94 protein-coding genes, 3 tRNA genes and 1 pseudogene (2 of these 98 cut by a window edge) are annotated in these 115,343 nt (G+C 54.4%); 49 read left to right on the forward strand and 49 right to left on the reverse strand.

Features of this window, described 5'->3' with window-relative positions:
* From agp to citC, 8 genes are all read right to left on the reverse strand, one after another.
* Window positions 1-1,095 carry the 5' portion of a bifunctional glucose-1-phosphatase/inositol phosphatase gene (agp, locus tag QOT07_RS16630; RefSeq protein ID WP_261255970.1) on the reverse strand. 135 nt of this gene lie to the left of the window's left edge, so 1,095 of the gene's 1,230 nt are visible here — the first part of the coding sequence; it begins with the start codon at window positions 1,093-1,095; its stop codon lies off the left edge, out of view.
* A 150-nt stretch (window positions 1,096-1,245) separates the two neighbouring features.
* A complete protein-coding gene (locus QOT07_RS16635) occupies window positions 1,246-2,709 on the reverse strand; it encodes an anion permease (protein ID WP_099064582.1) in 1,464 nt (487 codons plus the stop codon).
* Window positions 2,710-2,737: 28 nt separating this feature from the next.
* A complete protein-coding gene (gene citG, locus QOT07_RS16640) occupies window positions 2,738-3,619 on the reverse strand; it encodes a triphosphoribosyl-dephospho-CoA synthase CitG (protein ID WP_283604379.1) in 882 nt (293 codons plus the stop codon).
* A complete protein-coding gene (citX, locus tag QOT07_RS16645; RefSeq protein WP_129936483.1) occupies window positions 3,600-4,148 on the reverse strand; it encodes a citrate lyase holo-[acyl-carrier protein] synthase in 549 nt (182 codons plus the stop codon). The genes citG and citX overlap by 20 nt, the downstream gene beginning before the upstream one ends.
* A gap of 4 nt (window positions 4,149-4,152) precedes the next feature.
* Window positions 4,153-5,658 carry a citrate lyase subunit alpha gene (gene citF / locus QOT07_RS16650; RefSeq protein ID WP_099064585.1) on the reverse strand — a complete coding sequence of 502 codons (1,506 nt, stop codon included), beginning with the start codon at window positions 5,656-5,658 and terminating at the stop codon, window positions 4,153-4,155.
* Window positions 5,658-6,578, reverse strand: coding sequence for a citrate (pro-3S)-lyase subunit beta (citE, locus tag QOT07_RS16655; RefSeq protein ID WP_283603599.1), 921 nt, complete (start codon window positions 6,576-6,578; stop codon window positions 5,658-5,660). Before citE ends, citF begins: the two co-directional genes overlap by 1 nt.
* Entirely contained in the window at window positions 6,562-6,870 is a 309-nt protein-coding gene (gene citD / locus QOT07_RS16660; protein ID WP_112348958.1) for a citrate lyase acyl carrier protein, read from the reverse strand. The genes citE and citD overlap by 17 nt, the downstream gene beginning before the upstream one ends.
* The gene (gene citC, locus QOT07_RS16665; RefSeq protein WP_283603600.1) at window positions 6,867-7,940 is read right to left on the reverse strand and encodes a [citrate (pro-3S)-lyase] ligase; all 1,074 of its coding nucleotides are present in this window, start codon (window positions 7,938-7,940) and stop codon (window positions 6,867-6,869) included. The genes citD and citC overlap by 4 nt, the downstream gene beginning before the upstream one ends.
* 322 nt (window positions 7,941-8,262) lie before the next feature.
* Here citC and dpiA point away from each other — a divergent pair, with 322 nt between their 5' ends.
* The 3 genes from dpiA to QOT07_RS16680 all read left to right on the forward strand — a co-directional run bounded on the left by dpiA (window position 8,263) and on the right by QOT07_RS16680 (window position 12,341).
* Window positions 8,263-8,949 (forward strand): two-component response regulator DpiA, encoded by a 687-nt coding sequence (dpiA, locus tag QOT07_RS16670; protein WP_099064588.1) that lies wholly within the window; start codon window positions 8,263-8,265, stop codon window positions 8,947-8,949.
* A 113-nt stretch (window positions 8,950-9,062) separates the two neighbouring features.
* Window positions 9,063-12,152, forward strand: a complete 3,090-nt coding sequence (locus QOT07_RS16675; protein WP_283603601.1) for a beta-galactosidase — start codon at window positions 9,063-9,065, stop codon at window positions 12,150-12,152.
* A gap of 113 nt (window positions 12,153-12,265) precedes the next feature.
* A tRNA-Asn gene (locus QOT07_RS16680) sits at window positions 12,266-12,341 on the forward strand.
* A gap of 72 nt (window positions 12,342-12,413) precedes the next feature.
* On the opposite strand, the gene QOT07_RS16685 is transcribed toward QOT07_RS16680, so the two are convergent.
* From QOT07_RS16685 to QOT07_RS16700, 4 genes are all read right to left on the reverse strand, one after another.
* Window positions 12,414-12,746: a type II toxin-antitoxin system PemK/MazF family toxin gene (locus tag QOT07_RS16685; RefSeq protein ID WP_085117561.1), complete on the reverse strand. Its 333-nt coding sequence runs from the start codon at window positions 12,744-12,746 to the stop codon at window positions 12,414-12,416.
* A complete protein-coding gene (locus QOT07_RS16690; protein WP_085117562.1) occupies window positions 12,747-13,004 on the reverse strand; it encodes an AbrB/MazE/SpoVT family DNA-binding domain-containing protein in 258 nt (85 codons plus the stop codon).
* A gap of 347 nt (window positions 13,005-13,351) precedes the next feature.
* A complete protein-coding gene (locus QOT07_RS16695) occupies window positions 13,352-13,558 on the reverse strand; it encodes a helix-turn-helix domain-containing protein (protein WP_207978181.1) in 207 nt (68 codons plus the stop codon).
* Window positions 13,555-14,016: a hypothetical protein gene (locus QOT07_RS16700; protein ID WP_207978179.1), complete on the reverse strand. Its 462-nt coding sequence runs from the start codon at window positions 14,014-14,016 to the stop codon at window positions 13,555-13,557. The genes QOT07_RS16695 and QOT07_RS16700 overlap by 4 nt, the downstream gene beginning before the upstream one ends.
* A gap of 385 nt (window positions 14,017-14,401) precedes the next feature.
* Here QOT07_RS16700 and QOT07_RS16705 point away from each other — a divergent pair, with 385 nt between their 5' ends.
* From QOT07_RS16705 to QOT07_RS16720, 4 genes and pseudogenes are all read left to right on the forward strand, one after another.
* Entirely contained in the window at window positions 14,402-15,664 is a 1,263-nt protein-coding gene (locus QOT07_RS16705) for a hypothetical protein (RefSeq protein WP_283603604.1), read from the forward strand.
* 243 nt (window positions 15,665-15,907) lie between these two features.
* Window positions 15,908-16,267: pseudogene (locus tag QOT07_RS16710) on the forward strand (ketopantoate reductase C-terminal domain-containing protein); the annotation flags it as partial.
* Between the two features lie 283 nt (window positions 16,268-16,550).
* On the forward strand, window positions 16,551-17,528 hold the full coding sequence (locus tag QOT07_RS16715) for a DUF1852 domain-containing protein (protein WP_283603605.1): 978 nt from the start codon (window positions 16,551-16,553) through the stop codon (window positions 17,526-17,528).
* 27 nt (window positions 17,529-17,555) lie between these two features.
* Window positions 17,556-18,587, forward strand: coding sequence for a methionine synthase (locus QOT07_RS16720; protein ID WP_283603606.1), 1,032 nt, complete (start codon window positions 17,556-17,558; stop codon window positions 18,585-18,587).
* Window positions 18,588-18,654: 67 nt separating this feature from the next.
* Here QOT07_RS16720 and QOT07_RS16725 read toward each other — a convergent pair whose 3' ends face one another.
* On the reverse strand, window positions 18,655-19,266 hold the full coding sequence (locus QOT07_RS16725) for an NAD(P)H oxidoreductase (protein WP_283603608.1): 612 nt from the start codon (window positions 19,264-19,266) through the stop codon (window positions 18,655-18,657).
* 101 nt (window positions 19,267-19,367) lie between these two features.
* Here QOT07_RS16725 and QOT07_RS16730 point away from each other — a divergent pair, with 101 nt between their 5' ends.
* Window positions 19,368-20,291 carry a LysR family transcriptional regulator gene (locus QOT07_RS16730; protein WP_283603609.1) on the forward strand — a complete coding sequence of 308 codons (924 nt, stop codon included), beginning with the start codon at window positions 19,368-19,370 and terminating at the stop codon, window positions 20,289-20,291.
* 166 nt (window positions 20,292-20,457) lie between these two features.
* On the opposite strand, the gene QOT07_RS16735 is transcribed toward QOT07_RS16730, so the two are convergent.
* Window positions 20,458-26,034, reverse strand: a complete 5,577-nt coding sequence (locus QOT07_RS16735; RefSeq protein WP_207978165.1) for a DUF3320 domain-containing protein — start codon at window positions 26,032-26,034, stop codon at window positions 20,458-20,460.
* A 523-nt stretch (window positions 26,035-26,557) separates the two neighbouring features.
* Between QOT07_RS16735 and katG the strand changes: the two genes are divergently transcribed.
* Complete coding sequence (gene katG, locus QOT07_RS16740; protein ID WP_283603610.1) at window positions 26,558-28,756, forward strand: catalase/peroxidase HPI; 2,199 nt, start codon at window positions 26,558-26,560, stop codon at window positions 28,754-28,756.
* Between the two features lie 55 nt (window positions 28,757-28,811).
* Here katG and QOT07_RS16745 read toward each other — a convergent pair whose 3' ends face one another.
* The 5 genes from QOT07_RS16745 to QOT07_RS16765 form a co-directional block, all read right to left on the reverse strand.
* Complete coding sequence (locus QOT07_RS16745; protein ID WP_283603611.1) at window positions 28,812-30,437, reverse strand: MFS transporter; 1,626 nt, start codon at window positions 30,435-30,437, stop codon at window positions 28,812-28,814.
* 117 nt (window positions 30,438-30,554) lie between these two features.
* Window positions 30,555-31,376, reverse strand: coding sequence for an alpha/beta fold hydrolase (locus QOT07_RS16750; protein WP_283603612.1), 822 nt, complete (start codon window positions 31,374-31,376; stop codon window positions 30,555-30,557).
* Between the two features lie 152 nt (window positions 31,377-31,528).
* Complete coding sequence (locus QOT07_RS16755) at window positions 31,529-32,947, reverse strand: MFS transporter (RefSeq protein ID WP_283604381.1); 1,419 nt, start codon at window positions 32,945-32,947, stop codon at window positions 31,529-31,531.
* A 193-nt stretch (window positions 32,948-33,140) separates the two neighbouring features.
* The gene (locus QOT07_RS16760; RefSeq protein ID WP_283603613.1) at window positions 33,141-34,331 is read right to left on the reverse strand and encodes a sugar transporter; all 1,191 of its coding nucleotides are present in this window, start codon (window positions 34,329-34,331) and stop codon (window positions 33,141-33,143) included.
* Window positions 34,332-34,658: 327 nt separating this feature from the next.
* A complete protein-coding gene (locus tag QOT07_RS16765; RefSeq protein ID WP_262260126.1) occupies window positions 34,659-35,837 on the reverse strand; it encodes a Gfo/Idh/MocA family protein in 1,179 nt (392 codons plus the stop codon).
* 320 nt (window positions 35,838-36,157) lie between these two features.
* On the opposite strand from QOT07_RS16765, the gene QOT07_RS16770 reads away from it, so the two are divergent.
* Window positions 36,158-37,189, forward strand: a complete 1,032-nt coding sequence (locus QOT07_RS16770) for a LacI family DNA-binding transcriptional regulator (protein ID WP_283603614.1) — start codon at window positions 36,158-36,160, stop codon at window positions 37,187-37,189.
* A gap of 47 nt (window positions 37,190-37,236) precedes the next feature.
* Window positions 37,237-37,923 (forward strand): aspartyl/asparaginyl beta-hydroxylase domain-containing protein, encoded by a 687-nt coding sequence (locus QOT07_RS16775; RefSeq protein WP_283603615.1) that lies wholly within the window; start codon window positions 37,237-37,239, stop codon window positions 37,921-37,923.
* Here QOT07_RS16775 and QOT07_RS16780 read toward each other — a convergent pair.
* From QOT07_RS16780 to QOT07_RS16800, 5 genes are all read right to left on the reverse strand, one after another.
* Entirely contained in the window at window positions 37,920-38,636 is a 717-nt protein-coding gene (locus QOT07_RS16780; protein ID WP_099063760.1) for an ABC transporter ATP-binding protein, read from the reverse strand. The two genes, QOT07_RS16775 and QOT07_RS16780, sit on opposite strands and share 4 nt — an antisense overlap.
* Window positions 38,633-39,508 (reverse strand): ABC transporter ATP-binding protein, encoded by an 876-nt coding sequence (locus QOT07_RS16785; RefSeq protein WP_085117588.1) that lies wholly within the window; start codon window positions 39,506-39,508, stop codon window positions 38,633-38,635. The genes QOT07_RS16780 and QOT07_RS16785 overlap by 4 nt, the downstream gene beginning before the upstream one ends.
* On the reverse strand, window positions 39,505-40,791 hold the full coding sequence (livM, locus tag QOT07_RS16790; protein WP_085117589.1) for a high-affinity branched-chain amino acid ABC transporter permease LivM: 1,287 nt from the start codon (window positions 40,789-40,791) through the stop codon (window positions 39,505-39,507). The genes QOT07_RS16785 and livM overlap by 4 nt, the downstream gene beginning before the upstream one ends.
* A 10-nt stretch (window positions 40,792-40,801) precedes the next feature.
* Window positions 40,802-41,716 (reverse strand): ABC transporter permease subunit, encoded by a 915-nt coding sequence (locus QOT07_RS16795; RefSeq protein ID WP_099063758.1) that lies wholly within the window; start codon window positions 41,714-41,716, stop codon window positions 40,802-40,804.
* Window positions 41,717-41,868: 152 nt separating this feature from the next.
* On the reverse strand, window positions 41,869-42,987 hold the full coding sequence (locus QOT07_RS16800) for a branched-chain amino acid ABC transporter substrate-binding protein (RefSeq protein WP_099063757.1): 1,119 nt from the start codon (window positions 42,985-42,987) through the stop codon (window positions 41,869-41,871).
* Between the two features lie 490 nt (window positions 42,988-43,477).
* Here QOT07_RS16800 and QOT07_RS16805 point away from each other — a divergent pair.
* A tRNA-Asn gene (locus QOT07_RS16805) sits at window positions 43,478-43,553 on the forward strand.
* 220 nt (window positions 43,554-43,773) lie between these two features.
* The gene (locus tag QOT07_RS16810) at window positions 43,774-44,316 is read left to right on the forward strand and encodes a DUF3916 domain-containing protein (RefSeq protein WP_283603616.1); all 543 of its coding nucleotides are present in this window, start codon (window positions 43,774-43,776) and stop codon (window positions 44,314-44,316) included.
* An 844-nt stretch (window positions 44,317-45,160) separates the two neighbouring features.
* Here QOT07_RS16810 and QOT07_RS16815 read toward each other — a convergent pair.
* From QOT07_RS16815 to QOT07_RS16825, 3 genes are all read right to left on the reverse strand, one after another.
* Window positions 45,161-46,531 carry a reverse transcriptase domain-containing protein gene (locus QOT07_RS16815; protein WP_283603617.1) on the reverse strand — a complete coding sequence of 457 codons (1,371 nt, stop codon included), beginning with the start codon at window positions 46,529-46,531 and terminating at the stop codon, window positions 45,161-45,163.
* Window positions 46,521-47,063 carry an SLATT domain-containing protein gene (locus tag QOT07_RS16820; RefSeq protein ID WP_283603618.1) on the reverse strand — a complete coding sequence of 181 codons (543 nt, stop codon included), beginning with the start codon at window positions 47,061-47,063 and terminating at the stop codon, window positions 46,521-46,523. The genes QOT07_RS16815 and QOT07_RS16820 overlap by 11 nt, the downstream gene beginning before the upstream one ends.
* Before the next feature lie 323 nt (window positions 47,064-47,386).
* Window positions 47,387-48,340 carry a LysR family transcriptional regulator gene (locus QOT07_RS16825; RefSeq protein WP_283603619.1) on the reverse strand — a complete coding sequence of 318 codons (954 nt, stop codon included), beginning with the start codon at window positions 48,338-48,340 and terminating at the stop codon, window positions 47,387-47,389.
* A 139-nt stretch (window positions 48,341-48,479) separates the two neighbouring features.
* Between QOT07_RS16825 and QOT07_RS16830 the strand changes: the two genes are divergently transcribed.
* Both QOT07_RS16830 and QOT07_RS16835 read left to right on the forward strand, forming a co-directional pair.
* Window positions 48,480-49,649, forward strand: a complete 1,170-nt coding sequence (locus QOT07_RS16830; RefSeq protein ID WP_283603620.1) for a M20 aminoacylase family protein — start codon at window positions 48,480-48,482, stop codon at window positions 49,647-49,649.
* A gap of 35 nt (window positions 49,650-49,684) precedes the next feature.
* Window positions 49,685-50,473, forward strand: a complete 789-nt coding sequence (locus QOT07_RS16835) for an ABC transporter substrate-binding protein (RefSeq protein ID WP_261284991.1) — start codon at window positions 49,685-49,687, stop codon at window positions 50,471-50,473.
* A 51-nt stretch (window positions 50,474-50,524) separates the two neighbouring features.
* Here QOT07_RS16835 and tmaR read toward each other — a convergent pair whose 3' ends face one another.
* The 3 genes from tmaR to QOT07_RS16850 form a co-directional block, all read right to left on the reverse strand.
* Window positions 50,525-50,842, reverse strand: coding sequence for a PTS system regulator TmaR (gene tmaR / locus QOT07_RS16840; RefSeq protein WP_020827737.1), 318 nt, complete (start codon window positions 50,840-50,842; stop codon window positions 50,525-50,527).
* A gap of 161 nt (window positions 50,843-51,003) precedes the next feature.
* Window positions 51,004-52,071 (reverse strand): FUSC family protein, encoded by a 1,068-nt coding sequence (locus tag QOT07_RS16845; RefSeq protein ID WP_207978788.1) that lies wholly within the window; start codon window positions 52,069-52,071, stop codon window positions 51,004-51,006.
* A 99-nt stretch (window positions 52,072-52,170) separates the two neighbouring features.
* Window positions 52,171-52,938: an N-acetylmuramoyl-L-alanine amidase gene (locus QOT07_RS16850; RefSeq protein WP_207978789.1), complete on the reverse strand. Its 768-nt coding sequence runs from the start codon at window positions 52,936-52,938 to the stop codon at window positions 52,171-52,173.
* Between the two features lie 204 nt (window positions 52,939-53,142).
* Here QOT07_RS16850 and QOT07_RS16855 point away from each other — a divergent pair, with 204 nt between their 5' ends.
* On the forward strand, window positions 53,143-53,889 hold the full coding sequence (locus tag QOT07_RS16855; RefSeq protein WP_099063748.1) for a S24 family peptidase: 747 nt from the start codon (window positions 53,143-53,145) through the stop codon (window positions 53,887-53,889).
* Between the two features lie 32 nt (window positions 53,890-53,921).
* Here QOT07_RS16855 and QOT07_RS16860 read toward each other — a convergent pair whose 3' ends face one another.
* Window positions 53,922-55,031, reverse strand: coding sequence for an SDR family oxidoreductase (locus QOT07_RS16860; RefSeq protein WP_283603621.1), 1,110 nt, complete (start codon window positions 55,029-55,031; stop codon window positions 53,922-53,924).
* Window positions 55,032-55,288: 257 nt separating this feature from the next.
* Between QOT07_RS16860 and QOT07_RS16865 the strand changes: the two genes are divergently transcribed.
* From QOT07_RS16865 to sbcB, 3 genes are all read left to right on the forward strand, one after another.
* Window positions 55,289-55,498, forward strand: a complete 210-nt coding sequence (locus tag QOT07_RS16865) for a hypothetical protein (protein ID WP_099063746.1) — start codon at window positions 55,289-55,291, stop codon at window positions 55,496-55,498.
* Window positions 55,499-55,574: 76 nt separating this feature from the next.
* Window positions 55,575-55,766 (forward strand): DNA polymerase III subunit theta, encoded by a 192-nt coding sequence (locus QOT07_RS16870; RefSeq protein WP_262260100.1) that lies wholly within the window; start codon window positions 55,575-55,577, stop codon window positions 55,764-55,766.
* A 91-nt stretch (window positions 55,767-55,857) separates the two neighbouring features.
* Window positions 55,858-57,285, forward strand: coding sequence for an exodeoxyribonuclease I (sbcB, locus tag QOT07_RS16875; RefSeq protein WP_129936506.1), 1,428 nt, complete (start codon window positions 55,858-55,860; stop codon window positions 57,283-57,285).
* A gap of 55 nt (window positions 57,286-57,340) precedes the next feature.
* On the opposite strand, the gene QOT07_RS16880 is transcribed toward sbcB, so the two are convergent.
* Together QOT07_RS16880 and QOT07_RS16885 are read right to left on the reverse strand one after the other, a co-directional pair.
* Window positions 57,341-58,708, reverse strand: coding sequence for an APC family permease (locus QOT07_RS16880; RefSeq protein ID WP_283603622.1), 1,368 nt, complete (start codon window positions 58,706-58,708; stop codon window positions 57,341-57,343).
* Window positions 58,709-59,242: 534 nt separating this feature from the next.
* The gene (locus tag QOT07_RS16885; protein ID WP_261416707.1) at window positions 59,243-60,661 is read right to left on the reverse strand and encodes a glutamine synthetase family protein; all 1,419 of its coding nucleotides are present in this window, start codon (window positions 60,659-60,661) and stop codon (window positions 59,243-59,245) included.
* 394 nt (window positions 60,662-61,055) lie between these two features.
* Between QOT07_RS16885 and puuR the strand changes: the two genes are divergently transcribed.
* From puuR to QOT07_RS16915, 6 genes are all read left to right on the forward strand, one after another.
* Window positions 61,056-61,613, forward strand: coding sequence for an HTH-type transcriptional regulator PuuR (puuR, locus tag QOT07_RS16890; protein ID WP_085117623.1), 558 nt, complete (start codon window positions 61,056-61,058; stop codon window positions 61,611-61,613).
* A gap of 20 nt (window positions 61,614-61,633) precedes the next feature.
* Window positions 61,634-62,914, forward strand: a complete 1,281-nt coding sequence (locus QOT07_RS16895; protein ID WP_283603624.1) for an NAD(P)/FAD-dependent oxidoreductase — start codon at window positions 61,634-61,636, stop codon at window positions 62,912-62,914.
* A 123-nt stretch (window positions 62,915-63,037) separates the two neighbouring features.
* Entirely contained in the window at window positions 63,038-64,549 is a 1,512-nt protein-coding gene (locus QOT07_RS16900; protein WP_283603625.1) for a sugar ABC transporter ATP-binding protein, read from the forward strand.
* Window positions 64,546-65,541 (forward strand): ABC transporter permease, encoded by a 996-nt coding sequence (locus QOT07_RS16905; RefSeq protein ID WP_085117625.1) that lies wholly within the window; start codon window positions 64,546-64,548, stop codon window positions 65,539-65,541. The genes QOT07_RS16900 and QOT07_RS16905 overlap by 4 nt, the downstream gene beginning before the upstream one ends.
* Window positions 65,542-65,800: 259 nt before the next feature.
* On the forward strand, window positions 65,801-67,795 hold the full coding sequence (locus QOT07_RS16910; protein ID WP_283603626.1) for a ligand-gated channel protein: 1,995 nt from the start codon (window positions 65,801-65,803) through the stop codon (window positions 67,793-67,795).
* Between the two features lie 67 nt (window positions 67,796-67,862).
* Complete coding sequence (locus QOT07_RS16915; protein ID WP_283603627.1) at window positions 67,863-68,801, forward strand: siderophore ABC transporter substrate-binding protein; 939 nt, start codon at window positions 67,863-67,865, stop codon at window positions 68,799-68,801.
* A gap of 37 nt (window positions 68,802-68,838) precedes the next feature.
* On the opposite strand, the gene QOT07_RS16920 is transcribed toward QOT07_RS16915, so the two are convergent.
* Window positions 68,839-69,627, reverse strand: a complete 789-nt coding sequence (locus tag QOT07_RS16920) for an ABC transporter ATP-binding protein (protein ID WP_129936511.1) — start codon at window positions 69,625-69,627, stop codon at window positions 68,839-68,841.
* Window positions 69,624-70,706 (reverse strand): FecCD family ABC transporter permease, encoded by a 1,083-nt coding sequence (locus QOT07_RS16925; protein ID WP_099063734.1) that lies wholly within the window; start codon window positions 70,704-70,706, stop codon window positions 69,624-69,626. Before QOT07_RS16925 ends, QOT07_RS16920 begins: the two co-directional genes overlap by 4 nt.
* Window positions 70,707-71,063: 357 nt before the next feature.
* Here QOT07_RS16925 and QOT07_RS16930 point away from each other — a divergent pair, with 357 nt between their 5' ends.
* Window positions 71,064-72,161: a GGDEF domain-containing protein gene (locus QOT07_RS16930; RefSeq protein WP_283603629.1), complete on the forward strand. Its 1,098-nt coding sequence runs from the start codon at window positions 71,064-71,066 to the stop codon at window positions 72,159-72,161.
* A 66-nt stretch (window positions 72,162-72,227) separates the two neighbouring features.
* On the opposite strand, the gene QOT07_RS16935 is transcribed toward QOT07_RS16930, so the two are convergent.
* A complete protein-coding gene (locus QOT07_RS16935; RefSeq protein WP_283603630.1) occupies window positions 72,228-73,706 on the reverse strand; it encodes an amino acid permease in 1,479 nt (492 codons plus the stop codon).
* A gap of 197 nt (window positions 73,707-73,903) precedes the next feature.
* Window positions 73,904-74,779, reverse strand: coding sequence for a DNA-binding transcriptional regulator YeiE (gene yieE, locus QOT07_RS16940; RefSeq protein WP_261416717.1), 876 nt, complete (start codon window positions 74,777-74,779; stop codon window positions 73,904-73,906).
* A gap of 249 nt (window positions 74,780-75,028) precedes the next feature.
* On the opposite strand from yieE, the gene QOT07_RS16945 reads away from it, so the two are divergent.
* Complete coding sequence (locus QOT07_RS16945; protein ID WP_283603631.1) at window positions 75,029-76,117, forward strand: YeiH family putative sulfate export transporter; 1,089 nt, start codon at window positions 75,029-75,031, stop codon at window positions 76,115-76,117.
* 117 nt (window positions 76,118-76,234) lie between these two features.
* On the forward strand, window positions 76,235-77,074 hold the full coding sequence (gene nfo / locus QOT07_RS16950) for a deoxyribonuclease IV (protein WP_207978798.1): 840 nt from the start codon (window positions 76,235-76,237) through the stop codon (window positions 77,072-77,074).
* Window positions 77,075-77,224: 150 nt separating this feature from the next.
* Here nfo and QOT07_RS16955 read toward each other — a convergent pair whose 3' ends face one another.
* The 4 genes from QOT07_RS16955 to fruB form a co-directional block, all read right to left on the reverse strand.
* The gene (locus QOT07_RS16955) at window positions 77,225-77,563 is read right to left on the reverse strand and encodes a type II toxin-antitoxin system RelB/DinJ family antitoxin (protein ID WP_207978800.1); all 339 of its coding nucleotides are present in this window, start codon (window positions 77,561-77,563) and stop codon (window positions 77,225-77,227) included.
* 121 nt (window positions 77,564-77,684) lie between these two features.
* Window positions 77,685-79,370, reverse strand: coding sequence for a PTS fructose transporter subunit IIBC (gene fruA, locus QOT07_RS16960; protein WP_283603632.1), 1,686 nt, complete (start codon window positions 79,368-79,370; stop codon window positions 77,685-77,687).
* A gap of 11 nt (window positions 79,371-79,381) precedes the next feature.
* Window positions 79,382-80,323 (reverse strand): 1-phosphofructokinase, encoded by a 942-nt coding sequence (fruK, locus tag QOT07_RS16965; RefSeq protein ID WP_099063729.1) that lies wholly within the window; start codon window positions 80,321-80,323, stop codon window positions 79,382-79,384.
* Window positions 80,320-81,453 (reverse strand): fused PTS fructose transporter subunit IIA/HPr protein, encoded by a 1,134-nt coding sequence (gene fruB / locus QOT07_RS16970; RefSeq protein ID WP_099063728.1) that lies wholly within the window; start codon window positions 81,451-81,453, stop codon window positions 80,320-80,322. The genes fruK and fruB overlap by 4 nt, the downstream gene beginning before the upstream one ends.
* Window positions 81,454-81,700: 247 nt before the next feature.
* Here fruB and QOT07_RS16975 point away from each other — a divergent pair, with 247 nt between their 5' ends.
* The 4 genes from QOT07_RS16975 to QOT07_RS16990 all read left to right on the forward strand — a co-directional run bounded on the left by QOT07_RS16975 (window position 81,701) and on the right by QOT07_RS16990 (window position 87,392).
* The gene (locus tag QOT07_RS16975) at window positions 81,701-82,123 is read left to right on the forward strand and encodes a nucleotide triphosphate diphosphatase NUDT15 (RefSeq protein WP_283603633.1); all 423 of its coding nucleotides are present in this window, start codon (window positions 81,701-81,703) and stop codon (window positions 82,121-82,123) included.
* A gap of 258 nt (window positions 82,124-82,381) precedes the next feature.
* Window positions 82,382-83,542 carry a NapC/NirT family cytochrome c gene (locus QOT07_RS16980; protein WP_099063726.1) on the forward strand — a complete coding sequence of 387 codons (1,161 nt, stop codon included), beginning with the start codon at window positions 82,382-82,384 and terminating at the stop codon, window positions 83,540-83,542.
* 12 nt (window positions 83,543-83,554) lie between these two features.
* The gene (torA, locus tag QOT07_RS16985; protein ID WP_207978806.1) at window positions 83,555-86,035 is read left to right on the forward strand and encodes a trimethylamine-N-oxide reductase TorA; all 2,481 of its coding nucleotides are present in this window, start codon (window positions 83,555-83,557) and stop codon (window positions 86,033-86,035) included.
* 178 nt (window positions 86,036-86,213) lie between these two features.
* Window positions 86,214-87,392: a sugar efflux transporter gene (locus QOT07_RS16990; RefSeq protein ID WP_099063724.1), complete on the forward strand. Its 1,179-nt coding sequence runs from the start codon at window positions 86,214-86,216 to the stop codon at window positions 87,390-87,392.
* Here the strand turns inward: QOT07_RS16990 and QOT07_RS16995 are convergent.
* Window positions 87,389-87,643 carry a YkgJ family cysteine cluster protein gene (locus QOT07_RS16995; protein WP_099063723.1) on the reverse strand — a complete coding sequence of 85 codons (255 nt, stop codon included), beginning with the start codon at window positions 87,641-87,643 and terminating at the stop codon, window positions 87,389-87,391. The genes QOT07_RS16990 and QOT07_RS16995 overlap by 4 nt on opposite strands.
* 284 nt (window positions 87,644-87,927) lie before the next feature.
* On the opposite strand from QOT07_RS16995, the gene mtr reads away from it, so the two are divergent.
* Both mtr and yeiP read left to right on the forward strand, forming a co-directional pair.
* A complete protein-coding gene (mtr, locus tag QOT07_RS17000; RefSeq protein WP_207978808.1) occupies window positions 87,928-89,172 on the forward strand; it encodes a tryptophan permease in 1,245 nt (414 codons plus the stop codon).
* Between the two features lie 127 nt (window positions 89,173-89,299).
* Window positions 89,300-89,872 (forward strand): elongation factor P-like protein YeiP, encoded by a 573-nt coding sequence (gene yeiP / locus QOT07_RS17005; RefSeq protein WP_085117648.1) that lies wholly within the window; start codon window positions 89,300-89,302, stop codon window positions 89,870-89,872.
* Window positions 89,873-90,039: 167 nt separating this feature from the next.
* On the opposite strand, the gene uxuA is transcribed toward yeiP, so the two are convergent.
* Complete coding sequence (uxuA, locus tag QOT07_RS17010; protein WP_099063721.1) at window positions 90,040-91,233, reverse strand: mannonate dehydratase; 1,194 nt, start codon at window positions 91,231-91,233, stop codon at window positions 90,040-90,042.
* Window positions 91,234-91,572: 339 nt separating this feature from the next.
* Between uxuA and QOT07_RS17015 the strand changes: the two genes are divergently transcribed.
* Window positions 91,573-93,054 (forward strand): mannitol dehydrogenase family protein, encoded by a 1,482-nt coding sequence (locus QOT07_RS17015; RefSeq protein WP_283603635.1) that lies wholly within the window; start codon window positions 91,573-91,575, stop codon window positions 93,052-93,054.
* Between the two features lie 194 nt (window positions 93,055-93,248).
* Here the strand turns inward: QOT07_RS17015 and QOT07_RS17020 are convergent, their stop codons facing one another.
* Entirely contained in the window at window positions 93,249-93,557 is a 309-nt protein-coding gene (locus tag QOT07_RS17020) for a type 1 fimbrial protein (protein ID WP_099063719.1), read from the reverse strand.
* A 317-nt stretch (window positions 93,558-93,874) separates the two neighbouring features.
* Between QOT07_RS17020 and QOT07_RS17025 the strand changes: the two genes are divergently transcribed.
* From QOT07_RS17025 to yejF, 8 genes are all read left to right on the forward strand, one after another.
* A complete protein-coding gene (locus QOT07_RS17025) occupies window positions 93,875-94,849 on the forward strand; it encodes a CobW family GTP-binding protein (protein WP_207978811.1) in 975 nt (324 codons plus the stop codon).
* Window positions 94,850-94,900: 51 nt separating this feature from the next.
* Window positions 94,901-95,611: a phosphatase PAP2 family protein gene (locus QOT07_RS17030; protein WP_207978812.1), complete on the forward strand. Its 711-nt coding sequence runs from the start codon at window positions 94,901-94,903 to the stop codon at window positions 95,609-95,611.
* A gap of 408 nt (window positions 95,612-96,019) precedes the next feature.
* Window positions 96,020-96,595, forward strand: a complete 576-nt coding sequence (gene mepS, locus QOT07_RS17035; RefSeq protein WP_012145960.1) for a bifunctional murein DD-endopeptidase/murein LD-carboxypeptidase — start codon at window positions 96,020-96,022, stop codon at window positions 96,593-96,595.
* 347 nt (window positions 96,596-96,942) lie between these two features.
* The gene (locus QOT07_RS17040) at window positions 96,943-98,529 is read left to right on the forward strand and encodes a cyclic di-GMP phosphodiesterase (RefSeq protein ID WP_207978813.1); all 1,587 of its coding nucleotides are present in this window, start codon (window positions 96,943-96,945) and stop codon (window positions 98,527-98,529) included.
* Window positions 98,530-98,618: 89 nt separating this feature from the next.
* Window positions 98,619-100,427, forward strand: a complete 1,809-nt coding sequence (locus tag QOT07_RS17045; RefSeq protein ID WP_219016661.1) for an extracellular solute-binding protein — start codon at window positions 98,619-98,621, stop codon at window positions 100,425-100,427.
* A 10-nt stretch (window positions 100,428-100,437) separates the two neighbouring features.
* The gene (locus tag QOT07_RS17050) at window positions 100,438-101,532 is read left to right on the forward strand and encodes a microcin C ABC transporter permease YejB (protein WP_261416726.1); all 1,095 of its coding nucleotides are present in this window, start codon (window positions 100,438-100,440) and stop codon (window positions 101,530-101,532) included.
* The gene (locus QOT07_RS17055) at window positions 101,529-102,554 is read left to right on the forward strand and encodes an ABC transporter permease (protein ID WP_283603637.1); all 1,026 of its coding nucleotides are present in this window, start codon (window positions 101,529-101,531) and stop codon (window positions 102,552-102,554) included. The genes QOT07_RS17050 and QOT07_RS17055 overlap by 4 nt, the downstream gene beginning before the upstream one ends.
* Before the next feature lies 1 nt (window position 102,555).
* Window positions 102,556-104,148, forward strand: a complete 1,593-nt coding sequence (gene yejF / locus QOT07_RS17060) for a microcin C ABC transporter ATP-binding protein YejF (RefSeq protein ID WP_207978816.1) — start codon at window positions 102,556-102,558, stop codon at window positions 104,146-104,148.
* 9 nt (window positions 104,149-104,157) lie between these two features.
* Here the strand turns inward: yejF and QOT07_RS17065 are convergent, their stop codons facing one another.
* The 3 genes from QOT07_RS17065 to rsuA form a co-directional block, all read right to left on the reverse strand.
* Window positions 104,158-104,502 carry a YejG family protein gene (locus tag QOT07_RS17065; RefSeq protein WP_085117672.1) on the reverse strand — a complete coding sequence of 115 codons (345 nt, stop codon included), beginning with the start codon at window positions 104,500-104,502 and terminating at the stop codon, window positions 104,158-104,160.
* Between the two features lie 605 nt (window positions 104,503-105,107).
* Window positions 105,108-106,316 (reverse strand): Bcr/CflA family multidrug efflux MFS transporter, encoded by a 1,209-nt coding sequence (locus tag QOT07_RS17070; RefSeq protein WP_099063711.1) that lies wholly within the window; start codon window positions 106,314-106,316, stop codon window positions 105,108-105,110.
* A gap of 39 nt (window positions 106,317-106,355) precedes the next feature.
* Window positions 106,356-107,069 carry a 16S rRNA pseudouridine(516) synthase RsuA gene (rsuA, locus tag QOT07_RS17075; RefSeq protein WP_099063710.1) on the reverse strand — a complete coding sequence of 238 codons (714 nt, stop codon included), beginning with the start codon at window positions 107,067-107,069 and terminating at the stop codon, window positions 106,356-106,358.
* 309 nt (window positions 107,070-107,378) lie between these two features.
* Between rsuA and radD the strand changes: the two genes are divergently transcribed.
* Both radD and rplY read left to right on the forward strand, forming a co-directional pair.
* Complete coding sequence (radD, locus tag QOT07_RS17080; RefSeq protein WP_112348877.1) at window positions 107,379-109,136, forward strand: DNA repair helicase RadD; 1,758 nt, start codon at window positions 107,379-107,381, stop codon at window positions 109,134-109,136.
* Window positions 109,137-109,342: 206 nt separating this feature from the next.
* Window positions 109,343-109,627, forward strand: coding sequence for a 50S ribosomal protein L25 (gene rplY, locus QOT07_RS17085; RefSeq protein WP_085117681.1), 285 nt, complete (start codon window positions 109,343-109,345; stop codon window positions 109,625-109,627).
* Window positions 109,628-109,711: 84 nt separating this feature from the next.
* Here the strand turns inward: rplY and yejK are convergent, their stop codons facing one another.
* Window positions 109,712-110,722, reverse strand: a complete 1,011-nt coding sequence (yejK, locus tag QOT07_RS17090) for a nucleoid-associated protein YejK (protein ID WP_261131675.1) — start codon at window positions 110,720-110,722, stop codon at window positions 109,712-109,714.
* Between the two features lie 304 nt (window positions 110,723-111,026).
* Here yejK and QOT07_RS17095 point away from each other — a divergent pair, with 304 nt between their 5' ends.
* From QOT07_RS17095 to QOT07_RS17110, 4 genes are all read left to right on the forward strand, one after another.
* On the forward strand, window positions 111,027-111,254 hold the full coding sequence (locus QOT07_RS17095) for a YejL family protein (protein WP_006317912.1): 228 nt from the start codon (window positions 111,027-111,029) through the stop codon (window positions 111,252-111,254).
* Between the two features lie 9 nt (window positions 111,255-111,263).
* Window positions 111,264-113,045, forward strand: coding sequence for an LPS biosynthesis-modulating metalloenzyme YejM (gene yejM, locus QOT07_RS17100; protein ID WP_283603638.1), 1,782 nt, complete (start codon window positions 111,264-111,266; stop codon window positions 113,043-113,045).
* Window positions 113,046-113,122: 77 nt separating this feature from the next.
* Window positions 113,123-113,199 (forward strand) — tRNA-Pro (locus QOT07_RS17105).
* Window positions 113,200-113,482: 283 nt separating this feature from the next.
* The gene (locus QOT07_RS17110; protein ID WP_283603640.1) at window positions 113,483-114,505 is read left to right on the forward strand and encodes a glycosyltransferase family 9 protein; all 1,023 of its coding nucleotides are present in this window, start codon (window positions 113,483-113,485) and stop codon (window positions 114,503-114,505) included.
* Between the two features lie 707 nt (window positions 114,506-115,212).
* Here QOT07_RS17110 and QOT07_RS17115 read toward each other — a convergent pair.
* A protein-coding gene (locus QOT07_RS17115) for a DUF2767 family protein (protein ID WP_112348874.1) crosses the window boundary here: on the reverse strand, window positions 115,213-115,343 show its 3' portion. It continues 76 nt past the right edge of the window; the window shows 131 of its 207 coding nt (coding positions 77-207); the start codon falls outside the window, past its right edge; its stop codon occupies window positions 115,213-115,215.

Below are 115,343 nucleotides of genomic sequence, written 5' to 3' on the forward strand. Positions count from 1 at the left end.
CTGGTCGGTGGATTGATACACATACTCAATCTTCAGCAGGTCGCGATCGTTTTTCTTGTCGTGCCAGCGCTGGAACACCAGCTTGCCGCCAATCGGCGTTTTCTCATATTGATGCGGCAGTTGGTACGGTTGGAACTCCATCGCCGACAGCAGAGAAGCGATGTTGGAATCGTGGCCCACCAGCACCGTCACTTTCGGTGAGTCCGGTTTGCGTTCACCAATCAGTGCGCCGTTGATGTAGGTCAGCAGCGGCTTGGCCACGTTCTGCGCTACCACCGGCGAGGTGAACAACGAATCCTGATAGCCGTCTTTCAACTGCGCCAACTGTTTCCACTGCTGCGGCGTGGTGATTTTGCCCCAGGCCACGTCCTTCATCGGGAAGCCTTCGTAATATTGCAGCATGAAGGCATCCACCAGCGAGTTGCCCACCCGCAGCGGGCCGGCGACACCCGGCTCTTTGCCCGGTACCGCACTCATTTTGCTGGCCTCTTTGGTCAGATCGCAGTGCTTGTCGGTTTTACAGCTGCTGGAATCTTTATAATCGATGATTTTCGCGAGTTGTTTATAGGCCGCATCCAGCTTCAGCGAGGCCAGTTCCTTGTTCATCGCCCCCAGCGCCTGTTGATTGAAAGCGTCGCTGTTGTCGGTGATGATCGGGTTGAAGGTCGGATCCATCTCCCCCATTTTGTCCTGATGATGCACGCTGATGTCACAGCCAGGGAACGCGCCGTTGGTAAAGAACTGCGCGGTCGCTACCGTGCGCTGCAGGCTATTGGCATAAACGTAAACGCTGCCGGCCGTTGGGCAGCCTTCCTGCGGCAGTACTCCGGTTTGTTTCAGCCACGCATTGAAATAGTGGCCCATATACACTTCCAGCACCCCGCCCTTGGTAGTCAACAGGCCACCCGGCGTGTCCCAGGCCGGCCAGGCTTTAGGCGTGGACTGTGCCAGTACGCTGCCGTTATTGGCCAGTGGCGCACGCAGGTTATGGCGACTCATCACCAGCACCTGATCCAATTGATAGTCGTTGGTTTCCGCCAGGGCAGTCCCGGTCATTAATAACGGCAAGCACAGCAATAAGGCTTTTCTTTTCATACGCAGAGGCTCCAGGAAAATGATTATTTTTAATGTGTTAGCTTTTGCTTCGCTATGATGGAGAGGTTAACGGGGAAAGTGTGTGATGAGTATCACAAGGAAAGGTCTGCCCAGCGGCCATCCGCAGATGACCGCCGTTAACTCAAAAAATTACAGCCACAAACGCATGATTGGCCAGCCGATCAACAGCAGCGCGGCGATATACACCACGCCGAGAATACCGCCCATGCGCCAGTAATCTTTCGACTTCACGTAGCCGCAGCCGTAAATGATCACCCCAGGGCCAGTGGCGTACGGCGTCAGCACGCCCATGATGCCGATCGACAGCACCAGCAGCATCGACAGTTGCTCCATCGGCACCCCCGGCAACCCTTTACCCACCGCCAGGATCACCGGCAGCATGGTGGCCGTGTGTGCCGACAGGCTGGCGAACAGGTAGTGGGCAAAGTAGAACACCAGCACCAGCGCCACCACCGTCATATTCGGTGAAAAACCGTCCAGGTGGGTGCTCATGGTCTGGGCGAACCAGTCGATAAAGCCGGAGCGGGTCAGGCCGTTGGCCATCACCACCAGCGTCGCCAGGTTAACCAGCGTATTCCAGGCGCTGGAATATTTGGTGATCTCCTTCCACGACACCACGTGCAGCGCCAACATCAAGGATACCGCCAGCAGGCAAACCGTGGTGGCATCCAACAGCTTACCGCCAAACACCCACAGGCACAGGCTGAGCAGCACCAGGCCAATCAGCGTGTATTCCTTGCGTGTCAGCTTGCCCATTTCGGCCAGCGCGGTATTGGCCCAGGTCGCCACTTCGCTGCTGTGGGTCACGCCCGGTTTGTACAGGTAATAGGAGATCAACGGCGCGATAATCAACAGCAGCAGCCCGACCGGCAGGAAGGCCAGGAACCACTGCATCCAACTGATGTGCACCCCGGCAATCTTGCTGACGAACTCAATCCCCAGCACGTTCGGCGCGGCACCGGTGACGAACATCGAGGAACTGATGCTGGTCCCCACCACCATCATCCACATCAGGTAGCCGCCGATACGGCGCGAGGAGGGATCATTGGGGAAGGAGTCAAACAGCGGCGGCAGGTTTTTCACCACCGGGAACACGGTACCGCCGGTACGGGCAGTATTGGACGGGGTAAAGGGCGCGAGCAGAATGTCGATGATCACCACCGCATAGCCGAGCGTCAGGGTACGCTTACCCATAAACTTCACCAGGAACAACGCAATACGTCGCCCCAGCCCGGTCGCTTCGTAGCCGAGCGCGAAGATGAATGCCCCGAACACCAGCCAGACGGTGGTGCTGGAGAACCCCGCCAGCCCCCATTTCAACGCTTCTTTACCGGCCTTAAAGCCCGGTTCTGCCAGCTCCTGCGCACCAAACAGCACCCAGTTGGCACTCAGCACGCTGAGGGTCACGGCGATAAAGCTGATCGCCGTCGCCGGGATCGGCTCCAGGATCATGCCGACAATCATCGCCACAAAAATGGCAAAGTAACGCCAGGCCTGCGGCGGCATGCCGTCCGGCGTGGGTATCCATAACAGGATAGCCAGCACCAGCAACGGCGTCAGCGCTTTCCAGATTTTTTCCTTGGTTTCGGACATAAGTTTCTCCAGAGACGGGATATTGTTTTTAGTTCGGTAACTGCGCCAGTAGCCAGGTAACGATTAACAGGTCGGCGCTGCCGCCGGGGCTGAGGTTGCGCATGATGCAGTCGGCGTCAAACTGCCGCAGGCGCTGTATGCCCCGCTCGCCCTGCGCGCCACCTTGAGCCAACAGCCCGGCGGCACGCTGCTGAAGCCAGTGCAAGCCTTCGATGCCGCCGCGCGAAGCGACGTTGGTGTCATCGTTGTGGGCCATCAGCCACAGCAGGCTGTCCATCAGCGCGGTCTGTTCATCACAGCCGGCGTTCAGCCGTTGTCGGTACAGCGGTAAAGCGCCGTTAATCACCCGTTCGAAGCCGGATTCGGCCTCGCCGCGCGCGCCACTCAGGCCATGCTCAGCAAACAGCCGCTGACCGGCAGTCTGTAGCGCGTTGTGCTGTTGCAGTTCACGCGCCACCAGCCCGTCACACATCGTCGCCACTTCGGCGCACAAGGTTTTGGCGTCGATATGGCGTTGCTGCTGATCACAACGGCCGTAGGCGGCACACAGCAGACCGAGTGAAAACACGCTGCCTTTGTGGGTGTTGACGCCGCCCGTGGCCTGGAACATGTGGTTTTCGCAGGCCAGCCCCAACGGGCGCAGCCGCAATAACTGCTCGGCTGCCGGGCGGAAAGCATCGTCGCGGCCCTGGCGGATAAAGCGCGGCAGCCAGATGCCAATAGCACGGGCGCTGCGGTAAAAATGACCGAGGTTCATATCCCGGTGTGCGCCGTTGTTATGACGATCCACCAGGCCCGGTTTGGGGGTCAGATTCACTTCCACCAGCAGCGCCCGGTAGGCGGCATGGGCGAAGTCCCCGACTTGCGTTTGGCGGGCATAACGGACGGGATCAACGGGTAGCGAGTGCATCATTGAGCATCCTTTCCATTTCCTGCAGCAGCTGTTCACTGCTGTGCTGCCGTTGGCGGGCGCAGAGTTTGGCCGGTTGGCTGCACAGCAGACAGCGACGTTCCGCCAGCCCCAGATCGCGGCGCGACAAAATGCGCCCCTGTGAGTCCAGCACGTCGATATCCCACAGTCGGCCAATCGGCTGCTGCACTTCCAACTGCATGGCGCAATCTTTCACCCGCTGGGCATCGGCCTGTAGCGCCACAAAACCTTCGCAGCCGGTGGACAGCGCCAGCGTTTCGGCCTGCAGGCAGTGCCAGCCCTGCTCGCCCCACAGCTGTTGCAGCGCCTGCCAACCCAGGTTGAAGATATTGCGCGTCAGCGCGCTGTCTTTTACCCCACCGGGCACCACCAGCGTCAGCACCAGCAAGGTAGACTGATGCTGTGCCAGCCACGCCTGCTGGCGGGCCTGACGACATTCGCGGCTGGTGAGCAATTCCGGCAGGCTGACTGCGCGGTTGGCGGCCAGTTCAGGAAGGACGCTAGCCATAGGATTACTCCGCCACCTGATGCACCACGTCGATCACCGAACCGTCGCGATAGCGCACGACCGCCACCACCTTGTCGGTAAAGACGATCGGCTCCGGTTCACCGGTCAGCAGCAGCGCCCGCTGGCGCAGCCAGTCGATGCCGACCACCGGCAAACCGGCCTCTTTCAGCCGCTGCGCCAACTCTGGCCGCGCCGGGTTAACGGCAATACCATGATCGGTAACCAGAATGTCGATGCTGGAGCCGGGCGTGACACAGGTGGTCACTTGCTCGACCAGCGTTGGGATGCGCCCACGCACCAGCGGTGCCACGATGATCGCCAACCGCGCGGCCGCAGCGGTATCACAGTGGCCGCCAGAGGCACCGCGCAGCAGGCCGTCGGAGCCGGTCAGCACGTTAACGTTGAACCCGGTGTCGATTTCCAACGCGCTCAGCACCACCACGTCAAGCCTATCGACCGAGGCGCCCTTCGAACTGAAATTGGCGTACTGGTTGGCGCTGATCTCAATGTGGTTAGGGTTGCGCGCCAGCGACATCGCCGCCGCGCGGTCAAAACTTTGCACGTCCAGCAGCCGGGTGATCAGCCCTTTTTCATGCAAATCCACCATGGTCGAAGTAATGCCACCGAGTGCGAAACCGGCGCGAATACCGCGGGCGCGCATCTTGTCCTCCAGAAAACGCGTCACCGCCAGAGAGGCGCCACCGGTGCCGGTTTGCAGCGAGAAACCTTCGGTAAAGTAGCCGGAACCGGCGATCACTTCGGCGGCCCGACGGGCAATCAGCAGTTCACGCGGGTTGGAGGTCATGCGCGTGGCGTCGGCACCAATCTTGTCGGCGTCGCCCACCCGTGCCAGTTGAACGATCAGATCCACCCGATCCTGTGCCAGGCTGGCCGGATGATGCGGATAAGGCACAATCGCCTCGGTCAGCAACACCACGGTGCCCGCCGCGTCGGCATCCACTTTGGCGTAACCCAGCGAGCCGCAGCAGGCTTCGCCGCTGTAGCCGTTGGCATTGCCGAACTCATCACAGGCCGGTACCCCAAGGAAGGCGACGTCAATCGCCAGTTCACCGGATTCGATCAGGTTGACCCGACCGCCGTGGGAGTGGATCTGCACCGGTTCGGCCAGCAGGCCGCGTGAGATGGCGTCCGCCAGCGGGCCGCGCACACCGGAGGTGTAAATCCGGCTTACCACTCCGTTGCGGATATGACCGACCAACGGCGCATGGCATTCGCTCAGCGAGCTGGAGGCCAGCGTCAGGTTGCGGAACCCCATCGCCGCCAGCGTTTCCATCACCTGATTCAGCGCCAGATCGCCACCGCGAAACGCATGGTGGAAAGAAATGGTCATGCCGTCCTGCAATCCGCTGCGGCGCACCGCCTGTTCCAGCGTGTCGCAGCGTTTGATATCGCGGGGTTTACGCGCCTGCTGGTTAGCCTTGGAGGAATCCTGATAGCAGCGCAAATCCGCCAGGTTGTTCAGGGTCATCAGTCGTTGTTGACGTTTCATTATGCTTCCTCTCCATGCTGAACCGAGGCTTCGCGGATGCCGGAAAGCGCTGCGCGCTGCAACACCAGCCGTGCGCGCTCAATCACCGGGCTGTCGACCATCTTGCCGTTGAGCGACACCACGCCGCGCCCTTCCTGCTCCGCCGCTGCGGCGGCATCCACCACCCGCTGGGCATGGGTCACCTCTTTGGCGGTTGGCGCATACAGGTTGTGCAGCAGTTCGATCTGCCGGGGGTTAATCAGGGATTTGCCGTCGAAACCGAGCTGTTTGATCAGCGCCGCTTCCTGCAGGAAACCGGCTTCGTTATTGGCGTCGGAATAGACCGTATCGAACGCCTGAATGCCGGCGGCCCGCGCCGCCTGCAACAGTGAGCAGCGCGCAAACAGCAGCTCGATGCCCTCGGGGGAACGTTCGGTACGCAGGTTGCGCACATAGTCTTCCGCCCCCAGTGCAATACCGATCAACCGTGGCGAAGCATGGGCGATAGCCACCGCCTGAGTGATGCCCGCCGCCGACTCAATCGCCGCCAGCAGGCCGGTGCTACCGACCGGGCGGCCGCAGTCGGCTTCGATGGCGGCAATTTCGCGATCCATATCCACCACGTCCTGCGCGCTGTCAGTTTTCGGCAGGCGCACAATGTCGGCCCCACCACGCACTACCGCCTGCAAATCTGCCAGGCCGTAAGCGGAATCCAGCGCGTTAACCCGCACAATGGTTTCCACTTCCTGATACAGCGGATGTTGCAACGCGTGATAGACCAGCCGCCGCGCCGCGTCTTTTTCGCGCAGGATCACCGAGTCTTCCAGATCAAACATCAACGCATCGGCCTGATAGATAAAGGCATTGCTCACCATCGCCGCATTGGCGCCGGGCACGAACAGCATGCTGCGGCGCAGGCGGTGTTTATTCAGCGTTTTCATTAGGCGCTCCCCACGGCAGTTGGCCGTTTTCACTGGCGCGCATCAATGCGGTTTCCAGCCGGGCTCGCAGCACGCAGTCGAGCGCACCTTTGTCGTCCACCATCACCTGCACCGGCTCCACCTGGTAGTGTTGCAGCACCTGCAGCAGCGTCTGGCGGATGGCTTCGCCGAACTGTTTTTCCACGCTGCTGGCGATCAGCAGATCGTGTTCCGGCCCCTCAGCGGGTGCGATGCGCACCATGACATCGCTGGACTCCAGCGTGCCGGCCATTGCTTCTCGGATAATTTTCATCTTTCACCTGATTGTGCGGATTCAAAGGGGGTGACTGCCGGTTTGGCCCGGCGCTGCGTTTGCAAATCTTGCAGGTAATACAGGGTGTCTGGCGGTACCAGCGGCGCGGCGGCGTGAAAATCCCCTGCCGCCAACAGCTTGCGTACCCAGGAGGCCGAGATCGCCGTGCCCTGATATTGCAAACGCTCAATTTCTACCAGAGCGATCGGCGGGCTGGGTAACGCCGGGGTTTCCAGCCAATAACGCATATCGCGGTTGTATTTCGCGGTGACCGCGCAGAACGGCTCGTTGCCGACAAAACGGTGGGTGATACCCAGCGCGGGGGCCAGATACTGGCGAAAGATCTTGAGATCGATTTCGGTGTAACAGTCGTCGGCAATACCCTGATCTTTAATGAAGTAACAAGGGAAAGTGGCGCGGGAAATCACGTATTGCGAACCTTCATGCACCGTCAGGTTAGGGATATCCGTAGTCCCTGCCAGTACCAGCCGCCGCCGGTCTTCATAGCTGAAACGCGAGGTGTTTTCCTTGACCAAAAACAGGTGCAGCCAGTCGCACTTTTCTGCCGCCTGGCGCACCAGATATTGGTGACCGCGGGTAAAGGGGTTGGCATTCATCACGATGCTGCCAATGGTGTGGCCCGGCTGTCGCTGGCCCGCCAACTGGGCGGCATAGCGCTTCAGGCGGCACGGGCTGTTTTCCATCAGCACCACAATGCCCGGTACCTGGGCTATCGGATAAAAACCGCACTGGCGGAACAACGCTTCATTTTGGATTTTGGTGTAGATAAATAGCTGGGTGTGGTGGCGTTCATAAGCCAGATTGACCAGTTCGGTCGCCAGCCGCAGTGCCAACCCTTCGCCACGCATTTGTGGGCTGATAGCGACGCATTTGATAATATTCTCTGCAATGCCGCCGCAGGCGACCAATTCATCGTTTTGCGTCACGGTTATAAATATTTCAACCGTAGTATCAATATTCAGGTCGTTACTCCGCAGAAAGGCATTAATCTGCGCTATATTTTTATGATCTGATCTTTTCACTCGGTCAAATACGGCATCGCCCAACATAGCACACTCTCTGGGTTAACTAATAAATAACAAATTAAACAGAAAATAAACATCAATTAACATCTTTAGGAATAATTAAAACCTTAAAAACCATAAAGATAAAACCGTTAAAACCATTGGGAACATTTAATAAAACAATAGTAGGCAGAAAAAAGTAGCGAATTATTGACCTATTTCACAAACCACTCCCGGTTAATAAGTTATTTAATGTTCTTTATTTACTTAATTATTTTTATGGTGTTTATTATTGAGATAATCTTTAATTGATGGCGCAATTAAATTACATTTACGTAGCATATTCATTGCAACTGGAAAATGCCCTATGGAATGGTTGAACATACTGATTGTCGAAGATGAAACACCGCTGGCGGAGATGCATGCGGAATTTATCCGTCAGAACGGCGGTTGCCGGCAAATCTGGTTGGCCGGCAACCTGGCGCAGGCGCGCATGATGAGCGAGCGCTTCAAACCGGATCTGATCCTGCTGGACAACTTCCTGCCCGACGGTCAGGGCATTGAGCTGCTGCGTGAACTGACCTTGAGTGGTTATGCCGGTGGCATCGTGTTTATCACCGCCGCCAGCGACATGGATACCGTGGCCGAAGCGCTGCGTTATGGGGTCTTCGATTACCTGATCAAACCGCTGGCCTACGATCGTCTGTCCCACACGCTGCTGCGCTTTAGCCAGCGGCGACAGGCGTTGAAAGACAAAGCGCGGCTTAGTCAACACCGCATTGATCAGATGTTCAACACCTACGCACGCGGTGAACAGCAGGCGAGCTTGCCGGCAGGCATCGATGAACTGACGCTGGTGAAAATCCGTGCCTTGTTCGAACTGCCTTCGGCCAGCCACACAGCTGAAAGCGTTGCGCAAAAAATGGGACTAAGCCGCACCACCGCACGCCGTTATCTGGAGTTTTGCACCGCCGCCCAGCAGCTGCGTGCAGAAATCATTTACGGCAAAGTGGGCCGTCCGCAGCGGATTTACCGCCCCAACCTGCCAGAATAAGCGGTTATTTGATCGCCCCTGCAAGCTTGAATGTAACCGCTTTACTTTTATCACTATCCTCAGCATCTTATTCGGCATGATGCCTCTATAATCCGCCGACAGGACGATCGCTGATGAGTAGCCTGCCCCTTCCTTCCCTGAAAGACCTTCTCGCCCGCCGGGACTGGCAAAATCCGGCCTGTACCCATTATCAACGGCTGGCTGCACATCCGCCTTTCTCGAGCTGGCGCAGCCTGAATGCTGCACGTGACGATGAGAGCAGCGGTAGTCGGCAACTTCTGAACGGCGACTGGCAGTTCAGCTATTTCGGCAACCCACAGGCGGTCCCCGACAGTTGGTTGCAACAAGACCTGGCCGACGCCGATACCCTGGCGGTGCCGTCTAACTGGCAACTTGCCGGTTATGACGCGCCAATCTACACCAACGTCCGCTACCCGATCCCGGTAGATCCGCCACGGGTGCCAGAGGAAAACCCGACCGGCTGCTATTCGCGACAGTTTACTGTCGATCCCGCCTGGCTGGCTGAAGGCCAGACGCGCATTATCTTTGACGGCGTTAACTCTGCGTTTTATCTGTGGTGCAACGGCCACTGGGTCGGTTATTCACAGGACAGCCGCCTGCCTGCCGAGTTTGATCTCAGCCCCTGGTTGCAGGCCGGTGAAAACCGGTTGGCGGTAATGGTGCTGCGCTGGTGCGATGGCAGCTATCTGGAAGATCAGGATATGTGGCGCATGAGCGGTATTTTCCGCGACGTCAGCCTGCTGCATAAACCCACCGCGCACCTGAGCGATATCCGCATTACCACCCCGCTGTATGACAGTTTCCGCCGTGGCGAACTGGTGGCAGAAGTACACATCAACCGTGCCGCCCAGCACCGGGTACAGTTGCAGCTATGGCGTGATGGGCAGTTGGTGGGGGAAAAAACCCAGGCGTTCGGCAGCGAGATTATCGACGAACGCGGTGCCTATAAGGATCGTACCACCCTGCGCCTGCCGGTGGAGCAACCGGCACTGTGGAGCGCGGAAACACCTGCGCTGTACCGCGCAACGCTGACCCTGCTGTCGCCGGAAGGGGAAATTATTGAGGTGGAAGCCTATGACGTCGGCTTCCGTCAGGTGGAAATCAGCCATGGGCTGTTGAAGCTTAACGGCCAGCCGCTGCTGATCCGCGGCACTAACCGTCACGAACATCATCCGCAGCACGGCCAGGTGATGGACGAAGCCACAATGCGCCATGACATCCTGCTGATGAAACAGCACAACTTCAACGCGGTGCGCTGCTCGCACTACCCAAACCACCCGCTTTGGTACCGATTGTGCGACCGCTACGGGCTGTATGTGGTGGATGAAGCCAATATTGAAACCCACGGTATGCAGCCGATGAACCGGCTGTCTGACGATCCGCTGTGGCTACCGGCAATGAGCGAACGCGTGACGCGCATGGTGCAGCGCGATCGCAACCACCCCTGCATTATTATCTGGTCGCTGGGCAACGAGTCTGGTCATGGCTGCAACCATGACGCGCTGTATCGCTGGGTGAAAAGTCAGGATCCCACTCGCCCGGTGCAGTACGAAGGCGGCGGTGCCAACAGCGCCGCCACCGATATTATCTGCCCGATGTATGCGCGAGTGGATCAGGATCAACCGTTCCCTGCCGTGCCCAAGTGGTCAGTCAAAAAATGGATCGGCCTGCCGGATGAACATCGCCCGCTGATCCTGTGTGAATACGCCCACGCGATGGGCAACAGCTTCGGTGGCTTTGACCGCTACTGGCAGGCCTTCCGTCAGCATCCGCGCCTGCAGGGTGGCTTCGTCTGGGACTGGGTCGATCAGGCACTGACCCGCCGTGATGAGAACGGCGACGAACACTGGGCTTACGGTGGCGACTTTGGCGACACGCCGAACGATCGGCAATTCTGCCTTAATGGGCTGGTATTCCCCGATCGCACTCCGCATCCCGCGCTGTTTGAAGCGCAGCGTGCACAGCAGTTTTTCCAGTTTACCTTCGATGCCGACACGCTGACGCTGACCGTCAGCAGCGAGTACCTGTTCCGCGCTACCGACAACGAACGCCTGAACTGGCGACTGGAGTTGGATGGCATCGAGCGCGCCAGCGGCAGCTTCGATCTCACCCTGAAACCACAGGGTAGCGCCAGCGTCCAACTGCTCGAGCGCTTGCCGATGCTCCATCAACCCGGCGAACTGTGGCTGAATGTCGAAGTGGTGCAACCGCAGGCCACCGACTGGTCCGAGGCCAACCATCGCTGCGCCTGGGATCAATGGCTGGTGCCCCGCACGCTGCATCTGGCGCCGCCACCAACGGCAGGCTCGCCCCCACAGCTCAGCCAAGATGACCAAAGGATCGACATCATCCATGGTAATCAACGCTGGCAGTTTACGCGCGACGACGGCTGTTTAGCCCAGTGGTGGCACCACGAACACCCTCAGATGCTGACGCCACTGCGTGATAATTTTATCCGCGCACCGCTGGATAACGACATCGGCATCAGTGAAGTCGAACGCATCGATCCCAACGCCTGGGTCGAGCGCTGGAAGCTGGCGGGCATGTACCGGCTGGAAACACACTGCACGCTGTTACAGGCCGACTTGCTAATCGATGGCGTGCGTGTGGTGAGTGAACACCTGTTCGGGGCCGATGGGCAAACGCTGTTACGCAGCCGTAAACAGTGGCTGTTCGACAACCAGGGCGCGGTCAGTATCAGCGTTGACGTAGAGATCGCCGCCAGTCTGCCGCCACCGGCACGTATTGGTCTGAGCTGCCAACTGAAAGAAATTCATCCACAGGCGCAATGGTTAGGCCTGGGCCCGCATGAGAACTACCCTGACCGTCGCCTTGCCGCGCAATTCGGCCGTTGGCAGCAACCGCTGGAAGAGCTGCACACGCCGTACATCTTCCCCGGCGAGAACGGCCTGCGCTGCGAGACCCGCAGCCTGCAGTACGGTGACTGGCATATCGACGGGATGTTCCACTTCTCGCTCAGCCGCTACGGCCTGCGCCAGTTGATGGATTGCAGCCACCAGCACCTGCTGCAACCGGAAGCCGGTACCTGGCTCAACCTGGACGGTTTCCATATGGGAGTGGGTGGTGACGATTCCTGGAGTCCGAGCGTTAATCAGGACTACCTGCTCAGCCGCAGCCATTACCACTATCAACTGCGTCTAAAACGCGCGGAACCAGGATAAATCTGCCAAAAGCTCAACGGGTTGCGCATTCTGTAAGCAAACAGTCACAGAATGCGTAATCCGCCTTTGACATGCTGCCAACACCCCGTTATGATTCCGGCCGTTCAAACGATTCCTCTGTAGTTCAGTCGGTAGAACGGCGGACTGTTAATCCGTATGTCACTGGTTCGAGTCCAGTCAGAGGAGCCATATTAGAGAAGCCCGCTCAGGGAAACCTGAGCGGGCTTTTTGCTTTCAGGTTTTTCCATTTAATTAAAAACATCAGGTCAGAATAGCTTCCAGTCTGGCCAGCACCTCATTCACAACATTATTAGGTATACATTCCAGCCGTCTGCCGTTACGAGCTCCCATATCAATAGTCCTGGGCTGATCGCAGCGAATAACGCCCGTTGTTTTGACTCCTGCCCCTTCCAATGAGACAGTAAAACCAGCTGTGCGAGCGAAGTTTCCGCCGCTGGTGACCGGAACAACAACAGGTAGCCGGGTCAGCTTGTTAAACGATGCCGTCGATACGATGAGTACCGGACGTTTCCCACTTTGCTCGTGGCCGGCAATCGGATCCAGTGAAACGAGCCAGATTTCCCCTCTGTTCATTTACAGGATCTCCTTGCCCACTGCAGGCGCATTAATCCATTCCCGATCATCTTCGCTCATTTCGGCGTGCGGATCGCATTGAGCCAGCAGTTCCTCAAGCGAATAACGAGGCCGTTTCTGGGGTTCAATAATCAGGCAGCCATTATCAATGGTCATGCCCACTTCGCTGTCCGTCGACAGCGCCAGCGTTTTCAGCACGGCGGGAGGAACCGCCAGCATGACGGATCCTCCAACCTTTTTCAGTCGAGTAATATACATAGAGCACCTCCGAATGTTATATTTTAATATAACATTAACGTCGGGTGATGCACAATTATTCATCAGATTCATTGTGATTTCCTTAGCGTAATAAGCATGAAGATAGCCTTAATCCATCAGAGGACAGATCCGGTAGTTTTCAAAGGCGGCATTGCCGGTAAAACGGCGTCCATCCTGATGCATCGGGCGCTTCTTTAAGGCCATGGGGCATTTCGTGCAGGTGGAAGCTTAGTACGCGACAAAGAGGGCCGATAATAGAAAACTGTTTTTGCACTTCAAAGGATTATTGCGGATCGGATAAACAAAATGCGGCGCAGTTTCCATATCCGGGCTGCGCCGGAGGGACATCAGCGATAGCGCGAAGGCCAGATTTTTTCAGACGCCACGCCTAGCGCTTCGGCAATCAGCCTTTGGCCCTTTGGCCAGTGGTGGGTAAGCGCACTTGCCAGTGTAGAAGACGCCAGCCCCGCTTTGCGGGAAAGCGCCGCCATTGAGGTTCCGCGCTTTTTCAACGCGACAATAATGTCGGCAGAATGCCAGTCCGGTTGCATCATGCGGCCACCTCATCGATAAATTTCACGCCGTCTGAGGTACGTATCCAGCGCGGCGCGGTGATTTCAGCGGAGAAATAGAGGATCAGGTCGCACAGCAGGCAGCTAAGGTAATTCCGCGTTTCCGGCAACAGTCCCTGTGTCGTCAGTATCTGCGTCAGGGCAAGGCAATAGTGGCAGAGTTCCGTGCAGTCAGGTTCAAAGCGGGGAAAACTGGCGGGGAACGCGTCAACGGTCAGGCTGTCTCTCATAGACTCCGGGATCGGGTCGAGCAGCGTGGATTGCAACAATGTCAGACAGGTACTGAGTCTGCCGCAGATCGCCATTTTTAGCGCAGGGTCGTTGCTTTCGGCGAGAGTTTTGGCGAAATGTTTGCAGTGTTCGGCCAGTACGGTGAAATCCGTGGCAGCGCTGAACGGGATGGTGAGTAACGGGTGAGTCTGGTTGAGGGTCGTAGCCATAAGGCAACCTCCGATGAGCAGTGTTTATTACCACCACTAGAGGTTCCAATCTCATAGGTGGTGGAACCGGACGGGGTTGGAACTACCGGCCTCATCGACACCGGCGCGCTTTACAGCGCCCCCGCACGGCCCACCATAGAGATGTAGTCGTGCGCACGATACAAAAAAGCGCAGACGCGCCTTAATATCGTCGATGAATTCAATCAGGGTTCCAATCCCGGCACCTGATTTTGCAGGTGCCGGGATTGGATACTGCGATTGGGATTGGGTGACAAGTAGCACTTTCAGAAGGTGTCTCACAACTTATAATTTCCTGTTGTACAATGTTTATTAAATCATTCAACATACATTAGAAGGTTACGAAAATTTATTTCAAGGAGAGAAAGTGCATTCTACAGAATATGCAACTCAGCAAGCTCTTTACTCAGTCGGTACAGCTCCTACACGTAGTGAAGCTCTTGCCAGTTTTGAGGAAAATCAGCATTTATTAAAAGACTGGAGGATCCTGTATGCCGACGAGAGTAAAACAGGGCCACTCCCCCTTAGACGAGCCCAATTTTCTGAAAAAGGTTTTGTATCAACGTTATTCTCTGGGCATTCATTATGGGTTCTGGATCATGATGTCATTTCATCATCAGATACCATGATGTTTCAGGTTGGCTACGGTACTTATATTGATTCAAATGCAGCAAGTTTTATCCGTTCTTTGGCCTATCGCGAAGAGCCCAAAGAACATCTGTTAAATTTTTGCCGAATGCTTTCAGATTCATTCTCATTTGATGAACTATCCAACATTAATCCCTATCTTTATTTATGGGAAGCTCAGAGAGACAGAACACCAGAAACGATAACTGGGATCCGGGAAACAATGGCTGCATTATTTGCTCTTTCCTGGATTAAACAACCCCTGAATGCAGAATGGGGAAAAATGTACAGGAAATTATACCGGGAGCAGGCGGAAGCAGAGGCTGACCGTTTTCTGTATCAATTTTACCAGAACCTAGATGCCGGTTTAGGAAAGGCGATCGAAGACCAGGTTGACCTACTGGAAGCTATGCTGTTAAGAACGAAATTAATCGAACTATCTTCCAAAAGATCAGCCCAGAATAAAATGAATGAACTGGTGCAATTCATGCATGATGAATTATCTACCATGATGATTCGCGAATTACTTGTTTGTGCCGACATCCTCTTCCGTGAAGGAAAATCACAGATGTCGCAAAAACTTGATGGATTACAAAAGAAAAAGAGACCCTTCGATAAACTGAGAAACTGCGCCAGAGATTTAAATATGCTCAGGAGCATGGATCAGCTGACTAACTCTATCTCAGATAACACAAACTCTTCATTTTACATCGCTAATTTAATTACATTTGATCGCGATATTATCGATATTATCCAGTTAACAGAACTGCGAGCTATTGCTCTACGTCGCTCATCTTCAGACGCATTCCCGATTTATAATCGACAACTGGATACATGGTTATCAGAGAAATTAGGTGAAAAACGCTTGAGCGGCGCAGAAAATATATTCAGGAAGGATGGCTTCGACACACGCTCCAGAGCCAGAAGTCGGAGTAACGTGAAAACAATATTGCAAGAAGACAGACAAAAACTGGCCTGTATTATCGAAAAAATCAATAGTTGAACTATTTTTTGCCATAAAACACTTCCCTGAAACTCGGCTCATTCTCAGCAGGAAAGCGTTTTTCCCTCAATACTCTCAGGTTATAGAGTATTAAAAAATAAGGAGTTATAATCCTTGTAGCCTAACTGGCATAAGGACGATGCTCAATGTCTGACAGCCTGCTTGTTCGCACCAGTAGAGATGGCGATCAGTTTCATTATCTTTGGGCGGCTCGCCGTGCCCTTCGACTACTGGAACCTCAGTCAACTATTGCAGAATGCGGCCGCGGGCCTGATGGTTCTTGCAAACCGCCGTGCGGGAATGTTCTCACGCGGGGATATCACGAAACTGGCACTGGCTTATCTGCATGAATGTCTGGCTGTCGCACGCGCCGAAGGTGCGGTACTTAGCGATAACGTTCCCCAGGAGATCGTTGACGGTTTTCATCGTGCGCCTGCGGACTTGGGTACCTCCATTCTCGCCGATCGCCAGGCCAATCGCCCGCTGGAATGGGAAATACGCAACGGCGTCGTGCAGCGTTATGGCCATTCACAAGGCATTCCTACCCCCATTAGCGACATCCTGGTTCCTTTGTTGGCGGCTGGAAGCGAGGGGCCGGGGTGAAGCGGTAAACACCAAAGGCGTTTGTTGGGGGCGTTTCTCAAAGCTTGTTGGCCCGTCACTGCCCCCACTATCGACACTTCCCCCCTCCGCACCCCAGATCATGAATATGCCTCATGTGGTAATGAAATTAAGTCGCTTTCACTCATCCAATGGCTCTGGCATAAATTATGCAATGTTAACTTATTGACAACATGAAGACTGACGAATGAGAAACCCAGTTGTTTCTGGAAAATCAAAAAGTTAGATTCAGTTTTCATACCAGAATTCAGGGTGCAAGAACGCGATGAATAAAAATTTTACATTTACGGTTAAGAGCAGTAGTTTCGATGAAAACTATAACCCTTCAGAAAATACGCGTATTACCACCAACTTTGCCAATTTGGCCAGAGGGAAGAACCGCCAGGAGAACTTGCGCAACACTCTGGTGATGATTGACAACCGTTTCAATACCCTGGCGCATTGGGATAACCCCAAAGGCGATCGCTATGCTGTCGAACTTGAAATCATTTCTGTTGAGATGAATATTGAGGGCAATGGCGATAGCTTCCCAGTGATTGAAATATTGAAAACCAACATTATTGACAAGAAAACCAACAAACGCACTGAGGGCATTGTAGGAAATAACTTCTCTTCTTACGTGCGAGATTATGACTTTAGTGTGTTGCTGTCAGAACACAATAATAACCAACCCGAATTTAGCATTCCAGATGACTTTGGTAACTTGCACGGGAATATATTTAAATATTTCGTCAACTCAAATGAGTACAAAGATAACTTTAACAAATTACCGGTTATATGTTTAAGCGTATCCAGTAAAGACACCTATTATCGGACTGGAAATGAGCATCCTGTATTGGGCATTGAATACCAGCAAAACGATTCCTCTTTGACTGAACAATACTTCAGCAAAATGGGCTTGCAGGTTCGCTATTTTATGCCGAAAAATAGTGTTGCGCCTTTGGCCTTTTATTTTTCTGGTGATTTACTCAGTGATTACACTGACCTTGAACTTATCAGTACCATCAGCACGATGGAGACCTTCCAAAAGATTTACCGCCCTGAGATTTACAATGCAAACTCTGCAGCCGGACAATACTATCAGCCGGCCCTGAATCACCAGGATCATTCATTAACAAAAATTGTTTATGACCGTGAAGAGCGTAGCCAGTTGGCTATTGAGCAGGGGAAATTTACTGAAGAACACTTTATCAAACCCTATAAGACTATTTTTGAGCAATGGTCTGCTCACTGCGCGCTTTGATTAACCAAAAATAAAAGGTCATCCATTATGAAAATATTATTACCTACTTCGACTGCCGGCAGCTTACCCAAGCCTTCCTGGTTGGCACAGCCTGAGACACTTTGGTCTCCCTGGAAATTGCAGGACGAGGAACTGATTGAAGGTAAACAAGATGCCCTGCGCTTGTCCCTGGAAGATCAACAACGAGCAGGCATTGATATCGTCAGTGATGGCGAGCAAACGCGCCAACACTTTGTCACTACCTTTATTGAGCACCTGAGCGGCGTTGATTTTGAAAAACGGCAGACGGTTAGAATTCGTAATCGCTATGATGCCAGTGTACCAACGGTCGTCGGTGCAGTGACTCGTCAAAAACCCGTCTTTGTTGAAGACGCCCGATTTTTACGTCAGCTCACCAAGCAGCCGATTAAATGGGCCCTGCCAGGCCCGATGACCATGATAGATACGCTTTATGATAGCCACTATAAAAGCCGCGAAAAACTGGCCTGGGAATTCGCTAAAATTCTCAACCAGGAAGCCCGAGAGTTAGAGGCGGCTGGCGTCGATATTATCCAGTTTGATGAACCGGCATTTAATGTCTTTTTTGATGAAGTGAATGATTGGGGCATCGCCGCTTTAGAACGAGCCATTGAAGGGCTTAAATGTGAAACAGCGGTGCATATCTGCTACGGGTATGGCATCAAAGCCAATACCGATTGGAAAAAGACTCTGGGGTCAGAATGGCGTCAATATGAAGAAGCCTTTCCCAAACTGCAGACCTCTAATATCGATATCATCTCACTGGAATGCCATAACTCGCATGTTCCAATGGACTTGCTTGAACTGATCCGCGGTAAAAAAGTGATGGTAGGTGCCATTGACGTGGCAACCAACACCATAGAGACACCAGAGGAAGTCGCCAATACGTTACGCAAGGCACTGCAGTTTGTTGATGCCGACAAGCTCTATCCTTCGACCAACTGTGGCATGGCCCCCTTGGCTCGTCAGGTAGCCACCGGCAAACTCAATGCTTTAAGTGCAGGCGCGGAAATCATCCGTAGAGAACTCGCAGCTAAATAAGCTCGCCAAATTAGAAAAGCAGACTTCCCGGAAGTCTGCTTTTTGCATTTTAGCCAGGCGTTACTGCTTATGCTTCACTGGTTTCTCTCAGAGAACTTATAACCTCACGCGCCTCGGCGAACAGTTTATGGTAATGGGCTTCGCCGTCGGTAATCCCCTCCTCCACTCCGATGGTGTTATAGAGAAAATCGATCCTTGCATCCTCCACGCCCAGATATGCCATGCCGCCATTAATGTAATCGGTCATGTTCTTTTCCCAACCGTACTTAATGAATCCTGACTGAGAACCGCCCACCAAAGCCAACCAGCGAATTTTTTTATCCTTCAGTCTATTTTCTTCGCCGTAGGCCAGACCATAGTTCCAGACGCGTTCCAGGTAACCCTTGAGTATTGCCGGGAAGGAGTACCACCAAACCGGGAACACCAGAACCAATGTGTCCTGGTCCTCCAGCTCATTGAAAAGTCGATGTACTTCCTCCGAATAGATTTTTTGTGGATTATCCCAGTCCGGCTCATCCTCCACCCTGAGTATCGGGTCAAAATCGCTGCGATAGAGATCAAGGCTGGAAACGTTGTAGCCATGACGCACCGCCTCGCTCTGCATCTCTTTCACCACCTGCGCGGTTAAAGAATCGGACCGAGGGTGAGCCCAGATAAAGTAAATATTATTTAATTTCATGAAATTACCTTAACATTCCGTGGAGGAATCATTACTTTACGGCTGCACGATAGTTCTGTAAAACGTAGTATTTGAGATGGGTTATTGAGGAAAATTCACTAATGCAGCCGAACTTTTCAGACTTTGCTTCGTTTATTGCCGTCGCACGCTACAAAAGCTTTCGGGCGGCGGGTGATGAATTGGGACTATCCCCCTCCGCCATGAGTCATTCCGTCAAACAGCTGGAGCAGAGATTAAAAGTCCGACTATTTAATCGCACCACTCGCAGCGTGGCACTCACCGAGGCGGGGCTAACCCTTTTTGCACGACTACGCCCGGTCTTTGATGAGTTCAATACCATACTCGACGAGATGAACTGCTTTCGCGATGCCCCGATGGGCACCCTGAAAATCAATACTTCACGCCTGGCCTCGCGCCTCTTTCTGTTGCCGCTCATCACCGGGTTTAGCCGCAAATATCCGGACATAAAAGTGGCGATCACCACCGAGGACAAACTGGTGGATATTGTCCAACAGGAGTTTGATGCCGGGATCCGCCTGAATAACCGGGTAGAAAAAGACATGATTACCGTCCCCATCGGGCCGAAAATCAAACTGGTGGTGGCCGCCACGCCAGATTATCTCAAGCATCATCCCGCACCGACGCATCCGTGCGATCTGGTTAATCACCAAAGCGTTGTTTTTCGTTTCCCGAGCGGCCGCCCGTATCTCTGGGAATTTGAAAACGCTTCGGAAAAACTTGAAGTGGCACCGATCGGCAATATCATGCTGGACGATATGGATTCCGCGCTCGAGGCTGTTCTGGGCGGAGCTGGGCTGGGTTATCTGTATTACGAACAGGTGAAAGAACATCTGACAAGCGGCAGGCTGATCCAGGTCCTGGACGACTGGCTCCCCGAACGCCCCTGCCTGCAACTCTACTACCCTAATCGCCAATATATGTCTGGCCCATTACGCGCCTTTATTGACTACATAAAAGAGACGCAGAGAACGGCAAAAAAGAGTCATCAGGAGGATTTAGTCTGATCACGGCAGTGAGTTTGCTGACAAAGATGTTCTCAGAAGCCCACTTAAGTGGGCTTCTTGCTGTTGTGTTACTACGTCACCTATCTACGCCACTTTTTTAATGGCATAGAAATAGAGAAACTCAAAGATTAACATTAAATCTCCGAGCTTCTCGTTATAACAGAAATTACTCTGTTATCGTTTCTTTAGTTTCAACAATTAGAGTACCTTCTCTAAGAATTAATCCTTTAATAATAAGTTTTTCAATCACATCCGAAATCACCTTGCGTAAGGTCCCACTTGTGGCCTTAAATCCAAGGCTTCTTGAGATCGATATTATTATTTCGTCATCTGTAGCGCCAAGATTATTTTTTACTACCTGAGTGATTCCTATAGCTATCTCCTGAGGGGGCAACATTTCAGACTTACGTAGTCCAGGTGACTGCACATTCTGCCGGTTTCGTAGCATAACTTTTGAGTTCTTATGTATTAAAAATTGACCATCTTGAGTAATGTCATCTTTGTTGCAGGCCAAATTAATAGCCCTGCTAACAACACCCTCAATTCTGGCTCCTGCACGTTGCAAACCCCAGGCAGTTCGTAATCTGGTTGTAATCTCACTTGCGTGAATAGGAGATTCAACCTCAACTATCTGTCTAACCATTTCACTGAGAATACCTGATGGGGTTTCATGCAGTTCATAACTCATATTAGCTACAGGAGTTGCCTCCACGTAAGCAATCTCAGACTCATTGGAAGCATCTGAGTCAACAAGACCAATCTCTACTACAGGTCCTCTATCAACAGTTACAATTTCAACTGGTACTGCACGGGTTCTCTGCCGTGATTGTTCAGTCCGCTCTGACAGTTCTATTTTTGCTGACTCTATAGCCTTAAGTGTCCGTTCTAGCTGCTCTTCCGGACGATGGAACCAATCAGTACTCCAGATACGATGAATAATCCAACCATGATCTTCAAGTACAGCCTGACGCAAACGGTCACGTTCGCGAGCAGAGCGTGAAGAGTGGTAAGCTCGGCCATCGCATTCAATACCGATCAAGTATCGTCCTGGCATATCTGGATCAGCGATAGCTAAATCTATAAAGAATCCAGCAATACCAACCTGGGGATGAACTTGATAACCAGCTTTTTGAAGCGCATCAGCAACCTGTTCTTCAAATACACTATCCATTTCTCTTTCGGAACGCTGAGCAAGAGATATCCGCCCGGTGCGCGCATACTGCAGGAAGAGTTTAAAGGCAAATACACCTTTACCCTTTGCTCGTTCCAGATCGATATCTTCATCGGTGATTGAAGCGAAAACCTCGCAACGCCGCTTAGCTCGGCTAATTAATACATTCAACCTTCGCTCCCCCCCTTCAGCCCCCAGTGGACCGAAACGCATCGCCATATATCCTTGCGCATTCCTGGCATATCCAACTGATATCATAATCACATCACGCTCATCACCCTGCACGTTTTCAAGATTCTTAACGAAGAAAGGTTCGCTCGCGTGTGCATTGAAAAACTCTTCTGAATCGGGATTCAGGCGGCGTAATAGCTCAAGTTCATCCTGAATTGCCTTGCGTTGGGAAACGGAAAACGTTGCAACACCAAGCGAATGCTCAGGATACTTACGAGCATGCTCCATAATTGCTTTAGCGACAGCTTTAGCCTCTACCGTGTTAGTGCCCTTACCCCCTGACTCGAACACACCATCAGGGATATGATTGAATTGCAGACCCATACCAGCTTCCTGAGTGTACGGGCTCGGCACGATGAAGAGTTTATTTTCATAGAATTGACTATTGGAAACAGCAATCAATGATTGATGGCGGCTGCGATAGTGCCATCTCAACATACGTTGGGGTAACCCACGGGCAACGAATAAACCAAGAACACTTTCTATATCAGAAACCTGAGAAACTTCGTCATCGTCATCGTTCGCAGACGACTCTGTCATTTTAGCGAAGAATCGTGTAGGGGGGAGTTGTCGTTCATCCCCAACAACTACAACCTGCTTGCAACGGGCAATTGCGCCAATCGCATCAACTGGCTGTATCTGACTCGCTTCGTCCATGACCAGAAGATCGAATTTTTGTTTTCCCGGGATGAGAAATTGAGCTACAGATAGTGGACTCATCATCATCACCGGTTTTAATGCCTGAACAGCAACGCCAGCCTTCAGCATTAACTGGCGTATTGGTAAATGACCTCTTTTCTTAACCATTTCCGAACGTAGAATCCCTACAGGGCCGACTCCTCCGGTCTTGGATGGAATTTGTCTATGGTGGGCACGAACAACCTCAAGACTAGCAGCTTTGATACGCTTAAGGTCTAGCTCTGCAAACCCTGTAACCTGACGAGAGTGAAGCTCGCCATCAAAACGAACCAGTTCAGGTTCTTCGTGAGCCATAATTTTAAGTAATGACTCAAAATAGGTCCGTTCTACGGCAGAAATAGAAGAATCTACAGAAAGTTCTCCTGAAGCGAGTTTTTCTACAACTTCAGATAGTCCATATTTTCGCGCCTGTGTTACACGATGCTGATACGCCACCCATTTAGACAATTGTTCTGAGTTCAGAACCCATGCTTGAAGTTTCTCGAACACAACCGACATCTTTAATTCATTAGATGAAGACCTGAAAAGGATTTCGATAGATCCTTTTAATTCCTTCGAAATTTCTTCCAGTTCATTTACTATTCTTTGGCCGAACTGGTAGGTTTCGCGTGCAATTTGGGTAGTTTCAGCTTTGTTCGTTAGTTTTGCAGCAACAAAACGTAATGCACTATTACCCTCTAACCAATAACAAGCCTGACCCAGGACTTCCCAGTCAGATGACAACTCTCTCCATTGTCCATCAAAAGCACTTTCAGCAAGCGGGGCTTCTGTGCGTAACTCATCAATGAGTTTCTGTAACTCAATCATCTGAGTAACTAACTGGCAACGTTCATCAATGCGCTCAGGTGGTTTAATCATTACATGAGCGCATTTTTCATCGATTTCTATAAGGTTTTGAATTTTCTGTTCAATGAAAACTAATGAAACACGGGTAATGGATATTTGATTGGCAAAGTGTTCCTCAGAAGACAGACCGAATGCATCCCAAAGTATGTCCAACTGGGGCCTAGCCTGTTGCAGCAACTGATTCAGCTGTTGTGCGCGTAGTTTTACACCTTCGCGGTCGACAAGTCGGCTGGCTAACAGCCGGGCTTCAGATCCTACTCCACGGAGCGTTCTCATCCATTCAACTAATGCCATTAAAGAAGCACTGTCACTTTTTTCCCCGCGCCAATCACTCCCAAAAGCAGAATGGCCAAAATCCTTACCTTCCTGAATTTTTTTCCTCTCACTCTGAACTTTAATTAATTTGTCCAGCAATATCACTTGTTGATCAATAGGTTGTGAACGATCTCGCAGCAAAGAACCCACAAGCGCCTTCGCCTTTCTCCAGTTTCCATTCAGGTAGCGGAAAATGCCAGTATGGCTCGCAAGAAGGTTTCTGGCCTCCACAACGTCTGTACTCCAGGCAATCTCATTGATTTTGGACTCAATAGATTCACTAGTGGTTCTGAAAGAGGCTATCGACTCAACTAATTCAGCCGCTTTCTCCACACCATGATCCCAAACTGAAGCAATAAAGGCATCTGGACTAGCATTAGGTGCAGCTGCAATTCGTTCACCCAAGGCAATAAGACGTTCTATTTCTTGTACGGTATAACACCCTTCCTGAGTACCTAGTTCTTCATGTAGGCGGGTTGCATCAAGACGTAATTTCGCTAACGGTTTTGACAGAAAACTAGCCGCGGAAAAACCGTTAACATGAAAATCTCGAGGAAGTTTTGCCAATGCATCTTCCAATTCAGTTACTGGAGTTTCTATTTTATCAGGGGCTATAACCAACTCAAGATTCAAACGATTTCTCTGATATTCCTTACCCAACGTAATAAGTTTTTTAATCGCTGGAATATCACTCTGCCAAGCAGAGGAGGTAAGTGCTTTTGCTGATAAGTCTGGTGCTTTATTAATGCATTCGGCAACCTCGACTAATTTAACAATTGAAGAGAACATCTCCGGCATCGTAGTCACCGCAAGTTCACTAGATAAACTTGCTACATCGTTTGTAACACGGACAACATTTTCTTTAATTTCTTGCAGACGTGGAATTAATTTTTCTAAATCCATAGGTAAAATCTGCTCAAGACCAACACCATTCCACGGATGATGAGCAGGTAAACCAATATCTCGGATGCGATCAGCGATTTCTTTTACAAGATCAAGGCGCTTGCCAAGATCATTGGCATTCCAATCTTCAAATTTTTCCAGACTAAAATCAGTCGGAGCTTGGCCTAATTGACGTAACCGGACAAGATGCCCCATCACTTGATAGGGAGAGAAAGTAGAAGGGTGATATATTTTATGCAACCTTGCGGGATGCTCGTTAAGCTTATCCCTTGCATCAGTTAAGTTTTCAACCAACGTATCTGGAAATTCTCCTCTTGGAGATCCCAGCTCCCAGACCCTCTTTAACTCTTCCAGGAAAATCTTTTTGTTCGTCTTATTACTATGCAGTTCTAAGCATGCGTCGCCAACTCCTGCATGATCGAGACGACGCTTAACTACCTCAAGTGCAGCCATTTTTTCTGCAACAAACAAGACCGTTTTGCCGTCAGCTACTGCAGAAGCAATTATGTTCGCAATTGTCTGGGATTTACCTGTGCCAGGAGGCCCTTGAATGATGAGGTTTTTCCCTTGACGCACATTATGGATAGCAAGAGTTTGAGAGGTATCGCTATCCATTATGTGGAGCATATCCTTCGGAGAGATGAAGGGATCTATCGGCGTATCATCTGAAAGGTTCTCATCTGTCTCATCAAAACCATCAACCATAAGTGACTGGATAAGAGGTTGATCTGTGATACTGTCATTTTCAGGCCAATTATCTGGGTCTAAATCCCTATACATAAGAAACTTAGCGAAGGAAAAGAACCCCAAATTAATATCGTTTTCTTGGACGCTCCAATCGGGTTTTATCTGTACAGACTGAGCGATTTCATCAATATACCTGGAAAGGTCTAACTCCTCTTCTGTATTTATCTTAGGCAAGATAATCTCATGAGTCCGCTGGAGATATGCTTCAAGGGAAAGATTTTCAATAATCTCATCTTGCCTTGCCCGCAGCTTAAACCGCTCACCAACAGTTCCACGTTCAAGTGAAACAGGTATCAAGATTAAAGGGGCATGTCTGATGTTTTCTTTATTATTCGGGTCAATCCATTTTAAGCTTCCAAGCGTCAGGTAAAGAATGTTTACGCCCTGCTCTTCTTCTAACGTTTTAGAATCATGGTAAAGATCCAATAACCGTTTCTGCAAACCTTGTGGGGTTAACCTTGTTTGAAGTTTTGTGTCTTGATGCTCAGTGCGGATGGCGCTTGGATCAACATCGTCATCAAAAACAAGTAACCTCTCATCTATAAGAACATCATCCGCATCTTGTTCAACACTATCAGCATCAATTAGTTCTCCTTTCTTACCGGCCCTCCCCGGAAGAAAAGTAAGTACTTTGTTTTCCTTAACCAGTAAACGATATATTTCGGTAGACCTTTCATCTGTAATTTCTAATAGTTTAGCTGTTTTAGATTTAGGAATATTGAGGAGTTTATTACGTGCAGATAAGTCAAGAAGTTCCGTACGGGCTCGCTCTAATTTTTGCTGGAGAGAAAGACCATTGTTTTTAAATAGTGAATCTTCGTTATCATTCATAGCATGAATTCCGTATGTCTCATAAAATCATCATTGCATACCCAGCATGTCGTATAACGAAGGTATTCAATGGCAGAATGTAAGCATCTTAGCCATTTTTTTAGGAAAATTCTAATTGATCCAACCAAAATCACACCATGTTCAATGCCCATACTCTAACAGTCATCTTCTAAGCTACTCCTTATTAATTGACGCACAATACCTTTAATAAGATTTCCATCAACAGAAATCAAAAAAAATCCTATCAATCGCCAGCAATTCAATAGCCACAGACTATTAAAACATTCAACCATTCCTATTTTATCTATCGGCTTCCACTGACTAAGCTTAGTCATGAGTGTCAGTGCGAGCCTCATCCGCGGTTGGCGAAAAACTCATATCTTATTATTGAAAATCAGTTGATTAGATAAACCATTAGCGCAACACCCGACGCGAGCATTAGCCCGCGATGTCAAGTTAACGGCTCCCCAGGTACAGGCAGACAGGGCCTGGCGAGCGAACCTACAGAAGCAGAGAGCGCATCATGACAACTGAAAGCAAATGCCCATTTTCGGGCGGCGGCAAGCCGAACACTCCACGCCGCGGCCCTTCGAATCAGGACTGGTGGCCCAACCAACTTAGCCTGAAACCGCTGCACCAGCACTCCCCCCTTTCCGACCCGATGGACTCCGATTTCGATTATGCAAAAGCCTTTAACAGCCTCGATCTGGCCGCCGTTAAACAGGATCTGCACGCCCTGATGACCGACTCACAGGACTGGTGGCCAGCAGACTTTGGCCACTATGGCGGCCTGTTTATCCGGATGGCTTGGCACAGCGCCGGTACTTATCGCATCGGCGATGGCCGTGGCGGCGCAGGTGAAGGCCAGCAACGTTTTGCCCCGCTCAACAGCTGGCCCGATAACGTCAGCCTCGATAAGGCCCGTCGTCTGCTGTGGCCAATCAAACAGAAATACGGCCGCAAAATTTCCTGGGCTGACCTGATTATCCTGACCGGTAACGTCGCGCTCGAATCCATGGGCTTTAAAACCTTCGGCTATGCCGGTGGCCGTGCCGATACCTGGGAGCCGGATGACGTCTATTGGGGATCGGAAAAAATCTGGCTGGAGCTGAGCGGCGGTCAGAACAGCCGCTATTCGGGCGATCGTGACCTGGAAGATCCGCTGGCGGCGGTTCAAATGGGCCTGATATACGTTAATCCGGAAGGCCCAGACGGCAACCCGGACCCGGTCGCTGCAGCCCGTGACATCCGTGAGACCTTCGCGCGGATGGCGATGAACGATGAAGAAACCGTGGCGCTGATCGCCGGTGGCCACACCTTCGGCAAAACCCATGGCGCAGGCCCGGCCTCACATGTTGGTGACGATCCGGAAACAGCTGGCCTCGAATTACAAGGCCTCGGTTGGCAGAGCAGTTTCGGCACCGGTAAAGGTAAAGACGCCATCACCAGCGGCCTGGAAGTAACCTGGACCACCACCCCGACCCAGTGGAACCACGACTTCTTCAAGCACCTGTTCGAATACGAGTGGGAACTGACGCAGAGCCCGGCTGGCGCTCACCAGTGGGTAGCCAAAGACGTGGGCGAGACCATTCCCGATGCGTTCGATCCGGCGAAAAAACAGCGCCCAACCATGTTAACCACCGATCTGTCGCTGCGCTTTGACCCGGCATACGAGCAGATCTCTCGTCGCTTCTATGAACATCCTGACCAGCTCGCCGACGCTTTCGCCCGCGCCTGGTACAAGCTGACCCACCGCGATATGGGGCCACGCGCCCGCTATCTCGGGCCTGAAGTGCCGGCCGAAGAGCTGATTTGGCAGGATCCGATCCCGGCCGTCGATCATCAGTTGATTAACGATCAGGATATCGCCGATCTCAAAACCCGGATCCTGGCCTCCGGCCTGCCGCTCTCGGTGCTGGTGTCCACCGCCTGGGCTTCAGCCTCCACCTTCCGCGGCTCCGACAAACGCGGCGGTGCCAACGGTGCGCGCATTCGTCTGGCACCACAGAAAGACTGGGCAATCAACCAACCGGCTCAACTGGCGCAAACGCTGGCCAAGCTGGAAGGGATCCAGCAGGCGTTCAACAATGCCCAGTCGGGCAACAAACGCGTCTCGCTGGCGGATGTGATCGTGCTGGCCGGTGCCGCAGCCGTCGAACAGGCCGCAATCAACGCCGGGCATCCGGTGAGCGTGCCCTTCGCGCCGGGCCGTATGGATGCTACGCAGGAACAAACCGACATCGACTCCTTCGAAGCGATGGAGCCGGTTGCCGATGGTTTCCGTAACTACCTGAAGCGCCAATTCAACATCCCAGCCGAAGCCTTGCTGGTCGACAAAGCGCAGCTGCTGACGCTGACGGCGCCGGAAATGACGGTGCTGGTAGGCGGGTTGCGGGTGTTAAACGCCAACGTCGGTCAGAGCCAACATGGCGTGCTGACCCAACGGCCGCAGGCACTGAGCAATGACTTCTTCGTCAATCTGCTTGATGGGGCGACGACCTGGAAAGCGGCAGACGAGGAAGGTGTGTTCGAAGGCCGCGACAGCCAAACCGGCGCGCTCAAGTGGACGGCGACCCGCGCCGATCTGATCTTCGGCTCACATTCCCAACTGCGTGCGCTGGCGGAAGTCTATGGCAGCTCAGACGCCCAGGCGAGTTTTGTCCACGACTTTGTCGCCGCCTGGAATAAGGTGATGAACCTCGATCGTTTCGACCTGGCCTAAGTCAGAACAGCAGTAACCCAACCCGCTTAAGACAACTTAGGCGGGCTTTTTATTTTTACTCTCCGGTCACTTGCCGCTCCAGGTGCCGCAGGTCAAGCGACAGGAAGTGGTGTACCACCGGTTTCTCTGGGCCAATATGGAACTGCAGCGCCTCCTGCTGCAGGTCGGCATCGGCATGCGAAACCCGCTGGTGCTGGCGCAGGTGTTCGGCCCAGGACTCCACCATAAACCACTCCATCACGCACTGCGGATCGGCGGTATGTTCGGTCAGCCCCCAGGCATAGGCGCCATCACGGCGGCGTACCCGCGAAAGCCGTTGCAGCGTGCGCAGAAACTGCGGACGATCTTCCGGTCGCACCCGGTACTCCACCTGGATCATCACCGGCCCGCGATCGTTTTCAACCGGGGTATTGAGCAAGGGCTCCGGCCAATGGTTGGACGGCTGCAGATCGGCCTCGCCCTCCGGCAGGCGAATACGGTGGAACACCAGCGAAATCACCAATAGACCCACACCGCCCGCCAATAGCGTGGCGGCCACACCAATCTGCTGGGCAATCAACCCCCACAGCAGGCTCCCGGCAGCCATCGCGCCATTAAACACCATCAGATAAATCGCCAGCCCGCGTCCGCGCACCCAGTTTGGCAACACGCCCTGCGCTGCGCCGTTCAGGGAGGTCAGCGCGATAATCCAACCGCCACCCAGAGCCAACAGCAGCAAGATCGCCAGCCACTGCGGCGGCGCCAACGACAGCAACGCCATCACCACGGCGGTGATCACCGCAGCTACCAGCACCAGGCCATCGGCGTTCAACCGCTGACGCAGCCGGGGTAATAACACCGCGCCAATTATTGCACCGGCCCCCACCGCACCCAGCAGGATGCCGTAGAAACCGGCGGTACCGCCCAGCATCTGCCGGGCAACGAGGGGCAACAACGCCCAGACCGAACTGGAGAATACAAAGAACACCGCCGCCCGCAATAGCACCACGTGCAGCTCACGGCTGGCACGGGCATAGCGAATACCGGCACGGAAAGCGCCAAAGAAATGTTCGGAAAGCCCGTTGTCCTCCACCTTCGGCCTGCGCCACCACAGCAAGGCGGCAACCACGAACACATAACTCAGTACGTCGGCACCGTAGGCCGCACCGGCACCAAAGCTCGCCAGCAGCAGCCCCCCGGCCGCCGGGCCGATAGCGCGGGCAATATTGATCCCCAATGAGTTCAGCGCCACCGCATTTCTGAGATCGGCTCGCGGCACCAGCTCCGGCACAATGGATTGCCAGGTCGGCCCCATCAGCGCCCCGCCGATGCCGCCGATAAAGGTCAGCGCCAGCAAATACTCAACGGTCAGCGCGCCGCTTTGCGACAGCAGTAATAAAGTGCCGCTGACGCTGGCCAGCAGGATCTGGACAAAAATAAGAAAGCGACGGCGGTCAAGAATGTCTGACAGCACCCCAGCAGGGATCGCCAACAGGAACACCGGCAGCGTGGCGGCGGTCTGCATCAGTGCCACCGCCGACGGGTTAGAGGACAAATCCGTCACCAGCCAGGAACTGGCGACATCACGCATAAAGCTGCCGACGTTGCCCAGTACCGTGGCCCCCCACAACACGGCGAATACCGGGATCTTCAGCGGCGCGAAACCGCCGGGTGCTGCCTTATTCTCAGCCGGTTCGGCCATCTTTTGCTCCTTTAGATCGTACAACGCCACCAGCAACAGCCAGCGAGCAGATAAAAGCGGCAGTGCGCATGGTCGGCTCCGGTTCACAGGCAAAGCCCCCCGTCCGGGGGACAGGGGTCAAGACTGGATAAACGCCAGCAGATCGGCATTAAACTGTTCAGGGTCTGTTTGCGCCAGCCCGTGCGAAGCGCCCGGATAGACTTTCAATTCAACCTGCCGAATAAGCTTAGCGGCTTTCAACGCGGATGCGGCGATCGGCACAATCTGGTCGTCGTCGCCGTGCACAATCAGCGTCGGCTTGTCGATGGCCAGCAGATCCGCGGTGTAATCGACCTCGGAAAACTCACGCACGCAGTCATACAACCCCTTCACTCCACCCTGCATGCCCATCAGCCAGAAACTGTCCGTCAGTCCGGTATTGGCCTTCACGCCGTGGCGGTTATAGCCGTAGAAAGGCACTGCCAGATCCTTGAAGAATTGGGAACGATTTTCTGCCGTTCCGCTGCGGATGCCGTCAAATGCCGACATCGGCAACCCTTCAGGATTAGCCGGACTTTGCCGCATCAACGGCGGCACCGCGCCCACCAGCACCACCTTCGCCACCCGTGCGCTGCCGTGGCGGCCAATATAGTGCGCCACTTCGCCGCCCCCGGTGGAGTGCCCCACCAGGATCAGATCCCGCAGATCCAGCGCTTCAATCAACTCCGCCAAATCGTCCGCATAGCGGTCCATGGTATTGCCGTCCCAGGTCTGGTCGGAGCGGCCATGACTGCGGCGATCGTGCGCGATAACGCGGTAACCGCTTTGGCCGAAGAACAGCATTTGATTATCCCAGGCATCCGCGGATAGCGGCCAACCGTGAGAAAACAGAATCGGCTGCCCACGCCCCCAATCTTTATAGAAAATGCGCGTGCCATCTTTGGTGGTCAGAGTGCTCATAGGTTATCTCCCGGAGGTAATAGGGGTAGGTCTTCCGGGTTAACAGTAAGGCAGGAGGGGAAACGGTGATAACGGAATTATTTTCGGATGATCGCGAGTTTTTTTGCTGAAGATCCCGGCCTGGCTTCAGGGCACAACGCCGGGTGCTTGCGTCAGATATTTTCCAGGTCAATACCACGGGTTTTGGGGCCAAACACCCCGATCACCACCATCACAATCAGCATGCTGGCAACGATAAATGCAATCACCCCCACCGAGCCGCCGTATTGCAGGATCATGCCAATAATCAAGCTGCTGAATACCGTCGACAGTCGGCTGAACGAATAACAGAATCCGACCGCGCGGGCACGGATGTAAGTCGGGAACACTTCTGACTGGTAGGAATGGTAACTGTAGGTCAGCCAGGCATTGGACCAGGTGATGAAGAACCCGCACAGAATCAGCCACAGGGGATTATTCTGCATGGCAAACAATGAGCCGAAAATCACCGTGACCAGACAGGAAAGGACGATCTGCCATTTGTTTTCCATCTTGTCGGCATAGCGACTACACAGCAGCGACCCCAACGGATAAGCCAGGGTAATAAAGAAGGCGTACAGCAGGCTGTGGGTGACCGAAGCGCCCTTTCCAGCCAGCAAGGCCGGTAACCAGTTGCCGAAACCAAAGAAACCGATCGCCTGGAAGAAATTCATCACTACCAGCATCAGGGTACGGCCCCGGTAACGCGGCGACCAGATATCTTTAAAGCTGCCCTGCGTTGGTGCTTCGCTCTGTAGCCCGGCGTCGCGCAGCGGGAACTCCGTGCTGTGAGTGACACCGCAGCGGCGTTCCATTGCCAGCATCACCTGCCGGACCTCCGGATAACGTCGCTGTTGTGCCAGCCAACGCGGGGATTCCGGCAAGCCTTTACGCACCAACCAAATCACCAGTGAAGCCACGGCACCGGCGATCACCACATAACGCCAGCCACTCAGGCCCAAAATGGTCTGCGGCACCAGCCACCACGACATCAGCGCCACCGTCGGCACGGAAAGAAACTGAATGAAAAAGGAAAAGGCGAAAGCCCGGGTACGGAGATGCGCAGGCACCCACTCGGTCAGATAGGTATCAATGGTTACCAACTCAATCCCCAGCCCAACGCCGACCAGAAAACGCAGGAAGATCACCCACTCTGCCTGATGCTGAAAAGCCAGGCACAGCGAAAACACGCCATACCAGGCCAGAGCAAACATAAAGGTGGTGCGGCGGCCAAAACGATCGGCATAAGGGCTAAGCAGACTGGCACCGATAAACAGGCCAAGGAAAGTTGCGGAGGCAAACGCCGCCTGGTCAGAGACGCCGAACACGCCTTGCGCCCCGGTATGGAATATCCCCTCGGCGATTAAACCGGTGCTGATATAACCGGTCTGAAACAGGTCATAAAGCTCAAAAAAACCGCCCAACGCCAGCAAAGCGATAAACCGCCACAGACCGGCAGAGGTGGGCAGTGCGTCAATTCTTGCCGACAAATCCCGTTCATGGATCGGTGACCGGGCCACCGCCTCGCTTCCTGCAACCAAAGAATCACTCACCATTAACCCCGCCATAACATAATCAATAATTTTCTATGCTATAGGCTCGGTGTCGGAGTTAAATATTTAATTAGCAGGCTACGAAAAATAATTAAGCATAAAAAACTGCAGCAATCTGTTTTGCTGAGAGAAAATTTAGCCTGTGGGCCGGTGCCTGATAGCAAGCCGCGGCTTGCTATCAGGACGAAGGGAGTTAGCGGCTGTGGTGCTGTTGCAGGCGTTCGCTGCGGTAAAAATTCAGCAGGCACCAGCCAAGGGCGATCAACGCCAGCGGGGCGCCGACAAAGCCGATGTTACCCATGCCCAGATACTGGCTGACCTGATTGCCCAGCAGTGCACCAGCGCCGATGCCGAAGTTGTACAACCCGGAATAGATCGACATCGCCACGTCGGTCGCGTCCGGCGCCAGATTCAATACCTTGGCCTGCATCGACAAGCCAATCGCCATGATCGCCATGCCCCATACCGCAAACAACACCGTCAGGTGATTTTCATCGCCGGAGGCCGGTAACAGCAGCAGCAGACTCAGCATCAATAAGGCGATAGCGCCGATGAAAAAGCCCGACGGGAAACGTTCGCTGAAGCGACTGAACAACAGGCTGCCGATGATACCGGCGGCACCAAACAGCAACAGCATCAGGGTGGTGAAGTTTTCCGACAGCCCGGCCACGGTCTGAATAAAGGGTTCGATATAGCTGTAGGCGGTGAAATTGGCCGTCACCACAATAATGGTCAGCATATACAGGCTGACCAGCGCCGGGCGCTTGAACAGCATAGGCACGCTGGCCAGCGAACCGGAATGTTCGCTTTTCAGCACCGGCAACAAGCGCCACAGCAGCACCAGCGCCAGCGTAGCGCAAACGGCGATGCCGATAAAGGTCATGCGCCAACCGAGGATTTGGCCCACGATACGGCCCAGCGGCAAGCCGAGCACCATCGCCAACGCGGTTCCCCCCGCCAGCAGGCTCAACGCCTGCGCCTTCTTGCCTGCCGGGGCGACCCGGATCGCCAGCGAGGCGGTGATCGACCAGAATACCGCATGGGCCAGCGCCACACCGGCACGCGAGATAACCAGCGTGGTGAAGTTCCACGCCACGGCGGTCAGCACATGGCTGGCGATAAACAGGATAAATACCCCGATCAGCAGTTTTCGCCGCTCAATCCGGCTGGTCAGCAGCATGCACACCAGCGAACTGGCGGCGACGATCCAGGCATAAATGGTGATGATCAACCCCACCTGCTCGGTCTGCATCGAGAAGCTTTGGGCAATATCACTCAGCAATCCCACCGGAATAAACTCGGTGGTATTGAAGATAAAGGCCGACACGGCAAGAATGACCACGCGCAACCAGGCGGTTGAGCGAGAGACCTGGGTTTTTTCCATGTTAAACGGGATCCGGGCAGGTGCAGGAAGTAGCGATATTTTAACCAATCGGTGTGGTAAATGCGATATGCGTCACACTTTTATTGGGCTGTTTTTTTCGACAGTCTTTTGCCGTTTAATGGCCTGTCCCCTGACAGGCCATCGATGCAAGCGGATGCCGTTTACTGACTGATACAGCGCTGTAATGCCTCAACCGAAGTATTGATACCGAAACAGACGCCCTCTCTCCGGTTCACCCAACCGATCCAGCATGGCTTCAAACGGCAGATGGCCCAAACTGTCGGTACAGAAGGAAAGCTTCATGTCATATCTCCGCAAACAAAAAGATTATTCAAAGGCCACCCAGCGCGCACCCTGATCGGCTGAACGCACGCAGTTTTCAATCCAGCGCACCCCGTCGATCCCGGCATCGATGTCCGGATACACCAGCTGCGCCAACGCCTGTCGATCGCCCCGATTAGTGGCATCAATAGCCAGGGCGAATTTCAGGTAGATGTTGGCCCAGGACTCGGTCAGCCCCTCGGTATGCAGCGCCCCCAGCCGCTCCCAGGCGTTGCAGGTTTCGTCCAGATAGGGCATGCCGCGATACAGCGTCTGATTGGGTTGCCCCTGTACCTCGTAACGCAGCTCGCTGGGGTTGATATCGCTCCATTCCAGGCTGGCTTTCGAGCCGACTATGCGGATGCGCTGGCTGCTCATGGCGCCGGCATTGACCGACGAGGCCCACATCCGCCCTACCGCGCCGTTGGCATAGCGCATCATCACCAATGCGTTGTCTTCCAGCGGGGCACGCGAGGGAATAAAGCTCTGCCGATCGCACAACAGTTCGCTGATTTGCATCTGCGGCATCACCAGTTGCGACAGGTAATAGGTGTGGGTGGAGATATCACCCAGCACAAAGCTGGGCCCGGAAATCTTGGGGTCAATGCGCCATTTCTGCGCTTCGCTAAGGCGATCGACTTCGTCGGTGGCATTAAAACCGTGGGTATATTGCAGATCCACCATGCGCACTTCACCGATCTGCCCGTTGGCGATCATCGCGCGCATCTGCAACAGCAACGGATGGCCGGAGAAACCGTAGGTCACGCCGACAATGCGGTTTTTTTCCGCCGCCAGCGCCTTGATTTCATAAGCTTCCTGGCTGGAAAAAAACAGCGGTTTCTCGCAAATCACGTGCAGCCCAGCCAGCAGCGCCGCGCGGGTAATTTCGTAATGGGTGCCGTTCGGCGTGGCGATGGACACCACTTCAATGCCGTCCTCTCGCTGAGCCTCTTGAGCAAACAGCGTGCGGTAATCCGCATAGCAACGCTCGGCATCGACCCCCAGATTGACGCCGAACTCGCGGCCACGCTCCGGGACAATATCAAACGCCCCGGCCACCAGCGCAAAAGCAGTGTTATCCCGCAATGCGCCGCAGCGGTGCTTATAACCCACCTGCCCCAGGCGCCCGCCGCCGACCATCGCCCAACGCAGAGGACGTGCCGTTTTTCTTTCACCATTCAACATAGTTGCTCCCGAAGCCTAAGATTACGCTACTTTCGCCGTATTGCACCCGGGTGCAAATTTTAAATGCACCCGGGTGCAAAATTGGGTGGCAACTTGACTGCGAAACAAATGCCACTTGCGATGGACTATTGGAGATGGTCAAAAATAAGTCAAATACGCCATGATAAATCTGCTGCTCAGGATCACAATTTGCCGATAAAAGGATCGGTGGAGTTGCCCTGTTTATTCCGTGGATCCCACCGCAGGTGGCAGCAACTCCCGCATCCGACTAGGCTGTGCTAATCTGTTGAACCCATACCGTTTTTTCATCACGAGCAAAGATGATGGCGAAGAAACCCGGCGCTCCCCCCGCGCCCCCTGCACGCAAGGCGACGGCCAGTGATGTAGCTGCCCGCGCCGGCGTGTCTAAATGGACGGTATCGCGTGCTTTTACCGATGGCGCGTCGATCTCGCCCCATGCACTGCTGCGCGTTCAGACCGCAGCGCGTGAATTGGGTTACCGCCCTAATCTGCTGGCGCGCAGCCTGTCGAAAAAGAGCACCCGCATCATCGGACTGGTGGCGGACGAACTGAAAAACCCGCATATTTTTACGCTGCTGGACGAGGTCACCCGGCAGTTGCAAAGCCGGGGTTATATGGCCCTGCTGCTGAATATCACCTCGGAAAACGACTATGAATCGGTGCTGACGCTGGCCGATCAAATGCAGGTGGATGGTCTGCTGTTTCTCGGTACCCTGCTTAACGATCGGCTGATTACGCTGGCGCAGGATATTCATCATATTCCGCTGGTGGTGCTGTATCGCTATAGCGACAGCCCCTATATCCAGGTGTTAGCCACCAACGGCTATCAGGCCGGGCGTGAAATTGGCGAACTGTTGCTGACACAGGACTATCAGCGCATGGGCTATCTGGCGGGCCCGGTGAGTGAATCCACCCGGTTACGCCGTCTCGACGGCTTCCGCGCCGCACTGGCGGAAAAACAACGCGACGTCAGCGTGCTGCTGCAGGCCCCGCACTATCAACGCCTTTGCGGCATGGAGGCTTTCTCGGCCTACCTGGCCGCCACCCCGGCGGAACAACGGGTTGAAGCGATTTTTTGTGAAAACGATATTCTGGCGGTAGGCGTTATCGACGCCATTCGCGCCACGCCGGGCTGTGCGCCGATTGCGGTGGTGGGATTTGATGACATTGAACTGGCCGCCTCCCCCAGTTACCAGTTGACCACCTATCGCCAGCCGATGCAGTCGCTGATAGCCGATGGTATTCATTGCCTGACGCAGGCTTTTGAGCCGGGTGGTCAGCGCTTGTATAACGGTGAATTAATCGTCCGACAGTCGCATATTAAACAATAATGATATCAACAGACGGCGAGAACTCGGGTCAGGCTTATTGAGGTCATATGTCAGCTCTCTATGATTGGTCGGTATTGGCATTACGCCGCATTTACGATCGCCGCATCAGCGGTGCGCCGGTGCTCGACAGCGCGCGTCTGTTCCCCGACGCGCAGCGTTTTACCGCCCAGTGGCCGCAGATCCGTGACGAGGCACTGACCCTGGCACAGGATCTGGGTAATATCCCGCGATTTCACGAGATCATGAGCGAACAGGCGTCGATCTCCGCCAACGACGCCCGTGACTGGCGCATGTTTATTATGCAGGCTTATGGTCAGCCAATACCCCGCAATCTCGCCCGCTGCCCGTTATTAGCCAGCCTGATCGCTTCTTCCCCAGATGTGCTTTCAGCCTCATTGTCCTTCCTGGCGCCCGGCAAGCAGGTGCCCGCTCACCGTGGCCCGTTCCGGGGCATTCTGCGCGGTTATCTGGTGCTGGCGATGCCCAAACGCGCCGACGGCCTGCCCGCCGCCGTGTTGAAAGTCGACGGGCAAGAATACCGGCTCAATGAGGGGGAATTTATGCTGTGGGACGATACCTTCGAACATGAGGTGTGGAACGACAGCGACCAGGTGCGCACCGTGCTGCTGTTGGATATCCGCCGCCGCGATTTACCCACCGGGCTGCGGATGTTATCCAACGGCATCGTTGCACTGGTACGGCTGAACGTGCGCTGGATCCAGCGCCAGTTCTAGGCACCGCCCAGATAGGCTTTCCTCACCTCCTGATCGTTCAACAGCTCCGCACCGCTGCCGGTCAGGCGGATTTGGCCGTTGACCATCACATAGCCGCGATCGGACAGTTTGAGCGCGTGGTTGGCATTCTGCTCCACCAGAAACAACGTCATGCCGCCACGGGTCAGCTCCCGCAAAATGCTGAAAATCTGTTTGACGATGATCGGCGCCAGCCCCAGGCTCGGCTCGTCCAGCAACAGCAGCTTGGGCCGGCTCATCAGCGCCCGAGCAATCGCCAGCATCTGCTGTTCACCCCCGGACATAGTCATCGCCCGCTGGTTACGCCGCTCCTTCAGGCGTGGGAACAGCTCAAACATGCGCAATAAATCCTCATCCACGTAGCGATTACCGATGGTAATGGTGCCCATCAGCAGGTTTTCCTCCACGCTCATGTCCGGGAAAATGCGCCGCCCTTCTGGTGCCTGGGCGATGCCGCTGCTGGCAACATAATGGGTGGAACGCTGGCTGATGTCCTCGCCGCGAAACAGGATCTGCCCACCGCTGATACGCGGCTGGCCGAAGATCGACATCAGCAGCGTCGACTTGCCCGCCCCGTTGGCACCAATCAGCGCCACCGTCTCCCCTTCATTTACCTGTAGCGAAACCTGCTGCAACGCCTGGATCGGGCCGTAAAACACGTCTACGTTGCGAAACTCCAACATCACATTGCTCATCCCGCCAGCTCCTCTTCATCCGCGCCAAGGTAAGCGGCGATAACCGTATCGTTATGCTGAATTTCTTTCGGTGTGCCTTCGGCAATCACATCGCCGTGATCGAGCACAATCACCCGATCGGAGATCTCCATCACCATGCCCATATCGTGTTCGATCAACAACACCGTGATACCGTGATGCTGACGCAGAAAACGGATAATGCGGCTCAGCGTTGCCGTCTCCACCGGGTTCAGCCCGGCGGCGGGTTCGTCGAGGCAGATCATCTCCGGCGTGGTGCACATCGCCCGGGCGATCTCCAGCCGCCGCTGCTGGCCGTAGGACATCTCCCCCGCCAACCGGTTGGCGCAATCCACCAGCTCCACCACTTCCAGCCAGTAAAAGGCGCGATCCAGTGCCTGGCTTTCCGCCCGGCGGTAGGCCGGGGTATTGAGCACGCCGGCGATCAGGTTGCGGTTGCTCAGCATGTGCTGCGCCACCAGCAGGTTCTCCACCACCGACATTTCGCGGAACAAACGGATGTTCTGGAAGGTGCGCGCCAGTCCGGCACGGTTGACCAGGTGGGTGCCGCCAAACATTTTGTAGTAAACACGCGAGCCCAGCCGTTTCGGGTTAACCCAGTCACCGGCGTGGAATTTCTGCCCCAGCACCTGGATCACGTCGGTCGGCCGCTTGTGGGTATTGAGCAGGATCGCGCCGCCGGTAGCACGATAAAAACCGGTCAGGCAGTTGAATACCGTGGTTTTACCGGCACCGTTGGGGCCGATCAGCGCGGTGATGGAACCGCGTTCCACCGCCAGATTGACGTCGTTCAGCGCCTTGATACCGCCAAAATGCATCATCAGATGCTCAACCTGCAGGATAGCGTCGCTCATGGCTCTACCCCCTTGCGGGTCGCAAAGCTGGTTCGACTGATGCGCACCAGGCCGCGCGGCCGCCAGATCATCATCGCCACCATCAGCACGCCGAACAACAGCACGCGGTACTCGGCGAAGCTGCGCAACAGCTCCGGGGCCACCGTGAGTACAAACGCCGCCAGCACCACGCCGATGGTCGAGCCCATGCCGCCCAGTACCACTATCGCCAGGATCAGCGCCGACTCAAAGAAGGTGAACGAGGTGGGGTTAACAAAACCCTGATAAGTGGCGAAAAACACCCCGGCCAGCCCGGCGGTGGACGCGCCCATCATAAAGGCCGACAGCTTCACCAGAACGTGGTTCAGCCCGAGTGAGCGACAGGCGATTTCATCCTCGCGCAAGGCCTCCCAGGCGCGGCCGATTGGCATGCGCGTCAGCCGGTGTTTGATGTACAACACCAGCAGCACCACCAGGAACAGCACCGCATAGATAAAGATAAACTTCAGGTTGGGGTTGTAGGCGATACCGAGAAACTCGTGGATCGGCACCCCGCCGTCCTTGGCCCGTCGGCCAAACTCCAGGCCAAAAATTGTCGGCGCAGGCACCGAGACCCCGTTGGGACCGCCGGTCAGTGACATCCAGTTGTTCAGCACCAGGCGGATAATCTCGCCGAACCCCAGCGTGACGATCGCCAGATAGTCGCCGTGCATGCGTAACACCGGGAACCCCAGCAGCGCACCGGCCAGCGCCGCCATCAACGCCCCCAGCGGCAGCATCGCCCAGAACCCCAGCCCGAGATACTGATAACCCAGCGCCAGGCCATAAGCGCCAATGGCGTAGAACGCCACGTAACCCAGATCAAGCAACCCGGCCAGCCCGACAACAATGTTCAGCCCCAGCCCAAGCAACACGTAAATCAGCCCCAGTATCGCTACCGTCAGCAGATATTTGGTGGCTACAAACGGGAACAGCAGCGCGATCACCGCCATTAACGGAATAATCCAACGTAGACTGGTTTTGGCCCCTATCGGCCGGACATACACCCCGTCATTGCCGCCGTCAAAACGCGTCAACAACTTGCGCCCCGGCGCGGTTTGCAGGAACAGGCTCAGCAACAGCCGCCCGGCCATCACCGCGGCGATAATCCACGCCAGGCGGCGCGGTTCAAAGTTAAAACTGTATCCGTTGAGGACGATACCGACGATCGGCCCGAACACGATCAGGGCGATCAGCCCGGCCAGCACCGCATCCAGCAGGCTGCGTTTAACGTTCAGCCCTGGGTGAGCTACAGATTGCGACATAGTTTTCCCCTCAAACCTTAGCGACCATTGGCCGACCGAGCAGGCCCTGAGGGCGGAAAATCAGGATCACTACCAGTAAACCGAAGGAGAATACGTCTTTGTAATCCGAGTTCACCATGCCGGCAAACTGCGCCTCCGCCACGCCCAGCAGCAGGCCACCAAGCATCGCGCCGGGTAGCGAACCAATGCCCCCCAGCACCGCAGCGGTAAAGGCCTTGATACCGATGATAAAGCCGACGTAGAAATCAAAGGTGCCGTAGTTCATGGTGATCAACACCCCCGCCAGCCCGGCCATGGCGGCACCAATCACGAACACCAGGGAGATCACCCGGTCGGTGTTGATGCCCAAAATGGACGCCATCTTGCGGTCCTGCTGGGTGGCGCGGCAGATGCGCCCCAGACGGGTGCGCTGAATGATGTAAGTGAGGATGGCCATACCCAGCAGTGAGGCGACCAGGATAAACACCTTGGTGTAGGTGATTTGGATCACCCCGCCGTCAAAGTTAAGGCGGAACACGCCGTCCAGCAACGTCGGGATCCCTTGCTGGCGAGGCCCTTGGCTGATTTGCGCGTAGTTTTGCAAAATAAGCGACATGCCGATGGCGGAGATCAGCGGTGCCAGACGCGTGGAGTTACGCAAGGGTTTGTAGGCGATACGCTCGATCACCCAGCCATACACGCCAGTGACCACGATGGTGAACACCAGCGTGCCGAGGATCAGCAACGGGAAGGATTGCAGGCCGAAGAACGACAGCAGCGCCAACCCGATAGCGCACAGGTAGGCGGAGATCATGTACACCTCGCCGTGGGCGAAGTTAATCATGCCGATAATGCCGTAAACCATGGTGTAGCCGATGGCGATCAGGCCGTAAACCGCGCCGAGCGTCAGGCCGTTGATCATCTGTTGCAGAAAGAAAACATCCATAATGAGCAGTCTCGCCTGGTGGGACCGCAAGCTAGTGCAGACGCGGCCCAAGGGAAGTATCGGCGCGGACCCGCCGAACACGCGGATCCGCTTATGGGTTAATCCTCAATGGATTTCAAGTTGCAGCCAGCTTGAAAGATGCCGAGGATGGATTAGAGTTGGTGATATTTGCCTTTATCGTCCCATTGATAGACCACGTAATCCGATACCTTCAGGTCGCCTTTCTTGTCCCAGGCCTTTTTGCCCATCACGGTATCCACATCATGCGATTTCAGCCATTCGCTGGCCTTGGCGCTGTCTTTGCCGCCGGTAGCGCTGAAGGCGGCGGCGATCGCCTGAATCGAAGCGTAGGAGTAGAGGGTGTAACCTTCCGGCTCAAAACCGCTGGCGCGGAACTTGGCGATCACCGCCTTGCCTTCCGGAATTTGACGCGGATCGTTGCCGAAGGTCATCAGCACGCCGTTAGTGTATTGCGGCCCACCGGCAGCGGTCACCAGCTCTTCGGTCACGATGCAGTCACCGGAGAAGAACTTGGCGGTCACGCCCTGCTCACGCATCTGGCGCACCAATGGCCCGGCTTCTGGGTGACAGCCACCGAAATAGACCACGTCAGGTTTGACCGAGGCGATCTTGGTCACCAGCGCGTTAAAGTCTTTTTCACCGCGTGACAGCCCTTCATACAGCACTTCCTTCACGCCACGCTTGTTCATCTCTGCCCTGGCGGCATCTGCCAGCCCCTGCCCGTAGGTGTCTTTGTCGTGGATCACCGCGATGCGTTTGGCTTTCAGGGTATTGAGCATGTAGTTGGTGGCGATCACCCCTTGCTGGTCATCGCGGCCGCACATGCGGAACATGTTGGTCATGCCGCGTTCGGTAATTTGCGGGTTGGTGGATCCGGGAGTGATGGCGATAATCCCGGCTTCGTCATACACCTCGGAGGCCGGCATGGTGGAGGAGGAGCAGAAGTGCCCGACCACCGCCGAGACCTTGTCCTGATCCACTAACCGGTTGGCGACCGAGACCGCCTGTTTGGGTTCGCAGGCGTCATCCCCCTGCACCAGTTTGATTTTTTCCCCTTTAATCCCACCGGCGGCGTTGATATCCGCTGCCGCCTGCGAGGCACCACGCCAGTACTGATCGCCATAGGTCGCATTCGGCCCGGAGAACGGCCCGGCGACGCCGATAACGATATCGGCCTGAGCATAAAAAGCTGAACCTAAACAACCGATAAGCAGAGCAGCGAGCGGACTTTTAATTAATTTCGATGACATTGTTGTATTCCTCAGCACTGTTTTAGCGAAACGCCCAGGGGCGTGGAGCAGTCACTTTATGTGTAGACGGGGAAAATAATTTGCGCGAGAGCGCAGTCGCATTACCCGAATTTAGCTAAGCAAAAATCCAGCCATTGTGACGGCCAATACATATTTTCTGTTCATTCATCCTACATATCAGAGGTAAAACGAGGGGGTTCACTGCCGTCAGGAGGCGCTGCGGGGGGATCAAGGGGCAAACTCGCCGCAAAATTTTTCTGTTACTTCAACCGTTGCTCCCTGGCAGTCTCCCCCCTTCGCACCAGAAACGTGCAATGGCAGGTGCAACCCTGACGCCGGGGATTTTTTGGTGATAAACAACAGGGATAAACAGGATGAGTGCCGAAAAACAACGCAACATGCTCATTCCATCAGCAAACGCACTTTTCTCGCAGTTTAGTGCTTTGACAAAGCCGCAGCACCCCGCTATTATTCGCCCCGTTCACACGATTCCTCTGTAGTTCAGTCGGTAGAACGGCGGACTGTTAATCCGTATGTCACTGGTTCGAGTCCAGTCAGAGGAGCCATATTAGAGAAGCCCGCTCAGGGAAACCTGAGCGGGCTTTTTGGTTTTGTTTTGGTGGTTAGGAGACAAAGGTGGACATGTCAGCGTTCCAATCTGTGACGGTTGCCAAGTGACAACAATGGCATTACTGGTAATATTTAAGCTATCAATGAGGATCAGCGCAGTTCGAAATTTGTGATTTTAGTCAGGACTGTTTGAACAGATAGGGAAGTTTAAAATATATGAGTAGACGTCTAAACAGAGATTACCGTACTAAAATAAGAAACATCCCCCGCCGCTTAAAAGCTCTTAACCGTTGGGCGGAAACCTTCCATGATCCAATCCGCGCAGATTTTCCAGAAGACCAGCGCTACTGGAACTACAAAATTCCTGTAGATGTCAATCTTGTTGAAGGAAAACACAGTGCCCAGAAAACCAAGGCAGCCTGCGCGCAAGCGTTAATTGACGCATGTTCTAATTTAATACTTGCAACAGCTGATTCGAGTTACAGCCCGCGAATTACTTCTGTTATCTGCCTCCCGGATATGTTTACCAGCGAAGTCTGTCTTTACCATTCTGAAGAGTACTATCAGGGGTTCATATGCGAAAGCACTTCTGAAAATGGAGCTTCATCGGTCATTAAGGGGCGTAGCCTTGCTGAAGAATGGGGATTAACTCTGCCAGAGAATGTACAGGAGCTGGGGATCTCGCTTGAATACTATGGCGGTGACGATCCTGATGAATGGTTTACAGGCGAACGTTGGTACTATGGCCAAGTGTTATAGAAGAGCGGTATTTGGAAGCCTGGCGTGCAGTTCATCGGCTTTTCGTCCAGTTTTAATAGACTGTGCTATTCCTTTTTTATAACAATATGTTGATGTTTTGATGTCCTCCACTGCACCGTCTCGCCCTCCAAGTGGAACTATATCGGCTACGAGCGAAAAGCGGACGTGCCTGTGGCCATCAATCACGGCTACAAAGTAGTAGCGATTCTTTCGACCATTCAACAGTCTGCTATGAACTGTTCTGGTCGGTTGTGCCAGAAATATGCAATTATCCACGTCATCTCACGTAATAGGTAACTCATTGTGCTAATTTCTATTAAAGCGACGAAAAATACCCGCACCGGTATCAGAGGTGTGCAACGTTATGGGGCAATGTATCGCTGGCGTGTTGATGCAGTCAGATTCAGAAGTCTTACAGGACAAGATCCTACCCCGCCATTCATTGCCTGTCTCAATGAACGAGAATCCGGATGCGTAGACTCCGTTGCTTTCCATACGATTGAGGATGCAGGAGATGACCTTTGCCGGTTCTTAAAAGCTATGACTGGGGTTTCATTCGAGTACCAGTGACCTTACTGGATGTAGCGCCGTTAGAAAATAGTCCTCTGTAATTATTCTACCGGCGTTTACATCTACTATTACTACGTTCAGCTTCTTGCACGCAGCGAGCATCAGCAAGTGCCACTGGGTCCGCTTTGAGCGAGGAGCAGAAGTTCACTGTGGTCATCAATGTCCAAGTTGCAGAGTAGCTAACTAAAAGGATAACTAATAAAGTAGTGGATATTAAAAATTACGATGGTTAGTTTCTTCTATATCGCAATTTTCCTGTGGTGTTTGCTTGTTTTTATGATATTCCTGAAATATCTTCTTCAAGTTCTTTTGCGGATTTGGCAATTTTAAATTTAAATTTTCTCTCTATTTCACTATCGCTTAGCATTTTCGCCTTAGCTTTTCCTATCCACATTGAAACAAGCTCTCGCTTCTGAGATATATCTAGGTTATCAAAGTTAGGTATGTATTTAAATGTGCCCGCAGTTCCACGACTAAGCTCATAGAATGTCTTTATTAAAGACTTTTGTTTTATCTCAGATGAAAGATTGAATCGGCGGATAAGATGACTTACGGTATGATTAACGGAGCGAAGTTGGGCTGTTGTGGATATTTGCGAGAAGTATGATACCCACCCCAGGCGTTTCCCCTCAAATACACACCCTGTGATTCTAAGGTTGAGTTTCCACTGACAGTATGCTATAGCTCGCTCTTTATCGCGCTTATTCTTAGCCTGCAGTAGCGCATGCCTATATGCAGTGAAAATTTTTGCTAATGAGGACTCGAATCTGAGAATACTCTCATGCTTGATTAATAATTCTCCTTGGCTTATGTGATAACCAAGAAAGTCAAAGGGGACATTCAGATTGCCAACTTTGGATTTTGAGTTCTCCTCATTTAGTGGGTGAGGATTTAAATTTAATAGTTGGAGCCTCTCAATAACATGAGATGCCATCATTTCAGCCTGGCTATTTTTGGTCAAAATAAGGATATCATCAACGTAGCGCATGAACCAGATATCTGGAATTTCATTGATCTCTTTATCGAAAATGGATAAGGAAATCTCAGCCAAAATATTTGAAATTGCTAGCCCCTGAGGTACTCCCCTGGAGTTCACTGAGGCGCCTTTGCTACCTTTAAATTCACTTACTGTAGGAACGACCAATGACGACATTATTAATTTTCTAATCTCGCCCTTTCTAACCTTATTTTTTATCACATCAGCTATCAGTGTATGTTCAATTGAAGGGTAGAAGGTTTTGAGATCTACCTTGGCATACTCTGTATATAGACCGCTATCCAATGCAGTCTTAAGTGAATCAATTACTTTATGTGGCAGTCTCAACCTAGAGTCAGGATAAATTTCTGTAAGACATTCGCAAAGAGCCCTGAGGGTAATCCTATCTCTGGCAGTGGGTATTGAGATCTGTCTGGGGTTAGAGTTAGCCCCTTTAGATATTAGCTTTTCTTTGTAGGCTGTAAATTTGTAACTACCAGAGTTAACTTTTTCAGAAATAAATTCAATTTCATTTTTTATCGTTGAGTCGAGTTTCGAAGGGCGAATTCGATCGATGCCAATGGCGCCAGATTCTTTTATTTTTTCATTATATACTTTGAGAAGATTTCTTTTCGAAAAGGATTTTTTAAAGATTCGGCTAGCAGTCATAGTCTATCCAAACAAGCATGAGTGGGAGTAGGTATAAGGAAAAAGTAAAAATGAATCGCTTTATTTTCCAGAGTTGGACTGTTCGTTTTTCTTCATTGGTAGGGATTCTTGTTGTAAGTCCTACCTGGGCTGCACGTGCGGTTTTATCATCTATTTCAAGATGATTCTCAACTTCATCGAGCAATTCATGATATTTCTTTCTTTGTTCAAGCGTTAATTCTTGCTCGGTTGTAGTATCAGAATAGAGTCGCTGTAGCGCAAGGTAATTCTTCCTCATAGATATTGCTCTACCGCGGAAGTCTAGGTTTGAAACTACAAGTGAAATACCTAGTAAAGCCACCGAAAGTATTGCCGCAAGAATATCGGTGTTATCCCCTAGGACTTTTGGAAAGCGTAATGTCACGATTGAAAGCACTGCACTTAATATAGCATACCAAACGAGGATGAACTGAGAGTGTTTTTCAAGCCACTCCAAGCGATGATGTGCGTTAATACGTGCTTTATATGTAAACCATATATTGTCGTTCCGCATTAAAACTCCCTTTTATTTTCGGGATATGGAAGGGGCAGGAAAAATTTGAACCGTTGAACACCCTGCTAGGCAGGATCAGTGAGCCTAAGCTCAACAGCAAAAAATCGCTGTTCATTATCAGAGCCGCCCTTGCAAAAGCAAGAGGAAAAACCCGCCCCATCCTTTTAAAGTATGACAATTTCATAGGATGAAAGTCAAGCATATGCCTTATTGACAACCCTCCATAGATAAACATAGGCTGAAGTTATTAACGTCTGCTCCTGGCACAAAGTCGACGGTCGGGATTCCAGAATAGCCCCCCTAGAAACCCCGCCCCCCTCCCCCTAAATCAACAACCGAACCCGATCATAAATCAGTCGATCCTCGAGCCGCGCGGATCGGGCATGCTGGCGCAGGGTGCGGATCAGGTTATCAATCAACGCATGGGCGGCGGTGCTAAGGATGCTGTTGCGCCGGGTGACGATGTTCAGCCGCGCCAAGTCGCAACCTTCTTGCAGCGCCAGCGGTTGCAGCCGTCCGGCAAACTGCGGTAGCCCAAGCAACGGTGCCGGGCACCAGGTGCACATGTCTGCCGACTCCACCATCGCCTGTAGCATACCGAGGGAATGCGCATGAATAATGCGGTTCGGATCGAGTTGAGCGCCGTGTCGGCTAAACAGTTGATGGATTAATTCGTCATAATTGTCTGGGGTATAGTTCAGCACCCAGTCCTGCTCAAGCAACTGGTGGATCGAGGTACTTTGGCCCAACGGATGCCCGTGCCGCACCATCACCGCCGTTTCATAATCCAGCAGCGGCTCGCAATGAAATTCCTGCGGTGCCATCGAGGCCGGAAGCGGCGTGATGGCAAAATCCATCGTGCCCTCTCGCAGTTGGGATTGGGCGTTGGCCATCAGGCTTTCAAACAGCTCCAGTTTTACCCTCGGCATCTTTTTGCGAAAGGCCACCACGGCCGTCGGTAACACCGTCAGCATCAGCCATGGCGTGATAGCCACCTTCACCTGCTCTTGCGCCAACCCGCGCAGGCCCGCCATTTCATTGTTGGCCTGTTCCAGTTGGTTTAACACCAGCCGGGCGTGCGTCAGCAGCGTTTTCCCGTAAGGCGTAAAGCCCAGTCCAGCCGGTGTCCGGATCAGCAATGGCAGTTCCTGCTGCTGTTCCAGCTCGCGCAGGGCGCGCGTGACCGCCGCCTGTGAAAGCCCCAGCTGTCGTGCGGCGGCGCGGATGCTGCCACCGTCGGCACTGGCGACCAAGGCCTGTAATTGATGTAGTTTCATCACGCTCCCTGACAATCAAAGGTTGTCAGCATAACCGAACGACGGCTCCCCGGGCAAAAGGTTGTTTGTTAGTCTCCGAAGTACCTTGTTCCCGGTTATTGAACGCATCGGGAACCGAATACTCCCGTTGGAAACCCTGATGACCCATTCGCTGGTTTTACCTGAAATAGCCGCTGTTCAGCACGAAATGGTCGCCATTCGTCGCCATATTCATGCTCATCCCGAATTGGGATTTAACGAATTCGCCACCAGCGATTTGGTGGCAAAACTGCTGTCCGAATGGGGTTATCAGGTCACGCGCCATATAGGACAAACCGGGGTTGTCGCCACGCTACAACGCGGCGTGGGGAAATCACTTGGCTTGCGCGCCGATATGGACGCGCTGCCGATTGAAGAAACCAGCGAATTGCCCTATGCCAGCACCCACAGCGGCGTGATGCACGCCTGCGGTCATGATGGCCACACCACCATGCTGCTGGCGGCGGCGCGTTATCTGGCGCAGCGGTCTGACTTTACCGGTACTTTGCACCTGATTTTTCAGCCAGCGGAAGAAGGCGGCGGCGGTGCCCGAGTGATGATGGAAGACGGGTTGTTCGAGCGTTTTCCCTGCGATGCCGTGTTCGCCATGCACAACGTGCCCGGCTTCCCGGTCGGCCTACTGGGCTTTGCCAGCGGCCCCTTCATGTGCTCGGCCGATACCGTCAACATCACCCTGCATGGCCACGGCGGGCATGGCGCGGTGCCGCAGCATACCGTTGATCCAGTGGTGGTCTGCGCCGCCATCGTGATGAGCCTGCAGACCATCGTATCCAGAAATATCGATCCGCAGGAAACGGCGATTGTGACCGTGGGCGCGATCCAGGCCGGTCTTGCAAGCAATGTCATCCCCTCGACCGCCACCATGACGCTGAGCGTGCGCGCGCTGAATGCCGATGTCCGTCAACGGCTGGAAGACCGCATTACGGCACTGGTGGAAGCACAGGCCGTCAGTTTTGGTGCCCGGGCAGAGATTGATTACCAACAGGGTTATCCAGTGTTGGTAAACCACGCGGCGGAAACTGAGTTGGCACGTTCGGTCGCGCTGGAATGGGCCGGTGAAAGCCGGGTTATCGCCAACCTGCGCCCGATTACCGCCAGTGAAGACTTCGCTTTTATGCTGGAGAAATGCCCCGGCAGTTATATCTCGATTGGCAACGGGGAAAGCACGCCCGGGAATTCGCTGCATAACGCCGGTTACGATTTTAACGACGAGTGTTTGCCGATTGGCGCCACTTATTGGGTCAAGCTGGTTGAACGCTTCCTGGCTTAATGCATTATTTAATCCACTCCGCTAAGGAAAATGACATGAAAAAAACGATGGGTTTGGTTTTATTGTTGCCGTTAGCGTTAAGTTTTTCGGCCCTTGGCGGTGAGTTTAGCGGCAAGGTGATTAAGTTGGGCATCGATCCCACCTTCCCGCCGCTGGAATACAAAACTGCGCAAGGAGCCCTGACCGGGTTCGGTGTGGATATCGCTCAGGCGCTGTGCGATGAAATGCAGGCAAAATGCGTGTGGGTCGAGAGCAGTTGGGATGGGATGATCCCGGGGTTGCAGGCAAAAAAGTTTGACGCTATCGCCTCCTCAATGACCATTACGCCGCAGCGCGAAAAGCAGATCGCCTTCTCGAGCAAGGTGTCTAACGCCCCGGCGCGGTTGGTGGCACGCAAAGGCAGCGATCTGCAGCCCACGGCGGCGTCGCTAAAAGGCAAATCGATTGGCGTGCAGCAAGGCTCCAGCCAGGAAGCTTATGCGAACGCACTGTGGCGTCCGGCCGGTGTCAACGTCGTTGCCTATCAGAGCCAACAGGAAGTGAATGAGGATCTGGCCAACGGCCGGTTGGATGCTTCGCTGCTGGCCAGCGTCAGCGCCAGCGAATTCTTCAAAACGCCCGGCGGCAAGGATTTTGCCTTTACCGGCGCGGAACTGAACGACAGCAAATATTTTGGCATTGGCGATGGCATTGGTGTGCGTAAAGAGGACAGCGCATTACTTGATGCCTTCAACGCAGCGCTGAAAGCCATTATCGCCAACGGCACCTATAAGAAGGTGAACGATAAATACTTCGATTTTGACATGTACGGTAAAGGGGAATAACTGAGGGACTGATTAAAAGGGCCAGGCGAGTGCCTGGCCCAATAAAAACGGTTACTTCACTTCGCCCATAGCCTTCAGCTTTTTGGACAGTTCGCGACGTTCTTTAGACAGATCGGCATTTTTGATGATGTAGTCATCAACGCGATCTTCATAGTCGCTGCGCATGTTGGCAATGATACCCTGAACATCTTCAATGCTCATGCCCGGCTTGATGTACTCACTCAGGTTATCGAGCAACAGCACACGCTTCTGGTTGTCGCGGACTTTCTTCTCGTTGTCGACAATTTCACGCTGCAGCTTATTTTTACGTCGGAACATACGCACAAACTCCAGAACGTCCTGGAAACTCGGCTTATTTGCATTATCCATCTTCATACCCTTGCTTTAGTAATACACAGATTCATTTGCTTACGGCCACAATGAGACCAAGATACAGGTTTGTGGCGCTCAGACACAACACTCATCGCCCTATCTTACTCACTTTAGCGCCGCGACAAAAACCCGAAGCGCCTGCTTCATGATCTGGCCCCCTATTCGCGCTCGCCGGCGGTACACACCTTGAGCAAGTCACCCAGTTCTTCCAACTGCTGCGTCAGCTCCATGCTCAGCCAGACATAGCCGTAGATCGGTGCTTCGCCGTGCAGGTTGACGCTGGCCTCCTGCATCAGGGTTTTCAGCTCGGCGGCGACTTCACTCAGCTCCCCCGCCACCACAGCCTGCTGTGCCTGCGGGCCGTTATGCATTGTCTCTGCCAGCGCTTCCAGCGAGCGTAACGTCAGCAGTTGCGCACTGCGCAGGGTTTTGGCATTCAGCATAATAAAGTGGGTTTCGCGCGAGGCCCAGTAGGCATCGGCCAACAGCTCCAGCGTACACACCAGATTGCGGCTCAGCGTTTGCACTGCTTCAAACACCGCTTTGGGAATATGGGTTTCTTTGCTGCTGGGGACAATCAGGCCACGTAATTTAACCACCTGATTCAGCAAATCTTTCAGCTGTGGCTCCAGGCGCGGCCGTTCGATCATGTTCGGGGACAGATAAGCGCCGTAGATCTTGCCCGCACTTTGCAGGCAATCCGCCATCTGCATACGCCACAAGATGTAGGCGCGCTGTGGGTAAATGCTGGTGAACAACAGCGCCAGCAGTGAGCCAAATATCACGTCGCCGCTGCGCCACAGCGCGGTGTGCATATCACCGGCCCCCGCGCCACAGACCACCGCCAGCGTAATACCCACCAACAGCGCCATATAGGGCCGTTTACCGAGCGTCAGGTAGCCGCAGAAAAACATCACCACCCCGCACCACGCCAGCATTAAGGGGAGTGAATACAGCTCAAGATACAGCGCGATCAGACCCGAGGCGGCACCAAACACCGTGCCGGCGATACGCTGCAACGCCCTTTGCAACACGTTGCCCCAGAACGAGATCGGCCCCATCACCACCACCAGGGTAATCAGCGGCCAGGTGCCTTCCGGCACTTCAAGCAGGCGGATCAGCAGGAAGGTCAGGATAAACGCCAGCCCAATGCGCACGCCGTGCACAATGCGGTAATGGCGATAAGTCAGATGTTCAAACGACGATATTTTTCTGTCGAGGCGCACAATGCATCCCGTTATCGATGGCGAGAAAGAACATTAGTTTAGCGGAGGAAGGCAGGCAGAGAAAAGGCAGATAAGGCGTCCCCTATCCGCAGTCAGGCATTAAGCGGCATATTTATCCACCAGCGCGCGCAAAATGGCGGCGGTTTCCACATCCATCACCCCGTCGTACTGCCGTTGACGGAAATGCAGCTGGAAGGCGCGCACCAGTTGACGATAGCCTTCGGCATCGGTCGCTGCCGAGGTGTCGTAACCGTATTTAGCAAACAGCGCCAGCAAATCTGGCTGCACCGGTACACCATGGCACTGATACTCATGCTGGTGACGCTGCTGCACGGCTTCGTCATACCAGGCGCCGATACCGGCCAGATACAGCTGATGCCAGGGGAACTGCGGGCCGGGATCGCTCTTGCGGCCCGGGGCAATATCGGAATGCGCTACTACGTTGACCGGCGTGATATCCGGATAGCGCTGCAGGATGTTCTGTGCCAGTTGGCTGACCGCCGCGATCTGCTGCGGGTTAAACGGTGGGAAGGTAATGTCTTCGCCATCGCCGCTGGCCAGATTGACGATCTCGATGCCAATCGACGTATCGTTGAGATTATTGCGAGTGCCCCACTGACTGGCACCGGCATGCCAGGCCCGTTCCACTTCATCAACCAGATTAAAAATGCGCACGCCGCTGAAACCGGCCGCCTGATAGCTTTGATCTTGCGGATCCGGCACCAGGTAATGGGCGCTGACCGACTTGCCGGTCAGTGACTGCACGGAATCGGCGAAGTTTTGCGCCGTGTAATGCAACACCAGAAAGCGCACCCGGTGACCAAAGCTGGCTACCGAGCGGTAGCTGTTGTAATCCATACTGAACATAGTAGATTCCTTGTTAGTTAAACTTGCGTACCACAGTCATTGCAGGATCCTTCCCGCTCAAGCGGTCGCACCATGCAGCGACCCTACAATGCCTTTGTGGACCTTGTCCACCCGTTAATGTTTAGCTAATTGCTAAAGTTAAAGCAAGAAATATTTAGTGAAAGCAATATTTACCTTTTTGCTAAAGAGTGCGATCATCCGACAATGGAAACCAAAGAAATAAGACGCAATAATTTGCGCGAGCTGATGGCCAGCTACGCCCGCCAGGGTGTTAACCAGAACGAATTTGCGGTGCTGGTTGAGTCCTCTTCGCCTACGCTGAGCCAAATCAGCGGTGAAAAGTCCTCCCGTAACCTGGGTGATAATCTCGCCAGACGGATCGAAGCCAAACTGAATCTGCCCAAGGGCTGGTTTGACGTTTTCCATGAAAAAGAGCTGGTACGGCCGTTTGATAACGTGGCGGCAGAGTCGGACTTTCAACCAGCCCGCCTGAAGCCGGTGGTATGGGAAGACACCGAACAGGACAAGGAAGAGTTTGTGGAAATCCCGCTGCTGGATATCAATTTTTCTGCCGGCGACGGCTGTTATGAAATCGTCGATCGTGAAGAGTTTTCGCTGATCTTCCGTCGCTACTATCTGCACAAGATGGGGGTGGCGGTGAATGCCGCGCGCATCATCCGCATTTCCGGCTCCAGCATGGAACCGCGTCTGCAAGACGGCGATGTGGTGGGGATTAATACCGATGACATCCGCATTCGCGAAGGCAAAACCTACGCCATTCGGCACGGTAATCTGCTGCGGGTAAAAGTGTTGATCGAACAGCCCGACGGCGGCGTCACTATTCGCTCCCTTAACCGGGAAGAATACCAGGACGAACACCTGAGTTATCCGCAGCGCAAAGACCAACTGGTGGTGCTGGGCCGCGTTTTCTGGTCGTCGTCGTCCTGGTAATCAGCCGGGCGCCGTGGGTTGGCGCCTTGCTGTTATTTAAAATCGACCACCATCTGCTGCTGGATCGATAATCCCCGGGTGGACTGCACGCAACAGTCGATATAGTCGGTAAAGCGCGGCGGCTTCGGCATGCCCAGCTTAAGGATTTTGTCATTGCTGAAACGCACGTTAAGCATGGCGAAAGATCCATACAGGCGCATCGCCTTCAGCATCAGTCGCTCGTTACAAGGCCCGAAAATATCCTTCAGCTGCTTGCGCATTTTCAACAGCGCTTCGTAACTGACCTGCGCGTAATGATCGCCTAGCGGCGGTTTTTCCAGCGCGGCGGCAATGGCACGGTCAATATCTGCAAAGCTGACGCTGCTCTCTTCACCCGCGGAGATATGATAAACGTCATTCTCCAGCGTTTCGCTGTTTAGCAGCATCACCATCGCATCGGCACAGTAGTCGACCGGGATCACGTCGATATTATCCTGCAGCGAACACATAAACTTACGCAGCATCAGCGCCATGCTGAACACCCAGAAAATGCTGCTGGAAGGCTGACAGCCCAGGCGAGTATGCCCCACCACAATCGATGGACGGGCAATCACCAGTGGCAGCTGCGGGCAGTGCTGACGCATCAGCTGTTCGATAGTCGATTTGGAACGGGTGTATTCCACCAGATGCTCGGCGGTTGCTTCAAACTCGCCGCTTTCCGCTACCAGTGAACCCGGTTCCGGCGCACAAGACATGGCGGTGCCCACGTGCAGGAAACGTTTTAATCCAGAGACCTGCGCCATTCTTTTGGCAAAGGCCAGTGTGCCCTCAACATTAACCTTCCAAATAAGTGGGTTATTGCCAAATGACGCAACGGCGGCACAATTGATAACGTGCGTTACATTGTTAATTCGTGTGTCCGCTAAAAAGTCAGCTGGCTCACTTAAGTCGCCCAACAATATATTTTCTATCGTGATCTTCGAGAATAAATCGGCATCAATATTAAACTTTTCCATATTCTGGCGAATACGTTCCAGCCCCTGCTGTGCATTGTCAGCTCGCACCAACAGAAGATAGTTAATCACCTGATTTTCTTTCAATAATTTCTCGAGCACTGCACCACCGAGGAAGCCGGTAGCGCCGGTCAACAGCAGAGTTTTCATAATAGGTGTCCACATTGGTATTGAATGCTGCTGATTGTAGGGGGAAGTAATTAAACGGATATTAAATAAAACTCAGTGGCACCTATTTATCTTTTCTTAATATTATCTTAAGGAATATCTTGAAACATCGCAGCGGTATTTGGTAACACATTAATAAAAAACAAACCGAAATAAACCGGTCCGTTGACATTGCATTGATATTAACTCTGATTTAATTCCCTGGTGAATGTTATTACCTTTACTCATCAGGAGTATTTATGAGCTATAACCAAAAAGTCTGGCTGGGCATCCTGGTCCTGTGCAGCGTTTTCTGGCTGGCGGTGATCGGCAGTGTTTTCTCGGCCCATGAGGCCTTCGAGCGCGCTAATCTGCAAAGCCAGCAGGATTTTGCCGCCCGATATGTTCAGCATAATCATGGTACTGCCGCACCAAGCCACGCTCTCCAGGCAAAGTCGCCGACTTCTTGAGACTCCCCCCAGAATGGGGTAGGGACAAGCGCGGCCAAGGATCCTATGATGCCCTATGATTCACAGGGAGAATAATATGGGTCGAAAGCTGGATAGCTTACCGCAAGCAGAACGTGAAAAAGTTGAAGTCGATTTACTGGCCCTCAGCGTCATTTATAACGAACGCTATGGCATTACCGTCAATGACGCCGCCAACGCCGAACAACAGGTACCCGATTATCTACGACCCTACTTTCATCTGCGCCTGAACTACTACCGCAGTGCGTAATGCCGCGCATTTCGGTGATTAACACTAACGACTCGTACATCTCGCCGTTACAATAGAGGCATATTCCCTACGCCACGTGAGAGATGCGATTTTGAGCAGCAAGGCACCGGCCACATTCTACATTCACGACTACGAAACCTTCGGTATTAGCCCATCGCTGGACCGCCCGGCGCAGTTTGCCGGTGTGCGTACCGATGCGGATTTCAATATCATCGAAGAGCCGTTGGTCATCTACTGCACCCCGGCCGATGACTACCTTCCCGATCCTGAAGCGGTGATGATCACCGGTATCACGCCGCAACTGGCGCTGGCCAAAGGCGTCAACGAAGCCGACTTTGCGCGTCAGATCCACCAGGCGTTCAGCGTGCCCGGCACCTGTATTCTGGGTTACAACAATATCCGCTTCGATGACGAAGTCAGCCGCAATATTTTCTACCGCAGCTTCTACGATCCTTATGCCTACAGCTGGCAGAACGGTAACTCACGCTGGGATTTGCTCGACGTTATGCGAGCCTGTTATGCACTGCGCCCGGACGGCATCGTCTGGCCGGAGAACGAAGACGGCTTCCCCAGCTTCCGTCTGGAGCACCTGACTCGCGCCAACGGCATCGAACATGAGCATGCCCATGACGCGATGTCGGACGTCTACGCCACCATCGCCATGGCCAAACTGGTTAAACAGGCGCAGCCACGGCTGTTTGATTTCCTGCTGCAGCACCGCAACAAGCATAAGCTGAACGCCCTGATCGACATCGCAGAAATGACACCTCTGGTGCACGTTTCAGGCATGTTCGGGGCCGCACGCGGCAACACCAGTTGGGTCTCGCCGCTGGCCTGGCACCCGGATAACAAGAACGCAGTGATCATGTGCGATCTGGCCGGCGATATGACGCCGCTGCTGACGCTGAGTGCCGACGAGCTGCGTGAACGGCTGTATACCCGCCGTGACGATCTGGCCCCCGGGCAATCGCCAGTCCCAATCAAACTGGTGCATATCAATAAATGTCCGGTGCTGGCACCGGCCAAAACCCTGCTGCCGGAAAACGCCGAGCGGCTGGGTATCGATCGTCAGGCCTGCCTGCAAAACCTGCAGTTGTTGCGCCAGCATCCGCAAGTGCGTGAAAAAGTCGTCGCGCTGTTCGCCGAAGCCGAGCCTTTCAAAGGGTCTGATGATGTCGATGCGCGGCTGTACGACGGTTTCTTCAGCGATGCCGACAAGGCGGCGATGAAGATTATTCAGCAGACCAAACCGCAGAACCTGCCGGCGCTGGATCTGACCTTCAGCGATAGCCGCATGAAGGAGTTGCTGTTCCGTTTCCGTGCCCGCAACTACCCCAATACGCTGGATGACGCCGAACAACGCCGCTGGTTACAGCATCGCCAGGAAGCCCTGAGCGCCGAACGGGTGCAAAGCTATGTCCTGCAGCTGGAGTCGCTGTATAACCTGCATGAAGGCGATCAGGAAAAGACCGCGCTATTGAAAGCGCTGTTTGAGTACGGCAAAGAATTGGTCGGCTGACAAAAACAACAAAGGGCGCCGAAGCGCCCTTTTTAATGCACATACCTGTTAAGACTTAGGCCAGGTCTTCGCTAGCCTGTGGTACCGGCAGGCGGAAGCTGCGGGTCACAAAGGCCAGGTAAATCAGGCCAATTGCCGCCCACACCAGGCCCAGCGTCATTGAACTGGCTTCCAGATTCAGCCACAGTGCACCTACGGTCAGCGCGCCCATAATTGGCAGGATCAGGTAGTTAAAGGTGTCTTTAACGGTACGGTTCAGCTTGTCGCGAATATAGAACTGCGAGATCACCGACAGGTTCACGAAGGTGAACGCCACCAGCGCACCGAAGTTAATCAGCGCCGTTGCCGTCACCAGATCAAACGACACCGCAGACAACGCAATCACGCCAACCAACAGCACGTTCAGTGCCGGGGTACGCCATTTCGGGTGCACATAACCGAAGAAACGCTCCGGGAATACGCCGTCACGACCCATCACATACATCAGGCGCGAAACACCGGCGTGCGATGCCATGCCTGAAGCCAGTACGGTCACACAAGAGAACACCAGGATCACCGACTGGAAGAACTTGCCGGCCACGTACAGCATGATTTCCGGCTGAGACGCGTCAGGATCTTTAAAGCGTGAAATGTCCGGGAAGTACAACTGTACAAAGTAAGACACCACGATAAAGATAACGCCGCCGATCAACGCCGTCAGGAAGATGGCTTTCGGGATCACGTTCTCCGCGTCTTTGGTTTCTTCAGACAGCGAGCTGATGCCATCAAAACCGAGGAACGAGAAGCACAGAATGGTCGCACCGGTAATCATCGGCACCACATGCGCACCTTCAGACCAGAACGGACGGCTGCTGATCAGCGTACCGGCACCTTCACCATGCGAAATACCATTCACCACCAGGAACAGGAACACGATCATGATCGCTACCTGCACCACCACGATAATGGAGTTCAGGTTCGCCACCAGCTTGATGCCGCGCAGGTTGAACACTGTCATCAGCGCGACCAGTGCCGCCACGAAGATCCACGAAGGCACACCCGGGAAGATGGCTTCCAGGTAAATTTTGGCCAACAGAATGTTGATCATCGGCATGAACAGGTAGTCCAGCAGTGATGACCAGCCCACCATAAAGCCGACGTGCGGGCTGATGGCCTTCTGGGCATAGGTATAGGCAGAACCGGCGGACGGGAATTTCCGTACCAGTTTGCCGTAGCTCAGTGCGGTAAACAGTACCGCCAGCAGAGCAAAGGCGTACGCAGTGGCGACGTGACCATCGGTCAGGCCGGATACGATGCCAAAGGTATCGAAGATGGTCATTGGCTGCAGATAAGCCAGCCCCATCATCACTACCGGAACTAAAGTCAGGGTTTTACGCAGCTGTGCGCGTTGAGCCGGAGCGGCGCTGATGGTGTTATCGGACATGACGCAGCCCCCCCTTACCTTCAGCCTTGCGGAGCGTAGACACGCCAAGACTTAAGGTTGCGGGGAAACTTCGCAACTTGCGACTGAATTCAAAAAGAAGGGGATTGGAAGCTGGATAACGAGTCAAGGCGGCCTTGGCTGCTCCATAATCGCTGCGACCGCAGCGGAAACCGGCGGGCACCGGTGCTAAAGTGAAAAATTGCCCCATCTTTCTTATCCTCATGAGTCACGACCATAAAGTTTTATTTGATCGCGCACGAAACTATTTATCTATCCGGATCGGTGTCCGGCCTCGCTTGGTGTATGAAACGCACAGTTTGTAGAACACAAATGCAAAAAAAATAACCGACGCGTTAAAACGTCGGCTATCTGCATTAGGGATATTTTGCACCAGAAACCCTCCTGATGACAAGATCAGGAAGGCCTGTTAAACAAATTCTTTTCGCGATCGTTCGGAAAAGCGCCCTTACGGGTGAATTAATCCGCTATCTTCACTTTCACCGATCAACTTAATGACGCTCAGTTTACGCCCCCTCAGGCATTTTTCAACATCCAGTCGATCTCGGTTTCCGTCACCAGCCGCTCGAACTGCATCAGTTCATCCATTTTGCAGGCGTGATAAACATGCGCGAAACGTTCGCCGAGATACTGCGTCAGTTCGTGCTGATGCTCAAATTCATACAGCGCATCGCTTTGGCGGATCGGGAACGGTAGCCCTTCCTGCTCCAGCCCGTTACCGGTCACCGGCTCAGGTAATGGCAGTTCGTTGTCCAGCCCGTAAAGAATACCTGACAGTATCGCCGCCACCACCAGATAAGGATTGGCATCGGCACCCGCCACGCGGTATTCCACCCGATGATTCTCCTGCTCGCCGCAGGGAATACGCAGCGCAACGGTGCGGTTGTTGTGTCCCCAGGATGCCTGGGTAGGCACATACATGCCCGGCTGAAAACGACGGAAGGCGTTAATATTGGGTGCCAGCAGCGCCATGGAGGCCGGCATTAAGGTGATCATCCCGGCCAGCGCGCGATGCAGCAACGTCGAGTCTTCGCCGTCCGCTTGCGCGAACAGGTTGTTACCGTTGCCGTCGAGCATGCTGATATGCACGTGCATGCCGCTACCGGCGTATTCCTCATAAGGTTTCGCCATAAAGGTGGCGTGCAAGTGATGGTTTTCCGCCACCATTCGCACCAGACGCTTCAGCCCCAGCGCATGGTCACAGGCCAGCAGCACGTTATCGGTATGCTTCAGATTCACCTCGAACTGGCCGGGTGAGGCCTCCGCTACTGCGCCGTCCGCCGGTAAGCCCTGCATCTGCGCCAGGCTGTCGATGTCGTTTAACACCTCGGCAAAATGATTCAGGTTATCCAGCGAGTAAACCTGGCTCTGCATATTGCGCTCCTGGGTACCGGGCGCACAGGGCGGCTGCAAATACCCCTCTGAGTCTCGCTGTCGATCAATGAGATAGAACTCCAACTCTACCGCTACCACCGGGAACATGCCGCGCTGGCGCAACGCCTGCCACACTCGATTCAGGACATTACGGGGTTCAACGTCAAAGGGAGTGCCATCTTCATCCAGCATGGTCAGCAATACCTGACCGATATTATCCGGGTCCGCCGCTGACGGCGTCAGCGAACCGAGTACCGGCATACAAACGCGGTCCGGCTCACCCAGTTCTTGGCCCAGGCCTGCCTCTTCCACCACGTTGCCCAAAATATCCATAGCGAATACCGAGGCAGGGAAGTAACAGCCTTTTTCCAATTTTTTCAGTCCGGAGACGGGAATACGTTTACCGCGGAAGGAACCATTCAGGTCAGTGAGAAGGATATCGATATACTGCGTTGAGGGGTGGCGTTCCAAATAGTGAGCAACCTCACGTTGGAACGCGCTACTTCGCCTCTCTTCATTATGCTGTGCAAAATTTTCAACTGCTGCGATATTGGTTTGCATACATCACCCGCCATTATGCTCTGAGAACGCGCTTGCGTTCGCCTGCCGATAGGTTCAACACATGGTCTGATTTCTCTGTAGACTGCGCCAGAATGGGCGCTCAAAATAACATCCATAATATGAAACATAGCCTTAACACAAATGGTTTGCAAATGTTACAATCCTGTTTGATTATTCGCCACCGACTGCTAAATTGATAAAATATTGACCGAAAAGGCGTTAACTGCCTTTTTGTGTACAGAATTTCGTCCGCCAGAATGGGGGTGGTCATGGGCAATATATTTTCCATATCGGTCACAACTACCGATATCATGCTGTGTCGAACTCACTCAGACAGGCACCTGACACCGATATTCATTTCTGCCTGTCGTCCCTACCAGAAGGAAGTACCGCTATGAGCGAAGTCAGCTTGGCACCAGGCAAGCGCCTGTCACAGATCCGTCTGCAATTGGGTTTGTCGCAGCGCCGGGTCGCCGAACTGTCCGGGTTAACCCACAGCGCAATCAGCACTATCGAGCAGGACAAGGTCAGTCCGGCCATCAGTACGCTGCAAAAGTTGCTGAAGGTTTACGGGCTGTCGCTGTCGGCATTCTTTGCCGAACCTGAGGCCGCCAATGAACCCAAAGTGGTGATCGAGGCCGAAGATCTGATCGAGATCGGCAGCCAGGGCGTGTCGATGAAGCTGGTGCACAACGGCAACCCAACGCGCAATCTGGCGATGATGCTGGAAACCTATCAACCCGGCACCACCACCGGAGAGAAGATCAAGCACCAGGGCGAGGAGATTGGCACCCTGCTGGAAGGCGAGATCATGCTGACCATCAACGGCCAGACCCACTGTCTGAGCGCCGGCCAGAGCTATGCGATTAACACCGGCATTCCCCACAGTTTCAGCAATACCTCGGCGCGCGTCTGTCGCATCGTCAGCGCACATACCCCCACCACCTTCTGACCCCTCGGGGCGGAGGCGTTATGCAGGAACATGTCGCCAGTTATTATGCCGCTACCGCCAACCCGTTCGCGCCCTGTCCGGCGCTGAACGGGCCGGTCCGCTGCGACGTCTGCATTATTGGCGGCGGCTTTACCGGCCTGTCGTCGGCGTTGCATTTGGTTGAGGCCGGTTACGATGTGGTACTGCTGGAAGCCGCCCGCATCGGCTGGGGCGCCAGCGGTCGCAACGGGGGTCAGGTAGTCAACTCCTACAGTCGTGATATCGATGTGATCGAAGCGCGCTATGGCGCGGATACCGCAGCGATGCTGGGCAGCATGATGTTCGAAGGGGCAGAGATTATCCGCCGGCGCATCGATCAATACGCCATCGCCTGCGACTACCGTCCCGGCGGCATCTTCGCCGCTCTGAATCCAAAACAACGTCATGAGCTGCAGCAGCAACAGGTCCGCTGGCAGCGCTATGGCAATCACCAATTGGAATGGCTGGATCAGCAGGCTATTCGCCGTGAGATTGCCAGCGAGCGTTACGTCGGCGGGCTGTTGGATCGCAACGGCGGCCATCTGCATCCACTCAATCTGGCGCTGGGTGAAGCAGAGGCGGTACGCCGTCACGGCGGGCGGCTGTTCGAACAATCTGCCGCCACGCGCATCGACTACGGCGAAACGGTCAGGGTGCACACTGCCCAGGGGTCGGTCAGCGCCAACTTTGTGATTATTGCCGGCAACGCCTACCTCGGTGAGCAACTCGAACCCCGCCTTAGCCGCTTAAGCATGCCCTGCGGCTCACAAATTCTCGCCACCGAGCCGTTGTCCAGGGACATGGCGCTGTCGCTGCTGCCCAATAATTTCTGTGTCGAAGACTGCAATTACCTGCTGGATTACTTTCGCCTGACCGCCGACAACCGCCTGCTGTATGGCGGTGGCGTGGTGTATGGCGCCCGCGACCCTGCCGATATCGACGCGTTAATCCTGCCCAAGCTATTGAAGACTTTCCCGCAACTGAAACGGGTGCGGATTGATTACCGCTGGAGTGGCAACTTCCTGCTGACGCTGTCACGCATGCCGCAGTTTGGTCGGCTGGAGAATAACGTCTATTACATGCAGGGCGACAGCGGTCATGGCGTGACCAGCACGCATTTGGCGGGCAAGCTGATCGCCGAAGTGCTGCGCGGCGATGCCGAACGCTTTGACGCCTTCGCCAAATTGCCGCACCTGCCTTTTTTGGGTGGCCGCCAGTTGCGCGTCCCCTTCACCGCCCTCGGCGCGGCCTACTATGCGTTGCGTGACCGGCTGGGGTTCTAGTGCCTGCCCGACCAGATTTTTTTGATCTCAGTTATGCCATTTAGTTTGTTGCGGAAATCGCAATCTGTGTTACAAAAGACTTACTTTAGCCATCTAAACACCTAAACGTCTTTTAATCACACTATGCCAATCCCTACGCCCTCACGCCTCGAGATGCGCAATATCTCGATCGCCTTTGCCGGCTTCAACGCCCTGCAAAACGTTGACTTCACCCTGCAGGGCGGCTCTACCCATGCGCTGGTCGGCGCTAATGGCGCAGGAAAATCCACGCTGATGGCAATACTTTCCGGCGCGCACAACCATTACCGTGGTGAGATCTTTATCGACGGCCAAAAAGTGGATATTCATTCGCCGCTGCAGGCGCGTCAGCACGGGATCCACGTGGTGCAGCAGGAAGTGGATGTGGCGCTGATCCCCACGCTGTCGGTGGCGGAAAATATCATGCTCGACTGGCTGAACCAGCCGGGCCATCTGCTGAACTGGGCGCAACTGTATCGCCAGGCGGCACAGTTACTGGCCCAGTTGGATTTAACCATTAACCTGCGTCAACGATTGGCGGACTGCACATTGGCGGAAAAACAGCAGGTGCTGCTGGCCCGCGCGCTGTCACACCGTTGCCGCTTCCTGGTGCTCGATGAACCCACCGCTCCGCTTGATCGCGCCGAAAGTGAACGTCTGTTCCGCGTAGTACGCCGCCTTAAGTCCGAAGGCATCGGCGTGGTGTTTATTTCCCACCGTATTCATGAGCTGAGCGAAATCTGCGACCGCCTGACGGTACTGCGCGATGGCCGCCACGTCAGCGAAGATGCCATGCAGGGGCTGAGCGGCGAACAGATTGTCGAAAAAATGCTCGGCCATCAGTTGGACGACATCTTCCCGCCGCCGCGCCCGCCGCACGGTGCCCGTCCGCTGTTGCAGGTGGAAGGTCTGAACGATCGCCACAAGCTGCGTGACGTCACGCTAAGGCTGCATCAGGGGGAAATCCTCGGTATTGCCGGGCTGGCCGGCGCGGGCAAAACCGAACTGTGCAAGGCGCTGTTTGGTGCCTCAGCGGCCCGGGTTGAACGGGGTGAACTGCTGGGCAAGCCCTGGGCCCCGCGCGCGCCGCACCTTAGCGTTGAACAAGGGCTGGCGCTGGTACCGGAAGAACGGCGCAAAGAAGGCATTTTTATTGATGAAGCCATCCCGATGAACCTGAGCGTCAGCGCCGACGAAAGCTTCTCACGCTGGAGCCTGTTCAGCCGCCGTCAGGAACTGCGCTGGGCGCGGGATATCATGCAGCGCCTGAATATCCGTGCCTCCGGTCCGCAACAGCGGCTGGCCAGGCTGTCGGGCGGCAACCAGCAAAAAGTCGCCATTGGCAAATGGTTACGCGGCGACGCCAAAGTACTGATTTTCGATGAGCCGACCAAGGGCGTGGATATCAAGGCCAAACAGGAGCTGTTCACCCTGATCGACGGCCTGGCACGCGACGGTAAAGGCATTATCTATGCTTCCGGCGAGTTCTCCGAACTGGTCGGTTTATGCGATCGCATCTGCGTGCTGTGGGATGGCCGAGTGGTGGCGGAGCTTAACGCCGCCGAGATTGATGAAGAAACCCTATTACTGTATTCCACCGGAGGAACCCCAGCGTGAGTAAAGAATTATCCCTGCAGAATGCGCAACCCTGGCGCCATCAGCTGTTTGAGTTTCTCTACAAATGGGGGATGTTACTCACCGTTGTCGCGCTGATCGCCCTGTTCGGACTCGCGTCGGACAACTTCCTCGATCCCAATAACATCATCAATATTTTACGCTCAATTGCCATCGTCACGGTGATCGCCATCGGGGTCTCCATTTCGCTGTCGGTCGGCGGTTTCGACCTTTCCGTCGGTTCCACCGCCTCGCTGGCCAACGCCCTGGTGGTTTCGCTGTTTGTTTGGTACGGCTTCGGGACCACCGGCGCGATTGTACTGACGTTGCTGATTTGCACGCTGGTCGGGCTGTTTAACGCTTTCCTGATCGTGGTGCTGAAAATCCCCGATATGCTGGCGACGCTGGCCAGCCTGTTTGTGATCCAGGGCGTGGCGATGACCTACAGCTACGGCGGATCCATCACCCAAAATATGCTGCTGCCGAACGGCGATATGGCGGAAGGCCTGATCCCGGAGATCTTCTCGTCACTGGGCCAGGTACCGGTGATCGTGCTGATTATGCTGGCGGTCACCGTTGTGGTGCAGCTGTTCCTGTCGCTGACCAAGCATGGCCGTCGTATGTATGCCATCGGCGGTAACCCGGAGGCGGCACGCCTTTCAGGTATCCGTACCGTACGTTACAGGGTTGCGGCTTATGTCATTTCTGCCCTGCTGGCCTCGCTTGGCGGCATACTGCTGGCGTCACGTATTGGTTCTTCGCAGGTGAATGCCGGCAGCGGTTATCTGATGGATGCGGTTGCCGCCGCCTACATTGGTTTCTCGCTGGCCGGCTCCGGCAAACCTAACGCGCTTGGCACGCTGGTCGGCGCGGTGATCCTCGGCGTGCTGCAAAACGGCCTGGTGATGCTCTCCGTCCCCTACTACGCGATGGACATTATCAAAGGCCTGGTGCTGGCCCTGGCGCTGGCGATCACCTACATCCAGAAACGCTGATCCCCCCGGCGCACGCCCTGCTGCGCCGGCTTTTCCTGCCATTCATCAATTTCTTCGTCATATCCCCTTTCCTTTTATAAGCATACAAATGATACGAATTATCATTTGCGTTTACATTTTGTTTGAAATCCTTACAATGGCCTGACGAAATACTGACGGAACGACGATCTTCGCAACGACGGAGCCCGTTTCTACTTATTATTCAAACCGTTAAAACGACACTTTGTCGATTTACATCAGACCAGGAAAGGTTTGCCTCATGGAAAAGCCACGTTATAACCAGCTCACCGCACTGATTATTGCTTCACTCGGCAGCGCTGGCGCGTTCGCCGCACCCCAGAATGACGCACAGGACACCATGGTGGTGACCGCCTCCGGTTTCCAGCAAAAAATCCAGGACTCCGCCGCCTCCATCTCGGTGATCCCACGTCAACAGATTGAAGACAAAGCCTATCGCGATATTACCGACGCGTTGAAAGACGTGCCGGGCGTGGTAGTCACCGGCGGGGCCAGCAGCAGCGATATCAGCATCCGCGGCATGTCCTCCAAATACACCCTGATCCTGGTGGATGGCAAGCGCGTGGACACGCGTGGCACTCGCCCGAACAGCGATAACTCCGGCATCGAACAGGGCTGGCTGCCACCGCTGGAAGCGATTGAGCGTATTGAAGTGGTACGCGGCCCTATGTCCTCACTGTATGGTTCCGACGCCATGGGCGGCGTGATCAACGTGATCACCCGCAAGACCTCCAGGACCGAATGGAAAGGCTCGCTGCACGGCGACGCCACCTTCCAGGAACGCAGTGACTCCGGCGATATTTTCCAGACCAACGCCTACGCCTCCGGCCCGCTGATTGAAGGCTTGCTGGGCCTGCGGGTCAACGGCCTGCTGTCGCGTCGTGCCGAGGACCAAATCCTCAACGGCTTTAACGAACAGCGCATGCGCAGCGGTACTGCGGTATTTAGCCTGACACCGGATGATAAAAACGAATTCGACTTTGAAGTTGGCCGCTCGCTGCAGGACCGTAACAGCACGCCAGGTAAATCCATGGCGGCCGAAAACTGTCGCAATAACAAATGTACGCCAAACACCGCCAGTGACAGCCTTTACGCCCGTACCAACTATGCACTGACGCATAACGGTTATTACGACTTCGGCAACACCACCAGTTACATTCAGCACGAAGAAAACAATAATCCGGGCCGCAAAATGAAGATGTATAACACCATCCTCAATACCCAAACCCAGTTTGATCTCGGCGCCCATATGCTGAGCCTGGGTGGTCAATATCGTTACGAAAAATTGAGTGACGAAGGCAATCAGTTGGAAGCGGCAGATGGCTTGAATAAGCTGACCCGTTGGAGCTGGGCGCTGTTTGCCGAAGACGAATGGGCAATGACCAACGACTTCAGCCTGACCAGCGGCATCCGTATGGATCAGGACCAGAACTACGGCAACCACTGGACACCGCGCATGTACGGCGTCTGGCACCTGACCGAGGAATTTACGCTGAAAGGCGGCGTTTCCGCCGGCTACCGGTCACCAGACCTGCGCCAATCCTCTGCCAACTGGGGACAAATCACCGGTGGTGGACGCACCTCAATCATTATCGGCAACCCGGACCTGCAGCCAGAGAAGAGCCTGAGCGAAGAGATCGGCGTGATGTGGGATAACCAACGGGGCCTGAACGCCGGCGTAACCCTGTTCAACACCGACTTCAAAGACAAGATCACCGAAGTCCGTCGCTGTGACAGCGGTGATGGCGACGCACAATGCATGATCGGCAATACGCCTTACTACTTTATCAGTGACCGCACTAACGTTGATAAAGCCAATATGCGCGGCGTAGAGGCCACCTTCGGCTGGGAAATCACCAAGGACTGGGAGTGGACCACCAACTATACCTATACCTCGTCCGAACAGAAAAGCGGAGATTTCCAGGGCAAGCCGCTGAACCAGATGCCAAAACATATGGTTAACAGCGTGCTGGATTGGCAGGCCACACAAGACGTCAGCCTGTGGTCACGCGTGAACTTCCGCAGCAAGACTTCAGATTATTTAAGCCGGACGTCAATGGCCAAGAGCACGCCGTCTTACACCTTTGTCGATGCCGGTCTGAGCTATAAGGCCAATAAAAACCTGCAGGTTACCGGTGGGGTCTACAACATCCTCGACAAAACCGTGGATTACGAGCACTACAACACCACGCTCGACGGCCGCCGCTACACCGTCGGCATGACTTACAACTTCTGATGCCACACCGGGCGCGCACTTCAAACTGCGCGCCCTTTTTGTCACTCTCGCACCCGAGGAAGCCTTAATGACATTACGTCGTTCCCCCATGGTTATCGCCCTGCTGGCCTGTATGGCGCTGGCAGGCTGCAACAGTCAGCCCCACACTGCGGCCCCGGCAACGGTCAGCTTTCAACATCTTAACGGCACCACAGAAGTGAAAAAACACCCGCAACGCGTGGTGGTGCTGGACTACGCTTCGCTGGAAACCCTGCAACTGCTGGGCGTCGATCCGCTGGCACTGCCGGGCAACCGCACCATGCTGCCGGATAGCCTGAAGCAGTATCAGGATGCCAAATACCTCAACGCCGGTACCCTGTTTGAACCGGACATGGCCACGCTGCGTGCAGCCAAACCGGATCTTATCCTGATCGCCGGTCGCTCTTCCAAGGCCTATAGCGAACTGAGCGGTATCGCGCCAACGTTGAATATGGCGATTGATCCGCAAGATCAACTGGGCAGCCTGAAGCAACGGACGCTGCAATTGGGTGAGTTGTTCGATAAACAGCCGCAGGCACAGGCCGCGGTCGACAAACTGGACGCTGAAATTGCAGCGGTCAAACCGCAAGTGGCAAAAGCCGGGCGTGGCCTGGTGGTGTTGTTCTCTAGCGGGAAAATCAGCGCTTATGCGCCCAAGAGCCGTTTCAGCTTTACCTACGATGCGCTCGGATTCCCTTCGGCGTTACAGAGCGAAAACCCCGATGTTCGCGGCAACAAGCTGTCGCCCGAGCAGGTGGCTAAACTGAACCCGGACTGGCTGTTTATCATCGATCGCGATGCGGCAACCGGCCGTCCGAATGCGGTTGATCCGCAGAAGATACTCACCACTACCGCGCTGAAAAACACCGTGGCGGTGAAGAAAGGTCAGGTGGTTTATTTACCGGCGGCTGAGGTCTATCTGTCTGGCGGTATTATCACCAGCCAGCATATCGTCGAACGCGTCGCCGACGCGCTGAACAAGAAGTAAGAGTAAAAGGCCCGGCGATCACCGGGCCTTCCTGATATCAAACCACCGGCTGGTTCACCAGGCCGTCGATCAACACCTGCGGTGTCCCTTGCGAACAACGCTCAATGCGTCCACGTACGCCATAAACCCGCGCCAGACTCTGCGGCGTAATCACCTCTTCCGGCGCCCCGTCGGCAATCAATTCGCCATTCTGTAGCATCAGTACGTGGTCACCATGACGCAGGGCGATATTGATGTCATGCACCACTACCACCGTGATGATATTGCGTTTACGCGTCTCTTTACGTACCAGATCCATCACGTGGAACTGGTAGTTGAGATCGAGCGCGCTCAGCGGTTCATCCAGCAGCAACAACGAGGGCTGGCGGATCAGCGACTGTGCCAACCCGACCAACTGTTTCTGCCCACCGGAGAGCTGATCAAGATAGCTCAGCGCCAAATGGGCGATGCCAAGCTGCTCGAGCAGCGCCATCACCTCGGCCTCGCTGCCGGCGTTGCTGCGGCCGCCTGAAGCGCGTTGCGCCACAATGATCGACTCCAGCACGTGCAGATGCACCCCGGCAGGCAACGATTGCGGCAGATACACCACCTTTTCAGCCCGGCGGGCAAAAGGCATCTGCATTAAATCGGTATCATCCAGCCACAGTTGCCCCTGCGCCGGGTTTAACCCCGCCAATGAACGCAGCAGCGTCGACTTTCCACTGCCGTTCGGCCCCAACAGCACGGTGATTTGACCGCGAGATAACATCGGGACCGCCAGATCGCTGATCACCTGACGCTTCGGATAACCGGCAGAAAAATGCTCAATGCGTAATCCCTGACTCATACATTCCCCCGATGACGCAAAATAATACTCAGGAAGAACGGCACGCCCACCAGCGAGGTGACGATACCCACCGGGATGATGATCCCCGGGATCAGGTTTTTCGACACTACGGAAGCCATCGACAACACCAGCGCACCAATCAGCGCACTGGCCGGCAGATAGAAACGGTGATCTTCACCGAAAATCATTCGGGCGATATGGGGCGCCACCAGGCCGATAAAACCGATAGGCCCGACAAACGCCACCGCTAATGCGGAAAGAATACTGATACGCAGCAAGGTAGTCAGACGCAGACGACGCACGTCGATACCAAAGCTCACCGCCCGATCTTCACCCAGACGCAGCGCGGTCAGTTTCCATGAGCTCATCATCGACAACGGCAGCAGCACGGCGAATACTCCGAGCAGGATACCCAGCTTGTCCCATGAGGCGCGCGCCAGGCTGCCCATGGTCCAGAACACCAGTCCCTGCAGCGTGTCTTCGCTGGCAATAAACTGCATCATGGAAACCAGCGCGTTAAAGGTGAACACCAGCGCAATGCCAAACAGCACCACCCCGGAGGTGGCAACCCGCGTCCAGCGCGTAATACCGTCCAGCATCAGCGCGGCGAACAGGGCGAAAACAAACGCATTGGCGGAAATAAACCACTGGTCGGGAATGCCCGGTACGCCAATCCCCAACACGATGGCCAGCGCCGCGCCGAAAGCCGCAGCAGAAGACACCCCCAGGGTAAAGGGGCTGGCCAGCGGGTTATTCAGGATGGTCTGCATTTCGGCACCGGCCAGGCCAAGCGCAAAGCCCACCACCACCGCCATCAGGGCATAGGGCAGGCGGATATCCCAGACGATCACCCGCGTTCCGGCATCGGCCGTCGCAGGATCAATCAGCGTTTGCCACAGCGAGGACAACGAAAGACCTGAGGGCCCCAGGGTAAAATCCAGCAGCAGCGACCCCAAAATCGCCAATGCCAACACCCCCATCATCAATAAACGGTGGCGGAGAATATGGTGATAACGCCCCATAACGTTGACGTCGGGTTGCCCCTTGGCGTCAGACAGAGGATCGGTGGATACGCTCATTATTTCGGATACCTGTTACGACGATGACCATAGCGGTGTGCCAGACGGCCGCTTGAACCTGATAAGCAGCCGGTAACAATAAAGCAAACGATAATACTTATCAATCATATCAATAGCTATTACCCGCCATGTGAATATGTAACGCTTTATTTTATAAGGTGATTAACCAAACAGGTCTGACAAGCCGTTGCTAGCGGACAGGGTTAATAATTCCGAAAGTTTCGCCTCGCTCTGTCCGGCTGTGACAAATTGCAACGAAACCACATAGAATCCAAAACCAGACCGGTAAATGGCGTGCTCACCGCGCCAGACCGGATATTTTGGCCTGTTGGCAGGGCCCCGATGAAAGAGGCTGCATTGAGAAGTCGAACCCAAACCTTAACGCCTAAAAAGCCCGCCTTGCTGCACTGGCTGGTACAAAGCCCGCAGCAGGCTGATGACGCCCAATTCCAACGCCAGATGCGGCTGACCCTGGTGCCTTCGCCAGTCACCCCCTGGCTGAATGCCGCCGGGGTGGCGCTGCTGCTGTTGGCTTATGCCTGGCTGAGCCATATGACCATTGGCGCAGCACTGCTGGTGTTGCTGGTCCTGCTGACCGGCGTGCGCTGGTGGCTGGCGCGCGTCAGTCCCCCCCGCAGGCCAACCGCCATGCTGGTAACGGTGCTGCTCTGGTGCGCCCTGGTGGGAGCCATTGCCCTGCTGGCGATGCTGTCTGGTCGCATGGTTCTGATCCTGTTCGCCGGCCTGTTGATTACCGCGCTGGCGTTCTGGCTGATACAGCGCCACGCCGCCGCACCGCGCTTTGCCTTGCTGGAGGTGATGCTGCTGACGCTGCCCTATCTGCTGGCCGCGCCGTTGTCACGCGTGCAAAATCTGTTTTTACTGGCGGATATCATTCCGCTGTGGTTGCTGCTGGCCCATGGATTGATCGCGTTTTACCATCGTCAGGTGGCACAGCAGGTCACGCTGACCGCAGAAAAACAGCAAGCGGCCCAGCGCGATCATTTGACCGGCTTCCTCAACCGGGCTGGCGGCGAAGCGGTGATGCAGGAAATTTGTAGCCCCTCGCCCACCATCCACCCACTTTCTCATCTGTTTATGATCGAATTCACCCCACTGGCAGCGCTGTACCAAAGCCACGGCGTGCTGATCGGCGATGATGTGTTACGCACCATTGGCGAGCGCCTGAAAATGCTGGTTCGCCCCAGTGATTTTGTCTGTCGCTATAGCGGTGGTCAGTTTCTGATCCTGGTGCACGGCCTGCCTTACGGTTCCGAAGGGGAGTTTTTGGCGCGTATCGTTCCCCCGTTGGAGGTGCCATACGACTTTGGTGCATTCGGTGAGGTGACGCTGCAGTTGAATAGCGGTGTACTGGCGTTAACGCAGGATTATCAAACGGTTGAAAGCCTGATGGCGGCGGCGCAGCAAGCGCTGGTGGTCAACAGAAAGGAGTAGCACGGCGTTTCAAGCTGCAGCCAGGCGATCGGCTGCAGCTTGAAATTCACAGGCTAAAGATCGGAGTTAGTTCACGTCCATTTTCGGGAATTCCATTTCGCTGTACTTCACGACACGGGTGCCGCACGTCAGCTTGTAGCCGAACCAGATAATCAGGAACAGCGGCAGACCGATATAGGTGGCCGTCACACCGTACCAGTCGATCCGGTCTTGCAGGAACGCCTGATAGTTCTGTCCCAGCGTGATAACCAGGCACAGGACAAAGGCAAAGATCGGCCCCAGCGGGAAGAAGCCGGAACGGTACGGCAGATCGTTGAGATCGCGCCCCTGGATCATATAGCCACGACGGAAACGGTAATGGCTGATGGCAATCCCTAACCAGGCGATAAAGCCGGTCATGCCTGAAGTATTCAGCAGCCACAGATAAACCGACTGGTTGCCGAACATCGAGCTCAGGAAGCACAGACCCGCCACCACGGTAGTGGCGTACAACGCGTTGCGTGGCACCCCGCCCTTCGACAGTTTGGCAAAGATACGTGGCGCTTTACCTTCCGATGCCAGAGTAAACAGCATGCGGGTGGAAGCGTACATCCCGGAGTTACCGGCGGACAATACTGCCGTCAGGATCACCGCATTCATCACCGCCGCCGCCGACAGCAGACCGGCGTGCTGGAACACCAGCGTGAACGGGCTGACGCTGATGTCTTTCACATCGTTACGCAGCAGGCTCGGATCGGTATAAGGAATGATCAAGCTGATAATCAGGATGGCAAAGATATAGAACAGCAGGATACGCCAGAACACCTGACGCACCGCGCGCGGGATGTTTTTGCCCGGGTTTTCCGACTCACCGGCCGCGATACCGATAAGCTCGGTGCCCTGGAACGAGAAGCCCACTATCATCGCCACGCCTATCATTGCCGAGAACCCTCCGGCAAACGGCGCGTCGCCTATGGTCCAGTTCTGCCAGCCTGCGTGCTCCCCCCCTTTGAGGATGCCGAAGATCATCAGCACACCGATACCGATAAAGATAATGACGGTGGTCACTTTGATCAGCGAGAACCAGTATTCCGCTTCACCGAAACCTTTAACCGAAATGTAGTTCAACAGGAACATCAGGCAAAGGAACAGTGCGCTCCAGATCCAGCCTGGCGCGTCCGGGAACCAGTAGGTCATCACCAGCTGTGAAGCCACCAGGTCAACGGCGATGGTCACCGCCCAGTTGTACCAATAGTTCCAGCCCAGCGCGAAACCAAAGCCTTCTTCTACGTATTTGGCACCGTAGGTAGAGAACGAGCCGGAGACCGGCATAAAAGCTGCCAATTCGCCCAGACTGGTCATCAGGAAGTAAACCATCAACCCGATCAGCGCGTAGGACAGCAGTGCCCCGCCCGGACCGGCCTGAGAAACCGTAGCGCCAGAGGCGACAAACAGACCGGTGCCAATAGAGCCACCAATAGCAATCATGGTTAAGTGCCGAGCTTTCAGCTCGCGGCGCAATCCGGGTGCTGGTTGCCCCGATGTTTTTATATCCTGCTGAGCCATTCTTACCCTATCTGCTGGTCAAAAAAAATGAGGGCGGATTGTAACAAATACCCACCGGCGAACTAGTAACATTGCACTGATATAAGATAGCTTCATAATTCAGGGCTAATTATTAGCAACGGGCCACAATACCTTACTTACTGTCATTAATGTGACAGGGAGCAGATTTTTATGCTTTGTTTCTCCTGACAGAGACGTCATTGGGGCTGAAACCCGCAGTAGCCGAGGAAACGCTGCAGCGCGTTGGAGAGATGCTTTTGCCGGTGATGGATCAGATAAAGGGTCCGCATCAGAGGCGGCAACGGCACATTCAGTGCCACCAGCACCCCGCTGTCCAACTGTTCGCCGATCACCCGCCGCGACAGACAGCTGATCCCCATGCCGTGGCGTACCGCGTGCTTGATCGCTTCCGAGTTGCCCAGTTCCATCACCAACTGGAAGTGCGGCAAGTGCGCCAGCAGCAGGTGATGCAGCACCTCGCGCGTACCCGAGCCGCCTTCACGCAGGATCCAGGGAGCGGTAGCCAGCATCTCCAGAGTCAGCGGCTGCCCGGCCAGCGGGTTGTCCGGCGCGGCAAACACCACCAACTCATCTTCCAGCCACGGCAGAGTGATCAGTTCCGGCATATGGCAAGGGCCTTCAATCAACCCCAGATCGACCCGGAAGTCCGCAACCGCGCCAATCACGTCCTGGCTGTTGCCGACGTTCAATTCCAACGGTGAAGCGGGGAAATCATGCCGATAATGGGCGATCATCTCCGGCAGCATATAGTTGCCGATGGTGCTGCTGGCACCGATGCGCAACGCACCGCCGTCATGGCGGAACAGCTGTTCAATCTCGCCCGCCTGCTCCAGAAGCGCCAGGGCCTTCGGATACAGCAACCGGCCGTGCTCATTAATGACCAGACGCTTCCCCACGCGATCGAATAACTGCACGCCCAACTGCCCTTCCAGATCGGCCAGCGCTGCGCTGACCGCCGATTGTGATAACGCCAGAACCACCGAGGCCTGCGTGGTCGAACCGCTTTTAAGCACTTCGGTAAAAACTTCCAATTGACGTAAGGTGATATGCATAGCGTCTCGGTATTGATCAAAGGTGACATCGAAAAAAGTCACTGAAATTAATGCAAAATCTGCGCTGCTGACCGGCAACAACGCACAGGGTGAATAACATTAATGGTACCACGTTTGCAGAAATCAGCATGAAAGCCAGCCAGGTCGACTAACCACTTATTCAGATAGGTTATAACCATATAATCAATTTCTCTTTTATGCTGCCAGAACGTAGTCTGTGCTCAAGATTTTGAATAAAAGGGCTGACTTATGGCGACCAATACCACACACAATTTCCCAACCCGACAATTCCCCCTGTTCGGTATACCTCACCTGGTCCCCGGGCTGTTGTTGACCGGTGCCATCACCGCGTTGGCGGTATGGGTCGGTGATATTCCCTGGGTAGCCGGATTGGGATTAGGGGCGCTGACGCTGGCGATTTTACTCGGCATTGTGGTGGGCAATACGCTGTATCCCTGGTTGCAACCAAGCTGCCATGGCGGCGTTCAATTTGCCAAACAGCGCCTGCTGCGTCTCGGTATTATCCTTTACGGCTTCCGTCTGACGTTCCAGCAAATTGCCGACGTGGGCACTACCGGCATCATCATTGATGCCTTGACGCTAACCACCACTTTCCTGCTGGCCTGCTGGTTGGGCAAAAGGGTGTTTGGCCTCGACAGTCACACCACCATGCTGATCGGTGCCGGCAGCAGCATCTGCGGTGCGGCCGCGGTCATGGCGACCGAGCCGGTATTGAAAGCCGATGCCAATAAAGTGGCCGTCGCAGTCAGCACCGTGGTGGTGTTCGGCACACTGGCGATCTTCGCCTACCCATGGCTGTACCATCTGAATGAGCAATTCCAGTGGCTGCCGTTTAATCAGGAAACTTTCGGTATCTTTACCGGTTCGACCATCCACGAAGTGGCACAGGTCGTCGCCGCCGGGCATGCCATCGGGCCGGATGCCGAAAATGCCGCGGTGATCTCCAAAATGATCCGCGTGATGATGCTGGCACCCTTCCTGGTCGTGCTCTCCGGGTTTATCAGCCGCAGCCGTAGCACCGAAAACACTGGGGAAAAGGCAGAAAAATCCGCCATCACCATTCCCTGGTTCGCCGTGCTGTTTATCGCCGTTGCCGGGCTGAACTCATTCGACCTGATCCCGGCGACGCTGGTGAAACACCTGATTACCGCCGATACCTGGATGCTGGCGATGGCGATGGCGGCGCTGGGGCTAACCACCCACATCAGCGCAGTGCGTCAGGCAGGGTTCAAACCGATTCTGCTGGCCACCCTGCTGTTCATCTGGCTGATTGTTGGCGGTACTGTGATTAACCTGCTGGTGCAACATTTCCTCTGATTATCTCCGCCGTTGTTTTCCGACCTCAGGCCCGCCATCGCGGGCCTGAACTTTTCCAGCCATTCAATCCTTCCGCTATCAATGCCATAATGACGCCGATTACACAGGAGAATGAAAATGAAGTTTGTCGGTGCACATGTCAGCGCGTCAGGCGGCGTGGATCAAGCAGTGATCCGCGCGCACGAATTAGAGGCGACAGCATTCGCCCTGTTCACCAAAAATCAGCGTCAATGGAAGGCCGCCCCGCTGCCTGCTGACGTGATCGATAAGTTTAAAAGCGCCTGCGCGCAATACGGTTACGGCCCAGGGCAGATCCTGCCGCACGACAGCTACCTGATTAATCTCGGCCACCCGGTGACCGAGGCGTTGGAAAAATCCCGCGAAGCCTTTCTTGATGAAATGCAACGCTGCGAGCAACTGGGGCTGACGCTGCTGAACTTCCACCCTGGCAGCCATCTGCTGCAAATTGACGAAGACAAATGCCTGGCGCGTATCGCCGAATCCATCAACATGGTGCTGGATAAAACCACCGGCGTGACGGCAGTGATCGAAAACACCGCCGGTCAGGGCAGTAATCTGGGCTTTAAGTTTGAACATTTGGCGGCGATCATCGACGGCGTGGAAGATAAAAGCCGCGTCGGCGTCTGCATCGATACCTGCCACGCCTTTGCCGCCGGTTACGACCTGCGTACCGAGGAAACCTGCGAACAGACCTTTAAAGAGCTGGGTGAGGTGGTGGGCTTCAACTATCTGCGCGGTATGCACCTGAATGACGCCAAGAGCGCATTCAACAGCCGCGTCGATCGGCACCACAGCCTGGGTGAGGGAAACATCGGTAAAACGGTGTTCAGCTATATCATGCGCGACGCGCGTTTCGACAATATCCCGCTGATCCTGGAAACGGTGAACCCGGATATCTGGGCGGAAGAGATCGCCTGGCTGAAAGCTCAGCAGTAGTTGTGTGTGGGTCACCCTCCCCGGTGAGCAATAGGCTGACTGAGTGGGGGTGACTCTAGCGCGTCCTGCTAACGGAGTGGTTCATTTGAATAATTCAGCATGCGTGCCCAATCTTTGTCAAAACGGGATGTGTAGTCCAATTTTCGCGGCCTAATCCCCGCTGGACGCGCCGCCCTCGCTGCTTTCGCCTTGGTCTTGGCTTTCGATAGTGGTTTTTTTACCAACTTTCAGGCTCTCCATCATGGATTCAACACTATTAAAGTGGTCCGGCTTTCCTGCCGCTAGAGCATCAGCTTCTTCAATGGCCGCACGAAGGCGTGCGTTAGGCGTATGGGCCTTTATTTCTATTGGCATAGCCTTGGTTGCAACGACTTCACTCAGAAATATTCTAAAGGCTGCACTGACCGTCAGTCCGCAATCTTTCAAAACAGCGGTTGCGGCATCTTTAAGATCAGTGTCGATGCGAGCACGTACATAAGTTTCCATCATTACCCCCTACATTTGTAGTCACATTGTAGTCACGCGAGACCATTAAAACAATCTTAAGATGCAGGAATAGACAAGGGACCCATAGGGTCCCTTGAGGTGGTTTTTATTGCCCGCGTAAAGGTTAAGCCACGCTAGCCGCCGGGACGTCAGCACGTTTCAGCACCGCGTAAGACACGCCCGCCAACAGCGTACCGGCGATAATCGCCACCAGATACAGCAGCACCGGGGTGATAGCACCAGGGATCAACAGCACAAACAGCCCGCCGTGTGGTGCCATCAGCTTGGCACCAAACGCCATGGACAGCGCACCGGTCAATGCACCACCGGCGATGCAGCAAGGCAACACGCGCATCGGGTCACGGGCAGCAAACGGGATCGCCCCTTCAGAGATAAAGCACAGGCCCAACACCAACGCAGCTTTGCCCCCTTCCTGCTGTGACTTGTCGAACTTGCGACGCGCCAGCAGCGTAGCCAACCCCATCGCCAGCGGTGGCACCATACCAGCTGCCATAATCGCCGCCATCGGCGCATACACCGAAGAACTCAGCAACGCCACGCCAAAGGCATAGGCCGCCTTGTTGACCGGGCCGCCCATATCGGTACACATCATGGCACCGAGGATCGCCCCCAGCAGCACTGCGTTAGCGGTACCCAGGGACTGCAGCCAATGGGTCAGGCCTTCCATGATTTTCGCCACCGGCGTACCGACGATGAAAATCATGATCAAACCGACGATCAGGCTGGCCACCAGCGGAATGATCAGGATCGGCTTCAGCGCTTCCATACTCTGCGGCAAACGCAATTTGGTGCTGATAAATCTGGCGACATAACCCGCCAGGAAACCGGCAATGATACCGCCGAGGAAACCGGCTTCGGTGCTCACGGCCAGCATGCCGCCGATCAACCCTGGCGTCAGGCCCGGACGGTCAGCAATCGAGAACGCGATAAAACCGGCCAGTACCGGCACCATCAGCGCAAAGGCCGATCCCCCGCCGATTTGCATCAGCGCAGCCGCCAGCGTGCCTTTAACTTCAAATGCCTTGATACCGAACACGAACGACAGTGCGATACACAGACCGCCCGCCACCACCATCGGCAGCATGTAGGACACGCCGGTCAGCAGGTGGCGATATGGCCCGGCACTCTCTTTCTTCTTGCCGGCTGCGGCCGGAGTACCGCTTTTCTGCGGCAGGAAAATCTCGGCTTCGGCCTGTGCCTTGTCCAGTTCCTGCGCGGTTTTCTTCAGCGCCAAACCGGTCGAAGTACGGTACATCGGCTTGCCGGCAAATTTCTCCAGATCCACTTCGATGTCAGCCGCCACAATCACCAGATCGGCCGCCGCCACTTCTTCTGGCGTAATGGTATTGCCTGCGCCTACGGAGCCACGGGTTTCAACCTTCACCCACCAGCCGCGTTTTTTGGCTTCGCTCTCAATGGCCTCTGCCGCCATAAAGGTATGCGCCACGCCGGTTGGGCAAGCGGTGATCGCCACAATGCGTTTTTGACCGGCCGCTTTGACCGGCTCAGCCGCTGCCGGTACCTGCCAGGCTTTTGCCTCGGCGATAGCCTGCGTCAGGAAGGCTTCAGGTTCACGCACCGCGTGTTCCACATCACCCACATAAACCCGTTTGCCGTTCAGCGCGGCGTCAGCAGGCGCAGCTTGCCCTGCGACCACCACCAGTTCAGCCTCAGCCAGCGACTCAACCAGCGTCAGGCCGGTTTTTGCTGCAGCAGCACCGAGCATACGTTTCGCCAGGTGACCACGCGCCTGCCCCAGCGAACTGTCTATCATCAGCAGTGTTTTCATTCTGCCTCCTGCTATTGATTAAAAGGTTTCAGATCGACACGCGCCATCATCGCGGCCAACTGTGGACGGTCGGTCACGCCAACGTTGCTCTGGCTGACGGCCAGTGCAGCCACGGCGGTGGCCAAACGCAAAGTATGTTCACTGGATTCGCGCATCAGCAGGCCATAGATCAGCCCACCCACCATCGAGTCACCGGCACCGACGGTGCTGACCACTTCGCAGGCCGGGGGTTTGGCGATCCAGGCGCCGGAAGCGTTGACCCACAGCGCGCCTTCTGCGCCGAGAGAAATCACTACGTGGGCAATGCCCTGATCGCGCAGCGCATGGGCGGCCTCAACCACGTCTGCCAGCTGTGGCAACGGGCGACCGGCCCAGATTTCCAGCTCACGGCGGTTCGGTTTCACCAGCCACGGCGCGGCTTTCAGGCCGGCAACCAGGGCTTCACGGCTGCTGTCGAAAATAATGCATGGGCACTGGGCGCGCAGACGAACCATCCAGTCGGTAAAGGCATCGGGATCAACCCCGGCCGGCAGACTGCCGCTCACGGCCACCATGTCAAACTGACCGAGCCAGCTCAGGGAGTCGGTCACGAAACGTTCCCAATCCTGGCCGGTGACCTCAAAGCCGGAGAAGTTGAAATCGGTCACTTCGCCGTCTTTTTCCGTCAATTTGACGTTAATGCGGGTACGGCCCGGCACCACCTGGAAGCGGTTGGCAATGCCCAGATCGCTGAACAGCAGTTGGAAGCCGTCCTGGTTGTCTTTGCCGAGGAAGCCGCCGACTGTCACATCAATGCCCAAGTCTTTCAGCACCTTGGCGACGTTAATGCCTTTTCCGGCGGCGTGCAGACCGGCAGTTTTAACCAGATTCACTTCACCGCGCTCGATCTCCGGGCAAAAGCCCACCAGATCGTAAGCCGGATTCAGGGTAATTGTTGCTACTCTTCTGCTCATGCTGCGCCCTCGCCCAGTCCTTCGTTAATTGCCGTTCCGATCGCCTTCAGCGCCGTTTCAGCATCTTCACCTTTGGCGGTAAAGCGCAGGTGATGTCCTTTCTTCACGCCCAACGCCACGACCTTCATCAGGCTGCGTCCGTTGGCCGGTTTGCCACTGCCATCCAGGTTAGTGACGGTAATTTCACTGCTGAACTGCTTGATGACGTTGACCAGTGCCGTGCCCGGACGGGCATGCAGACCGTGTTCGTTACGGATCACGTATTCGGCACTCAGGGTGGTATTTTCTTCTTCGACCTCACTGGTCAGCAATGCCAACACGGTGACGGCATCGGCGTTCAGCAAGCGTTCAGCTTTATTCGCCAACAGCAGGTCACTCAGGTAGTTCAGCACCGCCAGCGGTTGTTGGTCAGCCACCGACAGCGTCAACAGCAGCGCAACTTTCTCGCCGTCTTCGTCAAACGCCTGCACCGGACGGCTCAGGGTGGCTGCGCTGGTCAGATTGCCTTCGGTGCTGTCACTCAGCCAAATGCCCTGCCCCAGATTCAGCGGCTTGCGGGTAATGACGTCGCTGACGAACTGGGCGTTGACCGCACCGATCTTCTGCAAACGACCGGCATTCAGCGCCTGCAGCGTCATCAGGCTGTCAGCGGCCACATCGAGCGCAATCAGGGAAGCGTCAAACTGGAATTCCGCCGTCAGCTTTTCGCCCATCAACAGGCTGCGCAGCTCTTCAGCCGAGGTGGTTTTCGCCAACTGTTCAGCCACGCTGTCGTCGCTCAGTACGTGTGTCAGCTGGCGCAACAGCGCCAGGTGTTCGTCGGAACGGGCGGCAATACCGATCACCACAAAGGCGGTTTGGCCTTCGCCCCACTCAATGCCCTGTGGAAATTGAAATACTTGCACGCCGGTGTTCAGCACCAGATCGCGGGTATCGGTGGTGCCATGCGGGATGGCGATGCCGTTACCCAGGTAAGTGGAGGTTTGCAGCTCGCGCTGCAGCATGCCGTCCACGTAGGCGGCACTGACACAGCCGGCCTCGGTCAGTGCGGCGGCAACCTGTTGGATGGCTTCCTGCTTGCTGCCGGCAGCCGCGCCCAGGTGAATATCTTGCTGTGACAACTGGAACATGATTCTCCTCTCCTGCTGAATTGAATCGTTTCAGCTTCATTGGGAAAAAGGAGCGTTATCGGTACGGAATCATCGCGCCCATAACGCTGAAACGTTTCAAGGAGTGTGTAAGTAGCACTGACCGAAAGCAAGTTTTCTCAATATTGATGTGCTAGATTTTTGACCTTACGCACACTTTTCCTGAAGGGTTACCTGTCACGAGGGTAAAATGACATACTGTGCTGAAACTTTGCTGACGGAGAAAAGCATGACTGTAGTGGCTGGCGTAGGGGTAATCATCGTAAATGCCCAAGGGGAAATATTGCTGGGGAAACGCTGCGGCCAACACGCGCCCTTTTGGTCGATCCCCGGAGGGCACCTGGATGCTGGTGAAACCATTGAACAATGTGCACAACGTGAGATTGCCGAAGAAACCGGGCTGATCATCGCCCCGCCCACTTTTATCGGCATCAGCAATAATCTGCAAACCTGGCGCGCCGAGGGAAAACATACCCTGTCCGTATGTTTGCTGACCCAGCATCCCGGTGGTGATCCCGAACTGAAAGAGCCGGAAAAATGTGCCGAGTGGCGCTGGTGCTCGCCGAACAAGTTACCGGAGCCCCATTTCGAAGCCAGCCGCAATGCCATTCATCTTTGGCTGACGGGCCAGAACTACCTGCCCACAAAGTAGCTGTTTTCAATCATGATTTTTCCACTCTGTCCGTGATCTTGCTCATAGACTGATAAAACCTCATAAAAAATGCGTTATATAACCCAGAATATAACGCTGAAAAATCCCTCGAATGACCTTTTTCCTGCTAAAAATAACCCTATAGTATTAGATGTCATTGCTAATTATACCTATACTTCTTCAGGTGTGTCGGCACTCGGCCGGCCATTTTTTTGGCAAGGTTTTCCTTGGTATTTCATAATTATAAGCGGGTTCAATATGACCAATAAATTCACTGGCTTGATAAAAAAGCACCGCTGGGGATGGCTGTGGCTTTTGCTGCTGGGGATTATCCTCGGAGCAGCATTATTGGCGGGTACCGCCACGGTATTCCACAAAACCAGCGACACCGCCTTCTGTGTGTCCTGTCATACCATGCAACAACCGCTGGCCGAATATCAGGGCAGCATTCACTTCCAAAATACCAAGGGTATTCGCGCTGAATGCGCCGACTGCCACGTTCCGCACGAACCGCTTGATTACCTGTGGACCAAGATCCGCGCGGTAAAAGACATTTATGGCGAGATGGTGGGCACCATCGATACACCAGAGAAATACGAGGCGCATAAGCTGGCGATGGCACAGTCGGTATGGAAAACGTTGAAAGAAAGCGATTCCGCCACCTGCCGCTCATGCCACAGCTTTGACGCCATGGACATCACCGCCCAGCGGCCTGAAGCGCGTATCCAACATCCGGTGGCCATCAAACAGGGTGAAACCTGTATCGATTGCCATAAAGGGGTGGCGCATATCCTGCCAGACATGAGCGGTGCAGCTCAGGCCGGTGCCGCCGAACTGGCGAAGGCCGCGGCCGAAACCTCACCGACCGCCACGACGCTGTACACCATTGCCACTGAACCCTTCTTCCTGAAACCGGACGACAGCCACAATGCCGGCAACCTGATGCCATCCACCGAAGTTCAGGTGGTGAAGCAGGAAGGCGACAAGGTGCTGGCCAGCGTCACCGGCTGGCAGCAAGACGGCGTCAGTGAAGTGTTCTACGCCGCGCAGGGCAAGCGTATCCTCAGCGTATTGCTGGGTGAAGACGCCCGCAAACTGCTGAAAACCGGCACCACCATGACCGATAGCGACACCGGGCTGGTGTGGCATCAGGTTTCTCTGCAGGTCTGGCTACCACGTAAACAATTGATCGACGATCAGCAAAAAATCTGGCGCTACACCGCGGATATGATGTCGGCCAACTGCACAGGTTGCCACGGTCTGACCGCCCTCGATCGCTTCAACGCCAACCAGTGGATCGGCGTAATTAAAGGTATGGCTCCACGCACCTCGCTGACGCAGGAACAACTGCGCGTTCTGACACAATACGTGCAGAAACACGCCAGTGACATGCAGCCAGCCGCACCAGCCAAGCTTTAAGGGAGAAGCGAAATGAGCAAATATCAACAACAAGCGTTAAAAATGAGCCGCCGCCGCTTCCTGACCGGCGCCACCGCGCTGGCCGCCGCCCCGTTGCTGGCAGGCCTGTGGCCCAAGTCGGCGCTGGCGCAGGCCATCAGCCAGGCGCTGCCGCAATTTGTAGCATTGCGTCAGGCGCAGAAAGGCATTCTGACCGGTGCGCACTGGGGTGCGTTTGAAGCCATAGTGCAGGACGGCAAAATGATTGGCGTGCAGCCGGTCAAAGACGATCCTTACCCGAACGAACTGATCACCATGGCACCCTACCAGGTGCATGCTGAAAACCGCATCAAGTATCCCATGGTGCGTAAAAGCTGGTTGGAAGGCGGCCCGGGTAGCCATACCGAACTGCGCGGCCGCGACGAATGGGTGCGAGTCAGCTGGGACAAGGCAATTGAACTGGTTTGCGGTGAAATCACCCGTCTGCAAAAAGATCATGGCCCGCAGTCAATCTATGCCGGTTCCTATGGCTGGAAGAGCGTCGGCATGCTGCACAACAGCCGCACGCTGCTGCAACGCCTGATGAACCTGACCGGTGGCTTCCTCGGTTATGCCGGTGACTACTCTACCGGCGCCGCGCAGGTGATCATGTCACACGTGGTCGGCTCCATGGAGGTTTACGAACAGCAAACCGCCTGGCCAAACGTGATTGAAAACAGCCAACTGGTGGTGTTGTGGGGTTGTAACCCGATGATCACGCTGAAAAACAGTTGGAACGTGCCAGACCACTACGGCCAGACGGGCTTTGAAGCGCTGAAGAAGAAAGGCACCCGCGTTATCAGCATCGATCCGGTACACAACGACAGCGCCAAATTTATCGATGCGCAGTGGATCGCCCCACGTCCTTATACCGATGGCGCCATGTTGATCGGCATCGCCCACACGCTGCTGACCGAAAAGCTGCATAACCCGGACTTCCTGAAAACCTACACCGCCGGCTTCGACAAATTCCAGGCTTACTTGCTGGGTGAAACCGATGGCACGCCGAAAACCGCCGAATGGGCCGCCGACGTTTGCGGCGTCGATGCCGATGTATTGCGCCAACTGGCGCGCGATATGGCGAAAAATCGCACCATGATCATGGGCGGTTGGGGCATTCAGCGCCAGCATCATGGTGAACAGCAGCACTGGTTGTTGGTCACCGTCGCGGCGATGCTCGGCCAAATTGGCCTGCCGGGCGGCGGCTTTGGCTTCAGCTATCACTACTCTTCCGGCGGCAGTCCGACGGCGAAAGGCGGCATTGTTTCCGGTATTTCTGCCGGTAATGCGCCGAAAAACTCACCGGCACCGATCCCGGTGGCACGTATCGCCGAATGCCTGTCCAACCCGGGCAAGACCATTAACTTCAATGGCGCGCAGGTCACCTATCCCGAGGTTAAAATGGTGTATGTGGCCGGGGGTAACACCTTCCACCAGCACCAGGACACCAACAATCTGGTCAAGGCCTGGCAGCGGCCGGACACCATCGTGGTGAACGAACCTTACTGGACCGCTACCGCCAAACACGCCGATATCGTGTTACCGGCCACTACCAGCTATGAACGCAACGATCTGGAAATGGGCGGCGACTACTCGCAACTGTACGTGTTCCCAATGCATCAGTGCGTGGAGCCACAGCACGAGTCGCGCAGCGATTTCGATATCTTCGCGGCCATGGCGGCCAAGCTGGGTGTGCAGGATGCCTTTACCGAAGGCAAAGATGAAACTCAGTGGTTGAAAGGCATGTACGATGACATGAAAACCCAGGCGCGCGGTGCCCGGGTGGCCCTGCCGCCGTTCGACATGTTCTGGGCATCCAATAACTATGTGCGCTTCCCGGTGCCCGAGGCCAACACCCAATGGGTGCGTTTCGCCGACTACCGCGAAAACCCGCTGCTCAATCCTTTGGGGACGCCGTCCGGCAAAATCGAGATCCATTCCGACGCTATCGCCAAAATGAAATACCTGGACTGCCCGGGTATTCCGACCTGGATGCCGCCGCATGAATGGTATCGTGGGCCGGAAGCGGTTAAATATCCGCTGTCGCTGAACACCGCGCACCCGATCAACCGCCTGCATTCGCAGCTCGACAACACGCCGCTGCGTAAAAAGTATGCGGTAGCCGATCGGGAAGCGATTGTGATCCATCCGGAAGACGCCAAGTCACGCGGCATCGCCAGCGGTGATCTGGTCCGTGCTTTTAACGATCGCGGCCAGATCCTGGTGGGCGCGGTAGTCAGTGAAGACGTGCGTCCTGGTGTGGTTCGTATCAGCGAAGGGGCCTGGTTCGATCCGGCCGATCCGTCACAGCCGGGCTCGTTGTGCAAAAACGGCAACGTCAACTGCCTGACCTTCGACGTCGGCTCCTCCAGCCTGGCTCAGGGGAACTGTGGGCAGATGGCCCAGTTGCAGATCGAGAAGTATCAGGGTGAAGTGTTGAAAAACACTGCGCACGACGTGCCAGCCGGCGCGTAACGGCAGATCCAAAAGCATCAGGGGCGATGATAATATCGCCCCTTTTTTTGTCCCTGCGCAGGGAAATAATTTCCCTATTAAGCAGGGTGAAACCGGTTTCTGTTTCTTTCTTTTTATTTAAAATAAATGGGCGTATGATGCGCGCGAACCCCTCATTCTCGGCTATTTCCTGACCTCTATGCCTACTTCAACTGCGGTAACGCGACGCTCGCCCGACCTCACATCGCTGGCCTTTTTAGTGGTGGCGTTCCTCACCGGCATTGCCGGGGCGCTACAGACTCCTACGCTGAGCCTGTTTCTGGCGACGCAAGTCAATGTGCGCCCCTCCATGGTTGGGCTGTTTTTCACCGGCAGCGCGGTGATCGGCATTTTGGTCAGCCAGTTTCTCGCCCGCCGCTCAGATCAAAAGGGTGACCGCAAGACGCTGATTTTCCTCTGCTGCATGCTGGGCGCATTGGGTTGTGTGCTGTTTGCCTGGAACCGCAATTATTACCTGTTGTTGGCCGTTGGCGTGGTGCTGACCAGTTTCGGCTCTACCGCTAACCCACAGATGTTCGCCCTGGCGCGCGAGCACGCCGATCGCACCGGTCGCGAAGCAGTCATGTTCAGTTCGATCCTGCGGGCGCAGGTTTCCCTTGCCTGGGTGATCGGGCCGCCTATCGCCTTCGCACTGGCACTGGGATTCGGTTTTAAGGTGATGTACCTGGCCGCCGCCGCGGCGTTTATCCTGTGTGGCGTGCTGGTGTGGAAAATGCTGCCGTCGATGCGCAAAACACCGGTGGCCGCCAGTACCACGCTGGAAGCACCACGACAGAACCGTCGTGATACGCTGCTGCTGTTTATGGCCTGCACCTTTATGTGGACCGCCAACAGCATGTATCTGATCAATATGCCGCTGTATATGGTGCATGAGCTGCAACTGCCGGAAAGGCTGGCCGGGATCTTGATGGGCACGGCGGCCGGGCTGGAAATACCGACTATGCTGATTGCCGGCATGGTGGCGAAACGTTTCGGCAAACGCTTTTTAATGCGTTGGGCGGTGGTGGCAGGCCTGCTTTTTTACTTCGGGTTATTGTTTATCACCGGCACCTGGCCACTGATCGCCCTGCAACTGCTTAATGCGGCGTTTATCGGCGTGCTGGCGGGGATTGGCATGCTTTATTTTCAGGATTTGATGCCTGGACAGGCCGGCGCGGCCACCACCCTGTTTACCAATACGACGCGTGTCGGCTGGATTTTTGCCGGTTCCATCGCCGGTGTGGTGGCGGAGGTCTGGAGCTATCACGCGGTGTTTTATTCCGCGCTGGCGATGGTTGTCGGCGCAGTGCTGTGCCTGTGGAAACTCAAAGACGCTTAGGGCGCGGTATCCGCTTCCAGTTTGATCAGATAAATCAACGCGTCGTCACGGTGGTCGTGGCACATTTCGCGGCTGGCCTGCAGGCTGCCGCAGACCCTGGGCCGCAGCGGTGAATGGAACAGACCGCAACGCAGTTGCTCGCTCAGATGAATGCAGCGGGTATTGGCGGGCTTGCCATTGGGCATGCCGGGGATCGGGCTGGATATTGAAGGCGCAATACAACAGGCGCCACAGTCGGCACGACAGTCCATCAGCAAGTCTCCCGGTGGGCTGGCGGAATTGAAGCGCGACAATATCAGTAGCGCTCATTCGCCGCCAGCAGAATCCGGGTTTGTCCAACAATCTTTACATCGCCCCCATTTCACCGCTAATGGGTTGCACTCATGTCGGGCAAAAACACGCCGCAAATCGCCCCATTCACACCGATTAATGCATGAAACAAGCGCATTCACGGCTTTACATGCGCCAACCGCACCTGTACCATTGAGCTAGTACAAAAGAACTCACGGCCAACCCGGCCACTCAGGAGCAAAAAATGTCCGCGGACACCATCCAGAAGCTTTCCCGCCCTTCGGTCCTTGGCGGCGCGATGATCATTGCAGGCACCGCCGTCGGCGCCGGCATGTTCTCCATCCCTATTGTCACTTCTGGCGTGTGGTTCAGCGGCTCGGTCGCGCTATTGATTTATACCTGGGCCTGCATGCTGATCTCTGGGCTGATGATCCTCGAAGCCGCAATGCATTACCCAAGCGGGGCCAGTTTCCACACCATCGTCAAGGATCTGCTGGGTAAAGGCTGGAACGCCATTAATGGCATTTCCATCGCCTTTGTACTGTATATCCTGACCTACGCTTATATTTCCGCCGGTGGCTCGATCATCGCCCACACGCTGGAGGGTATTGTTGGCGTTGGGCAAACCACCGCCGGGCTGGTGTTTGCCATCGTGGTGGCGTTTATCGTCTGGCTGTCCACCCGTGCCGTCGATCGTCTGAGCACTATCCTGATTGGCGGTATGGTGATCACCTTTGTGATGTCGGTGGGCGATATGTTCACTCATGTACAACCGGCGGTGCTGTTCAACCGCGGTGACGACCAGGCCAGCTATCTGCCTTATGCCCTGGCGGCACTGCCTTATCTGCTGACTTCGTTCGGTTATCACGGCAACGTGCCGGGACTGGTGAAGTATTACCACAAAGACAGCAGGGCCGTGGTGCGCAGCCTGGTGTACGGCACGTTGCTGGCGCTGGCGATCTACATCCTGTGGCAGTATGTGATTCAGGGCAACATCGCCCGTGACGCCTTTCGCCAGGTGATTGCCGAAGGCGGCAACATCGGCAGCCTGCTTAAGCAGATGGGCAACGTGTCCAGCAGCCAGACCGTTGGCCAGCTCCTGAGCGCCTTCTCTTATATGGCACTGGCCAGTTCGTTCCTCGGGGTCTCGCTGGGCCTGTTCGATTATCTGGCAGACTTTTTCAAATTCAGCGATGACACCGCCGGGCGCAGTAAGACCGCACTGGTGACCTTTGCACCGCCGACCATCGCCGCCCTGCTGTTCCCGAACGGCTTCCTGTATGCCATCGGTTTCGCCGGGCTGGCGGCCACCGTTTGGGCGGTGATCGTGCCGGCAATGATGGCACGCGCCAGTCGTCGTCGCTTTGCCGAAGCGCAGTATCGCGCACCCGGCGGCCGGGGTATGATCCTGTTTATCATTCTGTTCGGGGTGATCAACGCCGTCGCACACGTGCTGGCATTGCTCGGTCTGTTGCCGGTCTTCAAGTAATACCCCAGGGGATGGCGCCCGCCATCCCTTTTCTGCCCCTGTTTTTGCTCGATCTGCTTGCCTGAAATCATCGGCGCGAGTAACTTGTCGCAACTTCCCAAAAACTCTTTATTGCAGGTTATTTTATATGGCAAAGGCTAACGAAATTAAGCGTGGCATGGCGATCAGCTACAACGGCAAACTGCTGCTGGTAAAAGACATCGATGTGCAGAGCCCAAGCGCACGTGGTGCCAGCACCTTGTACAAAATGCGCTTCTCTGACGTCCGTACCGGGCTGAAGGTAGAAGAGCGCTTCAAGGGCGACGATATTCTGGACACCATTAGCCTGTCCCGCCGTAAGGTGAACTTCTCTTACATCGACGGTGAAGAATACGTGTTTATGGATGATGAGGATTACACCCCTTACATTTTCAAGAAAGACCAGATCGAAGACGAACTGCTGTTCATCCCTGAAGCCGGTCTGCCGGGCATGCAGGTGCTGACACTGGACGGCCAGGTGCTGGCGCTGGAACTGCCACAGACCGTGGATATGGAAATTGTCGACACCGCGCCGGGCATCAAAGGTGCCTCCGCCAGTGCCCGCAACAAGCCGGCCACCATGGCGACCGGCCTGACCATTCAGGTGCCGGAATATCTTAGCCCTGGTGACAAAATCCGCATTCATATTGCCGAACGCCGCTATATGAGCCGTGCCGACTAGTTGAAATTCAGGGGCCGATTATGGCCCCTGTGTTTTATAACAAAGTGGTTCGTTAGTCCTAGATACCCGGGCCTAGCGCACCGAGGGGCGCTCCGGCAGCTAAAGCTGCTACGACCCCTTCGGCACGCTCTCCCTAATATTTGACACTGCCCGTCGTCTGAAAATATTTACGATGGCAATTCAGGGAAGAAGCGGCGTTTGAGCGCCAGTTCAACCCCGCGCAGCTCTGCCAGCCCTTTCAAACGACCAATCGCCGAGTAGCCCGGGTTGGTTTTTTTCTTCAAATCATCCAGCATCTGATGCCCGTGATCGGGACGCATCGGTATCGGCCGGGTATCGCCCGCCTGATGACGCCGCTGCTCCTCGCAGAGGATCGCCTCAATCACCGCCACCATGTCAACGTCGCCTTGCAGATGCGCGCCCTCATGGAAACTTTTCGGGTTTTCTTCACGGCAAGTGGCGCGCAGGTGGGTGAAATGGATGCGATCGCCGAAGGTTTCAATCATCCGCACCAGATCGTTATCCGCACGCACCCCATAGGAACCGGTACACATAGTAAAGCCGTTATAAAGGCTGTCGACCGTCTGCTTGAACCACTGCATATCCTCGATGGTCGAGACAATGCGAGGCAGGCCCAGGATCGGCCGCGGGGGATCGTCCGGATGCACCGCCAGCCGCACACCAACTTCCTCCGCTACCGGCACAATGGCGCGCAGGAACACCGCCATATTTTCACGCAGTTGCGCCTTGTCGATGGCATCGTATTCGGCCAGACGGGCACGGAACTGGTCGAGCGTATAGCCCTCTTCCGCCCCCGGCAGCCCGGCAATGATGTTGCCGGTCAATTTGGCAACCTCTGCAGCGCTCATGGCAGCAAAACGCTCGGCGGCCTGCTGCTGCTCTTCCTGCGTGTAATCTTGCTCTGCCCCCGCGCGTTGCAGAATATGCAAATCAAAAGCCGCAAAGGCAATCTGATCGAAACGTAACGCTTTTGATCCGTCCGGCAGCAAATACTCCAGATCGGTACGCGTCCAGTCGAGGATTGGCATAAAGTTGTAGCACACGGTGTCGATGCCGCAGGCCGCGAGGTTACGCAGCGATTGCTGATAATGGGCGATATGCTGCTGATAATTGCCGCTGTGGGTTTTGATCTCCTCATGCACCGGAATGCTTTCCACCACCGACCACACCAACCCCTTTTCTGCCAATAGCGCCTGGCGGGCCTTGATCTCTTCGATCGGCCACACTTCGCCATTCGGGATATGGTGCAATGCAGTAACCACGCCGGTAGCACCCGCCTGGCGCACATCGTCAAGAGAGACAGGATCGTTCGGCCCATACCAACGCCATGTTTGTTCCATTTTTTATCCTTGTAAGAATCGCCCAGTATTATGGAGGGGATAAAGATCGCACAGTTTTGGCAATCTTGTTATACCAAATTGAATTAGATATCAGTTATCTTTCACCTTACTCTTTCGCACCTGACTGTCAAAAGCGAAACCCTGATTGGTTGATCCACTTCACGATTCTGGCTTATTTTGGGCTGAGCAATGTTATTAGCGCCCATACGGCCTTACACTGGCGGCAGAGACCCCGTGCGAAAAAGGGTAAGCGCCGTACCGTTTTTTGCTCGCAAAACTGGTCTGATAACTTTTAGAAAGTTAACGGCCAGTATCTTTCATTCAGCTTAGGAGCCATGCATGAAGACTATCGCCAACTCACCGCTTCCCGACGCCGTCCTGCAACCCCACTATGACCGCAGCGCGCTGCAAAGCCGTATGGTGCACATTGGGTTTGGCGCTTTTCACCGCGCCCATCAGGCTTTGCTGACCGACCGGGTATTGAACCGCCAGGGGGGTGACTGGGGGATTTGTGAGATCAGCCTGTTTGGTGGCGATACTCTGTTCCAGACGCTGCGTCAACAAGACCATCTTTATAGCGTGCTGGAGAAAGGTGCGGCGGGTAATCAGGCGATCGTGATCGGTGCTGTACATGAAAGCGTGCACCGCAAACTGGAAGGGATCGATGCGGTACTGGAAAAACTGGCAGAGCCTCAGGTAGCGATCGTCTCAATGACCATCACCGAAAAAGGCTACTGCATCGAACCAGGCAGCGGAAAACTGGATCTGCAACACCAAGGGATCCGCGCCGATCTGGCGAATCCCGGCCAACCCACCACCGTACCCGGTATTTTGGTCGAAGCACTGCGTCTGCGCCTGAAACGTGGTCTGCCCGCCTTTACTCTGCTCTCTTGCGATAACATTCCGGAAAACGGCCATGTGCTGCGTAACGCCATCATCGGTTTGGCACAGGCACGCGACGGGGCTCTGGCCGACTGGATTGCTCAACAGGTCAGCTTCCCCAGCACCATGGTCGACCGCATTGTTCCTGCTGCCACGCCGGAAACACTGGAGGAAGTGGCCATCGCACTGGGCGGTGTGCGCGATGAATGCGCCATCGCCTGCGAACCCTTTATTCAATGGGTGGTAGAGGATAACTTTGTCGCGGGCCGTCCGGCCTGGGAACGGGCTGGTGCACAGTTGGTGAATGACGTGCTGCCTTTTGAACAGATGAAGTTGCGCATGCTGAACGGCAGCCATTCTTTCCTGGCCTATCTCGGGTATCTGGGGGGATATCAGTATATCAACGACTGTATGGCCGATGAGTCTTATCGCCATGCCGCGCTCCACCTGATGCTGGCCGAACAGGCACCGACGCTCAGCGTCAGCGGCATCGATCTGGCCGCCTATGCCGCGCAGTTGATTGAACGCTACAGCAATCCGGCGCTGCAACACCGCACCTGGCAAATCGCCATGGACGGGACGCAGAAATTACCGCAGCGCATGCTGGACTCGGTCCGTTGGCATCTGCAACATGGCGGCAGCTACGCCGGTCTGGCACTGGGCGTGGCAGCCTGGATGCGCTATGTCGGCGGCGTGGATGACGCCGGACAGGCTATCGATATTCGCGATCCGCTGCTGGCAACGCTGCAGCAGACGGTGGCAGCAACGCCGGACGATGAACAGCGAGTAAAAGCCCTGCTGGGGTTGAAGGCGGTTTTTGGTGAGCAGTTGGCGGTTAATGAGGAGTTTGAAGCGGCGGTTACGCGCGCCTATCTGTCACTGCGCGATCGTGGAGCGCGACAAACGGTACAAAACTGGGTGTCGACTCAACTGGCGTAGCGCTGGCAATGACGTAAAAGATAAAATATATCCCCTATGAATTTCAAATTACAGCTAGGTGCCAAGCTCGCTCATCCCCAGGCGCTTACTTGAGTAAGTAACTGGGGTGAGCGAGTGCAGGTAACAACGCTGTAACTTGAAAGGCGACGGGGAAATGGCCATGCCGGATAAACTGTCCGTCATGGCCGAACGACTTAACGATAAACTACCGTCATTACTGCAAGGTTTTTCTGCTGATCCACCCACTTCATCTCGGTCGACCCTAAATTCAGTGGAAGCTCTTTGCGTGTAGCATCAAATTTAGACAGTGTCTGTTGGCCTTGATAGTGCTGCCCATTGCGGTAACATTGTGTCTTGGCCGTTGAATCGGCGATGTTCACCGTGCAGGGACTTTCCACAATAGAACCGACAAAACGAATAACCCCGCCAGTGGTTCCTGCATGACTTGCTGCCGTCCATGAAAACAACATTCCTGCGATCAAAAATAACCGGAAGACATTCATGGCAACCTCATTTTTTGTTAAGCCAATTTAACCATAGAGGATCTTCTTAAGAATAATCGCAAGGTCAGAGGAATTATTTGCGGGGTAATCGGGCAATTAACAAAGAAAAAACAAGCTAATAACAAACGGTATCCATGGCTAATCCATGGTTTTACCTAAGAATTTTCCGACAATTTATCGTGGATTTAGCCGGTTAAATATCGCATCTTAACCTGCCAAATTTGTGATCTGGCGCTGGTAAAGTAACCTCATTCGCTCAGACAGAGTTGAACTGCTTATTTATTGATCAACCACTACTATTACATCAGGAATAATCCATGACTAAAACTAACCTGATCACCGGTTTCCTTGGCAGCGGTAAAACCACCACCATCCGTCATTTGCTGGCTAACAAGCCGGAGCATGAACGCTGGGCGGTGCTGGTGAATGAGTTTGGTGAAATTGGCATCGATGGCGCACTGCTGGCAGACAGCGGCGCGGTACTCAAAGAGATCCCTGGCGGTTGCATGTGCTGCGTCAACGGACTGCCAATGCAGGTCGGGCTGAATATGCTGCTGCAACAGAGTAAACCCGACCGACTGTTGATCGAACCCACCGGCCTTGGGCATCCCAAACAGATCTTGTCGTTGCTGACGCAGGACAGCTATGCCGGTTGGATCGACTTGCAAGCGACCCTGTGCCTGTTGGACGCGCGCCAGCTCGGCGAACCGCGTTACCGCGAAAACGAAAACTTCCGCGATCAACTGGCGGCCGCCGACATTATTCTGGCCAGCAAGAGCGACACTTATCAGCCACAAGATCTGCTGGCCCTGCAGCAGTGGGCGGAACAGGATCCCCGGCAGCGACCGCTTTATCACATCCAACAGGGTCAGGCGGATGTCGCCCTGCTCGACCTTCCGCGCACGAATCGCACAGAATTACCGGATGCGCAGCATCATCATAGCCACAGTAAAACGCAGGGCTTGGCTGCATTGCGACTGCCGGAAAACTCACGCTGGCGAAGAGCGCTCAATCAGGGCCAGGGATTTACCAGCTGTGGCTGGATCTTTGACGCCGATACCGTGTTCGATACCGTTGGTATCATGGAGTGGATACGGCTGGCACCGGTCGAACGGGCCAAAGGTGTAGTGCGTATTGCTGAAGGCACCCTTTTGATCAACCGTCAGGGACAGGATCTCAGTATCGAAACGCGCCCGGTCGCACCACTGGACAGCCGAATTGAACTGATTCACAACGAGAATGCGGACTGGAACGCGCTGCAATCCAAACTGTTTAACATTCGTTTAAGTTGAGATCTTTACCGTTAGCACCCTTTTCATTTTAGACTTACAACAGGTTATGCCATGACTCGCCGCAATTTACCCTTCATCATTCTCTTCAATATACTGGGCATTGCGCTGTTTTTGTCCTGGTTCCTGCCAGCCAACCACGGCTATTGGTTTACCCTGGACTCGTCGATTTTCTTCTTTTTTAATCGTCATCTGGCGACCGACCCCGCTTTTCTGCATTTGGTGGCCATTACCAATAACCGTGCGTTTGATGTAATTTCGCTGATTGCCATGGGGTTGCTGTACCTGTGCTTTTATCTGCAACAGGATGCCGCCGGCCGTCGCCGTTTGCTGGTCACCGGCGTTGTTATGCTGCTGACCGCCGTGGTGTTGAACCAACTGGGTCATCTGTTACCGGTCAAGCACCCCAGCCCGTCGCTGAGTTTTGATAATGTTAATCGCGTCAGTGAACTGACCGGCATTCCCACCAAAGATGCCTCCAGCGACAGCTTCCCTGGCGACCACGGCATGATGCTGATGATTTTCTCCTGCTTTATGCTGCGCTACTTTAACCGCCGCGCCTTTGCCGTCGCGCTGCTGATCACGGTGGTGTTCTCATTACCACGCGTAATGATTGGCGCTCACTGGTTTACGGATATCGCCGTCGGTTCGCTGTCAGTGGTGTTGGTGGGGGCCAGTTGGTGCCTGATGACCCCGCTCAGCGATGTGTTGATCCTGCGCCTGAATCGTATGCTGCCCGGTAAGCACCGGCCAACACAACCATAACCCACCGTTATGACCCGCAGGAGGCCGCCAGCCTCCTGATAATTTCCCCGCCGTTTCCTGTTTATTTCCACATCACCGCGTTAACGCTTCTGTCACCTAATTTCACGCAAAATCAACACAACGGACAATCAGCGTTTTTTATATGATGATTTACATTATGTTACATCACAAATTCATATATAAAAGGGCGGAAAAAGGCTCGCAATCCCCAATTCGTTACGGTAATCTCGGATGCGTTTGTGCCTGGTTTAACTCGACTCAGCATCAAATCCACTAAAAGTGTGCGTTCCAGCACGTTTTCGGCGGTATCTGATTGTCGATAAAGCAGGTGCAGATTAGTCTCGTTCCGTTTGGCATTTTTCAGGTAGCGACTGACGTCGTTAAGGACTTCAAGGGAAAACAATAACAATGGTCAAATCTCAACCGTTTCTGAGATATTTTTTGCGGGTAGTACCTGCAATTGCCGCAGCGGTAATGCTCTCCGCCTGCAGCACGACACACACTTCGAACTTGAATAACGCACAAACTGAGATGCGTGCAGTTAATGACAAAGATGGTCTTTTACTGCAAGCCTCTCAGGATGAATTCGAAGCAATGGTCCGTAACGTTGACGTTAAGTCAAAAATTATGGATCAGTATGCAGACTGGAAAGGCGTTCGCTACCGTTTAGGCGGTGAAACCAAGCGCGGCATTGATTGCTCAGCGTTTGTACAGCGTACTTTCCGTGAACAGTTTGGCATGGACTTACCTCGTTCTACCTATGAACAGGAAGACATGGGCAAGAAAATCTTGCGCACCAAACTGCGTCCTGGCGATCTGGTGCTGTTCCGCGCCGGCTCTACCGGACGCCATGTCGGCATCTATTTAGGTAACGATCAATTCGTTCATGCCTCTACCAGCAGCGGCGTGATGATTTCGAAACTGAGCGATAACTATTGGAATAAACGTTATCGCGAAGCCCGCCGGGTGCTTACCAGCAGCTGACGGAGCAAAACCTGATTGTCCTGAAGACCAAACGAGCGATAGAACGCTGCCTACGGGCAGCGTTTTTTTTTGCGCGGAGTTTCTCCCACTAAGCCCCCCCATTATCTATTTGCGATGTTTTCGACATCCCCGTTTATATTTCGCGAGATTATTGCTGGGAAACGACGCCAACGATGAAAAACTCACCTATTATCGTCAAATGGGAATAACAGCGATAATGCAGGGTTTAAACTATTATCACCGTGGGATAAACGATGAATAATGGCTGCAACACCGTCATTGCGATATATTAGACAGTCACTCTATAACAAAAACAAATTGATACGCCGTGCTCAGGGGGCAGGTTTATGGGCTTGAAAAGGGCATTTGCACGCCACGTCTCGCACAGACGACGCAGCCTGGCTAAAAGCAGTATCGTGGCCCTGGTATTTTTTATCCTGTTTATGGCTATTACGCTTTCTTTGATTAGCCACCAGCGCACAGAATATCAACGTGCGCTAGAACAACGGACGCAGAAACTCACCCTCGAGACCTTTAACAGCCTCACGGCAGTCATGCACCAATTGATGCCGTTAACCGAACGCCCCTGCGCAACCAGCCAGCCAGAACTTACCTACCAGGCAGCCTTCCATTCCGGTGTGCGCACCTTTATGTTAGTGAAAAACGGCTTTGCCTATTGCTCTTCCGCTACCGGTAACATGATGCTGGCGTTAAAAAACATCTACCCGGAAATTGACCAACAGCAACGGCTGGATCTCAAACTGCAGCAGGGTACCCCACTGGTCCCTGGAAAACCGGCGGTTGCCGTTTGGTTGCGTCAGCCAGGTAAGGAAGACACCGGCATACTGGCCACCCTGGATATTGGCCTGATGCCCCAACAGATGTTCGGCACCAGCACCGTTCGGTCCCATGGCGTTGCCATTATTCTGGGCGATCGCGCCCTGACCAGTTTCAGTCCAAACCTGATGCCGCTGAACCAGTTGCCGGACGAAAAGGCCGATCGCATCTCCATCGCCGGCACGCCGATGACCATTCTGTTTTATAACCAAAAACTGACGCCCAACGACATTCGCCTGACGCTGCTGGGCAGCCTGGTACTGTCTTTGATGATCGGCGTGCTGTGCTACTACATGCTGTTGCTGCGCCAAAGCCCGGAGCGGGCAATGATGCGCGGAATCAAACGCAACGAGTTCTTTATCGAATATCAGCCGGTGTTTCATACCCGTTCCGGCACCATCGGCGGGCTGGAAGCACTGATCCGCTGGCAGCACCCCATCGAAGGACGTATTCCGCCGGACCTTTTCATTCCCTATGCCGAGAACGAAGGGCTGATTGTACCGCTGACACGACACCTGTTCCGCCTGATTGCCGAAGACGCGCCCAAGCTGGCGACGGCATTGCCGCAGGGGGCCAAGCTCGGCCTGAACATCTCCCCTTCCCACCTCAATGCCCCCTCTTTCCACCACGACGTGTACGAACTGCTGGCGCAATTGCCGGGGGACTACTTCACACTGGTGTTTGAAATTACCGAACGTGGCATGGTGGAGGAAGGCAACGCGTTGACCGAGTTCGACTGGCTGCATCAACAAGGCATTGAAATCGCCATCGATGATTTTGGCACCGGCCACAGTGCGTTGATTTATCTGGAACGCTTTAGCATGGACTATCTGAAAATAGACCGCGGCTTCGTCAACTCCATCGGTCGGGATACGGTCACTGCCCCGGTGCTGGACGCGGTGATTTCCCTGGCCAAGAAACTGAAAATGCAAACCGTGGCCGAAGGGGTGGAAACCGCCGAACAGCTGCACTTCCTGAAGGAACAGGACGTTAACTTTATGCAGGGGTATTACTTTAGCAAGCCGCTGAGCATCGATAACTTCGTGGCCTTCTGTAACGCCCATACGGTCATGGACCATCAGGTGCTAAAGGACTGAATTTTTTAACTTCTTTACCCTTAGGCACGGCAGAAAATGTTATGCTGCCCCAGATTTCATCGACTTTACAGCAGGAGCTTACCGTCAAGATGTCCGTGCGCGTTTTTGCTGCCCTGGTGCTCTCAGCACTGAGTTTTGGCCTGCAGGCCGAAACCCTCAATGAAAGCTATGCTTTCGCCCAGCTCGGTGAGCCGAAATATGCCACCGACTTCAGCCATTATGACTACGTCAACCCGGCGGCACCGAAAGGCGGTGACGTACGACTGGCGGCGATTGGCACCTATGATAACTTTAACCGCTATGCGCAACGTGGCGTACCCGGCGAGCGAACCGACGCGCTGTATGACACCCTGTTTACCACCTCAGACGATGAGATCGGCAGCTACTACCCACTGATTGCCGAATCTGCTCGCTTCCCGGCCGATATGCGCTGGGTGGAGCTGGATATTAACGCCCGCGCCCGCTTCCACGATGGTACCCCCATCACCGCTGCCGATGTCGCCTTCACCTTTAACAAATTTATGACCGAAGGCGTACCGCAGTTTCGCGTGCTGTATAAAGGCGTTACGGTCAAGGCTATCTCACGTCTGACGGTGCGTATTGAATTCCCGCAGCCGGATAAAGATAAGTTGTTGGGGTTGTTCGGCCTGCCTATTTTGCCGCAGAGCTTCTGGAAAGATCACAAACTGAGCGAGCCGCTGAACACCCCGCCACTCAGCAGCGGTCCTTATAAGGTCGCCAGTTACCGGCTCGGTCAATACATTACCTATCAGCGCGTTCGCGATTACTGGGCCGCCAACCTGCCGGTCAACCGCGGCCGCTTTAACTTCGACAGTATCCGCTACGACTATTATCTGGATGACAAAGTTGCGCTGGAGGCCTTCAAGGCCGGTGCCTATGACTTCCGCATTGAAGGTTCGCCAAAAAGTTGGGCGACCCAGTATCAGGGCGGCAATTTCGCCCGCAATTACATCATCAAACAGGACGAAACCAACCAGTCGGCGCAGAACACCCGCTGGATGGCCTTCAATATGAGACGCCCTCTGTTCGCCGACCCTCGGGTGCGGGAAGCGCTCACGCTGGCCTTTGACTTCGACTGGATGAATAAGGCGCTGTATTACAACGCCTATCAGCGCACCAACAGCTACTTCCAGAATACTCAGTATGCCGCCAGCGGCTATCCGGATGCGGCCGAACTGGCGCTACTGGGACCGCTGAAGGGCAAGGTGCCGGCAGAGGTGTTTACCAGTATCTATCAACCCCCTTCCTCTGATGGCAGCGGCAACGATCGCCAAAATCTGTTAAAAGCCACTCAGTTGCTGAAACAGGCCGGCTGGGAAGTGAAAAACCAACAGTTGGTCAACAGCAAAACCGGTCAGCCGTTTAGCTTTGAATTATTGTTGCTGAGTGGCAGCAATTTCCAGTACGTATTGCCATTCCAGCACAACCTGAAGCGACTGGGCATCGATATGCAGATCCGTGAAATCGACATATCCCAATTCACCAAGCGCATGCGCGACGGTGATTTCGATATGATGCCGACGGTTTATATGGCAGTGCCATTCCCTAGCCCCGATCTGAAAATACTCTGGGATTCCGAATACATTAATTCCAGCTATAACCGATCGGGCGTCAGCGATCCTGCGGTCGATAGCCTGGTCAGACAGATCGCCGCGCATCAGGGTGACGAGAAAGCCTTGCTGCCGCTGGGCCGCGCGCTGGATCGGGTATTGACCTGGAACCGGTATATGCTGCCAATGTGGTATTCCAACCACGACCGCTATGCCTACTGGGACAAATTCTCCACGCCGTCGATTCGCCCGGCCTACGTGATTGGTTTCGATAACTGGTGGTTTGACGTCAACAAGGCGGCGCGTTTGCCGGCTCAACAACAGTAAGGGGTCAGCGATGACGGCTTATTTGATTCGCAGGCTGTTGCTGATCATTCCCACCCTGTGGGCGATCATCACCATTAACTTTTTTATCGTGCAGATCGCCCCCGGCGGCCCGGTCGATCAGGCGATTGCCACTATCGAAATGGGCCAGAGCAGCGGCTTTGGTGGCGGCGGTGCCGGTGAAGGCTTGGGACATGCGCGTATCGGTGTCGGCAGCGCGACAGATGGCCAATACCGTGGCTCACGCGGGCTGGATCCGGAAGTGATCGCCGAGATCACCAAACGCTATGGCTTCGACAAACCGCTGCACGAACGCTATTTCACCATGCTGTGGAATTACATGCGCCTCGACTTCGGTGACAGCCTGTTTCGTGGTGCATCCGTAATGCAGTTGGTTGGCCATAGCCTGCCGGTGTCGATCACCCTGGGGCTGTGGAGCACGCTGATTATCTATCTGGTGTCGATCCCGCTGGGGATCCGCAAAGCGGTGCATAACGGCAGCGCCTTCGATACCTGGAGCAGCACCCTGATTATCATCGGCTATGCCATCCCGGCCTTCCTGTTCGCTATTCTGATGATCGTGCTGTTCGCCGGTGGCAGCTACCTTGACTGGTTCCCGCTGCGCGGTCTGGTTTCCAGCAATTTCGATACCCTGCCATGGTATGGCAAGATCACCGATTACCTGTGGCATATCACGCTACCGGTGTTGGCAACGGTGATTGGCGGCTTCGCTACCCTGACCATGCTGACCAAAAACTCATTCCTTGATGAGATCCGCAAACAATATGTGGTCACGGCGCGCGCCAAAGGGCTGGACGAGAGCAAGATCCTTTACCGCCACGTGTTCCGCAACGCCATGCTGTTGGTGATCGCCGGTTTCCCGGCGACCTTTGTCAGCATGTTTTTCACCGGCTCATTGCTGATCGAAGTGATGTTCTCGCTTAACGGTCTGGGGCTGCTGGGCTATGACGCGACCCTGCAGCGCGATTACCCGGTGATGTTCGGCACGCTGTATATCTTCACCCTGATTGGCCTGCTGTTGAATATCCTCAGCGATATCACCTATACCCTGGTCGATCCTCGCATTGATTTCGAGGCCCGCCAATGAGCCGCTTAAGCCCAATCAATCAGGCACGCTGGGCTCGCTTTCGCAGCAACCGCCGTGGCTATTGGTCGCTGTGGATTTTTCTGGTGCTGTTTCTCCTCAGCCTGGGAGCCAATCTGATCGCCAATGACAGGCCGTTGCTGGTGCGCTACGAGGGTCGCTTGTACCTGCCGTTCGTTATCGACTACAGCGAAACCACCTTCGGCGGTGAGCTCAATACCGTCACCGACTTCCAGGATCCGTTCGTCAAAAAACAGATCGATAGCCACGGCTGGGCAGTTTGGCCACCGATTCGCTTCAGTTACGACACCATCAACTTCGCCACCGAGGTGCCCTTCCCCTCAGCCCCTTCGCGCAAAAATCTGTTAGGTACCGACGGTAACGGCAGCGACGTACTGGCCCGCGTGCTGTATGGCTTTCGTATTTCGATGCTGTTCGGGCTGGCATTGACGCTGTTTTCCAGCGTGATTGGCGTCTGTGTCGGTGCGATACAAGGTTACTACGGCGGCCGCGTGGATCTGTGGGGCCAGCGCTTGATTGAAGTGTGGTCAGGCATGCCGACGCTGTTTTTGATTATTATGCTGTCGAGCATCGTACAACCCAATTTCTGGTGGCTGCTTGGTATCACCATTTTGTTTGGCTGGATGAGCCTGGTGGGCGTGGTACGCGCCGAGTTTCTGCGCACCCGTAACTATGACTACATCCGCGCCGCGCGCGCCATGGGGGTGCAGGACCGGGTCATTATGTACCGGCATATGCTGCCCAATGCGATGGTGGCGATGCTGACCTTTTTGCCGTTTATCCTGTGCGGCTCCATCACCACCCTGACCTCACTCGACTTCCTGGGCTTTGGCCTGCCGATCGGTTCTCCGTCGCTCGGGGAGCTGTTGCTGCAGGGTAAAAACAACCTGCAGGCACCGTGGCTCGGCATCACCGCGTTCCTGGTGTTGGCCGTGTTGCTGTCTTTACTCATTTTTATTGGCGAAGCGGTACGCGACGCTTTTGACCCCAGCAAGGCGCATTGATATGGCTAGCACTCCTTTGCTTTCAATTCAGGATCTCGGCGTCGCTTTCCGCCAGGGTGACCAACTGAATCAGGTGGTCAACGGCATTTCGCTACAGATAGAAAAGGCAGAAACGCTGGCACTGGTCGGGGAGTCCGGCTCGGGCAAAAGCGTCACCGCGCTGTCGGTGCTGCGCCTGCTGCCTTCACCACCGGTGGTCTATACCGGCGGTGATATCCAGTTCAACGGCCATTCGTTGCTGCACGCCCCGGAGGCCGAACTACGCAAGGTGCGCGGCAACCAGATTTCGATGATTTTCCAGGAGCCGATGGTGTCGCTCAATCCATTGCACAGCATTGAGAAACAGCTGGCGGAAGTGTTGGTGCTGCATCGCGGTATGCGGCGCGATGTTGCACGCGGTGAGATAATTCAATGTCTGGATCGGGTTGGTATCCGTAACGCCAAAGGCCGCCTGAAAGACTACCCGCATCAACTTTCCGGCGGCGAGCGCCAGCGGGTGATGATCGCCATGGCGGTGTTAACCCAGCCTAAGCTGCTGATTGCCGATGAGCCCACCACTGCGCTCGATGTGACCATTCAGGCGCAAATTCTGTTGTTGCTGAAAGAGTTGAAGCAAGAAATGGGCATGGGACTGCTGTTTATCACCCATAACCTGAATATTGTGCGCCGTCTGGCGGACAACGTGGCGGTCATGCGCCAGGGTCAATGCGTTGAGCAAAACAACCGAGCCCGCCTGTTTAGCCAGCCACAACACCCCTATACCCAACAATTACTGGCGGCAGAGAACCTGGGTGACCCGCTGCCGCTGCCGGCGGATGCCACCCCGTTACTGAAAGTGGAAAACCTCCAGGTCAGTTTCCCGATCAGGCGTGGTTTACTGCGCCGCACGGTGGACCAACATTATGCGCTGAAAGATTTGAGCTTTGAACTGAAGGCCGGGGAAAGCGTCGGGCTGGTGGGCGAGTCAGGATCGGGTAAGAGCACCACCGGGTTAGCGTTACTGCGTTTGCTTAATGCCAACGGCTCGATGTGGTTTAAAGGCCAGCCGTTGCACCAGTTCAGCATGAAGCAAATGTTGCCGTACCGCAGCCAGATGCAGATTGTGTTCCAGGATCCTTTCTCCGCGCTGAATCCACGGCTGAATGTGCTGCAAATCATCGCCGAAGGGCTGGAAGTGCACCAGAAACTGAGCGCCGCACAACGAGAGCAGCGGGTGATTGAAACATTGCAGGAGGTGGGATTGGATCCCGCCCTGCGCTACCGTTACCCCAGCGAGTTTTCCGGCGGCCAACGCCAACGCATCGCCATCGCACGGGCGCTGATTTTACAACCGCAGTTGTTGATCCTCGATGAGCCGACCTCATCGCTGGATAAATCAGTACAGGCGCAAATCCTGACGTTGCTGAAATCGCTGCAACAACGCCACCGGCTGGCCTATCTGTTTATCAGCCACGACCTACAGGTGGTGCGTTCACTGTGCCATCAGGTGATTGTGTTACGACAGGGGGAAGTGGTGGAGCAAGGCGACTGCCAGACGATCTTTAACTCACCGACCGCCGCTTATACGCAGCAGCTGTTACAGCTGGCGGATTAGCGACGGGAGCTAGAAAGGGTATTGAGCACTCATCTGCTCGGCAATGGCGGCACCTACGTTTTTTAACCGGCACATGGTGGCGCTTTCATCGCCGCGATGCACAAACAGGCAAGGTTCCCCTTCCCACTCTACAATGGCGCAGTCGACCTGAATCTCCTGCAAAGACAGCTTAAGCTGCTGCATCACCTGCCAGGCGTCCGCACCCTCATGGCTGAGCAGTTTCAGCCCCATCAGGTTGTTATCTTCGTCTATTCCGCTGAGCGGAATCGGTTCAACCTTGACGCCGGTAAAACCTGATAGCCAACGATAACTTTGCGGCAAGCGATGAACTACCGAAAGTTGGATACTTTCCACATGAAATCCCTAGTTTGAAAAATGAAACACTTTTTACCTGACAGGGTAACTAAGTTATAGCCGTTGACGCCTGACTCTGCCGCTCATGAATGTTATTTAAATGTAAAATATGTCACAAGCGGTTAACTAGTTCCCTGCGCTTGCCGATGTCCTGCTGTTTTAGTGACTCCCATTGGGGGTCATTTCACGGCATTTTGCGACTCAGCTCGCATTTTTTCGTTATATGTAACCCTTTCCCGCCGCGATCTCAACTCTTTTTTCTTGCAATACGGTTACTTATTGCTCCGCATAATTTTACATTGAGGAAACATTTAAGGTTGTTCAACAGCCAGTGATAACGCGTTAACTCATTGATTATCATTATCACTAAGTTAAATTGCGCAACGTTTCTAGGTCAAACCTATCGGGGAAAGACCGGTTGCAGCCCGGCGCAGGCAGAGCATTTTTTTTAACAAAAAGCACACAGGCAGCACGACAAACCATCGCTTAGCGCGCTTATATTTAGCAACGAATTTTTTATTGCGCCTGAATTTCAGAAGGGAGTGACAGAAGGCTGATTTCACTCAGGCCCAACACCAGATTGAGCCTGAGTCAGAAAGGAGAAACTACGGGGTATCAGGCGACGCTTTATGCCGCGGCCGGCTGGCATACAGATAGAACAGCACCGCAACGATGCTGCACAGCGCCATCGAGGAGACCATCGGCCAGGCACTCTTGCCGGGTGCCATTGCCAGTATCGCCCCCACCAATGCACCGATACTGAAACGCAAGGTACCAGCCAGTGAAGACGCCGTGCCCGCCATATGCGGAAAATCGTCCAGGATCACCGCCATGGCGTTTGATGAAATCATGGCAATACAGCCCAGATACACCGCCACGCCAATCACCAACGCCCAGAACCCCAGGCCAATAGCGCTCACCGCCAGCAACCACAGCCCCATGGCCAACTGAACAAACAGCCCCAAACGGAACATTTTGATCGCGCCCAACCGCCGGACATTGCGGCTGTTGACCAGCGTCGTCAGGAACAGGAAGACAATATTCAGCGCAAAATAGTAGCCAAAGTGCTGCGGTGAAACATGATTCAGTTCGATATACACGAACGGGCCGGCACTGAGGAACGAGAACATACCGGCAAAGGAGAAGGCGCTGGCCAGCATGTAGCTCAGCACGCGCTTATGGCGGAACAATGAGGCGAAGTTACCCAGCGTGGTACGCAGATGGAATTTTTGCCGCCGCTCTTTGGGCAGCGTCTCTTTAATAAAGAACGCCACCAGCAACGAACCGATCAGCGCCGCGGCCCCCATGGTCCAGAAAATCGCATGCCAACTGAACCACAACAACAGCGCGCCACCGATCATCGGCGCCAGTAACGGTGCAATGGTCATCACCAGGATGACAAACGACATCATGCGCGAGAACTCGTCCTTGGTGAACATATCGCGCATCAGGGCATTAATCACTACGCTGGCCGCCGCCGCCGACAACCCATGCAGGAAACGCAGGTTGATCAGTTGATCGATCGACTGCGCCATGGCGCAGGCACCACCGGCAATCGCGAAGATCAGCGTTCCCCACAGGATCACCGGCTTGCGGCCAATACTGTCCGACATTGGCCCGTAGAACAACTGCCCCAGGGCAAAGCCGAGCATATAGGCGCTGAGCGTCATCTGTACGCTGCCCGCCCCGACGCCGAACTGTTTGGCAATCACCGGCATACTGGGCAGGTACATGTCGATAGCCAGCGGCATCAGCATGGACAGCAGACCCAGAATAAAAATCAAACCGAGGTGAGATGACCGGTTCTGTAACACGTTCGACGACTCCTTCATCAGCCGTAATCTAGTATTGAATTAATCTTGCAGGTGCGGAGCACCGACGCTGGCGATTTCTTCTTCGGTCAGCGGACGGTATTCGCCCTCTGCCAGATCCTCATCCATCACGATGGCGCCGATACGTTCACGATGCAGCTCGAGAACCCGGTTGCCGACCGCTGCAAACATGCGTTTCACCTGGTGATAACGCCCTTCACTGATGGTCAGACGCACCAGCTTGTCTTCAATTTGTTCCAGTTGCGCAGGCCGGGTCAGATCTTTTTCGTTATGCAACTGCACGCCTTCGGCAAATTGCTGTGCGGTATCTTCCGCCAGCGGATGCTCCAGCGTCACCAGATAGGTTTTCTCACAGTGATGTTTCGGTGAGGTGATACGGTGCGACCATTGGCCGTCGTCGGTCATCAACACCAGACCGGTAGTATCGATATCCAGGCGACCGGCAGCGTGCAGCTTGTAGGCCACCGGCTCATCGAGGAAATACAGCACCGTCGGATGATCGGGATCGTCCGTGGAGCAAACGTAACCCTGCGGTTTGTTGAGCATAAAATAGCGCGGGCCATTTTGGCGCTGCAGCGGGTTGCCGTCGAACGCCACCTCCTGCTCCGGAGTCAGTTTCAGTGCCCCGCTCTTCACCACTTCACCGTCCACGGTGACGCGTTTTGCCCGAAGTTCGCGCGCTACCAGCGCACGGCTAACACCTAACTGCTGAGATAAAAACTTGTCCAGTCGCATTGAATCTGCTTTGCCTGTCGTTGTTATGATCGCATTGATCGTATTGCTAAAATATGACACCCGCCGTTGCACCAGGTGCAACAGAGCAGGTTCGAAGAGGGGGATACAGCGATTACTGTCACACGAGTATAGCGATGGAAACGGCCCCCTGACAGAGGTAATTTCCATGCTTCTCGCACCGCGAGTGCTCAGAAGGCATAATAATAGAAATTTTTTAGCCGTCATGGGAGTAAAATGTCACTGTTTTGGTGGGATCAGAGGTTACAAAACCTGTTCCCGACGGCCCCTCTCAACCCACGGCGTTAATTTATGGCCTTTACTCTACGCCCTTACCAACTGGAAGCGGTCGAAGCCACCATCAAACATTTCCGTCAGCACCCGCAACCGGCGCTGATCGTACTGCCGACCGGAGCTGGAAAAAGCCTGGTGATCGCCGAACTGGCGAAACGTGCACGCGGCCGGGTATTGGTGCTGGCCCATGTGAAAGAACTGGTGGCGCAGAACCACGCCAAATACCGCGCCTACGGGCTGGAAGCCGATATATTTGCCGCTGGACTGCAGCAGAAAGACAGCGCAGGCAAGGTGGTGTTCGGTAGCGTGCAGTCCGTAGCACGCAATCTGCCGCTGTTTGACGGGGCTTTTTCCCTGTTGATTATCGACGAATGCCACCGCATCAGTGACGATGACGACAGCCAGTACCAACAGATTATTCAGCATCTGCAAAAAACCAATCCACAGCTGCGGCTGCTGGGCCTGACCGCCACGCCCTATCGGCTGGGCAAAGGCTGGATTTATCAGTATCACTATCACGGCTTTACCCGCGGTGATGCCAATAGCCTGTTTCGCGACTGCATTTATGAACTGCCATTGCGCTATATGATCAAAAACGGTTATCTGGTGCCACCGGAACGGCTGGATATGCCGATAGTACAGTATGATTTCAGCCGACTGGAGGCCAGAAGCAACGGCCTGTTCAGTGAAGTGGACCTGAACCGTGAGCTGAAACAGCAAAATCGTATTACACCGCATATCATCAGCCAAATCGTCGAATATGCCGAAACGCGTAAGGGGGTGATGATTTTCGCCTCCACCGTTGAACATGCGCGTGAGATCCATGGCCTGCTGCCTTCCGGTGAAGCCGCGCTGGTCAGCGCCGAAACGCCCGCAGCCGAGCGCGATGCGCTGATTGAGGCATTCAAACAACAGCAATTGCGTTACCTGGTCAACGTGGCGGTGTTGACCACCGGTTTTGATGCGCCGCATGTCGATCTGATCGCCATTCTGCGGCCAACCGAATCCGTCAGCCTGTATCAGCAAATCGTCGGCCGTGGGCTGCGGCTGGCCCCCGGCAAAGAGGATTGTCTGATCCTCGACTACGCCGGTAACCCGCACGACCTGTTTACGCCCGAGGTCGGGGTCAGCAAGCCACACAGCGACAGCCAGCCGGTACAGGTGTTCTGCCCCGGCTGCGGCTTCGCCAATTTGTTCTGGGGCAAGTGCACCGAGAGCGGCGATATCATCGAACACTACGGTCGCCGTTGTCAGGGCTGGCTGGAGGACGATGAAGGCCATCGCGAGCAATGCGACTACCGTTTCCGCTTCAAAATTTGCCCGCACTGCGGCGCGGAAAATGATATTGCCGCCCGTCGCTGCCACCAATGTCAGGAAGTGCTGGTCGACCCTGACGATATGCTGAAGGCCGCACTGAAACTGAAAGACGCTCTGGTACTGCGTTGTGGCGGTATGGAGCTGCAAACTGGCCGCGATGATAAAGGCGAGTGGCTGAAAGCCACCTATTTCGACGAAGACGGCACCAGCACCAGCGAACGTTTTCGACTGCAAACGCCGGCGCAGCGCAAAGCCTTCGAAATGCTGTTCCTGCGCCCGCATCAGCGTGCACCCGGGGTGCCGTTTGCCTGGCAAACCGCCGCCGACGTGTTGGCCCAGCAAACGCTGCTGCGCCATCCGGATTTTGTGGTGGCACGCAAGCGCGGACAATTCTGGCAGGTACGGGAAAAAGTGTTCGATTATCAAGGCCGCTTCCGCCGAGCCAATGAGCTGTATTGATCCTGTCAGCCTGCAAATCGGGTAGGTTTCCATTGCCCTGCGGACGGCTTTCCGTTAAACTGCCGCCCGCTTTGCCTGGGTTCGCCCGGTGCTAAAGCAGGTTATACCCTATGAATTTCAAGCTGTGGCCTGGAAGACGACGGGTAAATCGAACTTGCTACTGGGTCGCCTGTAGCAGGGTAAATTTTCTTTTTAGAGAAAAAACAATGTTCACTATCAATGTAGAAGTACGTAAAGACCAGGGTAAGGGTGCGAGCCGCCGCCTGCGTATTGCCAACAAATTCCCAGCTATCGTTTACGGTGGCGAAGAAGCTCCAGTTTCCATCGAACTGGACCATGATTCTGTTAAGAACATGGAAATCAAACCAGAATTCTACAGCGAAGCAGTAACTCTGGTTATCGACGGTAAAGAAACCAAAGTGAAAGTTCAGGCTGTACAGCGTCACCCGTTCAAGCCGAAACTGGCTCACATCGACTTCCGTCGCGTTTAATCGCAACGAAATCGAACCTTTCGGGACGCCGAAGTAGAAAACGCCGCAATTGCGGCGTTTTTTATTGTCTGCGATCCGGCGAAATTACTTATTACCGCTATTCTGGCGGCGTTGTAGCTGATCGCGCAGGTTCGGTGGCGTGCCTCTGATGGTTAGCGTATCGGTAGCCGCATCCCAGAAAATTCGCTCCCCCAACAGCATGGCGTCAAAGTTTATGCTGATACCGCCACCGCTGCCGGCAAACTTGGTCAACTGACGCAGCGTACCGCGATCGGCCGGGAAGCTGTCTTCCAGTTGATAACCCTGCTCGCTGGAGAACTGCAGAAAATCTTTCTCGCCCACCGGTGCAATCTCTTTCGACAATTCCTGCAGCTCAATCTCTTCGCCAGCCTGCAGCTGTTCGTTGCAGTAGCTGTAAACCTGCTGGCGTACGGATTGACGCTCATTTTTGTCCAGCTGTGCATCGGCACAATAATCGTCAACCGCCTGCAGCAAGCCCCGGTTCTGCGCCTTGGTGTCCAGCCCTTCGGCCGCCGCCAGGAAGTCCATGAAGAAATCGGACACCTTGCGACCCACTCGCCCTTTCAGGAAGGTCAGGTAACGGGTCGACTCCGGATTGGTTTCCCACTCGGTCAGATCGATGCGCGCCACGATATCGGCGTGGTTGATGTCCAGATAATGGGTGGTATTGATATCCAGCTCTTCGTTAACGCGCGAACTGTTGCGGCTGTTCAGAACCGCAATCAGTAAATACTCCACCGCCAGGTAACGGTATTGGCCAAACAGCACCACACCACCTTCGGCAAACGGATACTTGGCCAACTCATCGCGCAGGCGACCGGTCGCCGCACGGCTGAAGGCCAAAAAGTCCTTATCTTCCTTGCGGCAGGTACGCAACGCGTCCGCCAGTTCACTGCCTTCATTAAACAGGCCGTAAGCCTTGCTCTTGGCACTGTAGACACGATGCAGCTCTTCCATCATCTCTTCCACCGCCGCATTGGTTGGCAGCAGAGAATCGCGCAGCACCACGTCCAGCGTTTGTTCGTCGCGTTTGACCAACTGGTGCAGAGCGATCTGGTCGATATCCAGACTCATGGTAAATCCTCCTGTTCTTTAGGCGCGTATTCAAACACTGAAGGCTACCGTGCTGCAACTTTTAAGCAGCGATCACATCACCAGCCATCGATAAATTTCCGGCACCCATACAGGCCATAAATAGCTGGAATATCCCATGGAATTCAGGCAGCGGGCCGGTAGCCAACCCGAGCCAGAGACGGGGGCGGCTCGCACAACCCGCGACGCTAGGGTTTGAAAGACAAAGGGAATAGATAAAAGAGCGGAAAATCACTGTCCTATACGGTAAGATATGGGACTTTGTCAGGCGTTGAGCGCAATTTTTATGCCACAATCATCCCGTTACAGTGACGAACACGTTGAACAGCTGCTCTCTGAGCTGGTTAATGTTCTGGAAAAACACCATACTCCCACCGATCTCTCTCTGATGGTGCTGGGTAACATGGTAACTAATCTGATCAACACCAGTGTTGCTCCCGCGCAGCGGAAAACATTGGCAAGATCGTTTGCAGAAGCTCTGCAAGCTTCTATTCGTGAAGATAAAGCGCATTAATAATTAATTATGGTGACAAACCGTCAGCGTTATCGTGAAAAAGTCTCCCAGATGATTAGCTGGGGGCACTGGTTCGCCTTATTCAATATCCTGCTTGCCCTCGGGCTGGGCAGCCGCTACCTGTTTGTCACCGACTGGCCCTCTTCCTTGTTGGGCCGGGTTTATGCCCTGGTCAGCTTACTGGGGCATTTCAGCTTTATCGTTTTCGCCGGCTATCTGCTGGTGATCTTCCCGCTCACCTTTGTGGTGATGTCGCAGCGGCTGCTGCGATTTATTTCTGCCGCGCTGGCCACTGCGGGACTGACACTGTTGCTGGTAGACAGCGAAGTGTTCACCCACTTCCACCTTCACCTCAATCCGGTGGTGTGGGAACTGGTGGTCAACCCGGATCAAAGTGAGCTGGCGCGCGACTGGCAGCTGATGTTTATCTGCGTGCCGGTTATCTTCCTGGTGGAGATGCTGTTTGGCACCTGGAGCTGGCAAAAGCTGCGCAGTCTGAACCGTCAAAGGTTCGGTAAACCGCTGGCCGCGCTGTTTATCAGCGCCTTTTTCGCCTCGCACCTGATTTATATCTGGGCCGACGCCAATTTCTACCGCCCGATCACCATGCAACGGGCCAACCTGCCGCTGTCATACCCAATGACCGCGCGTAAATTCCTTGAGAAACATGGCCTGCTTGATTCGCAGGAATATGAACGCCGACTGGTGCAGCAAGGGAATCCGGAGGCCGTTGCGGTGGAATATCCGCTGAACGATCTGAGCTACAGCGACAAAGGTAGTGGCTATAACCTGCTGATGATCGTGGTGGACGGCGTACGTGAGCAGGACATGAAACAGGATATGCCTGCCCTGACCCGCTTCGCGCAAGAAAATGTCCGTTTCAGCGATCACTACAGTTCCGGCAATCATGCAGATACCGGCTTGTTTGGCCTGTTCTACGGTATTTCACCGACCTATCTGGACAGCATTCTTGCCGCGCGCAAACCTTCTGCTCTGGTCAGTGCACTCAGCGCCCAAGGCTATCAGTTTGGTTTGTTCTCGTCAGACGGCTTTAACGCCAGCCTTTATCGCCAGGCGCTGTTGACCGACTTCACGCTGCCGGCGCCAATACAGCAAAATGACACGGCGACCACGCAACAATGGCAACGTTGGCTGGCTGACCAAAACAGTAACCGCCCATGGTTCTCTTATATTAATTTCCGTGGCGCTGAATCGGCTGCCAAGGAGAAAACTCCGGCCCCTGCCGACTTTATTCAGCGCTACCGCACAGGTGCGCAGGATGTGGATGCGCAAATTTCTCAGGTACTCAGTACGCTGAAAGAGCGTGGTGTTCTGGATAAAACCGTGGTGGTGATTACCGCTGAACACGGTGTGGAATTTAATGATACCGGCAAAGGCTACTGGGGCGCGGGCACCAGTTTCAACCAGCAACAGTTGCAGGTGCCGCTGGTTATCCATTGGCCGGGAACACCGGCGCAGACCATCAATAAACTGACCGGTCATAACGACGTGATGCGCACGCTGATGCAGCGTTTGCTGCACGTGAAAACCAGCCCTAATGACTATTCACAGGGTGAAGACCTGTTTACCGCCCAGCGCAGAAACAACTGGGTCGCTACCGGTGATAACAGTCTGTTGGTGATCACCACGCCAACGCAAACCCTGGTGCTGGACAGCAGCGGTAACTACCGTGCGTATGACAAGAACGACAAAGAGATCAAAGACGAGAAGCCACAGCTCGCTCTGCTGCTGCAGGTGTTGACCGATGTGAAACGTTTTATCGCCAACTAATTGCTTAAAATACAATCAGTCAGTTGGCGTACTCTTGATTTGAGATTGGGAAAGGGTAGTATAATTTTCTATAGCATCGGCATGTAGCGCAGCTTGGTAGCGCACCGTCATGGGGTGTCGGGGGTCGGAGGTTCAAATCCTCTCATGCCGACCAAAAAATACCCATAAAAACCAACCCGTTGCTGTTGGTTTTTTTATACCTGCAGTTTTACCATGGTAAAATAATGGTGAAATGCCCGATTAAAACCTGCCCCGTAGCAACGTCCATCTGAACCTTTTTTTTGCAGTTTATCCTCGTAGACTATAGAGACACCAAGGGTCATGGATTACATAACCTATGTAAGGATAACTTGATTAACTTAATATGAAATAGTTAGCATCCGCGTTTTAAAAAACATACAATCAATATGCCGTAGTATTAAATATATAGGGACGTGATGAAAATACTAATTATTAGACGTGAAAACATTGGTGACTTAATTCTTACGACACCCCTTATTGCCCTGCTAGGCAGAGACCATAAAATTGATATTTTAGTAAATACGTATAACAGTCAGGTGATAGACGAAAATCCGCATCTCAATAAAGTTTATCTTTATACGAAACTACACCATGAAAAATCACTTAAAGCTAAGGTTAGCGCAATATTACTGCGCGTAAAGACTTCTTTTAATATTTGGCGCGAGCGCTACGATGTTGCCATTGTGGCCGGTAACTGGGATAAGCGCCCTTTGCAGTGGGCCAGGCTATCTCGTGCAAAACGCATTATTGCAATAGGCGAAGATGCTCCCAATGCTGTCACCGATAAGGTGCCATATATGCATGGACATAGACATATAGTTGAAGAACTTAGTCAATTAGCCAAACCACTAGGGTATGATGAGGCTCCAGGCAAACTTGAACTCTACTTGAAAAAATCTGAAATTATAAAGGCAAAAGCTCAATTGGGTGAAAGAACTGGAGTGCCCATTTATGGCTTACAGATAAGTTCAAGAAAAGAAAAGCAGCGCTGGCCTGCTGAAAAATTTATTGCACTTGCGCATAGTTTATCAGAGAGAGAGCCGTGTAGAATTATATTATTTTGGTCTCCAGGTGCAAGTGATAATCCCACGCATCCTGGCGACGATGACAAAGCTAAATATATAGTAAGGGAATGTAAAGACTTTCCATTACTCCCGTTTGAAACGAAAAGTGTTCGTGATCTTATGGCGGGAATGTCACTTTGCGATCAAATTATAACAAGCGATGGTGGTGCACTACACGTAGCTGCTGGTGTCGAACGCCCAGTTGTTGCCCTATTCGGCAATAGTGATGCCTTCTTCTGGAGTCCGTGGAAAGTGCCAGCGCGCGTACTCGAAGCGCCAAACGAGGACGTCTCTAACCTGACAGTACCTGAAGTGTTAGATGCTTTTATTTCATTAAGAGCTGAAGTACTTACTAGTAAAAACCTACCTTTATAAAAGGTATGATTTATGACAATGTCGCCAGTCCCTATGTAGTACAGCGCGCCCCAAAAGGAGAGTCGAACGCTCAACGAAATCGCCCCCCACCCAGGAGGTGCCAGACTTATCCGAGCCGTTCATTCTCAGATCTTAGGGATAAACTGGGGTACCGTGGAAAACTGACCATAGAAGAACACCCAACGTTTCACGAAGTCCACGTGTTAACAGCGCACCTACTCGATAATCAGGGAATCGATCCACAGAGCCAAATGACACACAGCGACGTGGGGAGTGGGAGGCTCAAACCCTATCATACCGAAATAAACACCATTAAAACCAACCCGTTGCGGTTGGTTTTTTTATCTCTTAAACTCGGCATTCACCCGTGATCGAGTTTTTCCCCTGAGGGCAAACGTCGGAACTCTGTGGGATCACACCCAATATGGAGCCCAAAGAGCCCGAACACCCTGACAGGGTCAAAATAACCAAAAGAAATAACACCCTTCGCATCCAACGCTCCTTATCTTTTTGCTATCCGGTTATATCTCATTCATGGCTAACTGTCTTTCAACAAACTGTCAGTTTTCGTGAAAACCTCTGCTCCCCTTCACACTTAGACTTGCAAAAGGTTTGCAGAGTCAGCTCATACCAACAAACTTAGAAAAACCTGCTTTTCGGCAGGTTTTTCTATATCCAACAGGTCAAGTAACAACGGCTTTTGGCGCTTATCGCTCCAGCCATTCGACGGCCAATATTCGTGCCTCATCCAGACTGACATCCCTGCCATCCCTGGTGATCGCCATTTTTAACACATCAATGATATCGGCCTTTTCCGTGGCGCGCTCTTCATTAATTA

This window comes from Serratia proteamaculans, from assembly GCF_949794035.1.
GTDB lineage: Bacteria > Pseudomonadota > Gammaproteobacteria > Enterobacterales > Enterobacteriaceae > Serratia > Serratia proteamaculans.

Excerpts from the sequence above, each read along its gene's own strand:
- QOT07_RS16635 (WP_099064582.1), bottom strand. The coding sequence starts at position 2,709 with ATGTCCGAAACCAAGGAAAAAATCTGGAAAGCGCTGACGCCGTTGCTG.
- citG (WP_283604379.1), bottom strand. The coding sequence starts at position 3,619 with ATGCACTCGCTACCCGTTGATCCCGTCCGTTATGCCCGCCAAACGCAA.
- citX (WP_129936483.1), bottom strand. The coding sequence starts at position 4,148 with ATGGCTAGCGTCCTTCCTGAACTGGCCGCCAACCGCGCAGTCAGCCTG.
- citF (WP_099064585.1), bottom strand. The coding sequence starts at position 5,658 with ATGAAACGTCAACAACGACTGATGACCCTGAACAACCTGGCGGATTTG.
- citE (WP_283603599.1), bottom strand. The coding sequence starts at position 6,578 with ATGAAAACGCTGAATAAACACCGCCTGCGCCGCAGCATGCTGTTCGTG.
- citD (WP_112348958.1), bottom strand. The coding sequence starts at position 6,870 with ATGAAAATTATCCGAGAAGCAATGGCCGGCACGCTGGAGTCCAGCGAT.
- citC (WP_283603600.1), bottom strand. The coding sequence starts at position 7,940 with ATGTTGGGCGATGCCGTATTTGACCGAGTGAAAAGATCAGATCATAAA.
- dpiA (WP_099064588.1), top strand. The coding sequence starts at position 8,263 with ATGGAATGGTTGAACATACTGATTGTCGAAGATGAAACACCGCTGGCG.
- QOT07_RS16675 (WP_283603601.1), top strand. The coding sequence starts at position 9,063 with ATGAGTAGCCTGCCCCTTCCTTCCCTGAAAGACCTTCTCGCCCGCCGG.
- QOT07_RS16685 (WP_085117561.1), bottom strand. The coding sequence starts at position 12,746 with ATGAACAGAGGGGAAATCTGGCTCGTTTCACTGGATCCGATTGCCGGC.
- QOT07_RS16690 (WP_085117562.1), bottom strand. The coding sequence starts at position 13,004 with ATGTATATTACTCGACTGAAAAAGGTTGGAGGATCCGTCATGCTGGCG.
- QOT07_RS16695 (WP_207978181.1), bottom strand. The coding sequence starts at position 13,558 with ATGATGCAACCGGACTGGCATTCTGCCGACATTATTGTCGCGTTGAAA.
- QOT07_RS16700 (WP_207978179.1), bottom strand. The coding sequence starts at position 14,016 with ATGGCTACGACCCTCAACCAGACTCACCCGTTACTCACCATCCCGTTC.
- QOT07_RS16715 (WP_283603605.1), top strand. The coding sequence starts at position 16,551 with ATGAATAAAAATTTTACATTTACGGTTAAGAGCAGTAGTTTCGATGAA.
- QOT07_RS16720 (WP_283603606.1), top strand. The coding sequence starts at position 17,556 with ATGAAAATATTATTACCTACTTCGACTGCCGGCAGCTTACCCAAGCCT.
- QOT07_RS16725 (WP_283603608.1), bottom strand. The coding sequence starts at position 19,266 with ATGAAATTAAATAATATTTACTTTATCTGGGCTCACCCTCGGTCCGAT.
- QOT07_RS16730 (WP_283603609.1), top strand. The coding sequence starts at position 19,368 with ATGCAGCCGAACTTTTCAGACTTTGCTTCGTTTATTGCCGTCGCACGC.
- QOT07_RS16735 (WP_207978165.1), bottom strand. The coding sequence starts at position 26,034 with ATGAATGATAACGAAGATTCACTATTTAAAAACAATGGTCTTTCTCTC.
- katG (WP_283603610.1), top strand. The coding sequence starts at position 26,558 with ATGACAACTGAAAGCAAATGCCCATTTTCGGGCGGCGGCAAGCCGAAC.
- QOT07_RS16745 (WP_283603611.1), bottom strand. The coding sequence starts at position 30,437 with ATGGCCGAACCGGCTGAGAATAAGGCAGCACCCGGCGGTTTCGCGCCG.
- QOT07_RS16750 (WP_283603612.1), bottom strand. The coding sequence starts at position 31,376 with ATGAGCACTCTGACCACCAAAGATGGCACGCGCATTTTCTATAAAGAT.
- QOT07_RS16760 (WP_283603613.1), bottom strand. The coding sequence starts at position 34,331 with ATGGAAAAAACCCAGGTCTCTCGCTCAACCGCCTGGTTGCGCGTGGTC.
- QOT07_RS16765 (WP_262260126.1), bottom strand. The coding sequence starts at position 35,837 with ATGTTGAATGGTGAAAGAAAAACGGCACGTCCTCTGCGTTGGGCGATG.
- QOT07_RS16770 (WP_283603614.1), top strand. The coding sequence starts at position 36,158 with ATGATGGCGAAGAAACCCGGCGCTCCCCCCGCGCCCCCTGCACGCAAG.
- QOT07_RS16775 (WP_283603615.1), top strand. The coding sequence starts at position 37,237 with ATGTCAGCTCTCTATGATTGGTCGGTATTGGCATTACGCCGCATTTAC.
- QOT07_RS16780 (WP_099063760.1), bottom strand. The coding sequence starts at position 38,636 with ATGAGCAATGTGATGTTGGAGTTTCGCAACGTAGACGTGTTTTACGGC.
- QOT07_RS16785 (WP_085117588.1), bottom strand. The coding sequence starts at position 39,508 with ATGAGCGACGCTATCCTGCAGGTTGAGCATCTGATGATGCATTTTGGC.
- livM (WP_085117589.1), bottom strand. The coding sequence starts at position 40,791 with ATGTCGCAATCTGTAGCTCACCCAGGGCTGAACGTTAAACGCAGCCTG.
- QOT07_RS16795 (WP_099063758.1), bottom strand. The coding sequence starts at position 41,716 with ATGGATGTTTTCTTTCTGCAACAGATGATCAACGGCCTGACGCTCGGC.
- QOT07_RS16800 (WP_099063757.1), bottom strand. The coding sequence starts at position 42,987 with ATGTCATCGAAATTAATTAAAAGTCCGCTCGCTGCTCTGCTTATCGGT.
- QOT07_RS16810 (WP_283603616.1), top strand. The coding sequence starts at position 43,774 with ATGAGTAGACGTCTAAACAGAGATTACCGTACTAAAATAAGAAACATC.
- QOT07_RS16815 (WP_283603617.1), bottom strand. The coding sequence starts at position 46,531 with ATGACTGCTAGCCGAATCTTTAAAAAATCCTTTTCGAAAAGAAATCTT.
- QOT07_RS16820 (WP_283603618.1), bottom strand. The coding sequence starts at position 47,063 with ATGCGGAACGACAATATATGGTTTACATATAAAGCACGTATTAACGCA.
- QOT07_RS16825 (WP_283603619.1), bottom strand. The coding sequence starts at position 48,340 with ATGAAACTACATCAATTACAGGCCTTGGTCGCCAGTGCCGACGGTGGC.
- QOT07_RS16830 (WP_283603620.1), top strand. The coding sequence starts at position 48,480 with ATGACCCATTCGCTGGTTTTACCTGAAATAGCCGCTGTTCAGCACGAA.
- QOT07_RS16835 (WP_261284991.1), top strand. The coding sequence starts at position 49,685 with ATGAAAAAAACGATGGGTTTGGTTTTATTGTTGCCGTTAGCGTTAAGT.
- tmaR (WP_020827737.1), bottom strand. The coding sequence starts at position 50,842 with ATGGATAATGCAAATAAGCCGAGTTTCCAGGACGTTCTGGAGTTTGTG.
- QOT07_RS16850 (WP_207978789.1), bottom strand. The coding sequence starts at position 52,938 with ATGTTCAGTATGGATTACAACAGCTACCGCTCGGTAGCCAGCTTTGGT.
- QOT07_RS16855 (WP_099063748.1), top strand. The coding sequence starts at position 53,143 with ATGGAAACCAAAGAAATAAGACGCAATAATTTGCGCGAGCTGATGGCC.
- QOT07_RS16860 (WP_283603621.1), bottom strand. The coding sequence starts at position 55,031 with ATGAAAACTCTGCTGTTGACCGGCGCTACCGGCTTCCTCGGTGGTGCA.
- QOT07_RS16865 (WP_099063746.1), top strand. The coding sequence starts at position 55,289 with ATGAGCTATAACCAAAAAGTCTGGCTGGGCATCCTGGTCCTGTGCAGC.
- QOT07_RS16870 (WP_262260100.1), top strand. The coding sequence starts at position 55,575 with ATGGGTCGAAAGCTGGATAGCTTACCGCAAGCAGAACGTGAAAAAGTT.
- QOT07_RS16880 (WP_283603622.1), bottom strand. The coding sequence starts at position 58,708 with ATGTCCGATAACACCATCAGCGCCGCTCCGGCTCAACGCGCACAGCTG.
- QOT07_RS16885 (WP_261416707.1), bottom strand. The coding sequence starts at position 60,661 with ATGCAAACCAATATCGCAGCAGTTGAAAATTTTGCACAGCATAATGAA.
- puuR (WP_085117623.1), top strand. The coding sequence starts at position 61,056 with ATGAGCGAAGTCAGCTTGGCACCAGGCAAGCGCCTGTCACAGATCCGT.
- QOT07_RS16895 (WP_283603624.1), top strand. The coding sequence starts at position 61,634 with ATGCAGGAACATGTCGCCAGTTATTATGCCGCTACCGCCAACCCGTTC.
- QOT07_RS16900 (WP_283603625.1), top strand. The coding sequence starts at position 63,038 with ATGCCAATCCCTACGCCCTCACGCCTCGAGATGCGCAATATCTCGATC.
- QOT07_RS16910 (WP_283603626.1), top strand. The coding sequence starts at position 65,801 with ATGGAAAAGCCACGTTATAACCAGCTCACCGCACTGATTATTGCTTCA.
- QOT07_RS16915 (WP_283603627.1), top strand. The coding sequence starts at position 67,863 with ATGACATTACGTCGTTCCCCCATGGTTATCGCCCTGCTGGCCTGTATG.
- QOT07_RS16920 (WP_129936511.1), bottom strand. The coding sequence starts at position 69,627 with ATGAGTCAGGGATTACGCATTGAGCATTTTTCTGCCGGTTATCCGAAG.
- QOT07_RS16925 (WP_099063734.1), bottom strand. The coding sequence starts at position 70,706 with ATGAGCGTATCCACCGATCCTCTGTCTGACGCCAAGGGGCAACCCGAC.
- QOT07_RS16935 (WP_283603630.1), bottom strand. The coding sequence starts at position 73,706 with ATGGCTCAGCAGGATATAAAAACATCGGGGCAACCAGCACCCGGATTG.
- yieE (WP_261416717.1), bottom strand. The coding sequence starts at position 74,779 with ATGCATATCACCTTACGTCAATTGGAAGTTTTTACCGAAGTGCTTAAA.
- QOT07_RS16945 (WP_283603631.1), top strand. The coding sequence starts at position 75,029 with ATGGCGACCAATACCACACACAATTTCCCAACCCGACAATTCCCCCTG.
- nfo (WP_207978798.1), top strand. The coding sequence starts at position 76,235 with ATGAAGTTTGTCGGTGCACATGTCAGCGCGTCAGGCGGCGTGGATCAA.
- QOT07_RS16955 (WP_207978800.1), bottom strand. The coding sequence starts at position 77,563 with ATGATGGAAACTTATGTACGTGCTCGCATCGACACTGATCTTAAAGAT.
- fruA (WP_283603632.1), bottom strand. The coding sequence starts at position 79,370 with ATGAAAACACTGCTGATGATAGACAGTTCGCTGGGGCAGGCGCGTGGT.
- fruK (WP_099063729.1), bottom strand. The coding sequence starts at position 80,323 with ATGAGCAGAAGAGTAGCAACAATTACCCTGAATCCGGCTTACGATCTG.
- fruB (WP_099063728.1), bottom strand. The coding sequence starts at position 81,453 with ATGTTCCAGTTGTCACAGCAAGATATTCACCTGGGCGCGGCTGCCGGC.
- QOT07_RS16975 (WP_283603633.1), top strand. The coding sequence starts at position 81,701 with ATGACTGTAGTGGCTGGCGTAGGGGTAATCATCGTAAATGCCCAAGGG.
- QOT07_RS16980 (WP_099063726.1), top strand. The coding sequence starts at position 82,382 with ATGACCAATAAATTCACTGGCTTGATAAAAAAGCACCGCTGGGGATGG.
- torA (WP_207978806.1), top strand. The coding sequence starts at position 83,555 with ATGAGCAAATATCAACAACAAGCGTTAAAAATGAGCCGCCGCCGCTTC.
- QOT07_RS16990 (WP_099063724.1), top strand. The coding sequence starts at position 86,214 with ATGCCTACTTCAACTGCGGTAACGCGACGCTCGCCCGACCTCACATCG.
- QOT07_RS16995 (WP_099063723.1), bottom strand. The coding sequence starts at position 87,643 with ATGGACTGTCGTGCCGACTGTGGCGCCTGTTGTATTGCGCCTTCAATA.
- mtr (WP_207978808.1), top strand. The coding sequence starts at position 87,928 with ATGTCCGCGGACACCATCCAGAAGCTTTCCCGCCCTTCGGTCCTTGGC.
- yeiP (WP_085117648.1), top strand. The coding sequence starts at position 89,300 with ATGGCAAAGGCTAACGAAATTAAGCGTGGCATGGCGATCAGCTACAAC.
- uxuA (WP_099063721.1), bottom strand. The coding sequence starts at position 91,233 with ATGGAACAAACATGGCGTTGGTATGGGCCGAACGATCCTGTCTCTCTT.
- QOT07_RS17015 (WP_283603635.1), top strand. The coding sequence starts at position 91,573 with ATGAAGACTATCGCCAACTCACCGCTTCCCGACGCCGTCCTGCAACCC.
- QOT07_RS17020 (WP_099063719.1), bottom strand. The coding sequence starts at position 93,557 with ATGAATGTCTTCCGGTTATTTTTGATCGCAGGAATGTTGTTTTCATGG.
- QOT07_RS17025 (WP_207978811.1), top strand. The coding sequence starts at position 93,875 with ATGACTAAAACTAACCTGATCACCGGTTTCCTTGGCAGCGGTAAAACC.
- QOT07_RS17030 (WP_207978812.1), top strand. The coding sequence starts at position 94,901 with ATGACTCGCCGCAATTTACCCTTCATCATTCTCTTCAATATACTGGGC.
- mepS (WP_012145960.1), top strand. The coding sequence starts at position 96,020 with ATGGTCAAATCTCAACCGTTTCTGAGATATTTTTTGCGGGTAGTACCT.
- QOT07_RS17040 (WP_207978813.1), top strand. The coding sequence starts at position 96,943 with ATGGGCTTGAAAAGGGCATTTGCACGCCACGTCTCGCACAGACGACGC.
- QOT07_RS17045 (WP_219016661.1), top strand. The coding sequence starts at position 98,619 with ATGTCCGTGCGCGTTTTTGCTGCCCTGGTGCTCTCAGCACTGAGTTTT.
- QOT07_RS17050 (WP_261416726.1), top strand. The coding sequence starts at position 100,438 with ATGACGGCTTATTTGATTCGCAGGCTGTTGCTGATCATTCCCACCCTG.
- QOT07_RS17055 (WP_283603637.1), top strand. The coding sequence starts at position 101,529 with ATGAGCCGCTTAAGCCCAATCAATCAGGCACGCTGGGCTCGCTTTCGC.
- yejF (WP_207978816.1), top strand. The coding sequence starts at position 102,556 with ATGGCTAGCACTCCTTTGCTTTCAATTCAGGATCTCGGCGTCGCTTTC.
- rsuA (WP_099063710.1), bottom strand. The coding sequence starts at position 107,069 with ATGCGACTGGACAAGTTTTTATCTCAGCAGTTAGGTGTTAGCCGTGCG.
- radD (WP_112348877.1), top strand. The coding sequence starts at position 107,379 with ATGGCCTTTACTCTACGCCCTTACCAACTGGAAGCGGTCGAAGCCACC.
- rplY (WP_085117681.1), top strand. The coding sequence starts at position 109,343 with ATGTTCACTATCAATGTAGAAGTACGTAAAGACCAGGGTAAGGGTGCG.
- yejK (WP_261131675.1), bottom strand. The coding sequence starts at position 110,722 with ATGAGTCTGGATATCGACCAGATCGCTCTGCACCAGTTGGTCAAACGC.
- QOT07_RS17095 (WP_006317912.1), top strand. The coding sequence starts at position 111,027 with ATGCCACAATCATCCCGTTACAGTGACGAACACGTTGAACAGCTGCTC.
- yejM (WP_283603638.1), top strand. The coding sequence starts at position 111,264 with ATGGTGACAAACCGTCAGCGTTATCGTGAAAAAGTCTCCCAGATGATT.
- QOT07_RS17110 (WP_283603640.1), top strand. The coding sequence starts at position 113,483 with ATGAAAATACTAATTATTAGACGTGAAAACATTGGTGACTTAATTCTT.